138 protein-coding genes and 4 pseudogenes (2 of these 142 running past the window's edge) are annotated in these 115,343 nt (G+C 33.8%); 77 read left to right on the top strand and 65 right to left on the bottom strand.

Annotated elements, in window-relative coordinates; translation table 11 throughout:
• On the bottom strand, positions 1 to 2,205 hold the 5' portion of the coding sequence (locus QH639_RS19390) for an RNA dependent RNA polymerase (RefSeq protein WP_281115047.1). The gene continues 348 nt to the left of window position 1, outside the view; 2,205 of the gene's 2,553 nt are visible here — the first part of the coding sequence; its start codon is at positions 2,203 to 2,205; its stop codon lies beyond the left edge, outside the window.
• Between the two features lie 50 nt (positions 2,206 to 2,255).
• Positions 2,256 to 2,438, bottom strand: a complete 183-nt coding sequence (locus QH639_RS19385; RefSeq protein ID WP_281115046.1) for a hypothetical protein — start codon at positions 2,436 to 2,438, stop codon at positions 2,256 to 2,258.
• Between the two features lie 347 nt (positions 2,439 to 2,785).
• On the opposite strand from QH639_RS19385, the gene QH639_RS19380 reads away from it, so the two are divergent.
• Positions 2,786 to 2,986, top strand: coding sequence for a hypothetical protein (locus QH639_RS19380; RefSeq protein ID WP_281115045.1), 201 nt, complete (start codon positions 2,786 to 2,788; stop codon positions 2,984 to 2,986).
• A 1,029-nt stretch (positions 2,987 to 4,015) separates the two neighbouring features.
• Here QH639_RS19380 and QH639_RS19375 read toward each other — a convergent pair.
• From QH639_RS19375 to QH639_RS19310, 14 genes are all read right to left on the bottom strand, one after another.
• A complete protein-coding gene (locus tag QH639_RS19375) occupies positions 4,016 to 5,875 on the bottom strand; it encodes a hypothetical protein (protein WP_281115044.1) in 1,860 nt (619 codons plus the stop codon).
• A 28-nt stretch (positions 5,876 to 5,903) separates the two neighbouring features.
• The gene (locus tag QH639_RS19370; RefSeq protein ID WP_281115043.1) at positions 5,904 to 6,089 is read right to left on the bottom strand and encodes a hypothetical protein; all 186 of its coding nucleotides are present in this window, start codon (positions 6,087 to 6,089) and stop codon (positions 5,904 to 5,906) included.
• Between the two features lie 66 nt (positions 6,090 to 6,155).
• The gene (locus QH639_RS19365; protein WP_281115042.1) at positions 6,156 to 6,407 is read right to left on the bottom strand and encodes a hypothetical protein; all 252 of its coding nucleotides are present in this window, start codon (positions 6,405 to 6,407) and stop codon (positions 6,156 to 6,158) included.
• A gap of 160 nt (positions 6,408 to 6,567) precedes the next feature.
• A complete protein-coding gene (locus QH639_RS19360) occupies positions 6,568 to 7,044 on the bottom strand; it encodes a hypothetical protein (protein ID WP_281115041.1) in 477 nt (158 codons plus the stop codon).
• Between the two features lie 113 nt (positions 7,045 to 7,157).
• Positions 7,158 to 7,463 carry a hypothetical protein gene (locus QH639_RS19355; protein ID WP_281115040.1) on the bottom strand — a complete coding sequence of 102 codons (306 nt, stop codon included), beginning with the start codon at positions 7,461 to 7,463 and terminating at the stop codon, positions 7,158 to 7,160.
• A 3-nt stretch (positions 7,464 to 7,466) separates the two neighbouring features.
• Positions 7,467 to 8,600 carry a hypothetical protein gene (locus tag QH639_RS19350; RefSeq protein ID WP_281115039.1) on the bottom strand — a complete coding sequence of 378 codons (1,134 nt, stop codon included), beginning with the start codon at positions 8,598 to 8,600 and terminating at the stop codon, positions 7,467 to 7,469.
• Between the two features lie 268 nt (positions 8,601 to 8,868).
• A complete protein-coding gene (locus QH639_RS19345; RefSeq protein ID WP_281115038.1) occupies positions 8,869 to 9,420 on the bottom strand; it encodes a DnaJ-like cysteine-rich domain-containing protein in 552 nt (183 codons plus the stop codon).
• Positions 9,421 to 9,501: 81 nt separating this feature from the next.
• Positions 9,502 to 9,993: a hypothetical protein gene (locus tag QH639_RS19340; RefSeq protein ID WP_281115037.1), complete on the bottom strand. Its 492-nt coding sequence runs from the start codon at positions 9,991 to 9,993 to the stop codon at positions 9,502 to 9,504.
• A 256-nt stretch (positions 9,994 to 10,249) separates the two neighbouring features.
• Positions 10,250 to 10,396: a hypothetical protein gene (locus QH639_RS19335; RefSeq protein WP_281115036.1), complete on the bottom strand. Its 147-nt coding sequence runs from the start codon at positions 10,394 to 10,396 to the stop codon at positions 10,250 to 10,252.
• Positions 10,397 to 10,433: 37 nt separating this feature from the next.
• Positions 10,434 to 10,649, bottom strand: a complete 216-nt coding sequence (locus QH639_RS19330) for a hypothetical protein (RefSeq protein ID WP_281115035.1) — start codon at positions 10,647 to 10,649, stop codon at positions 10,434 to 10,436.
• Between the two features lie 73 nt (positions 10,650 to 10,722).
• Positions 10,723 to 10,908, bottom strand: a complete 186-nt coding sequence (locus QH639_RS19325; protein WP_281115034.1) for a hypothetical protein — start codon at positions 10,906 to 10,908, stop codon at positions 10,723 to 10,725.
• A complete protein-coding gene (locus QH639_RS19320) occupies positions 10,905 to 11,273 on the bottom strand; it encodes a hypothetical protein (RefSeq protein ID WP_281115033.1) in 369 nt (122 codons plus the stop codon). Before QH639_RS19320 ends, QH639_RS19325 begins: the two co-directional genes overlap by 4 nt.
• 79 nt (positions 11,274 to 11,352) lie before the next feature.
• Entirely contained in the window at positions 11,353 to 11,583 is a 231-nt protein-coding gene (locus tag QH639_RS19315; protein WP_281115032.1) for a hypothetical protein, read from the bottom strand.
• Between the two features lie 38 nt (positions 11,584 to 11,621).
• Positions 11,622 to 12,077, bottom strand: a complete 456-nt coding sequence (locus QH639_RS19310; protein WP_281115031.1) for a hypothetical protein — start codon at positions 12,075 to 12,077, stop codon at positions 11,622 to 11,624.
• A gap of 748 nt (positions 12,078 to 12,825) precedes the next feature.
• Between QH639_RS19310 and QH639_RS19305 the strand changes: the two genes are divergently transcribed.
• The 15 genes from QH639_RS19305 to QH639_RS19235 all read left to right on the top strand — a co-directional run bounded on the left by QH639_RS19305 (position 12,826) and on the right by QH639_RS19235 (position 20,280).
• Positions 12,826 to 13,152 carry a hypothetical protein gene (locus QH639_RS19305; protein ID WP_281115030.1) on the top strand — a complete coding sequence of 109 codons (327 nt, stop codon included), beginning with the start codon at positions 12,826 to 12,828 and terminating at the stop codon, positions 13,150 to 13,152.
• A 562-nt stretch (positions 13,153 to 13,714) separates the two neighbouring features.
• The gene (locus tag QH639_RS19300; RefSeq protein WP_281115029.1) at positions 13,715 to 13,924 is read left to right on the top strand and encodes a hypothetical protein; all 210 of its coding nucleotides are present in this window, start codon (positions 13,715 to 13,717) and stop codon (positions 13,922 to 13,924) included.
• Between the two features lie 95 nt (positions 13,925 to 14,019).
• Positions 14,020 to 14,367 (top strand): hypothetical protein, encoded by a 348-nt coding sequence (locus QH639_RS19295; RefSeq protein WP_281115028.1) that lies wholly within the window; start codon positions 14,020 to 14,022, stop codon positions 14,365 to 14,367.
• A 306-nt stretch (positions 14,368 to 14,673) separates the two neighbouring features.
• The gene (locus QH639_RS19290; RefSeq protein WP_281115027.1) at positions 14,674 to 14,850 is read left to right on the top strand and encodes a hypothetical protein; all 177 of its coding nucleotides are present in this window, start codon (positions 14,674 to 14,676) and stop codon (positions 14,848 to 14,850) included.
• A 36-nt stretch (positions 14,851 to 14,886) separates the two neighbouring features.
• Complete coding sequence (locus QH639_RS19285) at positions 14,887 to 15,447, top strand: hypothetical protein (protein WP_281115026.1); 561 nt, start codon at positions 14,887 to 14,889, stop codon at positions 15,445 to 15,447.
• A gap of 48 nt (positions 15,448 to 15,495) precedes the next feature.
• Positions 15,496 to 15,684 (top strand): hypothetical protein, encoded by a 189-nt coding sequence (locus QH639_RS19280; protein WP_281115025.1) that lies wholly within the window; start codon positions 15,496 to 15,498, stop codon positions 15,682 to 15,684.
• A 59-nt stretch (positions 15,685 to 15,743) separates the two neighbouring features.
• Positions 15,744 to 16,097, top strand: coding sequence for a helix-turn-helix domain-containing protein (locus tag QH639_RS19275; protein WP_281115024.1), 354 nt, complete (start codon positions 15,744 to 15,746; stop codon positions 16,095 to 16,097).
• A gap of 35 nt (positions 16,098 to 16,132) precedes the next feature.
• The gene (locus QH639_RS19270) at positions 16,133 to 16,408 is read left to right on the top strand and encodes a hypothetical protein (RefSeq protein ID WP_281115023.1); all 276 of its coding nucleotides are present in this window, start codon (positions 16,133 to 16,135) and stop codon (positions 16,406 to 16,408) included.
• A gap of 226 nt (positions 16,409 to 16,634) precedes the next feature.
• Positions 16,635 to 16,790 (top strand): hypothetical protein, encoded by a 156-nt coding sequence (locus QH639_RS19265; protein ID WP_281115022.1) that lies wholly within the window; start codon positions 16,635 to 16,637, stop codon positions 16,788 to 16,790.
• A gap of 135 nt (positions 16,791 to 16,925) precedes the next feature.
• A complete protein-coding gene (locus QH639_RS19260) occupies positions 16,926 to 17,195 on the top strand; it encodes a stage V sporulation protein S (protein WP_281115021.1) in 270 nt (89 codons plus the stop codon).
• A 108-nt stretch (positions 17,196 to 17,303) separates the two neighbouring features.
• Positions 17,304 to 17,924 (top strand): hypothetical protein, encoded by a 621-nt coding sequence (locus tag QH639_RS19255; protein WP_281115020.1) that lies wholly within the window; start codon positions 17,304 to 17,306, stop codon positions 17,922 to 17,924.
• A gap of 352 nt (positions 17,925 to 18,276) precedes the next feature.
• Entirely contained in the window at positions 18,277 to 18,609 is a 333-nt protein-coding gene (locus QH639_RS19250) for a hypothetical protein (RefSeq protein ID WP_281115019.1), read from the top strand.
• On the top strand, positions 18,606 to 18,833 hold the full coding sequence (locus QH639_RS19245) for a hypothetical protein (RefSeq protein ID WP_281115018.1): 228 nt from the start codon (positions 18,606 to 18,608) through the stop codon (positions 18,831 to 18,833). The genes QH639_RS19250 and QH639_RS19245 overlap by 4 nt, the downstream gene beginning before the upstream one ends.
• 51 nt (positions 18,834 to 18,884) lie before the next feature.
• Positions 18,885 to 19,769, top strand: coding sequence for a DNA-methyltransferase (locus QH639_RS19240; RefSeq protein ID WP_281115017.1), 885 nt, complete (start codon positions 18,885 to 18,887; stop codon positions 19,767 to 19,769).
• A 25-nt stretch (positions 19,770 to 19,794) separates the two neighbouring features.
• The gene (locus QH639_RS19235) at positions 19,795 to 20,280 is read left to right on the top strand and encodes a hypothetical protein (RefSeq protein ID WP_281115016.1); all 486 of its coding nucleotides are present in this window, start codon (positions 19,795 to 19,797) and stop codon (positions 20,278 to 20,280) included.
• A gap of 78 nt (positions 20,281 to 20,358) precedes the next feature.
• Here the strand turns inward: QH639_RS19235 and QH639_RS19230 are convergent, their stop codons facing one another.
• Both QH639_RS19230 and QH639_RS19225 read right to left on the bottom strand, forming a co-directional pair.
• Positions 20,359 to 20,532 carry a hypothetical protein gene (locus QH639_RS19230; protein ID WP_281115015.1) on the bottom strand — a complete coding sequence of 58 codons (174 nt, stop codon included), beginning with the start codon at positions 20,530 to 20,532 and terminating at the stop codon, positions 20,359 to 20,361.
• A 9-nt stretch (positions 20,533 to 20,541) separates the two neighbouring features.
• Positions 20,542 to 21,153, bottom strand: coding sequence for an HNH endonuclease signature motif containing protein (locus QH639_RS19225; RefSeq protein ID WP_281115014.1), 612 nt, complete (start codon positions 21,151 to 21,153; stop codon positions 20,542 to 20,544).
• A gap of 186 nt (positions 21,154 to 21,339) precedes the next feature.
• Between QH639_RS19225 and QH639_RS19220 the strand changes: the two genes are divergently transcribed.
• From QH639_RS19220 to QH639_RS19055, 34 genes and pseudogenes are all read left to right on the top strand, one after another.
• Positions 21,340 to 21,528: a hypothetical protein gene (locus QH639_RS19220; protein WP_281115013.1), complete on the top strand. Its 189-nt coding sequence runs from the start codon at positions 21,340 to 21,342 to the stop codon at positions 21,526 to 21,528.
• A gap of 36 nt (positions 21,529 to 21,564) precedes the next feature.
• A complete protein-coding gene (locus QH639_RS19215; RefSeq protein WP_281115012.1) occupies positions 21,565 to 21,957 on the top strand; it encodes a YopX family protein in 393 nt (130 codons plus the stop codon).
• Between the two features lie 69 nt (positions 21,958 to 22,026).
• Entirely contained in the window at positions 22,027 to 22,314 is a 288-nt protein-coding gene (locus QH639_RS19210; protein ID WP_281115011.1) for a hypothetical protein, read from the top strand.
• Positions 22,315 to 22,364: 50 nt separating this feature from the next.
• Complete coding sequence (locus QH639_RS19205) at positions 22,365 to 22,622, top strand: hypothetical protein (protein WP_281115010.1); 258 nt, start codon at positions 22,365 to 22,367, stop codon at positions 22,620 to 22,622.
• 15 nt (positions 22,623 to 22,637) lie between these two features.
• Positions 22,638 to 22,910, top strand: coding sequence for a hypothetical protein (locus tag QH639_RS19200; protein ID WP_281115009.1), 273 nt, complete (start codon positions 22,638 to 22,640; stop codon positions 22,908 to 22,910).
• A gap of 51 nt (positions 22,911 to 22,961) precedes the next feature.
• A complete protein-coding gene (locus QH639_RS19195; RefSeq protein ID WP_281115008.1) occupies positions 22,962 to 23,222 on the top strand; it encodes a hypothetical protein in 261 nt (86 codons plus the stop codon).
• A gap of 41 nt (positions 23,223 to 23,263) precedes the next feature.
• Positions 23,264 to 23,392 (top strand): hypothetical protein, encoded by a 129-nt coding sequence (locus QH639_RS19190; protein ID WP_281115007.1) that lies wholly within the window; start codon positions 23,264 to 23,266, stop codon positions 23,390 to 23,392.
• 21 nt (positions 23,393 to 23,413) lie between these two features.
• Complete coding sequence (locus QH639_RS19185; protein WP_281115006.1) at positions 23,414 to 23,608, top strand: hypothetical protein; 195 nt, start codon at positions 23,414 to 23,416, stop codon at positions 23,606 to 23,608.
• A gap of 126 nt (positions 23,609 to 23,734) precedes the next feature.
• Positions 23,735 to 23,929, top strand: a complete 195-nt coding sequence (locus tag QH639_RS19180; RefSeq protein ID WP_281115005.1) for a hypothetical protein — start codon at positions 23,735 to 23,737, stop codon at positions 23,927 to 23,929.
• 122 nt (positions 23,930 to 24,051) lie between these two features.
• A complete protein-coding gene (locus QH639_RS19175; RefSeq protein ID WP_281115004.1) occupies positions 24,052 to 24,249 on the top strand; it encodes a hypothetical protein in 198 nt (65 codons plus the stop codon).
• Between the two features lie 37 nt (positions 24,250 to 24,286).
• Positions 24,287 to 24,526, top strand: coding sequence for a hypothetical protein (locus tag QH639_RS19170; protein ID WP_281115003.1), 240 nt, complete (start codon positions 24,287 to 24,289; stop codon positions 24,524 to 24,526).
• A gap of 5 nt (positions 24,527 to 24,531) precedes the next feature.
• Positions 24,532 to 24,969, top strand: coding sequence for a hypothetical protein (locus QH639_RS19165; RefSeq protein ID WP_281115002.1), 438 nt, complete (start codon positions 24,532 to 24,534; stop codon positions 24,967 to 24,969).
• A 46-nt stretch (positions 24,970 to 25,015) separates the two neighbouring features.
• A complete protein-coding gene (locus QH639_RS19160) occupies positions 25,016 to 25,261 on the top strand; it encodes a hypothetical protein (RefSeq protein WP_281115001.1) in 246 nt (81 codons plus the stop codon).
• Positions 25,262 to 25,284: 23 nt separating this feature from the next.
• A complete protein-coding gene (locus tag QH639_RS19155) occupies positions 25,285 to 25,791 on the top strand; it encodes a hypothetical protein (protein WP_281115000.1) in 507 nt (168 codons plus the stop codon).
• Positions 25,792 to 25,857: 66 nt separating this feature from the next.
• On the top strand, positions 25,858 to 26,058 hold the full coding sequence (locus QH639_RS19150) for a hypothetical protein (RefSeq protein ID WP_281114999.1): 201 nt from the start codon (positions 25,858 to 25,860) through the stop codon (positions 26,056 to 26,058).
• A 42-nt stretch (positions 26,059 to 26,100) separates the two neighbouring features.
• Complete coding sequence (locus QH639_RS19145; RefSeq protein ID WP_281114998.1) at positions 26,101 to 26,385, top strand: hypothetical protein; 285 nt, start codon at positions 26,101 to 26,103, stop codon at positions 26,383 to 26,385.
• 42 nt (positions 26,386 to 26,427) lie between these two features.
• Positions 26,428 to 27,249: a metallophosphoesterase family protein gene (locus QH639_RS19140; protein WP_281114997.1), complete on the top strand. Its 822-nt coding sequence runs from the start codon at positions 26,428 to 26,430 to the stop codon at positions 27,247 to 27,249.
• A 297-nt stretch (positions 27,250 to 27,546) separates the two neighbouring features.
• Positions 27,547 to 28,308 carry a DUF6414 family protein gene (locus QH639_RS19135; RefSeq protein WP_281114996.1) on the top strand — a complete coding sequence of 254 codons (762 nt, stop codon included), beginning with the start codon at positions 27,547 to 27,549 and terminating at the stop codon, positions 28,306 to 28,308.
• A complete protein-coding gene (locus tag QH639_RS19130) occupies positions 28,308 to 29,465 on the top strand; it encodes an AAA family ATPase (RefSeq protein WP_281114995.1) in 1,158 nt (385 codons plus the stop codon). The genes QH639_RS19135 and QH639_RS19130 overlap by 1 nt, the downstream gene beginning before the upstream one ends.
• A 202-nt stretch (positions 29,466 to 29,667) precedes the next feature.
• The gene (locus tag QH639_RS19125; protein ID WP_281114994.1) at positions 29,668 to 29,886 is read left to right on the top strand and encodes a hypothetical protein; all 219 of its coding nucleotides are present in this window, start codon (positions 29,668 to 29,670) and stop codon (positions 29,884 to 29,886) included.
• A 504-nt stretch (positions 29,887 to 30,390) separates the two neighbouring features.
• A complete protein-coding gene (locus tag QH639_RS19120) occupies positions 30,391 to 30,762 on the top strand; it encodes a hypothetical protein (protein WP_281114993.1) in 372 nt (123 codons plus the stop codon).
• A 108-nt stretch (positions 30,763 to 30,870) separates the two neighbouring features.
• Positions 30,871 to 31,209 carry a YolD-like family protein gene (locus QH639_RS19115; RefSeq protein ID WP_281114992.1) on the top strand — a complete coding sequence of 113 codons (339 nt, stop codon included), beginning with the start codon at positions 30,871 to 30,873 and terminating at the stop codon, positions 31,207 to 31,209.
• On the top strand, positions 31,202 to 31,543 hold the full coding sequence (locus QH639_RS19110) for a YhjD family protein (protein ID WP_281114991.1): 342 nt from the start codon (positions 31,202 to 31,204) through the stop codon (positions 31,541 to 31,543). The genes QH639_RS19115 and QH639_RS19110 overlap by 8 nt, the downstream gene beginning before the upstream one ends.
• A gap of 91 nt (positions 31,544 to 31,634) precedes the next feature.
• Positions 31,635 to 32,537 (top strand): ATP-dependent DNA ligase, encoded by a 903-nt coding sequence (locus tag QH639_RS19105; RefSeq protein WP_281114990.1) that lies wholly within the window; start codon positions 31,635 to 31,637, stop codon positions 32,535 to 32,537.
• 15 nt (positions 32,538 to 32,552) lie between these two features.
• Positions 32,553 to 33,386 carry a hypothetical protein gene (locus tag QH639_RS19100; protein WP_281114989.1) on the top strand — a complete coding sequence of 278 codons (834 nt, stop codon included), beginning with the start codon at positions 32,553 to 32,555 and terminating at the stop codon, positions 33,384 to 33,386.
• Between the two features lie 30 nt (positions 33,387 to 33,416).
• Positions 33,417 to 33,935 carry a SecY-interacting protein Syd gene (locus QH639_RS19095; protein WP_036074957.1) on the top strand — a complete coding sequence of 173 codons (519 nt, stop codon included), beginning with the start codon at positions 33,417 to 33,419 and terminating at the stop codon, positions 33,933 to 33,935.
• A 47-nt stretch (positions 33,936 to 33,982) separates the two neighbouring features.
• On the top strand, positions 33,983 to 34,195 hold the full coding sequence (locus tag QH639_RS19090; protein ID WP_081977429.1) for a bacteriocin immunity protein: 213 nt from the start codon (positions 33,983 to 33,985) through the stop codon (positions 34,193 to 34,195).
• 679 nt (positions 34,196 to 34,874) lie between these two features.
• Positions 34,875 to 36,359 (top strand): hypothetical protein, encoded by a 1,485-nt coding sequence (locus QH639_RS19085; protein WP_281114988.1) that lies wholly within the window; start codon positions 34,875 to 34,877, stop codon positions 36,357 to 36,359.
• A 10-nt stretch (positions 36,360 to 36,369) separates the two neighbouring features.
• Complete coding sequence (locus QH639_RS19080; protein ID WP_259420522.1) at positions 36,370 to 36,831, top strand: SUKH-3 domain-containing protein; 462 nt, start codon at positions 36,370 to 36,372, stop codon at positions 36,829 to 36,831.
• A gap of 448 nt (positions 36,832 to 37,279) precedes the next feature.
• Positions 37,280 to 37,435, top strand: a pseudogene (locus QH639_RS19075) (pre-toxin TG domain-containing protein); the annotation flags it as partial.
• The gene (locus tag QH639_RS19070; RefSeq protein WP_310794759.1) at positions 37,418 to 38,218 is read left to right on the top strand and encodes a deaminase domain-containing protein; all 801 of its coding nucleotides are present in this window, start codon (positions 37,418 to 37,420) and stop codon (positions 38,216 to 38,218) included. The pseudogene QH639_RS19075 and the gene QH639_RS19070, both read left to right, overlap by 18 nt.
• 19 nt (positions 38,219 to 38,237) lie before the next feature.
• Entirely contained in the window at positions 38,238 to 38,585 is a 348-nt protein-coding gene (locus tag QH639_RS19065; protein ID WP_259420521.1) for a hypothetical protein, read from the top strand.
• A 1,391-nt stretch (positions 38,586 to 39,976) separates the two neighbouring features.
• Positions 39,977 to 40,399: a hypothetical protein gene (locus QH639_RS19060; RefSeq protein ID WP_259420519.1), complete on the top strand. Its 423-nt coding sequence runs from the start codon at positions 39,977 to 39,979 to the stop codon at positions 40,397 to 40,399.
• A gap of 122 nt (positions 40,400 to 40,521) precedes the next feature.
• Entirely contained in the window at positions 40,522 to 40,722 is a 201-nt protein-coding gene (locus QH639_RS19055; RefSeq protein WP_259420517.1) for a hypothetical protein, read from the top strand.
• A gap of 18 nt (positions 40,723 to 40,740) precedes the next feature.
• Here QH639_RS19055 and QH639_RS19050 read toward each other — a convergent pair.
• A pseudogene (locus QH639_RS19050) lies at positions 40,741 to 40,875 on the bottom strand (helix-turn-helix domain-containing protein); the annotation flags it as partial.
• Positions 40,876 to 40,972: 97 nt separating this feature from the next.
• Here QH639_RS19050 and QH639_RS19045 point away from each other — a divergent pair.
• The 6 genes from QH639_RS19045 (at position 40,973) to QH639_RS19020 (ending at position 46,974) form a co-directional block, all read left to right on the top strand.
• Positions 40,973 to 41,176: a hypothetical protein gene (locus QH639_RS19045; RefSeq protein ID WP_237898250.1), complete on the top strand. Its 204-nt coding sequence runs from the start codon at positions 40,973 to 40,975 to the stop codon at positions 41,174 to 41,176.
• Positions 41,176 to 41,688: a hypothetical protein gene (locus tag QH639_RS19040; protein ID WP_259420369.1), complete on the top strand. Its 513-nt coding sequence runs from the start codon at positions 41,176 to 41,178 to the stop codon at positions 41,686 to 41,688. The genes QH639_RS19045 and QH639_RS19040 overlap by 1 nt, the downstream gene beginning before the upstream one ends.
• 163 nt (positions 41,689 to 41,851) lie before the next feature.
• Positions 41,852 to 42,079, top strand: a complete 228-nt coding sequence (locus QH639_RS19035; RefSeq protein ID WP_227744910.1) for a hypothetical protein — start codon at positions 41,852 to 41,854, stop codon at positions 42,077 to 42,079.
• A 56-nt stretch (positions 42,080 to 42,135) separates the two neighbouring features.
• A complete protein-coding gene (locus QH639_RS19030; protein WP_131520630.1) occupies positions 42,136 to 42,831 on the top strand; it encodes an endonuclease V in 696 nt (231 codons plus the stop codon).
• A gap of 588 nt (positions 42,832 to 43,419) precedes the next feature.
• Positions 43,420 to 44,343 carry a serine/threonine-protein kinase gene (locus QH639_RS19025; RefSeq protein WP_281114987.1) on the top strand — a complete coding sequence of 308 codons (924 nt, stop codon included), beginning with the start codon at positions 43,420 to 43,422 and terminating at the stop codon, positions 44,341 to 44,343.
• A gap of 462 nt (positions 44,344 to 44,805) precedes the next feature.
• Positions 44,806 to 46,974, top strand: a complete 2,169-nt coding sequence (locus QH639_RS19020) for a transcriptional regulator (protein WP_036075040.1) — start codon at positions 44,806 to 44,808, stop codon at positions 46,972 to 46,974.
• A gap of 1,136 nt (positions 46,975 to 48,110) precedes the next feature.
• Here QH639_RS19020 and QH639_RS19015 read toward each other — a convergent pair.
• From QH639_RS19015 to QH639_RS18855, 33 genes and pseudogenes are all read right to left on the bottom strand, one after another.
• Positions 48,111 to 48,644 carry an SMI1/KNR4 family protein gene (locus tag QH639_RS19015; protein WP_131520648.1) on the bottom strand — a complete coding sequence of 178 codons (534 nt, stop codon included), beginning with the start codon at positions 48,642 to 48,644 and terminating at the stop codon, positions 48,111 to 48,113.
• Positions 48,645 to 48,791 carry a hypothetical protein gene (locus tag QH639_RS19010; protein WP_193767347.1) on the bottom strand — a complete coding sequence of 49 codons (147 nt, stop codon included), beginning with the start codon at positions 48,789 to 48,791 and terminating at the stop codon, positions 48,645 to 48,647.
• A gap of 180 nt (positions 48,792 to 48,971) precedes the next feature.
• Positions 48,972 to 49,157 carry an RHS repeat-associated core domain-containing protein gene (locus QH639_RS19005; RefSeq protein ID WP_227744913.1) on the bottom strand — a complete coding sequence of 62 codons (186 nt, stop codon included), beginning with the start codon at positions 49,155 to 49,157 and terminating at the stop codon, positions 48,972 to 48,974.
• A 596-nt stretch (positions 49,158 to 49,753) separates the two neighbouring features.
• Positions 49,754 to 50,605: a hypothetical protein gene (locus QH639_RS19000; RefSeq protein ID WP_131520647.1), complete on the bottom strand. Its 852-nt coding sequence runs from the start codon at positions 50,603 to 50,605 to the stop codon at positions 49,754 to 49,756.
• Positions 50,602 to 51,945, bottom strand: coding sequence for an RHS repeat-associated core domain-containing protein (locus QH639_RS18995; protein WP_131520646.1), 1,344 nt, complete (start codon positions 51,943 to 51,945; stop codon positions 50,602 to 50,604). The genes QH639_RS19000 and QH639_RS18995 overlap by 4 nt, the downstream gene beginning before the upstream one ends.
• Before the next feature lie 1,419 nt (positions 51,946 to 53,364).
• A complete protein-coding gene (locus tag QH639_RS18990; RefSeq protein WP_237898242.1) occupies positions 53,365 to 53,901 on the bottom strand; it encodes a hypothetical protein in 537 nt (178 codons plus the stop codon).
• A gap of 22 nt (positions 53,902 to 53,923) precedes the next feature.
• Entirely contained in the window at positions 53,924 to 54,634 is a 711-nt protein-coding gene (locus QH639_RS18985) for an RHS repeat-associated core domain-containing protein (RefSeq protein WP_131520644.1), read from the bottom strand.
• A gap of 116 nt (positions 54,635 to 54,750) precedes the next feature.
• On the bottom strand, positions 54,751 to 55,005 hold the full coding sequence (locus tag QH639_RS18980) for a DUF7660 family protein (protein WP_131520643.1): 255 nt from the start codon (positions 55,003 to 55,005) through the stop codon (positions 54,751 to 54,753).
• Positions 55,006 to 55,634: 629 nt separating this feature from the next.
• Positions 55,635 to 56,180, bottom strand: a complete 546-nt coding sequence (locus QH639_RS18975) for an imm11 family protein (RefSeq protein ID WP_131520642.1) — start codon at positions 56,178 to 56,180, stop codon at positions 55,635 to 55,637.
• Between the two features lie 2 nt (positions 56,181 to 56,182).
• Positions 56,183 to 56,761 carry an AHH domain-containing protein gene (locus tag QH639_RS18970; protein ID WP_281114986.1) on the bottom strand — a complete coding sequence of 193 codons (579 nt, stop codon included), beginning with the start codon at positions 56,759 to 56,761 and terminating at the stop codon, positions 56,183 to 56,185.
• Positions 56,762 to 57,079: 318 nt separating this feature from the next.
• Entirely contained in the window at positions 57,080 to 57,664 is a 585-nt protein-coding gene (locus QH639_RS18965; protein WP_227744912.1) for a hypothetical protein, read from the bottom strand.
• A 19-nt stretch (positions 57,665 to 57,683) separates the two neighbouring features.
• Positions 57,684 to 58,535: an RHS repeat domain-containing protein gene (locus QH639_RS18960; protein ID WP_131520640.1), complete on the bottom strand. Its 852-nt coding sequence runs from the start codon at positions 58,533 to 58,535 to the stop codon at positions 57,684 to 57,686.
• A gap of 231 nt (positions 58,536 to 58,766) precedes the next feature.
• Positions 58,767 to 59,216 carry an SMI1/KNR4 family protein gene (locus QH639_RS18955; protein WP_036074795.1) on the bottom strand — a complete coding sequence of 150 codons (450 nt, stop codon included), beginning with the start codon at positions 59,214 to 59,216 and terminating at the stop codon, positions 58,767 to 58,769.
• A 21-nt stretch (positions 59,217 to 59,237) separates the two neighbouring features.
• The gene (locus QH639_RS18950; protein ID WP_131520639.1) at positions 59,238 to 64,748 is read right to left on the bottom strand and encodes an RHS repeat-associated core domain-containing protein; all 5,511 of its coding nucleotides are present in this window, start codon (positions 64,746 to 64,748) and stop codon (positions 59,238 to 59,240) included.
• 29 nt (positions 64,749 to 64,777) lie between these two features.
• The gene (locus QH639_RS18945) at positions 64,778 to 65,176 is read right to left on the bottom strand and encodes a DUF4280 domain-containing protein (protein WP_036075055.1); all 399 of its coding nucleotides are present in this window, start codon (positions 65,174 to 65,176) and stop codon (positions 64,778 to 64,780) included.
• Between the two features lie 70 nt (positions 65,177 to 65,246).
• The gene (locus QH639_RS18940) at positions 65,247 to 65,744 is read right to left on the bottom strand and encodes a hypothetical protein (protein ID WP_131520638.1); all 498 of its coding nucleotides are present in this window, start codon (positions 65,742 to 65,744) and stop codon (positions 65,247 to 65,249) included.
• A 50-nt stretch (positions 65,745 to 65,794) separates the two neighbouring features.
• Positions 65,795 to 66,892, bottom strand: a complete 1,098-nt coding sequence (locus QH639_RS18935) for a pentapeptide repeat-containing protein (protein ID WP_131520637.1) — start codon at positions 66,890 to 66,892, stop codon at positions 65,795 to 65,797.
• 15 nt (positions 66,893 to 66,907) lie between these two features.
• Entirely contained in the window at positions 66,908 to 68,419 is a 1,512-nt protein-coding gene (locus tag QH639_RS18930; RefSeq protein WP_036075052.1) for a phage baseplate assembly protein V, read from the bottom strand.
• Positions 68,419 to 69,060: a hypothetical protein gene (locus QH639_RS18925; RefSeq protein WP_131520635.1), complete on the bottom strand. Its 642-nt coding sequence runs from the start codon at positions 69,058 to 69,060 to the stop codon at positions 68,419 to 68,421. The genes QH639_RS18930 and QH639_RS18925 overlap by 1 nt, the downstream gene beginning before the upstream one ends.
• A 74-nt stretch (positions 69,061 to 69,134) precedes the next feature.
• Positions 69,135 to 69,908, bottom strand: coding sequence for a hypothetical protein (locus QH639_RS18920; RefSeq protein ID WP_036075048.1), 774 nt, complete (start codon positions 69,906 to 69,908; stop codon positions 69,135 to 69,137).
• A 42-nt stretch (positions 69,909 to 69,950) separates the two neighbouring features.
• The gene (locus tag QH639_RS18915; RefSeq protein ID WP_281114985.1) at positions 69,951 to 72,599 is read right to left on the bottom strand and encodes an acetate and sugar kinases/Hsc70/actin family protein; all 2,649 of its coding nucleotides are present in this window, start codon (positions 72,597 to 72,599) and stop codon (positions 69,951 to 69,953) included.
• Between the two features lie 23 nt (positions 72,600 to 72,622).
• Positions 72,623 to 73,318, bottom strand: coding sequence for an iron-dependent peroxidase (locus QH639_RS18910; RefSeq protein ID WP_081977432.1), 696 nt, complete (start codon positions 73,316 to 73,318; stop codon positions 72,623 to 72,625).
• Positions 73,309 to 74,586: a normocyte-binding protein gene (locus QH639_RS18905; RefSeq protein ID WP_348638162.1), complete on the bottom strand. Its 1,278-nt coding sequence runs from the start codon at positions 74,584 to 74,586 to the stop codon at positions 73,309 to 73,311. Before QH639_RS18905 ends, QH639_RS18910 begins: the two co-directional genes overlap by 10 nt.
• A 1-nt stretch (position 74,587) precedes the next feature.
• Complete coding sequence (locus QH639_RS18900) at positions 74,588 to 76,234, bottom strand: serine/threonine protein phosphatase (protein WP_227744911.1); 1,647 nt, start codon at positions 76,232 to 76,234, stop codon at positions 74,588 to 74,590.
• 28 nt (positions 76,235 to 76,262) lie between these two features.
• Positions 76,263 to 77,102, bottom strand: coding sequence for a PP2C family protein-serine/threonine phosphatase (locus QH639_RS18895; RefSeq protein ID WP_131520633.1), 840 nt, complete (start codon positions 77,100 to 77,102; stop codon positions 76,263 to 76,265).
• A 6-nt stretch (positions 77,103 to 77,108) separates the two neighbouring features.
• Positions 77,109 to 77,636, bottom strand: coding sequence for an FHA domain-containing protein (locus QH639_RS18890; protein WP_036075044.1), 528 nt, complete (start codon positions 77,634 to 77,636; stop codon positions 77,109 to 77,111).
• Between the two features lie 36 nt (positions 77,637 to 77,672).
• A complete protein-coding gene (locus QH639_RS18885; protein ID WP_281114984.1) occupies positions 77,673 to 78,248 on the bottom strand; it encodes an FHA domain-containing protein in 576 nt (191 codons plus the stop codon).
• Positions 78,249 to 78,277: 29 nt separating this feature from the next.
• Positions 78,278 to 78,712: a J domain-containing protein gene (locus QH639_RS18880; protein WP_036075042.1), complete on the bottom strand. Its 435-nt coding sequence runs from the start codon at positions 78,710 to 78,712 to the stop codon at positions 78,278 to 78,280.
• 89 nt (positions 78,713 to 78,801) lie between these two features.
• A complete protein-coding gene (locus QH639_RS18875; RefSeq protein ID WP_281116213.1) occupies positions 78,802 to 79,197 on the bottom strand; it encodes a membrane-associated protease 1 in 396 nt (131 codons plus the stop codon).
• Positions 79,088 to 79,444 (bottom strand): annotated as a pseudogene (locus QH639_RS18870) (ISAs1 family transposase); the annotation flags it as partial. The pseudogene QH639_RS18870 and the gene QH639_RS18875, both read right to left, overlap by 110 nt.
• Positions 79,445 to 79,985: 541 nt before the next feature.
• Positions 79,986 to 80,168 carry a hypothetical protein gene (locus tag QH639_RS18865; protein WP_001303800.1) on the bottom strand — a complete coding sequence of 61 codons (183 nt, stop codon included), beginning with the start codon at positions 80,166 to 80,168 and terminating at the stop codon, positions 79,986 to 79,988.
• A 126-nt stretch (positions 80,169 to 80,294) separates the two neighbouring features.
• Positions 80,295 to 80,765: an SEL1-like repeat protein gene (locus QH639_RS18860; protein ID WP_000862533.1), complete on the bottom strand. Its 471-nt coding sequence runs from the start codon at positions 80,763 to 80,765 to the stop codon at positions 80,295 to 80,297.
• 2 nt (positions 80,766 to 80,767) lie between these two features.
• Positions 80,768 to 81,448: an RHS repeat-associated core domain-containing protein gene (locus QH639_RS18855; RefSeq protein WP_281116212.1), complete on the bottom strand. Its 681-nt coding sequence runs from the start codon at positions 81,446 to 81,448 to the stop codon at positions 80,768 to 80,770.
• On the opposite strand from QH639_RS18855, the pseudogene QH639_RS18850 reads away from it, so the two are divergent.
• From QH639_RS18850 to QH639_RS18790, 14 genes and pseudogenes are all read left to right on the top strand, one after another.
• Positions 81,431 to 81,538 (top strand): annotated as a pseudogene (locus tag QH639_RS18850) (IS3 family transposase); the annotation flags it as partial. The gene QH639_RS18855 and the pseudogene QH639_RS18850 overlap by 18 nt on opposite strands.
• Before the next feature lie 101 nt (positions 81,539 to 81,639).
• Positions 81,640 to 81,876, top strand: coding sequence for a tyrosine-type recombinase/integrase (locus QH639_RS26550; RefSeq protein WP_001354210.1), 237 nt, complete (start codon positions 81,640 to 81,642; stop codon positions 81,874 to 81,876).
• A 62-nt stretch (positions 81,877 to 81,938) separates the two neighbouring features.
• Positions 81,939 to 82,286, top strand: a complete 348-nt coding sequence (locus QH639_RS18845) for a hypothetical protein (protein ID WP_278234014.1) — start codon at positions 81,939 to 81,941, stop codon at positions 82,284 to 82,286.
• A gap of 221 nt (positions 82,287 to 82,507) precedes the next feature.
• Positions 82,508 to 85,189, top strand: a complete 2,682-nt coding sequence (locus QH639_RS18840) for a hypothetical protein (RefSeq protein WP_278234015.1) — start codon at positions 82,508 to 82,510, stop codon at positions 85,187 to 85,189.
• 205 nt (positions 85,190 to 85,394) lie between these two features.
• Positions 85,395 to 85,547: a hypothetical protein gene (locus tag QH639_RS18835; RefSeq protein ID WP_021514559.1), complete on the top strand. Its 153-nt coding sequence runs from the start codon at positions 85,395 to 85,397 to the stop codon at positions 85,545 to 85,547.
• Between the two features lie 286 nt (positions 85,548 to 85,833).
• Positions 85,834 to 87,048: a tyrosine-type recombinase/integrase gene (locus QH639_RS18830; protein ID WP_278234016.1), complete on the top strand. Its 1,215-nt coding sequence runs from the start codon at positions 85,834 to 85,836 to the stop codon at positions 87,046 to 87,048.
• 139 nt (positions 87,049 to 87,187) lie between these two features.
• Positions 87,188 to 88,054 (top strand): DUF6387 family protein, encoded by an 867-nt coding sequence (locus tag QH639_RS18825; protein ID WP_000996591.1) that lies wholly within the window; start codon positions 87,188 to 87,190, stop codon positions 88,052 to 88,054.
• A 90-nt stretch (positions 88,055 to 88,144) separates the two neighbouring features.
• Positions 88,145 to 88,351, top strand: coding sequence for a helix-turn-helix transcriptional regulator (locus QH639_RS18820; RefSeq protein WP_001075424.1), 207 nt, complete (start codon positions 88,145 to 88,147; stop codon positions 88,349 to 88,351).
• Positions 88,352 to 88,731: 380 nt separating this feature from the next.
• Positions 88,732 to 89,937, top strand: coding sequence for a site-specific integrase (locus tag QH639_RS18815; RefSeq protein ID WP_278234017.1), 1,206 nt, complete (start codon positions 88,732 to 88,734; stop codon positions 89,935 to 89,937).
• Position 89,938: 1 nt separating this feature from the next.
• Positions 89,939 to 91,249 carry a tyrosine-type recombinase/integrase gene (locus tag QH639_RS18810; protein WP_049077743.1) on the top strand — a complete coding sequence of 437 codons (1,311 nt, stop codon included), beginning with the start codon at positions 89,939 to 89,941 and terminating at the stop codon, positions 91,247 to 91,249.
• Positions 91,249 to 92,880: a DNA-binding protein gene (locus tag QH639_RS18805; protein WP_278234018.1), complete on the top strand. Its 1,632-nt coding sequence runs from the start codon at positions 91,249 to 91,251 to the stop codon at positions 92,878 to 92,880. Before QH639_RS18810 ends, QH639_RS18805 begins: the two co-directional genes overlap by 1 nt.
• On the top strand, positions 92,881 to 93,279 hold the full coding sequence (locus tag QH639_RS18800; RefSeq protein ID WP_001052045.1) for a hypothetical protein: 399 nt from the start codon (positions 92,881 to 92,883) through the stop codon (positions 93,277 to 93,279).
• Between the two features lie 97 nt (positions 93,280 to 93,376).
• Entirely contained in the window at positions 93,377 to 93,790 is a 414-nt protein-coding gene (locus QH639_RS18795) for a hypothetical protein (protein WP_049077747.1), read from the top strand.
• A gap of 395 nt (positions 93,791 to 94,185) precedes the next feature.
• Positions 94,186 to 95,442: a hypothetical protein gene (locus QH639_RS18790; RefSeq protein WP_281114983.1), complete on the top strand. Its 1,257-nt coding sequence runs from the start codon at positions 94,186 to 94,188 to the stop codon at positions 95,440 to 95,442.
• A gap of 78 nt (positions 95,443 to 95,520) precedes the next feature.
• Here the strand turns inward: QH639_RS18790 and bamE are convergent, their stop codons facing one another.
• The 4 genes from bamE to QH639_RS18770 all read right to left on the bottom strand — a co-directional run bounded on the left by bamE (position 95,521) and on the right by QH639_RS18770 (position 98,581).
• Complete coding sequence (gene bamE / locus QH639_RS18785) at positions 95,521 to 95,895, bottom strand: outer membrane protein assembly factor BamE domain-containing protein (protein ID WP_281114982.1); 375 nt, start codon at positions 95,893 to 95,895, stop codon at positions 95,521 to 95,523.
• 29 nt (positions 95,896 to 95,924) lie between these two features.
• Complete coding sequence (locus QH639_RS18780) at positions 95,925 to 96,593, bottom strand: hypothetical protein (protein WP_278234020.1); 669 nt, start codon at positions 96,591 to 96,593, stop codon at positions 95,925 to 95,927.
• A 310-nt stretch (positions 96,594 to 96,903) separates the two neighbouring features.
• Entirely contained in the window at positions 96,904 to 98,175 is a 1,272-nt protein-coding gene (locus tag QH639_RS18775; RefSeq protein WP_278234021.1) for a relaxase/mobilization nuclease domain-containing protein, read from the bottom strand.
• 4 nt (positions 98,176 to 98,179) lie between these two features.
• Positions 98,180 to 98,581: a hypothetical protein gene (locus QH639_RS18770; protein WP_278234022.1), complete on the bottom strand. Its 402-nt coding sequence runs from the start codon at positions 98,579 to 98,581 to the stop codon at positions 98,180 to 98,182.
• 265 nt (positions 98,582 to 98,846) lie between these two features.
• Here QH639_RS18770 and QH639_RS18765 point away from each other — a divergent pair, with 265 nt between their 5' ends.
• The 7 genes from QH639_RS18765 (at position 98,847) to QH639_RS18740 (ending at position 105,867) form a co-directional block, all read left to right on the top strand.
• Entirely contained in the window at positions 98,847 to 99,050 is a 204-nt protein-coding gene (locus QH639_RS18765) for a hypothetical protein (protein WP_148875168.1), read from the top strand.
• A 26-nt stretch (positions 99,051 to 99,076) separates the two neighbouring features.
• Positions 99,077 to 99,883 (top strand): hypothetical protein, encoded by an 807-nt coding sequence (locus QH639_RS18760; protein WP_278234023.1) that lies wholly within the window; start codon positions 99,077 to 99,079, stop codon positions 99,881 to 99,883.
• Between the two features lie 958 nt (positions 99,884 to 100,841).
• Positions 100,842 to 101,120 carry a His-Xaa-Ser system protein HxsD gene (gene hxsD / locus QH639_RS26545; RefSeq protein WP_481817305.1) on the top strand — a complete coding sequence of 93 codons (279 nt, stop codon included), beginning with the start codon at positions 100,842 to 100,844 and terminating at the stop codon, positions 101,118 to 101,120.
• Positions 101,120 to 102,508 (top strand): His-Xaa-Ser system radical SAM maturase HxsB, encoded by a 1,389-nt coding sequence (gene hxsB, locus QH639_RS18755; RefSeq protein WP_278234024.1) that lies wholly within the window; start codon positions 101,120 to 101,122, stop codon positions 102,506 to 102,508. The genes hxsD and hxsB overlap by 1 nt, the downstream gene beginning before the upstream one ends.
• The gene (hxsC, locus tag QH639_RS18750) at positions 102,501 to 103,613 is read left to right on the top strand and encodes a His-Xaa-Ser system radical SAM maturase HxsC (protein ID WP_148875165.1); all 1,113 of its coding nucleotides are present in this window, start codon (positions 102,501 to 102,503) and stop codon (positions 103,611 to 103,613) included. Before hxsB ends, hxsC begins: the two co-directional genes overlap by 8 nt.
• Positions 103,532 to 104,242, top strand: coding sequence for a His-Xaa-Ser repeat protein HxsA (hxsA, locus tag QH639_RS26540; RefSeq protein ID WP_481817304.1), 711 nt, complete (start codon positions 103,532 to 103,534; stop codon positions 104,240 to 104,242). The genes hxsC and hxsA overlap by 82 nt, the downstream gene beginning before the upstream one ends.
• A 20-nt stretch (positions 104,243 to 104,262) precedes the next feature.
• Positions 104,263 to 105,867: a TIGR04141 family sporadically distributed protein gene (locus QH639_RS18740; protein WP_001737750.1), complete on the top strand. Its 1,605-nt coding sequence runs from the start codon at positions 104,263 to 104,265 to the stop codon at positions 105,865 to 105,867.
• Positions 105,868 to 105,870: 3 nt separating this feature from the next.
• On the opposite strand, the gene QH639_RS18735 is transcribed toward QH639_RS18740, so the two are convergent.
• The 9 genes from QH639_RS18735 to folP all read right to left on the bottom strand — a co-directional run.
• A complete protein-coding gene (locus QH639_RS18735) occupies positions 105,871 to 106,743 on the bottom strand; it encodes a plasmid partitioning protein RepB C-terminal domain-containing protein (protein WP_009652943.1) in 873 nt (290 codons plus the stop codon).
• Between the two features lie 8 nt (positions 106,744 to 106,751).
• A complete protein-coding gene (locus QH639_RS18730; protein ID WP_032673146.1) occupies positions 106,752 to 107,624 on the bottom strand; it encodes a ParB N-terminal domain-containing protein in 873 nt (290 codons plus the stop codon).
• Complete coding sequence (locus tag QH639_RS18725; protein ID WP_278234025.1) at positions 107,625 to 109,160, bottom strand: recombinase family protein; 1,536 nt, start codon at positions 109,158 to 109,160, stop codon at positions 107,625 to 107,627. It lies immediately after the preceding gene.
• 1,372 nt (positions 109,161 to 110,532) lie between these two features.
• Positions 110,533 to 110,814, bottom strand: a complete 282-nt coding sequence (locus tag QH639_RS18720; protein WP_131522625.1) for a hypothetical protein — start codon at positions 110,812 to 110,814, stop codon at positions 110,533 to 110,535.
• Positions 110,815 to 111,020: 206 nt separating this feature from the next.
• On the bottom strand, positions 111,021 to 112,523 hold the full coding sequence (gene lysS, locus QH639_RS18715) for a lysine--tRNA ligase (protein WP_281114980.1): 1,503 nt from the start codon (positions 112,521 to 112,523) through the stop codon (positions 111,021 to 111,023).
• 178 nt (positions 112,524 to 112,701) lie between these two features.
• Positions 112,702 to 113,742, bottom strand: a complete 1,041-nt coding sequence (gene dusB, locus QH639_RS18710; RefSeq protein WP_004229121.1) for a tRNA dihydrouridine synthase DusB — start codon at positions 113,740 to 113,742, stop codon at positions 112,702 to 112,704.
• Between the two features lie 87 nt (positions 113,743 to 113,829).
• Positions 113,830 to 114,342, bottom strand: a complete 513-nt coding sequence (folK, locus tag QH639_RS18705; protein ID WP_131522623.1) for a 2-amino-4-hydroxy-6-hydroxymethyldihydropteridine diphosphokinase — start codon at positions 114,340 to 114,342, stop codon at positions 113,830 to 113,832.
• Positions 114,342 to 114,707, bottom strand: coding sequence for a dihydroneopterin aldolase (gene folB / locus QH639_RS18700; protein WP_004229125.1), 366 nt, complete (start codon positions 114,705 to 114,707; stop codon positions 114,342 to 114,344). Before folB ends, folK begins: the two co-directional genes overlap by 1 nt.
• Positions 114,707 to 115,343: the 3' portion of a dihydropteroate synthase gene (gene folP / locus QH639_RS18695; RefSeq protein ID WP_131522622.1), read on the bottom strand. The gene runs 218 nt beyond the window's last position; the window shows 637 of its 855 coding nt (coding positions 219-855); the start codon falls outside the window, past its right edge; the stop codon is at positions 114,707 to 114,709. Before folP ends, folB begins: the two co-directional genes overlap by 1 nt.

The raw sequence follows: 115,343 nt of genomic DNA, 5'->3' as shown, positions 1-115,343 counted from the left end.
TATAAATTCTTTGTTTCTATTTAATCTACGATATGTTTCAACAACCTTTCTATTTACATACTCAATTTCTTCACTCATTAACATTTTATAATCAAATTCACCTGTAATTGCTTCGAATTTAATATTTCTATTAGGAATTATCTTTCTTAGTCTATTAACAGTGCTTTTTGTAATGTCAGAAACATTGTCTTTGTCTTTATTTTTAGCTTCAATAAAGAAGTAGGGAACTTTACCTTTTATACTCTCTTTAATTTTTTCTTCTACTTCTTCTGGACGTTTAGGCATATACAATGTTTTGGCATAATCAATTATGTAATTGTTTTCAGCAGTAAGCCATTTAACAACATCTAAATCAATCTCTTTTTCAGAATTAAATATCTTAGTGATATTATTACTAACTTCACCTATATTAGCTTTAAATGCTAACAATAGACTGTCATAAATCCTTGTATTATCAATTATTTCTGGTTCAGCAGAACCCATTTCATAATAAAGAGGGTAGATATCCTCCATATTTCTTTCTGCAATTGATACAAATAAATCATCTTGAATAACAAGAGCTTTATCACCATCGTTATCAAACTGTAGAATTTTAGAAATTGGATCATGAATGCTAGTGTAAATACCATTAGTAATAAACCATTTATTCATTTTATCTTCCTTTATGACATTACGTACACAATGTTCTTTATATAAGTGAGGGCTTCGTAAAATATCTACTTTACCTTCAGCATATACATTACAAAATACATCACCATTTGATAATAATCCTGTTGGTTTAACTTTGCCTAAGAATAGTCTTTGACAAAATGCATATAAGTCTGGAATCAGATAAAGATAACGTCCATTTATTCTTAATTTACCTGCTCTTGCATCGTTAACCATTGATTTTTTCTTATCTTTTATAACCTTTTTAGAATGTTCATCATTCAATAATTCTGGATAGAGGGTAAGTGCTGTTTGAAAATGATTTTTCTTTTTATTTGTGTCAGTAGCACCTAAAATTCTTAACATTGTTTCTTTATCATTTCCAACTTTTAAGATGTCTTCACTAGTAGCTTGAGATATCTCTTTTAATTCCTGATTCGATACATCTGTTAATGTCTGCAGCATTTGATAATTTAATGTGGCATTCTCACCAATATCTTCTTCATTTAACTTTACAGCTTGACAATTATTATCTTTAAATCTTCTTTTATAATCGTCCCAATCATCATAATATGCTTTCATTTTAAATTGAGATTTAGTGAATATGACTTGGATATCATCTTTAATGACATCCCATTCCTTACCATATATGTCCTTCACTTTAGTATTCCCATGTAATTTAGCAAACTCGTCAAATGGAAAGGGGACTAATAAACCTTTTACATAGGGTAACCTAGTCATAAAAGCTTTTTTTGATTTTCTAGGTAGTATCATTCCGCAGCCATCAGTGTGTTCAATTGGTACATCCATTTCTTTACGAGTAATCTTATAGGTATCTCGATCGATGTAATCAAAGATAGAATTAACTTTAGTCTCTAAATCAGGAACGACAATGGTTTTATCTATATCAAAGCCATTCCATTTTACACTTGCTGAAGCAGTTAAAGCTTTATAAGCTAATAATTTATTAACATTGCAGCCACCTTTACTATTTATCTCATCTATACTCAATCCACAGGTTAATGATCCTTCATACTTGTCCCATAGTGATTCTTTTATAAACACAACCTTCTTAGTTCTTATTTGACCTGCACTAGATGAAAAATAAATGTATTTCTCACCTTTGTAAGTAAATCCATCTTTCATAATATTGTTAAGTACACTGAAGTAAAAAGCTCTTACAATAAATAAATCGGTGGATAAACTATCTACCTTCATTCCAACTGTTCTAGTTAAAGCTGAATCAAACATTCCAATAATTCTATTGTCTGATAAGGAATCAATTCGTAAATCTCTTATACCTTTAAAATCATTAAGAAGTGAAGTAAGTTCTTTTTTATAATTATGTATGATTTTATTAATATTTTTTTTAGTTTTGATTAGACGTTCTTTACGTGTATTACGATTGTCTTTTTTCTTCTTAATTGCTTTATCTAATTTTCCTCTTAATATGTATAACCTAACTAATTTTTTATGTATTTCATGTTCCTTGTCAGTATAAAAGCTTTCTGTACCAATACTATAGATATAAACCTGTTTTTCTAAAGCACTTACCAATTAATCAACTCTCCTTTAATATTATTATTTTTTAATATGTATTTATTTAATTAAAATTTAGTGTTATACCATTTATACATACACTTTAATACAGATTTTAATTGTTCTCTAGAAATCTTCTTATCTTGTTTGAGTGAATAGTAGACATCTTCCTCAATAGAAGTAGCCATCTCCATTTGCACCATTTCCTCTAAATAAAATAAAACGTCCTCTTTGTTAAATTTTGTAGTCATATAAAATCTCCTTTTAAATTTTATTTTTTATGTATTTATTAATATTATAATGTAAAAGTTGGCGAAGTGACAGTCAAAGTTAAAAATATTTTTTAATATCCACTATATGAGTAGTATTAATTCAATAAAACCGTTAAAATCTATATGTTGGCAAAATTTGTATCGATTTTTTGTCGAATTATGTAGAAATATGTAATAACTGAATAGCTTTGATAGGTATTATGGTGTATTATTTAAACTGTAAGATTAATGTTTGTTTGTATAATAAATGAAATGAAGAGTGTTTTTCTTGTAATTTATAGAAATTATACCAATAATTATAACTGTAGAAAGGTGGAGTAGTATAAATGAAAGAAATAAAAACTGTTGATTTAAGTGAAAATGACTCAGTGAATTCAGCATTATTATTAATTATAAGTAAATTATCTATAACTCAACCTGAAGAGTCACTAAGGCTATTGGCAATGTGCGCCAAAGATGATCTCCCTAAGAAAAGTGTATTAAAGTATGCAATTGATATTGTAGAGAATGGTAGATTACTAAGTTAATATATTTTATCAATTTTATATTTTATAAGTCAAATAAATATCATAAGTTAATTTGTATGAATACTTAACAATTGAATAATAAGTAATTTTTGAACTCGAAAAGACGATAATCAATAATTTCATCTTTAGTCGATTGACTATGAAAATCCTGCTGCTGATATGTAGTGTTTATATGGGATTAGAGATGACTTATCGTTGTTTTTCGAGTTATTTTATTTTCTGCTGATTTAGATAAAAAAGTAGGGGAATAACCAGTGTTTATCGGAGTTTTATCCTTATTATAAAGATCAAGTCAATTTTAGTCGTACCGTTTTAATCGTAAAACTCAATAGTTATGGGCTTTTCAGGAGTAATTTTAGGTGAAATAGAGGGTAAAATAAGGTAAAGTGACTAAAGTCCTATGATGTTATATTCAATATTTACAAGGGTTTTGATGGTAATTGACGAATGTGAAAACGAATAAAGGAAGAGTGGGTGGTGGGTATAAAGTAATATGAAATTTAGCAAGTTGAAAAAATTGTCATGGTGTGTGGATGGAAGAGGTAGCCATGCTATCAGACACTCCAATTACTTCCAAAATGTTAACATACCCCCCCATATCCAGTGTTTATAAGGATATAATGTATATTATTTTACCTTTTATAACCAATTATTTACAGTAATAATCAACACCGATTGCAGCTAAATTTACATGTCAAAAGTAAATAAATACGAACATACGTTTTAATGTATAGGTAATATTACTCAATTATTTGACTGATATATTCGTTGTATAACATGTGTCGTGCGGTCAAAGACTTTTTTTCTATAATAAATTAATTAACATTAGCAGTATAAATGTATCTAATCACTCAATTGTGGATAATGTTAATAATCTGTGCATAACTTTCTTCATTATATATTTATTAATTTAAAATAACCAAAACAAAAAAAATAATAGCAGCAAGATAAAATAAACCATCTCACTACTATTATAAAATTTAACTACACTAAATGTTCTCTAAGAAATAGATAGTCTAGTACAGTCAATTATTTCTTTTTCACATACTTACTATTATCAGAAAATCTATCTTTCATTTCTATAATCTTATATCCAGAATTACTAAAATAATTATCTATAGTTTCTTTTTTATTATTATAATGATTATGTATATATCTTTTGAACGACTGACTAACTTCACTAATAGGTACAGGATCAACTATATTCATACTATTAATCACTTCAATAAAACTATCTAGCTTCTTGTCTCTTCCATAATCATACATGCTATATAATTTATACGCTACAGGTATATTTGCTTTGTTGTTCATATACATCTTATTAATACCTTCTAACAATGGTACATATTCATATGAATTACTTTCTCTTACATCATAATAAGCAAAGTATACATTTATCTTTTCATTACTATCTATATTACGTAAAGCTGTTCTATGTATTATCTGTAATATCTCTGCATATAGTTCTAGCTGATATACTTTCTCTAACCTTTCATCTTGAAACCATTTCCCATTGTCTTTGTTTTCACTTGTTAAAAGACTAACTTCATTATCATACAATGATATCGCTATTTCCTTGTAATGTTCTGCATTTCTTTTAGGTAAACAAGGAAGGTATAATGTAGTAATACTATTCAATGCATTCTTACCAGTGGTATTAAGTAAGTTCAACCCTTTTGTTTGTGATTGTTTATCATCTTTATATAATTGCATCTGTTCTTCTGTAATTGCTTTCTCTTTATGATATATGTTTATGTCGTCTTTCATGGGCAATAAAAATAAATCATTATGTACACGGTTCAATTGATTAATACGAGTAGCGATAGTTTTCTGTACTCCTTTATTGTCTTTGCTGCGAGCATATAAGGAAGTATTCATTTGGTCATTGTATAAATATAGTCTAGTGTAATTGTTTCTGTTCTTTACTTCCTTTAATTCATAATGATTCTGATAGGGAAGGTGAGTGATAGTAGCAGTACCATCAAATATAACCATATTCATTTTAAGTTTACTGTAATCAATATACTTAGAAACAATTATCTTTCGACCTGTCTTATTATATGTATAATCATCTATACGTCCATATCCTTTAGTTTTAAGTAGTTTCTTGAAATGTCTCAATGCATTTAGCGAATTATATTTATCTGTATTATCTGGATGATCTCTCATATCATTCAAGAAAGTTATTAAATCCTTTGTCTTGGTGCTATTCCATTCATCTTTATGAATTAATGTATCTGTTATATCTGTTGCATTGTCTGCTAATTGGCAGGATACAAGATAAATGACGTATGATTTATACTTTTGTATTGTTAGTGGTTTATACTTAAAAGGTTGTGAAAGGCTGTCGAACCATTCCAATACATTGTTATGACTTGTTATATCGTAGGTAACTGCATCATGGAAAGGTGGTCTTTCATCAATAATTAATTTCCTTTTTACTCTCATTCCATTATGTATATAGAATTGATAGTTGTATATGTTACCGAAATTTAAAGTAAGATTCTTTAATCTTTCATGTTGTATTATAACTATCTGATACTTAGATAAATCCATTTCGTATAACTCTTTATTATCTGCATTCAGATTTATTATTGAAGGATTAATTTTACTTACCTTTGTATATATTTCATGTGCAAGTTGCTTTTCTTTCACGCATAATAAAATAGGTTCGGTCTTATTCCATTTTAGATATGATGTTATGACAGTTGTCTTACCATGACCCATTGAAGCATTGCATACCCATTTAGTAGTGTATAATTCATTCTTATGATTATGAAAGTCTAGAAGTATATGCGCAATGTCTGAAAAAGCATCCTTATTAATATTCTTCTGGTGTTGAGGCGTTAAATAATTAATCAATTCACTTTTAATATCTGTATAATTCAATTTAATGTTTCATCTCCGTTTATGCATTTTATTTGTTAAAGAAATCACTGTACTCTGTTAAAGCGTTATTTAATTCCGTATTACGTTCATATAGCCAAAATGTACGGTCATCATTCTTATTCTTGGCTTCACATATGTAAGTAAATCCTTTAGTTTTAAATAGATACTTCTGTAGTGATGTTGAGTAACAAAAGAAGTATGGTTTAGTATTCACAATCAATCATCCTTTACGTTTTATGTTTGTATTATGCTGCTCGAGGCAGCATATCTTCAACTTAAATCACCTTTGACTATTCCTGCTATTATAAACTTTCATAACTTTATCTAATCTGTCACAACCATATGTATTTTCTACAATATAATAATACTTATTCCTTTTCTTAGCATACTTGAATCCTAACTCTTCTAATAATTTACCTTCTGCGTACTTACTATACCTACCGTCAGAACCATTTATCCATATCCAATTATTACTCTTACTTGCTTTAAATCCTTGCTCTGTACACTTGCTAATAATCTCATCAATACTCATGCAATCATCCTTTCTAATTTAAATTAATAATCAATAGAGAGTGGGGAAGAGAGGTTACTATGTATCAGCTCTAATCCAATTCAAATTATATTAAATCCTTTCTTTATGTATTTTTTTTATTTTGATTAGTAACGCAAAAGAAACCACCGATAAGGTGGTATTAAAAATTAACTCCGTATTCAGTTAGTGCTTGAGGTATATCTAATTTGAAATGACTATTGATGTTTGATCCATTAATGAAAATTATAACTTCTTCACCAAAATAACTTTTTAAATGTTTACTTAATAGTGGTAACATATCCATATAAAGCATAGCTATATAACTTTCATTTTCTAATTCATAAATAATACCTAGTGTACCATCAATTACTTGATAAGAAGGATCTTGTAAGTTGCCATCAATCTTGTTTAATAAGCTTCTTTCTACACCTGAATCATCCAGTAAGTCAGAAATAGCATTTAACTTTTGTACGAAACTGCCAGTAGCTGTATAAGAGATGCTTTGAACTATGTCTTCGATATCTGGATCATAACCATCTGATAAACAATCATCGATATACTTTTTTACTAATTCTTGATTAGTAAATTTTGAAATGATTTTATTTTCTACTTCTGATAATTTTTCTAATTTAAACATACCCAAGCTCTCCTTTATGGCTACAGTTGGTAGCACTTGTTTTATTTGTTACTTTAAGTATACCACGAAACAATGATAAGTCAACAACATTTTATGTATTTATTTATATAAAATTAAAAATATCTACTCAACCTATACACTAAACCATTGTCAAATTCAACCTGATACTCTGTCTCTGACACTTTATCCATAACAGCTACTTTACCATGTAATAACTCCATTCCTTGTAAGCCTTCTATCAACTCATCATTACATACAGTTATAAAATGTGTACGCATATCTTTATGCAGCGGATCGCATTTCCACGTCTCAAATTTTAACTTGGTAGGTGGAGTAGGGATAGTAGTCAAGTTAGTCATAAACTGCTTTACACGGTCTTTAAAAGTGTTATGACTGTGATAGTCTCTGCGTGTTACCATAAGTTATACCACCTCTTTATCAGATGATTTCTTAAAGTAGCTATTGTATATTTTCATTATTCCTTCATGATATTTGTCTGCTGATATTCCACTAAACCAAGTATGAACATCTTGACCATTTAAATAGTATTTTACATAGGATTCATTTTCTTTTATTTCTAGTCCATTTTCAACCATATACTTTAAGGTTTTAGAAGCTTCCAATCCTAAATTATGAATACGATCCTTTTCCTCCTGTTGTCGCTGTTGTTGAGCTTCGTAGCGTTCAATCCAAGACTTTAATTTATAATATCTATTTTCTTTATCCAATGAATTTGGAATTGACTCCAGATAATCGAAATAATCTTTTTTATCTTCATGCAGCATATTCACTTTGTCAAATATATAGCTATGCTCAAGTTGCTTTAAACGTTCATTTGTCATAGTAGAGTGCTTACTTGATAAAATCTTAGTAGTTGTTATTTGATTCTGTACAGCATGGTTAAACGCTTCGTTATAAGTGTTAAACGTATTGTTATTTAAATGGAATACTTCTGGTGTATCATTATCGTTCATAGTAATAGTTTCAGTAGCTTCTGCATCCATTTTAATTACAGGATCAACTTCAGTAACTTCATTTTGTAGGTATGCAACTGAACCGTCGTTGTAAGACTTAATAATATTTAATACTTCATTGATAGTTCTTTTAGATGCATGTTTGAACGTATTTACAACTAGATGATATAGTTCTTCATCTGTTTTATTTTCGACAGACTTACAAATATTTGTATACCTCGCTTCATAGTTTTTGATACCGTTAATCATATCAGATGCTTTTTGTTCGTCTTTTTCTTTTAGCTGCTCTTTGTATCGTTTAGCTTCATCTGATTTAATTTGTTTAGCATTTTGTTTTGCCTGTTCAACAAGTCTACTGTCCCAACCTAAATTCAAATTTTGCTTAAATAGAAAGTTCATAATAGTCGAGTGACGTTTAACCTCTTTTTTATTTCCTTTTAAATCCATAACCCAACCTTCCATGAAATAAAAATCGAAGTATGCAATTTGAACTTTGTCATAATATTCATTTTCAGCAAAAAGTTTGATTTTTGTTTCATCCTTAATTTCAGTAATTACGTAGTCAGTATTGTAAAGTTTCATTTTGTTTTCCACCTTTTATTTATGTATTTGTTTAACTAATTACTATTATACAGTATTCGCTGTATATTTCAAGTGAATTTATGTATTTATTAAAATAAAAAATCTGATGGTTATAGGCTTTTTAGATTGACGTATTTTAAGTGGTTGAGAAGTTGGGAAGGGTGTGTTGATCCTATTCAGTCAAAACTCCTTAAAATTGATTCTGAGCACTATTTTATAGTTATTTTATGAGAAGTAGGGGAAGTAATAAAAAAAAAGACTAACTTATTCAGCTAGTCAAGTTGAATTTTTTTAGTTGTTCAATAGCTTCATTTTCAGCGTTTAGAATCTTATTGTTCAGTGCTTCGATTATTTCTTTGTCTAATTCTCTTCCAGTGAACTCGAACGCTTTCCATAGGTTTATTTCGTCTTTGTAATGACAAGTAATTAAAGGAGTAACTAATTCCAATGTATTAGTATAATTAGTAACTTTAAAAGATACACTGTATACTTCATCTTTCTTTGTGAAGCTATTCCATTTAGTTCTATATAGAACATAATTATCACAAATTGTAAGGTGCTTATACATGAAGTTGTCGCCTTTTTCTTTATCTGGTTCAACTAATTCAGATGATGTTAGAACGTCTGTTATTGAACCTTCATAAAATTTAATGTATGTAGCAATTGATTTTTCTTTTTGAATTTGCATATTTTGATATGTTTCGTTTGATACTTTAATTTTACCTGATCCTTCACACTGAAAACATACACCGTCTGCAATGTGCTTATACTTTACTTTCCCTGAACCTTTACAACGATCACAAGTTATAGTATTTGTCATTTCCTGATCACTCCTTGTAATTACTTCCTATTAACAGTATACAAAATAAAAGTGTTATAGTCAATTGTATTTATGTATTTATTAAATAGTAACGCTTATATAATCATCTGGACATAATTCTAAATTATTTTTTAACTCGTTCAGATTATACGCTATAGTATTGACTTTATCTAATACTGTACCTCCATAAAGCATTTTATCTATAGCAAATTTTTTACTTTGAAGATGCTCTTTGTAAAAGTCATCTTCTATACATCCATCATAATTTTCACTGTATAATTTTTCTTTCCATCCTTCAAGTAATTGATTAAATGTAGTATTATAATGCTCGTATGACTGATCGAATTCACCACTTTTTAACACTTCTAATAAATATGCTTTTGATTTACCTTTGTAAGATACTTTAATTTTATTCTCTTTACACAGTTTAACAATTTCAGCATGTAGCTTTATTAATTTCTTTAAGTCGTGTTTAATGTTTTTCTTGTGCTTAATGTAAATCATGTCATAAGAAGAATGTACTGTTAACTGCTCATTCGATAAAACTAATTCTTTGATATTTGTTAAATTCATTTGTTTGACCACCTTAGTATGTATTTTTTATTTTAATGTTCAAAAGGAAATTGACTGTAAAGCCACTTAGTTTTTTATAAAAAGCATATATTATTTAATGTTATATTCGACTTAAAGGTTAATCTAAATAAATAACTATATCTAATTTACTTACTTAGATTAACCTTTAAGCAGTCAACTAAATGACTCATTTACTATTTCCTTGTCTTTATAATACTACAAATACTAATTTGTGTAAAGTGTATTATGTATTTATTTATATAATTTTTGTCATCAAGAATAAAGTAATCGATATTACATTTACAGTAACTCCAAATTTATAATAAGAAACTTTATCTTCTTGCGAGTCATCATCCATCCATAAAAAATCATCTAATACAGACTTAATTTTACCAATCATCATGATTCCTCCTATGTAAATTGAGAGCAAGGAACACCTCTCAATCATCAAATTTTAATTTAATATGCTTATCCACGTTATCAGCAACAACAATTAATTCATTTTGAATAACTTCAACAATAATACTGGTGTCATTATCTGCAGCTATACTTTTGATATCATCATTATATTTTTGGATCTTGCTGTATAATTCATTTGAGTTCTTACTTGCCTTTAAATCATCTATGATGTGTCTTAAATCTGCATATACTTTCAACTGTTCTACCTCCTTTTATGTATATTTATCTTCTAAAGGAGAGTAGGTGGAGTAATTAATATGATTATATTACTTAATCATTTATTTCTTTTATTGAGTCAATGTTTACTGAATCATAATCAATACCTAACTTATGAGCATAAAAATCTTTTAATTCATCAATAGCATGTTCTAATGACTCAGCATTAATATGACCTTCTGTATCGCCAAATAGTTCATGTGTAATAACATATTCAAAAGTCTTCATTAATGTACTCATTCATTAACAGCCTCCAATCCTGTAAGTTCCAATAGAGTATCATCAACAAACGTTCCAATAAACTTTTTACCATGATGAAGGGTAGTAGTGTTAATATAAAATGCTTTATCAATTTTATAATCATTAGTTCCAACATAAATTACGTTTTCATATTCAGCTTTCGGATCAAGGAAATAATGTCCTTCATCATTACTGTACATGTATAATAATTCAGTTTGATTGTCTTTTAATTTATTTGTTTGTATTGCAGTACATTTATTTGAAGTTTCTTTTATTTCTTTAGCTAAAACATCTGTATTTGTAGTTGTTCCAGTGAAAAGTGTAAAAGCTGCAGTGATTGAAAGTAAAATATTTTTGATTTTCATAATTAATTACCGTCCTTTTATATTTTATTATTTTAAATGAATATGGTAGGGAAATAGCTTTGATAATATTTACTTTAAACTAATAAACTTGATATACATAATCACCTAAAATATTGTGAGCTTGTGGTTTTGGTACATCAACGATCAAATAAGTTTTTATTTCATTGTCCATATCTTCATTTTTCTCTTGTTCTAATAGTGTAAAACCGTACTCCGCAAATAATGTCTCAATGATAATATTAGTCCGTTCAATTGCCTGTTGTACTGTTTCATTTTCTTTCATTTCAATATATAAATGTAATTCTGTCATTTTCCATTCCTCCAATTTAGATGAAATAGTATTTTTAATTAAACTGCAGCACTAATTTTTCGTTCCGCTGTTGATACAATACATTTAATATTGTTGAACGTTAAAGCCCAACTACGAGCTAGTAATTTGTTTTTCTTGTCTGTAAGTTTATCTTGTAACTTTAGTAATGCGTCTGACAGTAGATCTTTAACATTACTTAATTGTTGTGCTGCTTTCTTATAGTCTTCTTTAGCTGTATTAACTGCATTGGAAGCTAATTCTTTGAAATGTGTAACTAATTGAACAGTTGTTGAATTTTCAATTTCTAATTCTTTATTTTGATCCTGTATTATTAAGTTTGTATAATAATTAGTTAGCATTGTAATAATCTCATCTTTACGCATTTTGCGCTTTTCCTCACGATTGTACCAAGCTAAACCTTCTTTGTTTGCCTCTACTTGTAACTCCTTAGCTGTCATAGCAGATAGTGCGCTGATTTTGATTTCTAGTTTCATTTTTATTCTCTCCTTTTGTTTTATGTATTTATTTGTTTAACTTGAATTAATCTTATCATCCATTTAACAACAACACAATACTTTTTATGTATTTATTTATATAAAATTTCAAATGATGCTCAAAACATTGATATATCAGCGTTTCCAAGTAATCCAGATATCAAAATTTAAGTTTCTTCCTATTATAAGCGATTTTTCAACTTGTTGAACCGTAAGATCATCTCCGATTCATTATCACATATTCAGCCCACATTCTCTCCACGTTAACGAAAAGCTGCTACTTATTAAACTCTCTGCATTTTAAAAGCTTTAAATAGGGAGTATCTCCTCCAACAGAGATCAACCGTTAACATCAGGATGTATTTTCGCTGCTTATTCTTTCAACGGTAACCCATCTATAAAGAATAAAAACACAATAATGAATAGAATGGAAGTAATGACAAAAATTATAAAAATAAATACAGAAAACACTTGTATCTTACTTATAAGATATGTATAATTTACTTATAGCTTACAAGTAAGGTAAATTTTAAAGAAAACACCATTTACTTACTTAGAGTAAGGTTTTAGCTATTATTAGAGCAGTTATTATCGTGATTAACGATAAATTAAATACAGAATTATGTAATTTTCTATTGATGACCGGAATAATGTTATAAAAATAAGCTGATATTACAATTAAACGAGTTAAGTTGTTGTGATATAATTAAATCAATAAATACTAAAAACAATAAAGGGGATATGAAAAATGATGAAACAATTAAAATTAGTCGTAAATAATGCTGCGGATTATGGTACTGGGGTTAGTTATAATAAATATGAAGTATACAATTCACTACTACAAATGAGTAATGAAGTAAGAGAAGAGTGTATTAACAATATAAATAAAGAGTATGGTTTTGAATTAGTGGATAAGTATGATTTCGCACGATATGAAATTTCAGTAAATAACTCAGATGTAGAAGTTGAAGCTCCTGTATTATTTACACCAAGTTTTACAAAGGAAGAAGTTGATTATTATAAGGATCAAATGAAAGAGCTGCAAAAGGGGTACATGAAGTTATTAGCTAACTAAGTATATATTGTATTTGATAGATTGATGTAATTATGAAGTTAAAGATTGAGGTGGCAGTAAAATCAAAACTGTAGAATTAAAAAATCAAAATCGTAGAATTTTACATTTAGAGAATAAGGATATGTAGAATTTTTAATACGAATATAGAGATAGACAGAATCTTGATTTATTAATTGTATGATTTTGACTCAAACAAGTAACTTTTGTTTTTATGTATTAAATTACACTACATTATAGTAATATCATCATGTTATTATTATCATAACGAAAGAATTTCAAAGGAGGATTGTTTGTGTAATGCCCAGACCAAAGAGTAATTTGACTGGACAAATATATGGTAAATTAACCGTAATTAAAGAAAGTGAATCGAGAAATAACAAATCGTTATTGGGTATGTGAATGTGAATGTGGAAACACAACTGAGGTTCTTTACTTGAACCTTAAATCAGGTAGTACAAAATCCTGTGGATGCTTGAAAATTGGTAGAAAAAATTAAAGACGATAGACGAACACGCTGCGGGAAAGACATTGGATATATAAGAAAACGAGGGAGGAAAAGATAGTGAATAACGAAGAAATTAAGAAATGGATCGAGGATAATTTGGTTTTGAGGGATGAAGCTGAGACAATTACTGGTCAGTCTACTTCTGGGTTTGGTCAATCTGTAAGTGCAGGTAGAATTAAAGCATTTGTAGAATTTGGTACAAACAGAAAAACACGTTTATACCTCCGATCTGATCTAGAGGGATACGCAAGAAATAAAAGAAAATAAAGTTAAAGATTACTCTTTACATATCAATAATGATATGTTATTATTGATATAAGGTAAGGGTGACATGAGAAATAAATACAAAGGGGTCGAATGATATGTTAAAAAAGATCGTTGAAAATTTTTTAAATTCAAATGAAACTTACTTAGCAATACGTGCTGATGATGAAAATAATTACCAAGTTGGTGATATTTGCAAGGATTCTTTTGAATGGGATTATGAAAATGATTGTCCAACAGAAGAATCAATAGGAGGTACTTGCGGTACGCTTGTTGGTGACAAATGGCAAGATGAAGAAGAGTTAATTGAGAAACTTGAAAAAATAATTCAATTTAACAAAAGGTATGGTAAGCAACAGTACGTAATCGCTGGTGACAAACATGATTTTGGGGCTGATGAAGATGAGATTATTATAGAGTGTGCAACAGTACTATATAAGTTATAGATATTGGTGATGATATTAACCCAAGTGCAAAAATACACTTGGGTTTTATTTATTTAAAGCAAATTTACCAAACTTATCAATATTAACATTTTAGGTATTCTGAAATTCAAACTAAAATTAAAATAAAAAATACATAAAGTATTTGACTTCGAATTTTGGTGTATGGTAATATCAGGTTAAGAATAAATGGAGGCAACAACTGATTATAAGTGGAGTTATTTGTAATTGGAAGTTGTATACCATTTGAGCATCAAGTAAAATTGATCTATAAAAGTATAATATTATTTAAAAATTAGGAGTGGTATCTTGAAACTAGAAGAATTCGTTAACAGCGAGGTATTTGTTAATTATGTTAAAAATAATCCTGTAAAGCCTATCTGTATCAGTGCTTTAGGTGAGGTAAAATCTTTAGATACAGAGAATGTAGAGAGTTTAAGTAATATTGCTAGAAAACTTAAAAATGCAGTAAAAAGAATTAAGTAAAATCAGCATTTTATAAAACAATTAAGGGGTGCAGTGATGGACAAAGCAACATTTGATATGATTAAAAAATTTCATATTATAGAAAATGACATCTATGATCAATTATGTGCAAAAGGTATGGAATTCTCTGAAGTAGAAGATTTGCTTAATAACTCTGTTGATTATCGTGAACAGTTACTAAGAATAGGGAAGTATTTAGTTAAAAAAGAATGTTTAAACAAAGATACATTTATCAAAGAGAATTATCAGGACATTGAAAAGTACATTAAGCTTAATGTTATTTATGAATATGATAATGGAATGGCTTTATGTGAAACTACTTCTGGTTTATTTTATTTAGTACCACAAAATCTTTTATCTTGTAATGATGAAGAGGTAGGAGATGTAGAAAATGAAATACAAGATGACGAGAACAATAGTCAGTGGGTAGTCAGTTATCTAGATTTAATTGATGATGATGTGAAAACATTATTCTTTGAATCTAAAGAAGAAGCTGAAGCGAAATATAAAGAAGTTAAAAGTAATAAAAACCACATGTCTGAATTAATCCAAAGTAAAAGTCAATATGATCAATTTGAATTAGGATTAATAGATTAAGGTTAAATAATAGAAGTTTTTGACTTAAATAACAAGGAGGTAGATTGAATGACAGGAAAAAACGTGAAAGTAATTAAGTATAGCGGACTTTCAAGTAGCAAAGTGAAGTATCCTGTAGAAAAAACTATTGTTGGAACAATCATTAAAGCTAATGAGGCTTATTTACGAATTAAACCAGAAATAGGAAGGATTGTCGAGGTCGCAAGAAATAAAGTAATCAGTGTGAAGGATAAATGATATTAGATACTAGGTAAAATGAAGTTATTATTCAAATCTAAACTGAAGGTGGTGAATACATGGATATTTTAGCAGCAAGACTTAAGAAGCTAAGAGAAGAAAATAAAGTATCAAATAAAGATTGGACTCAAGGTTATGTTGCTGACAAATTGAATGTAGCAAGGACTTCCTATACCGCATATGAAAATGGTACAAAACAACCTACATTAGAAACGTTAATCAATATAGCTGATTTGTTTGATGTTTCTATTGATTATCTTTTAGGAAGAAGTGTTCAAAAGAATATTAATGATGATTTTGTTAAAGAATTAATTGAACTAATCCAAATGATTCCAGAAGAAAATATTAATGAATCGAAAATAAAATTATTAGCATACACACATGGTCTAGTAGATGCCTATGATAGTAATTAGTTTTTATTTAGTCGAATCTCAGAGGTGAAAAGTTTATGAAATATGTCACTCAATTGACGCATGATCAAATATTAGAAATCATGGAAATTTACTCACCGAACAATCTTGAATTGAACTATAAGAAATTAGATCATTGTATAGGAGTTACCCTTAGAGATCATGAAGGAATAGAAGAAAATTATACAATTAATGATTATGATGTAAATATTATAGATTGGATGGGTAATGAACATTCATATCTTATAAGATTTAGAGAAAAGATGTTGAACTGGTTCGGTTTCGAGTATGCAAAAGATTATTTATTAAAATAGAACTATTATTTAATGAGGTGGTGAATTAAGTTGCCATTGAAATGTTTAAGCTGTGAATCAGAAAGATTATACCGATATATAGAAAAAGTAAAAGCATATGAACAAAAGATTACCAATAATAATAAGATTTCGAAACAGAAAAAGTTAAAGTTTGCAGATTATTTAAATCCTGACCATATACACTGTAAAAATTGTGGTGAAAGAAAAATTAATTAGGGGTGTTTGTATGAATAAAAAGATTAAAAATAACATCATCATTTTCACAATTTTACAAGAACTAAGATGGGCAAGTTTGCGACACACATCTTTAGAAGTCAGAATTTTCTCTAAAGATTTATTGGAGAAAGTTGAATATGAGTTGACTCATTGGAAAGATGGTTAAATATGATAGCGATTTTAATTATTTCCATTACGTATAAGCTCATTTTCTTTAAAAGATGATAAATATATCAAGCACACTATAAATGGCTTTAAAATCAACGTAAATAACTAATTAGCACATAGAGGAGAAATATAGATGACAACATTAAAAGTATCAAGTAAATCAAATCCAAATTCATTGGCAGGAGCAATTGTAGCAACTTTAAGAGAAAATCCTAGTGTAGAAATAGCTGGTGTTGGTGCTGGTGCAATTAATCAAGCAATAAAAGCTATCGCTGTCGGTGAAGGTTTTGTAAGACCTGAAGGTAATGAATTGGTCTGTATTCCATACTTCGAAAATATCACAATTGAAGGAGAAGGTAGGACTTCTATAAGATTGAGAATAGAAAAGAGAAAGATGTATTAAATTATTCAAAGTTTAAGTTGTGAAGGAGGTGGAGTATCATCTAGTCTATATAAAGGTGAAATAAAAGAAAAATATAAATATGAAAATACATAAAAGGATTTAATTAATATGAGTAAGGAGAAAAGAATATGGTTACAGATACCAAATGAAATAATACGCAACACGGGATTTAATATTGATGAAAAGTCATTTGCTATTTATGCATTTTTACTTTTCAAGAGGTTTCAAGCTTTCAGTAATGGCGAAATAGATGTTTTACTTAAAGATATAAAATTTGTGACAGGGATTACAGATAACAGAACTGTGAAGAAGTGTTTTTCAATTTTAAGTGATCAAGACTTAATTAGGGTTGATTTTGATAGTTTACCAATTAATAATCCAATACATTTTACAATGTTAAAACCATATAAAGAAAACTACTTTACGCAATTACCTTTAAATTTACTAAAATCATTAGATACCATTGGTGTAATTGGATTTAGATTGATGTATTATTATGAGTCGTTTATTAACAGAGAGAATGTAACTAAACAATTTTGTTACCCTAGTTACGAGACTATTCAAGAGGATTTAGGTATAAGTAATTTTTCTGTAACGAAATATAATAAACTATTAGTAAAAGAAAAACTAATTACTATTACAAAACATAAAGTAGAGTATGATCCATTTGGAGATAGTGGATTAGAAAGATTCAATAATCATTACACTGTAAATTTACATATGATATAGATAGTAGAAGAATGAATAATTTTCACGATTGGAATTTTACCTGATAAGGTGAAATTTTAAATCGTATATACTGGTTATTAATGATTATTAAATATTCTTCTTTATACACAAAGAATTTTGCAACCTTTAATGGTAATTAACTTTGAGAGATGTTGCATTTCAATTAGCAATAGTGGTAATTGGCTTTATTAATGAATTTAGGTGCTATCAAGTCTTTAGAGAGCTTTTGTCTGAATAGTATACAAAGTGTGCTTAAAAGTATTAAAACGTCTAAAATCAATTGGAATCAATATTAAAAGTTAAATGAAAGATAGATATTATATAAACAAATAAATAATGAAGGAGAATTATTATGACATTTAAATTTCCTAAAGAATATGAGGAAAAATTAAAAAAGGAAAATGAATTAAAGTATGTATTATTTGAGGATGGATCACAGAAGCATGTATCTGAATTTCATAATAAAAGCATTTCACCAGACGAATATCGAACTTTTAGAATGAATTCTTATGCTAGAAATGATATTTATCCTAAATTAACGAACGAAGCATTACTTGAACAGGCTGAGTATTACATTTCACAATGTCATAAGCCATATAGAATAAGTACATATAACGATGCGATTATTCATTTGATTTTACCTGAATTGTTGAAACGCATTAAAGGGAGTGGAGAAATGGTATGAAAGATAGCAAAATCTATAAAGAATATGTTATTTCAGGTTGCAAATGTACTTTCGAGGAATATTTATTTGAAAATTATAATCTACTGGAGTTCTATTTTGAACAAAGTGAATCATGGGCTGATGATTTAGGTTCTTTAATTTGCGAGATTTATAGAAGTGGACTATTAAAAGATACTAAATTTGAATCGAAATTAGAAAATATTCATACTGCGTTAGATGTTTAATAAAAACTGAATATTATTTAAACATAAATACATAAAAGGGAAGTGGTAAATTTGAAATTAAACGAAATACATAATATAGACAATTTAGAACTACTTCAACACTTAAATTCGGAATCGATTGATTTAATTTACTGTGACATTTTATATAATACAAAACAAACTTTTAAACACAAAGATGGTGCAGTGGCATACGTGGATAAAATAGATAATGTGAATGAATTTTACGATGTTCGTTTTGAAGAAATGTATCGAGTTTTATCTAATACAGGAACAATTATCATCCAATGCGATTATAGAACATCTCCATATATACATATTCTTTTAAACAAATATTTTAAATTTCAAGATAAGATTGTTTGGAAGAAAAATGAGACGGGTAAAGGTGCGAAATCTAAAAAAGCATTATCTAAAGATTACGATGAAATCTTCTACTTTACAAAATCAGATAATTTTACAGTGAATAAAATTAAGTCGCCTCACGATGTAGTATCATTGAAGGAATTTAAGTATTTCGATGAAGAGACAGATAAGTACTTTAAAATTGTTCCATTGGGTATGTACTCTAAAATTTCAGTAGATAAAATGCGAGATAATGGTGAGTTATATATGACTAAATCAGGGAAAGAATATAAAAAATATTATCTGACTGATTATAATGAAAAATGCCTGTCTAACATTTGGGTTGATTGCAAGAATCTTTATAATGGAGAAAATAAGGAGATGGTCGATTATCCAACTCAGAAGCCTAAGTCTTTACTGGAACGAATTATTTATATGTTTTCGGACAAAGGTGATGTTATCGCTGACTTTTTCTGCGGTAGTGGCACTTCAATGGTTGTTGCGAAAGAATTAGGAAGACAATACATAGGGTGCGATATTAATTCTCGTGCAGTAGAAATTACAAATGAGAGATTAAATAAAAGTGATTTATTATAAAAATACATAATTAAGGAGAATTAATATGAAACCTTCAACACATAAAAAGATTAAAAGCTATAAATCAAAATCAATTAATACATATTATAAGTTGATGTATCCTTTAGCATGGGTGGTTGACAAATTTGAAAAACGTAACTATAACAGGTTAAAACGACAAGCGACTCCAGAACGTGTAGCAAAGCTATTAGCAAAAGATATGTACAAGTATATGTGTAAGAGTAATTATGATAATGCTGTATATGTGATAATTGCAGAAAGGGTTAACGAAGAGGAATACATTACTCCAAGTAGTTCAATTGAATATTTCACTAAATTTAATTCTAAATCAAGAAAGTTAGGTAAAATGTTAAATTGGAAAGATCGAAATGAGGACTTCTTTAAGAAAGTAATGTATGAATTTAATAAGTTAAATGAATATACGTTTGTAGAAACAAATGATAAATATAAGAATGACAAATGGGATATTAAAGGATATAAATATACATATTATTTTGGTGTTAAAGTTTAATTAATATGTTCATTTTATGAAATTGAGTAGTAATAGAGTTTTGGTGAGTAACTCACATGTAGATACTCACCAAAAATTTTAACACGATTCTTCAATTAATTTTTGATTAAATTCTTCTTGTTTATTAACTCCAAAACACAAATAAATATCTGTAATTACTAAAGAGTAATATGGCATAGTCCATCCTTCTTTAATGCCAACTGCAAGTGTAATATCTTCATTTGGATCTGTCGTAAAACCATCTAAATCCATTCCATATGTTTACCATCCACCATAAAATGATAAGAAATTATTATTCTTGAGATTGTTTATTTCGATAATGAAGTTCTGGTTTTTTCGTATAATTTTAGGTATGTCTAATTCGCCATTTTTTAAAAAATCTTTCAATAATTTTATAAGAACTTTCTGGTCACCATCATTTAAATATAAATAATTTTCAATAGCCTCTTTAAACTCTAAATATGAAAAATTTGTTCTTGTGAGTTTATGAAGAGCACGTGTCTTTTTATCATCAAACTCAACATCTTCCAAATCATCATAATATGTATCAACCGAAGGCTGTGTAATTACGATAGTATTTTCTCTTCTTTTTTGAACATCAGCATACCAAGCATCTCTATACTTTTTCACTAAGTCCGCATTGAATTTTCTTCCAAAACCTCCTTTTGCCATTGTTTCATCATGACATTGTAGGCATAAAACAGCTATGTTATCGATATCAAGACTATTGGAAGGGTCTTCATCGATATGATGGGTTTGAACAGCTTTCCTAGGTTCTCTACATTTACAACAAGTGCTATCTGACAAATGCATTGCTTCACTAACAATTTCTGGTGGGATTTTTACGCGCTCTTTCTCTTTCTTTTCTGCCATTCTTAAAACCTCCATAATTAAGTAAATAATCTATATAACTAGTATTATACATATTTATGAAAATTATTCATAATAATTAACTTTATTTAAATTAATAAATACATAAATTTAATTGATTTAATTTAATCTTGATGTTAATATAAATATAGGAAAAGTAGTTCTAGAAATTTAGAAGGGGTTATGTGAATGCATAATCAATGGACTTTTACAGAAACAGACAGTATTGAGTTGGTACATGAAACATTTTATAGCAAAATAGATGCTAAAGCAGAAGGAAAGAAAATGTTTAAAGGTAAAGACATTATAATAGGACAGTTAAAGGATTGTGGAAATAGTTATGCTGTAGAAAATCAAGAAGTAATTAAAGTTAATTAAAAGAACCGTTTTATGAAAATGGAGGAGGAATAAATTATGATCGTCAAAGTTAAATGTTGGAATAATGATCTGAAAATGTGGGATGAATGTGCCTATCCTTTATTTAAAGGAATGAATCCTTGTGAAATTATTGGATTTCAAGACAATGAAGGAAGCGATAAATTAATTGAAGATGGTCACTCAGTATTATTGTATAGTGGTTTAAAAGATTCAAAAGCAAAAGAGCTATATGAGGATGATATTTGTAAGAGTTCAATATACGAAGATGAATTATTCATTGTTAAATACAGTGAAACATCTGGGCAATGGTTTTTGTATCTATTACAAAATGGAACAGTTATGAATAACGTTAAATCGCTAAATTGGGAATCAGCAGGACATATCGAGAGAATCGGTAGTAAAAATGAAAATCCAGAATTAATTAAGTAATTTTGTGAAACGCTAAATTGCAAATGAGTAAAAATAGAAAACTATGACAATGATTTGAGTGGAGTTTTAATGCAAGATTATATCTTATCGTTTAATAAAATTAATGTAGAAGAGAACAAAATTGATCGACTCTTATCCCTGTTAGTTGGGGTTATGGAAAAAGAAGCATATGTAGTATTTAATAAAATCAAGACTCATTATAGCGAGATTGATTATCCTGACGTAGTATTGGATTTGATGGATGAGTATATGGAAATTATAGATGATTATCGAATTACTTTTGAGGATGCTGTAGATTTAGCTGATTCTATGGGATGGGATTTAATTAATGTGAAAATGAAGAATAGTATTGATTAAATTAATTAAAAGAGGAGTTTTATTTAAAAGTTAAAATGGAGGATGATTTAATGAAGATAAGTGAAATGATTTCAAAATTAAACGCAATAAATGAAGAGCACGGGGATTTGGATATCTACGAACATAACGATTGGGCTACAATTTCACCATATGAATTCAGTCCAAAAGTGAATAAAATATATAGTCAGAAATGGGAAGATGCACCTCATATGAGGGATGAGCTTTCTAATGGTAATTTAAATGAACAAGATAATGAACTACATGATGTAGATTTATCAAAGCCAATTGTAATTGGAGTAATTATTTAAAGGAGGAAATACATAATGAAACGAAAATTAGTAATAGCAGGGATGTTGGGATTTACAGCTTTATTTGGATGTAGTCAAGACAGTGAAAAAGTAGAAGCAGATTTACCTGAAGGATTTGATTTAATTTCTAAAGATGAAATTGATAAAGGTAATATTTATGTATTAAGAAATAAAATGACTGGATGCTATTATACATATACTACATCAATATATAGCAATACGTTTGCACCTAATGTTGAGACATTATTTATTGAAAAGAACGGTGCAACAGTACCTTATTGCGAGTAAGATTTAATCAAATGATTCTATTATTAAAATGAAAAGGAGATGAAAGTAAATATGGATAGTATGTATTTTCAAAAGAAGCGAAAAGAAGAGAATAAGTATAAGCCAAAAGAGAAATGGTTAGATGAATCTGACATATCCATAGCTGCTGTAATTTTATTTACGATATTGTTTTTGATTGGTTTATTGGTTGTTGCTACTATTTCAAGTAAAGAGTCAGAGATAGACTGTGAGTCAATTGGTGGGAAATATAAAGTTATAGATAAAACATTTGCAGGTAAATCAGTAGTAGAAGTTTATGGATGTGTAAAATAGTTAAATAATAGTCACGTTTTATTAGAAAGGAAGTGATATACGTGTGGAATAAGTTATATAAAGAAATGTATGTTGTAAAATTAAACGGTTTTGCGATTGTCGGATGGATTGCTGCATCTGTATATGGTTGTATCACTTTAATTAAAGAATTAGTAAATGCTATTAATTAATTTAATGAGAGGATGATCTATATGGCTACATATTGTGATAATGAATGTAAAGAAATGGGAGGAATTTGCGATTTCTGTATCCATTACCAAGATGAAAATGAAGGTACTAATAAGGGATTTGCAGGTGAAGGTAAATGTTTAAAGAAGAATGAGGAAGTGTGTGCTCACGATGGATGTGACGATGATTTTCATTGTTTTAAAATAAAAAATAAATAATATATTTAGGGGATGGAAAGTTTGCAACAGAAGAAGAATTAATACTTGCAAAAGCGTTCATTCTTACTATTCGATCAATGAAGAATAAATAGTAAATGATTTAGTAAAAGGAGGTGATATTGTGGAATGTTTAAGTGTCAAGAAAACTTGAATAAATTAGCACAAACTGCTGACTTATTAGGTTGGAAGATTGATATTCTAAGTAGCAATGAAGGGGTCATAATAACATTTGATGATGATTCCGAAGAGTATTACACCTTAGACGAACTAGAAAAGGCTTATTTAGAAGCAGTAAAAGCATTTAAAGAGAGTTTAAATTAGGTATTAAAGGACGTAGGGAGATTATTTCTTACGTCCTTTAATTAAATAAATACATAATTATAGTTGTATTTTAATCATTGTTGTGGTAATATTTAGGTAGATAAAATAAGGAGTGATTCACTATGAACGAACAAGAAAGAATTAAATACATAAAAGCTTTATCAGATAATGATTTGATGCGAGATATCAATGATGACGACATTAAGTTTCTGATTGACATCGCAGGAAGATTAGAGAAAGTTGCTAATGAATTTAATCCTACATATTCAGAAGGGCAGCAAAAGCATTTAGCTGACGCATATAAAGAAGTAATTAAATGAAACCAATATATTATTTAAATTAAGAGGAGGAGTCAATGTGACTGAATTAAAAAGCTTCAGAGACGCTTCAGGAAATATTATTTATGAAGGAGATTATACGACTATTGAAGGATCTAATATAAAATGGATTATTACATGGGTAGATAACATTGTAAAAGGTTGTATTGGCATGTCTATTGGTTGGTATGAGCAACGTGATGACTTTGAATCTTGGAGACAATTAGAATGTGGAGAAAGTTATGAGATAAAAGGAAATGTTCATTTAGAAAAGGAGTGATGTGAGTGAAGCTATATTTAGTTGCGTTCCAAGACGAAGCAGAGTGTACAGGGTATAACTTAATTGAAGAATTGGTAATCGCTGATAATGAAGTAAATGCGACTGAAAAAGCTTGGGAGAAGTACTACAATTCTGAAGGTTTTGAGATTAAGCCAAAAAGAGAAGATTATTATGTAGATCATATAACTGAATTAGATGAAGTAGATGGATATGAAATTAAAGTAGGGAATAAAATAAACAATTGTGTGAGCGTTTATTTGTGTCGTATTGATACTGTTCATAAGGCTTCAAATGGGTTCGTAGGAACACTACATAGAAGTATTTTTAAAAGCACAGAAGAAGTTTTAGAAGAAATGAAACATCGAAAATACAACGGTGAATGGGTTGAAGATGACAAAGGAAATAAATTAGATATTGATTTAAGAGAAGTCTGCTCGAAATGATTTAAGTAATATCATGCTTTTATAAATAAAGGAGAGGAGAAATACAGTGGATATTTCACAGATTATTGATGAGTTAAAAAAGATATTACCAGAAAGTAATTTCTATAAACAGCCTGAAACTTCGAAGCATAAGCTTAGTGAATATGAAAGAAAATATGAGATGTCAACTTTTGAGTTTGTAAATCTGAAGAAAGATATTTCTAACATAAGCGAGATTGAAAGGTTGGACTGGTTAGATTCGATGGAGACATATTGTAATTTCGGAGGAATTATAGAAGGTGTTAATAATTAATTGATAATATACATAAAGGAGAAATGATGATGAAGGCTAATATTAGTTTAGAACTAACAAAAGAGGACTTAGAATATGAAGTACAAAATTTAATATCGGAGATAGCTAAAAACGAAATTAAAAATATTGTTAGAAGTAAAGCTGATCAAATGATTGAAGAAGAATTAAAAGATAAAATCTCACCTATTGTTGAAGCTTACTTAGAGAATGCGAAAATAAAATATGATAGTAGAGATCGTAATATTGATACATATATTAGTGGAATAATAAAAGATTATTTAGATGAAAAGGTTTATGTTTATAGTAAATCTTCAGATAAATTGTCTGAAGTATATAAGAAATCAAGTGATAATAGTGGTAAGAGTACTAGGGCTTCTATGTGGGTAACAAAAAAAGCTATTGAGAGTGTAGATACGTATTTTTATGAAGAAATTCAAAATTTAGTTGAAGAAAAAGTAAAGCAAATCGCACCAACAAAAGAAGAGATTGAAGAAATTATTAAACGTGAAATAAAGGAACGGTTTAGTTAAAAAATGATTTAAATTCAATAATACTAAACTTTTATGAAAATAAAATATACGGGGGGGGGTAGAGTTGTGAAACTTGACATTCAAGATGCTAAATTGAGTTTGTTAATTGAGATTGACGGAAAAGTACATTTAATAGGTATGGATAAAGAAAAGTTAGATGCAGTTAATTTCCTAATCAAAAAATCAATTTCAATTGTTATACCGACAAATCGCACTCAACAAGATTTACGAAACTTTTTAAACTATAAAAATGAGTTTCCGATTTAAACAATAGAGACTTATTATTTAGATACAAAGGGAGTGTATTATGTGGATCATCCTGATACAAGACATATTAAAATAACAAATGATTTAAGGGGTATGATAAAAGAAATTGAAGAATTAAGAAAAGACTACGCTAATCTTAATCAAAAATACCACCAATCAGTAATGCTGTTAAATTTTGTGATGAGACAAATTAAAGAGATCGATTTTGATGTAACTGATTTATTTAAAGATAAAGATTTGTTAATAGATTGTGTAATGTTGACTAATCATCCAGATGGACAAAATAAATTGTATTATGATTTTTCAAAATTAAATACTGAACAATAATAAAGATTTATTATAGAAAATACATGCAAAAGGATTGGTTATATGCAGACTGATTATATTTCAGATTTACATTTAGACTTTTATATTAAACATATTGGTAACTATGATAAGTGGGAAAAGAAAACGCATAAATTTTTAGAAACGTTACTACCAGATAACAAAGGCGAAGTACTAATTATTGCAGGTGATTTATCACACTACAATATTCAATCGAAGTGGTGCTTAGAGTATTTTTCAAAGCAGTATGAGCATGTATTCTTTGTGTTGGGAAATCACGATTACTATTTAGTTTCAAATGGACAACGTGATAAATACAAGAGGAAAAGTAAGGAACGTGAATATGAACTAATGGGTCTCATTTTTCCTTTAATTAATGTAACAATGCTGTCTGATTTTATGACTTTCATCTATAAGGATTTAAAATTTGCAGGATCAACTTCTTGGTATCCATTGACTGAATTTAATGATGTCACTTTCTTCAATACAGTATCAAATGATTCAAGATTAATTAATGGAATGGATATCAGAAACGAAAATTTTCACGAAGGATTGGTATATGAAAATATGGAAGAGGTAGACGTGTTAATTACACATGTACCATCTATTTTAATTAACAGTCATCATAAATATGGCAGCACATCGTGTTATTTAAATGAATTAAAGCAGATAAAGGCAAAGCATAATATATTCGGTCATTGTCACGAACAAAGCGTGTACGATAAAGCAGGAATAAAATTCTATATTAATGCGTTAGGTTATCCAAATGAATGGCTAAATCATATGAGTCCACTTGAGTATAGTAAAGAAGAACGTCAGAAATATGCTTCAATGTGGAATAAGATCAAGTCGTTTGAAATTAAATAATGGGGTGAATTAAATGAAAAAGTGTAAGAAGTGTGGAGATAAAATAGTTGCTACTGGTGACATTATTGTGCTTGCAGATGGATATGAAATTGAAGAATTTAAGTGTAAGAAATGCAAAAATTATTAAATAATATTGGATTTTTATAAAAAAAGTAATAATACTTACTTAGTGATTATCTAAAACTTCTGTATGATTATACTTAGGTGGGTAATCATACAAAAATAACTATTTCTTGTAATTAATTGGGTAACAGGTATATCATTGAATCATATGCATGTTCTTTTAGGAGGTATTCAATGAGAAAAGTAATATATTTTGATGAATCTTCAGCTTTGGACTTGATAGATATAAGGAATAACGGAAGATCACAAGAAATTATGGAAAAGATAGTGAAAAACGCAAACGATTTAAAAATCGAAGGAGGATTTGGTACTGGTATTTTAGATTTACTTACAACAGGTGTTACAGGAGGAATTAAAGGGGCGTTTTCTAGAAATAAAGAAAGTATTATGGCTATAAATATTACAAACACAATTCTAACAAGTTTTTTAGATATTCTGAATACAAAAAAGAAGAAAAATGAACCTGATGAACTTTTAAAAATACAAACAAAAGCAATAGAAATTATACCTGAGTCTGCAACCTACATAAAGGTAATAGCTCCTTTTACTAAGATCTTTAAAGAGATTACTGAAGCGTCTCCTGAAATGTCAACTGAATACGAAAATATAGACTTTCATGCAATGGATGATGTTTTAGCAAATGCAAAAGGTTATTATGAGCTTGTAGCTACAGATAATGATAATAAAAAGTATATTGTTAGATTTAATTTAGAAGGGTTTAGAAATAACTACAGGATTCAAGATTTACAAAGAATGAGACTTACATTATATGGTATAGTTGTTGGAAACTCTGATGTAGATATATTAAATTTTCAAAATGAATTAGATTTTAAGTCAGGAAATAGCGAGGACTTAGGGTTTGATCCATTAGCAGATCCAATTGAATCAGAAAACTATTTGGATATAATAGACATAATATTAGCAGGGGTAGAATAATGGATAAAAATTATATAATCTACGAGGGACCAAGTAATGAATTCGAAGAGTACTATGATAATTTAGAACAAGATGGTTACGAAGAACTTAGATTAAGTACTATTGTAAGAATGGTTGACTCAAAAGGGTTTTTGGAAGTTGCAAAGGAAATTATCACAAATGATACTGACTACGTTTTCGTTGCGAGAGCAGAGGAGTTCTTTTCTGTTAAAGAACATTTTATAGAAAATCTATTAAGTATTCTAAATATCCTTATGGATAATGAAAAAGTATGCTTTTCAGTAATGCATAATCCGCCTAAATTTTTAGTTAACAAACTGATTTCATTGAGTAATGGTGATGATTCCGATGTTTATGTTGAGAGAGAAATATATTGTAGACCTAAAATCACTAAGGAGAAATTAAAAGAAGTTATTAAATCAATTAATAGCAAGATTTATGGTCAAGAAGAGGTGCTATACGATATAACAGCGGCTTTATATACCTCCATTCATCATGAGAAAAAATTACCGATTGTATTAATGTTCTATGGACAACCAGGAGTAGGAAAAACTGAAACAGCTAAAATTATTAATAGCACCTTGTCAGATCAGACTATTTTTAGACAGCAACTTTCTATGTTTAAAACTAATGAATTTTACAATTATTTATTTGGAAGTGAAATTCATGCACCTTCCCTAGCGAAAGACCTTATGAGAAGTGCAGGGAATGTTATATTATTTGATGAATTTAATCAATGCCCTCAAGGATTGTATTCAGCTTTTTTCCAAATGTTTGACGAAGGAGAATTTGAAGATATTAATTATAAAGTAGACTTATCAAATACAGTTATTATTTGTACAGCAAATTTTAACACTCGTTCTGAAATTCAATCGGCATTAGGTGCTGCTTTATTTTCAAGATTTACAGCATTTATTAAATTTAATCCATTAAGTACAGAAGCTAAAGAACAATTAATTAAGGAAATTTATTATGAAGTAGTAGCTAATTATACTCAAGAGGATAAAGAGAACATAGAGCAATTAGACTTGCTTAATGTATTAATACAACAAGCTCCGAATTTTTCTAATAGTCGTAACATAAAAAATGGCGTAGAACTCTACCTTGCAAAGTATTTATCTATTAGACTTCTGGAACAGACGTTATTAGAAGAATAAGTTTTCCCATTACACTTTAAAATATCAGAGAACCATTATAAATGGGAACGTATATATAATAAAAAATAATAGGGTAAGTGGTATTTATAGTTTTAAAAGTACCACTTAAATATTAATTATTAAAATACATAAATATGATTTATTCTGTTGGGTTTATTGTAAAATGATACAGTCATTTTATTAAGAAAAAGGATGATGAATTATGTTTAGATCAATGCGATATATTATGCAAATAGGGAATTATGAAACATACGGATTACATAATAAAGATACACTGTTTAAATTGTTCGTTAATGGAAAAGAAAAAGGATTTTATAAGGAGTACGAAATTACAGATGAATTCCAACCTACTGCAAATAAAAATATAAAGTATTACCGTTTAGATGAAGTATATAGAACTGTATATATTACAACTAAATAAAAACAAAGTATTATAAAATACATAAAAAAAAGGAGAGTTCTTTAATTATGAGTATCAAAGAAGGACAGTGCTTTACTTGTTTTGACCATAGTACATTTCAGTATCACGGATTAGATCACATGTATGATAGCGAGATTAATCGTTACGTTGGGGACATTGAAGAAGGTTTAAAAATTAATTGTATAACATGCTCAAGAATAGTTGCATATAATCGTGAAAATGATAAATGGAAGATGAATGTATTGTAGATATTTTAAATAATACGAGCCTATTATGAAATTAAGGATTGGCAATAGGGTTTGCAATTCTAATAGTTGGTTTTTTATCAGTACAATTAGGATGCGAATTAAATAAATGTGATAATTCTTTAGGAAAGTTATTTTGGTTTGGTGGAATGTTTCTTGGTTTAATTGGAAGCTATACGATTGGGGATGTACTTTTTAAATTTAACTAGTAAATAAAATGAGAATATTATAAAATACATAAAAGAATGGAGCTTGTGTTATGGAATTTGAAGAATACGATATAGTAAAATTATATGATAAATTGGATGAAAAAGTTGTTTATATAGCTATTTTAAGAACTGTTGGTGACATATATTTAGTAGAGTTATTGAAACAACCTTCGTATAATTTAATAAACAAAAGATTCTCTGATTCGATTTTCGAACAATATTGCAATGAAGATGATGAGGTGTCTAATGTAAACCTTAACTTTGACAGCAATAATTTAACTTTTGAAATACACAAAAATATGTGTAAACCGTTAAATAGAGGAGAATTAGTAATTTTACTTAAACATTTGAATTATATTGATTTTGGAAAAAATAAGTCAGAAAAAATGATTATCAGTATGGCACTAGATAAACTTATATAATAGTTATCTTTTATTAAACATTTGTTGATCTTTTTATTGCATAAATAAGAACATAAGTTCTATAATATATATAAACAAACGTTCTTATGATATGTAAGGAGAGATATTATGTTAAAAGATCGTGGGAATATGAAGTGGACTGCAATGATGCTGCCTGAACATCTTATAGAAATTAGGAAGTGGAAAGAAGAACAATTTCATGATAAGAAACGTGAACTGACAGAGTGGGAATTTGAAGAAATTGAACAAACTATACAGAGATCTTTTAAGCAGCAAACAAACATCAAACTAAGTCTTTGGAGCAATAACAAATTACATGAAGTGAATGGTGTTATTACTGGTGTCGATACATTTAAAAAAGAGATGTTATTAGAGACTGACTTTTCAATTAAACGTATTCGTTTCGAAGAAGTACAAAAGGTATATTTGGTGGATGTTGATGATTAAAGGAGATGAACGTAGGCTTTTACACCAGTTTATAATTTTGGATATGGCTATAAAGTCACTTCAAAAGGATTATCAGCAAATTGAACACTTAAAAATGTCCAAAGTATTTATACCAATTGTAGACCAATTGTTAAAAGATATCCGAAATGATTTCTATAATAAAAAGAGACTGTTAGCAAAGAGTGGTATCGAAGTAGTTAAATGGGTTAAGACAAGTGAATACTTCAGCGCATGTACAATAAAGACAACTGGAGAAGATGAAGTACATGAGTATGCTAACCAAGCCTTGAAAACTCAAGTCGAAGAGTTGATTAATACTTACCTAAAGAAATAATCTGTAAATAGTATTCCCATCAATTCCTTGATTTACTTGTATTAATGGGTAGTTCAAAATGAGATAATGTAAATTAAGGAGGGATATATCAATGTTATTTACTCCAGTTAAACCTATGCTTTTGCACATGGGTAACAATAATGAAATAGTAGACAGTGATGAATGGATTTATGATATAAAATGGGATGGTTGGCGTATCCTTTTGCATAAAGATAAAGATCGAATTGAAGCCTTTACTCGGCATGGAAATAACGTTACTGCTAAATTCCCTGAGCTTCAGATTATAGCAAAGTCAATTAAGGCAGATAAAGCGATTATAGATTGCGAAGGCGTTGTTTTGAGAAATGGTGTATCAGTATTTGATGACTTTAATTATAGAGGTAGACTTTCAAATAAACATAAAATTAATCAAGCTGCTATAACGCATCCAGCGACATTTATTGCATTTGATGTATTAACTACAGATAAAAGTTTTATGAATAAACCATTAATAGAACGTAAAGACATATTAAATTCGATAATTGAGCCATCAAATGAATTATTAATTACACCTTCAGTTGTAGGGAATGGTAGTAATGTCTTTAATATAACTAAAGACAAAGGCATGGAGGGTGTCGTAGGAAAACGTACTAATTCAACCTACAAAACTAATCATCGATCACATGATTGGCTTAAGTTCAAACATTTTAAATACATGGATGTTGTTATTTTAGGATATAAAGAAAATCCATTTACCATGATTGTAGGAATTAAATTATCGAATGGTAAGTATAGACCTGTTGCAAGCGTAGAATTTGGATTTAAACATGAGGAAAAAGCAGCTTTTAGGGAAATTGCTAAACAAATCGTTACCAATGTTGAGCGAGATGTAACTTGGTTAGAGCCAATGATACATTGTAAAGTTCAGTATCTTGAAAAGACAGCTTCAGGTTCTTTAAGAATTGTATCATTTAAAGGGTTTAACTTTGATAAAGTTCCAGTAGAAAGTATTTAACGGTCACTCATTAGCATGGGTGACTTTCTTTTTATAATATTTCCCTTTTATAAAATTAATTTAATAAATACGAAGGCAGCGAAGGGTATCAGTGAAAGTGCTCAAAAAGCGAATAAAGGTCTTTTAGGCAATGTAAAAGAAAAAGTCAACAAGCAAGTCTCAAATGTAAAAACGCAGATCCAAGCCAAAGTAGACGAAGTCAAACAACAGCTGCGTCAGCTGCGACCATCAGAGATGGAGTTAGCAGGAGCAGGTGTAAACGTTAGACGCATAGAGGATACAGGAACGGTTGGAAAAAATACGTCCTCCTCGAGTCCGAAGCCATCTAATTCCCAACCACCACAAAATGGCTCGAATAAAAAGCCTGATGAGAATAAGGGTACGGGTAATGCTAATCATCCTATAAGGACTTATAGAAATGCAGATTTGAAAAAATTAGAAAAAAAATATACTGCTGACCCAAGAATTACAGTAGAAATGCCATATGTGGGTAAGGGTAAACCAGGAACCAATGCAGAAGGTTGGTTACGTGATAAAGACTTTTATTGGAAAGAAATAATGAATAAACATCCAGAAAGTTTAAGTAAAGCAAATAAACAAAAAATTGATTTAGGTTTCGCTCCTATAAATGATAAAACATTTAGGGAACATTTCCCTCAATATGATATGAAGGAATTATATAATGATAAATTAATCCATCATCACGTAGGTGGGGGTGGCCAAGCAGTTGCAGTGCCTTCAAAGTTACACCCAGGAACAGGTGGTATTCATAATGCCGAAAAAGCTGCAGGTGTTTGGGGAAATGATAGTGAGTATGCTAAATTACTTGAAAAATTTTTAAATAAGTAAAGGGTGATAATTTTGTCAACAAAAGAAGCAATGCAGATATACTTTCAGATGAGGAAAGAGGTGGCTGCAGAAGGTTTAGATTTTTTATTTAAAACACCAGTTAGTAGTGATGATAATCTAATAATTTATGAAGGTGAAGCTGATGAGGATGAATATATCTCATGGAAACCTGTAGAAATGGCTGTTTCACAAAATTTTACAAGATTAGAAGATGAATTTGATATAAATTTGCATAAATCAATAGTTGATTATTTTAACTCATATTGGTTTGCAGACTTAGATGGATTTTTTAAGGAGCACTATATTACATTAGAACCTGTCCTACCGAGCACTGGCCTAAGTTCCTTCCGAGAGTCTTTGAAAGGATATAAAAAAAATCACGGTGATAGTTTAGAAAAGGTACCTATTGGAATTGAGGGAAATGGTTTGTTAGTGGTTATTGAGAACAATAGTGGAATAATTCAATTAGAAGATTTTGAAAGAGGTACATTTGAGTATATTGCTGAGAATGTTCAAGAATTAATAGGAAATTTAAGATTAAAAAGCTAACATTTTATTTATTGTCAATTTATTTCACCAAGGATGAGTGAATAATTATAGATAAAAAGCTAACTTTTAATGAATTAGTTGAACTAGTAAATAAAATATGTAATCCTAAGCTGTCTGATGAAGAAGTAAGCGAATATATAGAAATTTTAGAAGATAATGTTCCTCATCCAGCCCCTAGTGACTTAATTTTTTGGAATGAAGAGGATTTATCACCAGAAGAAGTAGTGGAGATTGCCTTAGCGTATGAAGAAGAAAAATAATTGTATTTAGAACACGTATTAGGAGAACCTTGATGAACTTGAGCAACTTGGTAAATTGGAATATGAGTTTTTACCAGAAAAAATAAAGGAAGTGAACAAAATTATTTCATCTAAAGGGTATGGCTTATTTTCTTATCCAACTACAGGAGATTATTATGCATTGTTCATTTCGATTCTATCAAATAAAATAGAGCTACTAAAAATTGAATTAGTTAAGAATGTCAATATACCTTTAAATGAAAGGTATATACAGTTGTATGACTAGCTATGAATTTTGTCTTACTTCCATGTCCTAATAGGATACTTTGTCAAAACAAATAGTTAAAGGTAGAAACGTTGTTCTAACAGCTTTTCTACCTTTTTAATTTCATATAATACGTGAATAAAAAAGGGATACATTCAAAAAAGAAATTATATAAGAAGTTAAACAAACAACGCTAGGGGTAAAACCATAAAAATGGATTGGCTAACCATATACGGCAAGGGAATAGTGGCTTTTACAGCCCACCAGAGGAAGGAGATAGCGTCCACCTAACCTTCCCAACACATCGAGAGGAAGCAGCGTTTGTTCGTCATAGTGTACGAAAGGGTGGCGAGTCCAACCCGAAAACAGCTGATCCCAAAACGTGGCAGCCCTAGACGTCATGGGGATGATCCCTGTTGGTGGGGGTGATGCCTAATGGGTCTATTAGGATTAGCAGGAAGCTTACTAGGGATGATTCCGAAAGTAGGCTCCCCAGGTGGAAAGAAAAAAGGAAAGAGCGGCGGATCAAAAGGAAAGAGCACTAAGAAATCCTCCAAAAAGAAGAGCTCTACGAAGAAAAAACAAAGAAAATCCAATAAAAAGAAGAAAAAACGCAAGAAGAAAAAGAAGAAGTGGGGTAAATTCTTTACCAAGGCACGGAAGCTGAAAAATAGTTTATCCAAGAGTAAATTGGTTAAACGGGCGAAAAAGGCAATTAAAAAAGCTGTTCTGACCACGAAAAAGGTTGTGAAAAAAACAAAGGCCACCGTGTCGAAGGCCAAGCAACAGGTAAAGACCGCAGTCAAACAAACGAAGCAGGTAGTGAAGAAACAAGTACTACCAGTCGTGAAAAAGGCTGCGCAAGCAACGACCAAAGCTGTGAAAAATGCTGTAAAACCTAAAAATCTGTTAAATACGCTACAAACGGGCTTAGATATAGTCGGGATGGTCCCCGTTGTAGGAGAAGTAGCAGATGGTGTGAATGGTATTATTTATGCGGCAAGAGGTGACAAGGTCAATGCGGCTCTCTCCTTTGGCGCTATGATCCCAGTAGTGGGCAATGCAGCAACAGCTGGTAAATGGGTCAATAAAGGTGCGAAGGCAGCGAAGGGTATCAGTGAAAGTGCTCAAAAAGCGAATAAAGGCCTTTTAGGCAATGTAAAAGAAAAAGTCAACAAGCAAGTCTCAAATGTAAAAACGCAGATCCAAGCCAAAGTAGACGAAGTCAAACAACAGCTGCGTCAGCTGCGACCACCAGAGATGGAGTTAGCAGGAGCAGGTGTAAACGTCAGACGCATAGAGGATACAGGAACGGTTGGAAGAAACACAACAACTCCAAGTCCGAAGCCCTCTAATTCCCAACCACCACAAAATGGCTCGAATAAAAAGCCTGATGAGAATAAGGGTACTAAAAATAATACAGCTAGAGCATTAAATTCGGAAGAAGCTATAGCTGTAGCAAGGAAAAAACTTGAGCAAGAACGAGCAGAACTTATTAATGGTAAATATATTGATCCAAATACAAATGAAATCTATATTCCACATGTTATTACTGCTGCTGTTGATATGAAAGCTGGAAAAACCTATATTGGTTATAATGGTGTCGGCACAGATTTAAGAACAGGGAATCCTAGATTTAATCCGACAGCAACGGATTTACTCGATGATACTAAAAAATTGGTGGAAAAAACTAAACAGAGAGCGATGGAAAAGGAAGGGAAAAATAGTTTTGAGAGATGGGAAGTAGAAAACTGTGCGGAAATTCAAGCAGTAAATCAAGCTTTTAAGGAGGGTGCAAAGCTTGAAGATATTCTCTTGAGCACCATCTCTTCAAAGGATGGTAAATATAAGGAGATGTGTAGGAATTGTAGTGTGACATTTGAGGAGTTTATTGTTGATATACCATTTGGTAAAAAGTGAGGTATTTATTATGGAAAGACTATCAATAAAAACAGAAAAAGTATTAAAACAATCGGGGTGGAACCCAAACCGAAAAATAGATATTAATTCACAGGTGAAATATTTGGAAAATAAAGGGTATGTGGTTTTCGATTGTGTAAAAGAAGCACTTGAGCAATTTGGTGAATTAAAATGTATATATGAAAATGACGGAAAATCGGAGAGTTTTGTGATAGAACCGAAAGAAGGGCTGGGGGATTTAGACAGAAGGCATTATAAAAGATATGAAGTTATAATAGGTAATGATTTGGTTGTCATTGGTACTGCCTTTAGAGATAATGCAGTGTTGTATATGTCTAAGCAAGGGGAGGTATATGCAGTACTAGATGATTACTATATTTGGAAAGTTGGGTGTGGAATATATGAAGCTCTTAACAATTTATGTGAAGGAAGAGAGTTAAAAGTAATACATGAAGAGCATTTAAAAAATTAAGGTGATAAGTATTACTTAGTGCAGAATGAAATCATTAATTATGTATAGCTCATTTAATATAACTATAAAGACTTCGCCAGTTTATTTGTACGTATATAAATGCGTGAATTTTTCATCTGAATAACAGTATTCCATTACAACAAACAGGTCGATTATGGTTAGATAATTCCATGATAGACCTGTTTTTTACTATTTTTGTTTAGTTTTAAAGACACGAAAGAGGTTGGTGGAGCAGTTATCACAGAATTTGTGAAATTGGAAACGAAAGTAGCAAAATAAAAAAGGGGAATTGGAAGAGATTGTTTTGGCAATGAAGAAGTAATGTTAGACTATGAAAATTTATTTATATTTTTAAAAGAAATAACTGGAGAGTATAGGGCGAAACATTTAGACAACGAGTTAGATAAGGAGGATCTAGAAAAGAGTTGCTTCCACCGTTGTTAGTAATGGCAAGGCCCTATATGAATCTGCCACAGGCAAAGACCCGATCACAGGTCGCAAGCTAAGCAAGGCAGAGCGAGCCATCTCTGCCGCTGCAGTAATTGGAGGACTCGCAGTCAAAGGGCTGAAGCATGGTGGAAAAGCGGTGATAAAAATCGCCACGAAGGGCGAGAAGGGCAGCGCTATCGTAGCAAGTACAACGAAAGCGGTAACGAAGCTAGCGGAGAAAGGCAAGCAGCTCACAACGAAAGTGGCAGCCAAGGCGAAGGAATTCAAAAAACAAGTCAATACAGCCATCGCCCAAGCGAAGCAAAATGGACGCAAGCAGCTCGACCATCTACAAAGTGCCTTACAAGGCAATAGACAAAATGATTTCGCACTGGCAGGCGGTGGGAAGCTAGTTACCCAGACGACGAGGAAAGAGAAGCCTACTGATACCTTGGTACAGGCAAGTTCTGGGAAAGGGTCGAGTTCAACTAAGGGTACGGGTAATCTTTCATATACACAAAAAGTAGATAAATATCAAGAAAGGACCCAGGCTATCCGTGATAATTTACCATCAAAATATAAGAAATATGGTAACGTTGCAGTAGCGGATGTTAATATTTCTGGACTTAAGTCAGAATTTAAAGCGCATAGTAGAATTCATAAAGAATATGAAGGTGGTTTTTCATATGTCATTGGTGAAGGTAAATTTCCAGCTAAGTCAGTTAACCATAAAGGAGAAACAGATGCACCAAATGCGTTCTTAAGAGCTAATGATACTGAACGTAAAATCCTTGAAGATATATCAAGGCAATTAGGCGATGATAAGACTGTTAAGGGAACAATTGATTTATTTACGGAGTTACCTGCTTGTGGAAGTTGTACAGATATAATTTTGCAGTTTAGAAAAGAATATCCGAATATCAAATTAAATGTATACTCGGGAGAATTTAAAGATTAGAAGGGAATGTATAAAATCAATGTTGAGTAGTTATGAAGAGCTTAATCAATATGTCATAGAAGATTTTGATGAATTTTTAAATGAAGGTTTATCTATTTCACAAGTAACTGAAAAACTTCTTGAAGAATACTATAGGGGGATAGTGAATAGTAAGGTTGAGAAATTAGTTATATATTTAAGAATTGCACTTTTGAGTATTGAAAGAAATTATCTTCGTGAAGATATTAAAGCTGAGTTAATGAGTATGATAAATGAACTCGAATCAATACCTACTAAAGAGGAAGTAGGTTCTGAAAATACAAAACAAATTTTATTAGACATCGAAAGATTTAAAAAGAAATCTAAGGATGTTAATAAAATTTTATAGTAAGGAAAAATTAGAATTAGTTGAGGTAATAAACAATGCGGTGTTTAAAATTATGATATCATGAAGGCAGTGTGAGTATTACTAAACAATAAAAAGCGTGAGAAGTAAGCAATATGACATTTTACACAGTGAGGGTAGTAAGACCAGGAAATAGTAACAAACAAATGATACTGCCAATGCTCGTGGCGATAAATACAAGGTATAATATGACAGAGTCATTTATAACTTGTTTACGGTTAAAGATTCCTTGAATTTGAATTAATAACTCATGAAGGCTAGACCATCAAGGAGTCCTATTTTAACAATAAAGCAATAAGAGCGAGAATAGGCTTACAAGGGCCACTTATGGATGGTATTAGTAACAACACACGAGATTAAACATGCTAAAGGGTTTAAACGTTACACTTGCCAAGTAGTATAAAAGATGTCATACTGTCGATATAAAATTACTTATAAAACTTTCAAATATATTAATAAACTTAGAAAATTTATAAACTTAAAGCACTTGATTGTCTATAACAGGCGACAAGTGCTTTTTCGTATTTCTATATTCATAGATAGAGAAGATGATGATTATTTAATTAGTGTACTAAGTGTTAAATTTTATACAAGTACTAGCATACAAGGAGAAGAAAATACGATGGAAATAAAGGTTTCGATAGATAAGTTCGTTATAGATTATAAGGATGTACCACATTCAGCATTTTTACGTGTTTATATGTTGGGGGTGAAGAAATATAAAATGAAAATCAAGATTTATAGCGGAACATATAGCTATGAATTACACATGCGGAAAAGTAACGATGTATATGTTCATATGTATTTTAAAAACTATAGAGAAATAGAAGGTCACATACATACCCTAAGGATTGAAACAAGGCCATAGCATTACTCAAATTTTAAAGAGATACTAGAGATGATAGGGAATCGGGCAAGCAGAGTAGAATTTGTGAGTTTTGATGTTGAGTGTGATATACAAACTGGGTTTGGAAAATATAGTGGTGATACCGACAGATGCACGGGTTCAATTGTTCTTCGAGTGAGTTAATCGTTTATCTCCAATACAAGTAGGTCTTGAATAGAGACTTGTAATGTGTAGCACAAAGCTGAAAGGGTCTTATATGCAGACGTTGTATAGGTTGTGTATATAAATGATTGACGGTATTAGGAAGAAATGAGGTTTGCTTGGCCAGTTGCCGACAGCTCATTTGTTTTTTAGTTAAAATATCATTGAGAAGTAAACGAATGGTAGAAGACATAATAAAAACACCTTTAGATTGTAACGGTTATGTATAATGTACGACTATACTCATAGTTAAAAATCAAACGGAACAGGGACAAAAAAACAATATTTAAATGAGGTTCATATTTCAATAGAAGGGAAATAAAATTTGGATATAAATGAAATTGAGAATCTACCTGATAGAATACCAACTGGAACACTAATATCAATGTTTCAAAATGCATTAGATCAATTTAGAAATAATAAAATAGAAAAAGATGGTTTTTTATTAATCCTTAGTCAACTAACAGACAGGCAAGTTATGACATACGAGTTATTAAGAAGTGATATACGAAATGATATTGATAGAACTCTCTCTAGATTATGGAATACAGATTCCTATGATGAAGTAGATATTATTCTTTCTATTGTAGTAAATCTCGGTCTAGAAATTTGCTTTAATAAAATAAAAGAATCACTGGAACAGTATAAGGATATAGATAAATCAATCCTAGATGAAATACAGCAAACAATAGATGAAGTAGGTGAGAATATCTCTAACCCGTATTATGGTTTAGAAAAATTTAAATAACTTTAAAGAGAAATTAGAATTTGTTGATAAAATGAAGCCATGCCATGTCCAGAATCAAATATCATGAAGGCACTGCCTTCATAAGTATTACTAAACAATAAAAAGCGTGAGAAGTATGCGAGATGACTTTTTACATGGCGATGGTAGTAAGAGTAGGAAATAATAAAAAACAAATGATACTGCCAATGCTCGTGGCGATAAACAATAAGAAGTACAACAAGGTACTCTTGCTCTACGCTAACCATGTAGAGGGAACGGGGTTTGAACAAAAGGTTGTACACAATTTTATTAATAATGACGATAAAAAAAGTCGCTTCTTCTAACAACGGAGGCGACTTTTTTTAATCTTCTGTGTCTATGAGATTAATGATGTCTCGAATATCTTCTATCTCCAATGTTTCTGCAATTTTTTCGATATGATGGAAATGAATGTTTTGCCTTTTTTGGTTGGCTAGCTCACTTAAAGCGGCATGACGTCAGCTCCATCAGGATAGCGGCATCACTGTGCATAGTAAGTCCTCCTTGCTGGTCAAAGCCAACGACACGATCACCTTTGCCGGAAAACGTGTGTCCATGAGTGCAGCGGAGTCGATGCGTTTCACATGCGGCTCAAGCAGTCTTGTATTTGATGGCAATACCGATATTCAGGGACAGGTAGTGACGATGGATGGCTCCATTAAAGCCCCTGTATCTGTCGCAGCGCAAGAAGAGGAAGCAGACCTGGAGGCAGCCCTAGACGTCATGGGGATGATCCCTGTTGGTGGGGGTGATGCCTAATGGGTCTATTAGGATTAGCAGGAAGCTTACTAGGGATGATTCCGAAAGTAGGCTCCCCAGGTGGAAAGAAAAAAGGAAAGAGCGGCGGGTCAAAAGGAAAGAGCACTAAGAAATCCTCCAAAAAGAAGAGCTCTACGAAGAAAAAACAAAGAAAATCCAATAAAAAGAAGAAAAAACGCAAGAAGAAAAAGAAGAAGTGGGGTAAATTCTTTACCAAGGCACGGAAGCTCTATAATAAACTAAGCAAAAGTAAAATAGCAAAGCAATTTAAAAAAGTAGTAAAAAGAGCTGTCCTAGCGGGAAAGAAAACCTATAAACAAGCAGTAAACAAAACGAAAGCCGTTTATAACCAGACAAAGCAAGCAGTAAAGGAAGTAAAACAAACAACGAAGGAACTAGCCATCAAAACGAGTTCAGCTGCAAAAGTGGTGATAAAGGACATCAAAAAACCAGTTGTCAAGTCACTTAATAGCTTCAAAGAAATCGGCAAAGAGTTCAAAAGTGGTGAGTAGATAAAGCACTCGATTCTCCATATGATTTTGCAAATTATCTAACTCTAGGTGCAGTAGATGGCATTTGGTCTGGAGCCAAAGGTAGAGCAGATAAGATGCGCAACATTTGGTTTACGGGAAATATTTTAATAAAGGGATTATCTCTCATTATGCAGTAGAATTGATGGAAATTGGTGACGAAAGTGAATTTGTTCATGAACTTGCTTGGGGAATATCTAGTGAAGATTTAGATAAACTCATGTTAGCTATAAGAACTAATTATTTTCCTCAATTAAATGAAGAAAGCACAATATTGGTTAATTATATGCCCCAAGAACTTCCAACTACGCATGAAGATATAATGAAAAGGTTTGAAAATTTTTTAAAACGAGAGAGAATTAGATATAGTTAGCTATTTTAATGGGCAAAGAAAGAAAAGCATAAAAGACAAGTAAAAAAAGTGAAAGAATGGATGAATGGTGGAAAATGAAAAGGGAAGAATTGTTTAAGATTGAACAAGAAAAATGGATTTCTAAGATTTCATTAGAAAACAATTTTCAGTTAGCAGCTATTCGTCGGGTAGCTGGAATTGACATTGCATATTGGACAGAGGGGAAGCAAGATTATGGGGTTTGTTGTATTGTCGTAATCGATTATATTACCAAACAAATTATCGAAGAAGTAGAATATTGGGGTCAAATAGATGTGCCATATATTCCAGGATATCTTGCTTTTAGGGAACTTCCGATGGTGATAGAAGCAGTGAAAAAGCTGCAATGTGAACCAGATCTTTATATGTTTGATGGAAATGGTTATTTACATTATAGGCATATGGGAATCGCAACACATGCCTCATTTTATTTGAAGAAACCCACAATAGGCGTTGCAAAAAGCTACTTAAAGATAAAAGACACGGATTTTCAAATGCCAAAAAATGAAACAGGAAATTTTACTTATATTAAGGTTGATGGAGAAGTATATGGAGCAGTATTGAGAACGAGAAAGGATGTAAAGCCCATTTTTATTTCATGCGGTAACTGGATCGATTTAGAGACTTCAATAAAAATAACTCTACATTTTGTAGAAAAAAATAGTCGATTACCAATTACGACACGTTATGCAGATTTAGCTACTCATGAGAGTAGAAGGAAATATACTCAATAGATTCATTAACAGGTAAACATATTTGTTAGGGTATAAGAAGGAGTTTTTGGTTACTCATAGATTTAGAGGTTATGTGATATAAAAGGTGTCGTACAATCAATAAAGAAATCACCCTACAACGTTATAAACTTAATAAATAAAAGTTCTTTTTTTTCAAATACATATTGGGAAGTTTATGATAAAACACATCAAGACCTTTTAGGACTGGATTCATGTAAAGAGGAATCTGTTTTTTTATAAATATATAGAATCTACATAAAATAAATATCTCACAAAAATATATGGCTAGATTATCTTTTGAAATCAACTGCTTGAATCACCTATTTAAATGTGATTTAAGCTTTTTTTATGAATAAAGGTTAGTGTTAATTCGACTTTCTAATATAATAAGAAATTCTTAACGAGAGATGGATAAAAAATCAAAATGTCAAATAGATGTATCAAACCTCAAATGGAAAGAAGATCACTATTTAATAAAAAGATATAAATTGGTATACTTACATTAATTTGTATTTTAGTTAAAAGGTAGATAATTTGATCTATATTTGCATACAGGTTTTCAAAGCTTATAAGGGGGAAGGAGCAAAAATGCAAGCAACTCAATGTGAATTGAGCTTACCGATAAATAGTGTTCTGAATAATACATATAAAATAAAAGAAGTTGTTGCTACTAGTAAATTATCCATCGTCTACCTTGCGGAAAATATTAACAATGCAGAGCAACTAATTGTTAAAGAATTCTTTCCAAAAGAAATGGCTATACGGGATTTAGATAATAGAACAATCATCAATCGTTTGCCTTCAACAAAGCAAAAATTCAAGGATCTAAAAGGAATTTTTCTAAATGAAGCATTTATTATGCAGCAAATAAATCATCGTAATATAGTCAAATATACTGATCATTTTGAGGAAAATGGATCGATTTATATCATTATGGATTATTATGAAGGAAAACTATTAGATCAATATCTAAAGGATTTTCCTGTCCAGGATCGAGACCATTTATACAAAAGTATCTTTCTTCCTTTAATAGATGCACTGTGCTATGTACATAAACTGGGGATTCTCCATCGTGACATTAAGCCAAGTAATATTTTGATAGATTCAGAAGGTAGTCCATTTTTACTAGATTTTGGGTCAGCAATTTTTTATAAAACAGCTAAAGATAATCAAATTTTTACAAGCTCAGGTTACTCTCCTCTTGAGCAATATTCTAATAAGCCCGCGCAAGGTGTCTATACTGATGTATATAGTTTTGCTGCAACATTTTACTTTTCAATGACAGATAGTATTCCTCCTGATGTTTCCCAGCGGCTTATTGAGGATAAAATTGAACAAGTAAAAGAACATAATAATAGTGTAAGTCTTCTTTTATCCTACATCATTATGTGGGGGTTGGCAGTACAAGTAAAAAAACGGTGTCCTTCCCTACAAATCATGAAGTGGGTAATAACAGTTGAAGAATTTGTCAATAGAATAAGGAACTATTTAAAGGTAAATAATTCTAAATGACCAATTATCTAGAAAAAGTAATCCATTCTTATCATTTTGTAGTGTAAGATCAGCGCTCTGTACAGCCTAAGAGGATTAAAAAATTCACCCTAGGCTGTCTTTTTTTATTAAAAAAAGTGGAAAAACACATTTTTTTTTAAAAAAATATCATAAAATTAGGTATGTTTAATTTTTCCTATTAAACTATCAATTTACATTTTAATTAACAAAATATCACAATGTAAATATTGACAATAAAATAAGATATTGTATAGTTACGTTGTGATACATAATGTCATTTGTGATGTAGATAAAATGGTTATAAAATTTTAACTTCAGTTTAGCTAAACTGCAGTTTCTTTTTCTTTAAATGGAATTTTATAACTAAAAAGTTAATTTTAAGTTACCGCTCGCAGATGATTGTGCTTACTCGAAATCCGATGTAAAAAGGAGGGATGGCTGTATAATAATACAGCCGAATGAATGGATATTATTAGTCAAACAAACAGAACCATGCTATTTGAAGAAATTAATCCTGAAAAGATGGACTTAATTACGCTTGTTGGAGATGTAAAGGGGATCGACAGTCTAAGTGATGAAAAGATTAAAGAAATTCATCAATATCTTCTTGTCAAAAGCTTTGACGAATTTTTAGATAAGTTTTCTCCAACGGTTTATTCATTCTACAATGCCGCTAATCAAAAGGTAATGTATACCCTGAAGAAACCTGAAGGTATTCAAGATGATTGTATTTCTGAAATAGCAATCGATCAAAATAATGATTTTTTAAAGATGCTCTTCACCCTCATTGATACCAAAAGAAGCCAGGGCATCACAAATGTAGATTTTAAATTCGAAAATCTACTTGATATGATCTCTCCTAAGAAAGTCATGGACGACATTCGCCAAGTTCGTAAGGAAATTCATTACCTTTACGGTGAATATGAGAAGCTAGATGAGGGTGATCCGAAAAAATTAGATACTGGTGACAAGCTGAATCTGATGTTTGAAGTAGCCAGTAAAAATTACAACAATGTCATGGCCATGCTACCTTTAGCAATCGAAGATATTAAAACTAGATTATTGTTAGGCGTTAATCAGGATGAAGGGGAATCCGAAAAATTACAAATTGGGACCCTTTCTATTGGTGATAATGGCGAGTTGAAAATTATTGAGGCACCTCAAAACAATAGCTCGGAACTGATGGTGATTGAAGAAAATAGTAACTATGGTTTAAGTACTGTTTTTGAAGAAGATTATGAGGCCATTACAGAGTCTCCTTCTTCCTATGTAAAAGATTTAGTTGTAAGAACGTTCTCTCCTCTACCAGCTGTGAAGGCGGAATTTGATGTGGAAACAGAGGTTCAAAATTACAATACATACCTTGAGTTCTATAAGAATGCGAAGGATGAATTTGTAAAAACGGTCAAGCCTCTAGTGGAAAAGCTCCTAGGCATTAAAATGTACTTTGATCAGTACACAACGAAAAATAAAGGGATGCAGCCATCATTGCTTGTGACAAACACTAAGCTCGATATGCTCGTGAAAAGTAATAACCTACCGCGATTACGGACGTATTTAAATACTGTAAACTCTAAAAATGACTTTACGGATACGGTGTGGTACGGCATTGTTCCTGCACTGGAACTAGAGGCTACTGGAAAAATGAAGGTCAGCCGATCTAGATTTAAAGGGAATGAAAAGGTTGCCAAGCAAGAAGGCAATACAATGGAATCCCTATCGATTCTTCTAGATACGATAAAAGATTACAAAGTGCAGGTTTTCTTTAACTTCATGGCGGAGGAAGAAACAACATTCAATGGGATTGCAACCGCAGGGATAGATCGTCTGATTGATAAATGCGCCGTGCTTGTTCGAAAAGACTATAGTGAGTTTGCGATACCGTGCTTACCGAACTTCACCATAATTCCAAAGGATAAATCAGGTGTCGTTATTGATGCGAGAATGTACACGACGGAAAATGGCGCCCGTTTATCTAAAGAAAAGGAAGATATTTTAAAGCTATGGATCGAAGGGGTCTATGTCGGGGCTAGCTATGTAGCCGCAGGCATTGTTTCCGCCTACCAATGCCCTGAGTATTTAAAGGAGTCCTTCAGAAATGTAAAACGTAATTATCCTGGCGTACGATTCGATATTGAAGCCGGTGAAAACTCGCTTAGAGCTGTTACAACAATGGCAAAGGAAATCTCAGGCTTTACGAATAATATTAAAGATGCGATTAACAGCAGAAGCTTTGGCTTTGTGTTCTCGTCAGAAAATGCCCAGCTCCAAGATAAAGATATTAAACGTATTACTGTCTATAAAGCTAGAAGCTTAGCGATGGAAGAGGATGGATTCGATTCTATCTACAAAACACAGGTGAGTACGTATATTGAAAGAATACTGCGATTCCAATCAGGTGACTTTAAGCATGAAAATATTGTTAGGTTCTTCAGTAATAATCCAAGCAGTCAAAAAAGTAAATGGCTGAATGATAAAGGCTATGTCAACTCCATTATCCATGATGGAGATGATATCGGCTACATTATCGATGAGAAAACGAGCACGTGTCAAATTGACCTTGTGTTTAATGGCAATGTGAAGAATTTAGAAGTAATGATTACAAAAGGGACAAGTGCTGTTAAAGCCTAACAAGTTTAAACATACAATTATTCAATTTTTCAGTCGTATGTTATCAGCATCAGAATCTAATGTTAAAGCTTCTTCGGCATCTATACTGTCAATTGATACTGTTGTAGTTCCCCCTTGAATATTGCATCCTGTAATCATGAATAAAGCTAATGCGATCAAACCATAGAATAATTTTTTTATTTTATTTACCCACCTCTTTTATATAGACACCAATTATCCACCAAAAGTTACATATTCAACTAAATTTCTTCGTTAGTTGAACAAGAATCCGTTCCACAACTCTTTAAGTTTTGATATCAAGGCTGACCAAGACTTTCGAACTACCTTTTTACTAAAATTAACTAATTTATAAAAATTATTTATATATTTTAATTATTGGTATAAAATGGGGTTGTTTAAAAAATACCTAGGGGTTTTAACTTGAAATCAAAATCGAAACTTGCTGTTATGCTTCTGTCTTTTGTTTTATTATTTTCTATATTTCAAAACACAGCTTCAGCATACTCTTTAACTGGTTGGCGTTTTACTAGTACGAACTTTATTTCGTATAAATGGGGAGATAGCTTCAATAATGGCGTTGATACAAATTGTTAATTCTAATATCTCTAAAAATAGTTTTATCTTCTATTTTTTCTAAATTAAATCTGATGTTTTCACCTCGCAGCATTGCAAGAGATTCTTGCATATCTAAACCATCAAAATTAATTGATGTTAAAACATTTGAAACATTTATATATATTCGAGGTAAATAGCGCAAACAATCCACTAAGGAGAAGTTCCGTTATGAAAATTTTAATAACTTTGAACGTCCAAAGATAGATTAACACCAAATACACGATACATTAATTCTTCTCTAATACACAAAAACATAGGTAAAGAAGTGCTAATAGCGTCTTCTTACCTATGTTTGGAAATATTCATCATAAATATTTACTACTAGTTCAATTATAGTAAAGCTCACAACTTCAGAAAGAATCTTGAAATCTTTAAGAAACAAAACATTAGGATAAAGTGTACATCATCCATACAACAACAATATCGTTTGTACAACTTAAAAATCCAGATAATTATATAATGCTCTAGATGCCCTCGTAGTCTTATTTCCTCATACACATGTTTCTGAAAACTATATTATCTTACTTAAGTTTTGCCTGAATATGCTTGCAAAAATCAAGAAATGAAGGAGCAACAATAATAGCATTCTCAGGGTCGTAACTTACTTCATAATCCATGTATTTAATTTCTCCTGTTTGAATATCAATCCAAAAATCATTATCAGCATGATTATCAGCAAAAGGAATATGAAATAGAACAAAGTCTTCAAATTCCTCAGAATAATCTATCCTTCTATCTTTTGCTCTTTCAATAGATGTTGTATAATCAGAATCTTCCTCATCTTCGATTAAGGGGATATGAAAAAAACTACCAATTTCTATAGAATAATAATCCTTATTTGAAGCTTCATAAAAATTATGCGGATAAATATATGCCCCTTTAGAAAACACTCCACCATTAGTAGTAAGGTAAAACTTTATAAAATCTTTTTTACCTGGAAACTCATCAGGTACAATTTCATTTATTTGGGAAAGCGATATACTCTTCCAAGAATTCTCAAATAAAATATCATTATTAAAAAATTCATTAGAATTACTTTTAAAATTGTTGTTCATTTAGGTTACACACCCTCCTTTTAATTTATTTCTTCTTTTAGTTGCTTCCGCAACTGCTTCTGGCGAACCATATTTAAAACCTGTATCCTTTTTAAAGTCATCAGCACCGCCTACATGTGGGGTATTTATGGTATTCTTCGTGTACAAATTGCATTCTCATTGTATTCGTCTTAGGATCGTAATCTATATGATGAGATCGATAATTTTTGCCTGGATCATTAATTCCAGCTTCTTTTGCAAGTGCGGCTCTATCATCAAAATATGAACCAGTTGCATCTATAGTAAATATACCATGTGGATTATTCGGACTTATAGTTTTAGGATGTATTACTCCTCACCAGTAGAAAGGAAAATGATTGGTTGCCTTACTATTAATCCAAAGGGATCTATCATTGCATTTAGATCACTAACATAACCGTATAATGTAGGATTCCCGCCTACAAGTCCAATCGGGTCAATTTGAGTATAATTCCCTTGCTCTGGGTCATAGTATCGGAATCGGTTATAATACAATCAGATTTCTACATCCTCATACTGCCCCTGATATCTAAATGGAATAAAGTCTCTTCAGAACCAGATGGATCTCGCTCAAGCTTGAAGATTGCATGTATGTTTATTCTCAGTCTCTATTAACAGACTGTTTTCTCAAAACATTTCTTAAATGCAACGGAATGAAAACTGTTCGCTTACGCGATGATATGAAAAAAGAAGGCTAAAGCGCCTTCTTTTTTATATTTCTACTATTATTTATCTAACTATGATATTGCCAATATTATAATCTTTCTCTTATTATATTTTTAAAAATTACCACTTTACCCCCTATATTAAAGTTATACCTTCCATCTTCCCATAGATTATTAAGCCTTCTAATTCATTAATTGCACCAATATCTTCAATAGTCCTTATCTTCCCATTCAACTTCAGATAACTGTTTACAATTTTCATGTTTAAGGTAAAAAGGTAAATACTACTTTAAAACAAAAAAACGATTATGATTAACTTGAAATTTTTCTGAATTTTCCAACCTATCTATTTCGGGCTTTATAAGCCTCTTTTTCATAAATTAAATTCCTCTATATTTTAGTTTCTAATGAATACACTATAATGATTTATTTCTGCTCAATCCTCACTTTTGCACCTAAAGAAATAAAGTATTCAGCTAAAACTAAAATATTTTCTCCATATCCCGCAGCTATTAGAAATCCTTTATTATTTAAACCGTTTCGTATCTCATCAAGTGATAATCCTGTTTCTTTTTTTAATGCTAGTATCACTTTTGATTTATTTTCACCTGGATTATCCAGATACACATAATTCTTTTTTGCTTTTTCTATAATCCGTTGCTCAATTGGAGCAAAATTATCTTTTGATTTTACAATAGGAAGAAATCCGCATAAAACCCTAATTTCCTCCTCACTTAACTTAACTTTCCACTCTTTCTCCATTAAATCATAAAAATCAGATTGATATTCACCTCTTTTATAGTATCTATCATCGTGTTTATCAAGCCAAACAGATAGAAAATAGTCGAATTTTTCTAGTGAATCCACTAGTAGTTTTGGTGAAAAATCTTCTCCAACATAATCGTAATAAATTGGAGTTTCTGCTTTACTTATATCGGCAATCACTGGATTTCCACTCCAACTGGAAATAATAATCCAATTTTCACGCCATTTCATTGTCTTTGAAATATCTATCCAACCTTTATCATCTCTTATAAACCTGTAACCTTCTAACGCAACTGTTAGATTTTCTATACCAAATATATAGAAATCGTTAGTCCAATAAAACATTATATCTTTGGATTTTGGTAAATCACTGTACCATTTCAAAAGCGCTTGGCTTAAAATTGGAAGTTTGAAAACTTTTCCTAACTCCCGTTTAGTTTCTGTAGATGTTCCTAAACATTTTATCTTATTGGCATTTTCTTGCTTAGAAATTGAACGAGCTAGATACTTCATCGTTTTTTACAGCTCCTTTCACTGTTATATCTATCTATCATTGCTTGGCGATCAATTAGTCTACCAGTAGTTGCATTAGTATAACTTCCTCTATGACCTCTCTCACCATATAAATGTTCATTATATCCTCCAACATGTTTAGCATTAGGTAAAAATCTAATATTTCTTGGATCTCCCTTCCAAGCATTCCCTAAAGCCCCGTTCTTATGATTAGTAATATGATGTCCTGTATAACCACTCACTTTTCCCCGGCTTTTTAGTTCTTCTATTTCAGCTTCATCCCAAAGATGAGATCCACTCCCTGTTTTTTCAACCAATTCTTTTTCTAATTCCCAAGCACGTTCTATACCTTGATAATACGATCCATTTATTGGTGTTACTTTTGTTGGTTTATACATAATTAAGTTCAATTCTGATAAATCTACACCAGGAAGCATTGGAGATTTAGGGGCTAGACCAAATATATCCAATGAATTATTTGGGTTCCCGACATAACCATACAAAGTAGGATTCCCACCCGCAAGTCCAATCGGATCTATTTGAGTATAATTCCCTTGCTCTGAGTCGTAGTATCGGAATCGGTTATAATACAATCCAATTTCTACATCATCATACTGACCTTGATATCTAAATGGAATAAAGTCTTTCTCACCTGTAAATTCTTTCACTCTACCGTAAACATCAAGCTCTGCAGACCAAACTCTATTACCCTCATCATCATAGGCTTCAACAGACGTTCCGAGATAATCACTAATAATACTATAATGACCTTCACTCGTAATCTTTGCAGAAGGGACGAAGCCGTCATTGAACACCCATGTAACAAGATCATCTGCTATATCGGTATCAGTCTGTGAAGAATTCAGATTGTCTAAAGTATCTGCAACATTCTGTGTGGAGTACTCATGCAGAATCGTATTGCCATCCCATACAAAATGAGTTGCCTTATCCTCAGAACGCTTCTCTATCCGTCTACCTAGAGCATCATACTTGAAAATAACTTCTGTGAGATCAGGACGAATGACCTTCGACATCATGCCATTGCCATAATACTCGTACTTCCACGTATCACCATTGTTTTCGACTTTCTCTATGAGATTTCCTTCTTCATCATAAGAGAATTGGGCATCTTTCGTTTCAAGTAATCTACTACCAGGGCCGTAAACGCGATCTTTTTTGTCTTTTGTTTCATATAGATTACCGACATCATCGACGCTACGGTATAAGAAATCAAATTTACTGTCTTGATTGGCCCAGACGAGGTTACTGAATTCGTCGTATCCGTACGTTACTTTTACACCAGTTAGCTCATTGACCATGCTGCGTAATTGGTGATTCACATCCCAAATAGTAATTCTATTTCAGATGTGTTATGTGAGGTGACATCAAGTCATTTCAATATCTTTCTTCAATAATTAACAATAAATTCTTTAAAATTAAAATTCTAGCGGTTTTTGCTTTTTTAAAGCTTCAGTGTTGACTATATTTACTGGAAACTGATGAGAGTCCTTGCACTATAATAAAAGAGTAGCAATAATCCAAATTCTATGGATTTATGCTACTCTCTTTTAATTAGGTTCGAAATATATTCAAGATACTTTTTGGTCAAATGCTCAATCTTCTAACCTTCTGAAGGAGAGTACCTTCAAATCATAAAGAATATTGCCTCTCTCGTTTCAAACAATTTCTAATCTTCTTTTGTCTTTATTTAATGCCCTTTTTATCTTTTTACTAATCCTGTTGGAAGTACTCAGGATCTTCCATGATCTTGGATAAAAATTCTTCAAGAGAGCTGGCAATCTTCTTTTGGTTTTCATAAATAGGACTTTATTCACTATCTGTTAATTCTATTGAAAAAGGCACAGACTCCCATCCATTAAAAAGAATAGTTTATTCTCTTCATCATAGGGTGGGTAAGCTTCAAAAAATCCTTGTCTTAATCGAAAGTCTCTTATTAATTCAGGACTTAACACACAAGTCTTCATAGCCATCATGATAAAACTTTTCTAAAAAACTCCCAAGTGCTCCAAGACACCAAAGGGCGTCTTTCATCTAATAGAAATATAGGTTCTAAATAATCAAATGCATTATCTAACGCTTCAATTTCATCCATTATTTCATATGATGGGTCTGGAATAAATATTTATCTTTTTTAATATCAGCTAGTTCTATTAATCGAGCTAATTTATCAATAAATCTTTAATTTTCTTTTCCATATAAAACCTCTCCTCATTAATTGATTTATCTATCCAAGTTTATTACAAGTTTCTTTACCTCTTGGAAGATCCCCTGCTTTTATTTTTCTTTTTGTACTCTTTTAATAGTTGCGTCATCATTTATTCCTGGTTTCCATCTACTTTTTATTTTATTCACTTCTTGCTTCTATCTTTGTGTTTGCTTCCTGTAAGTATCATTAACACAAAAAACATAGGTAAAGAAGTATTAAAAATTCCTTCTTACCTATGTTTCAATATTTTCCCAATAATCATCTATTATTACGATATATGACTAAAAATTCTACTTCTACTTGAAGATATATTTTAATACAAAAAATTCCGGCCTTCGTACATTTCATCCCATTACCAACAGAACATCTTTAATTTATGTCGTGAATTTTTTGCTTTCGGCAGGCGAATCATTCGTCTAAGTGATTAGAGCTATTGAAGCATCTTACAACGGAAAAATATATTTCTATTCAAGAAGTCTTAATGAGAAATAGGTATTGTCATTATTTAACTGTAATATTTATTCCTTTGTACTCATGTTGCTACCCCAACTTTATCAAAAGATAAACCTTTAATTTGATTATTTTCAATAAAGTCAATAAACTTTTGAGTACAATAATAAAAATTAATTTTAACATCTCTAAAGAGAATTTGATCGGATATTTCGTTTAATTTGAACTTAATTTCTTTATTTCTTAGCATACTAAGAGATTGTTGGGTATCTAAACCATCAAAATCAATAGCAGGAATTACTTTAAGTACATTTATATATATGAAATCCTCCGAAATATTTTTTATCCTTACAGGAAACATTTCAATTTCATTTGGCAGTAATTTTTTAAATTGATTTTCAAATTTCTTTTTCACAATTAAAGTAGAACCAAAACAACGTGCATCAAAATCTAAAAGCTCATTTTTTTGTAAATTATCCTTTGATATTGCAAAAATATCTTCTTTCCATTCTAAAGTAATTTTTTGTCCTTTAAAAGTTGAAAAAAGTCTCACGTCTTTTTCATCAAGAAAAGTCAAATCAAAATAGTCAAAATCATTTCCTATTTTAAATATATCCATATTAATCCCTCGCCTTGTTTTATTACCATATTTTTTTATTAAATAGTAAATCATTTCGTATTAATTCTAATTCAGCTTTTACTAACGCTCTTCCTCCTAACATCTCAGCAGATTCTAATCTTTGAGCAACATTTTCAAAATATTCTTTGGTATGAATTATTCTATGATAAGCCCCTGGTTGTTTACTATTTGGATCCATATGTTTTAAATAAATTCCATTATGAGCACTATTGATATCAATATCTACTCTTTTTAGTACATCTCTTGCCCTCTGAGCTGCTTGGTTTGAATGATCCCCCGCTACAATATGATGAGCTGCTGAACCTTTATACTTATGCCAAGCACGTTTCATGTACCCTTCATTCTTTCTTAACTCTCGATTAGCTTTGTTCATATTTTTCTTTAACTCTTTAGTACAAGAAAGACCAAAAATATCTATTGAGTTATTTGTATCTTGTACATAGCCATATAAGACCAAACCTCCATTAAGCCCAATTGGATCCTTTTGCGTATACATACCCTCAATTGGTGAATAATTTCTAAATCTGTTGTAGTAAAGGCCAGTTTCTTCATCCTCGTATTGCCCTTGATATCGGAATGGTATAAAATCCTTGTCACTGTTAAACGCTTTTGACTGGCCATAAATATCTAACTCATTGGACCAAACCTTATTACCATCATTTTCGTAGGCTTCAGAAGGTGTACCTAGATAATCACTAATAAGCTTCTTCAACTAATCAATCGATCTAATAAATTCCTTAAATTGATTTATTATTTACACCACACTCATCAATTTAAAGTCTCTCCATACAAATCTCACATAACTAATTCTTTTTTAGCGTGGGCCTTTTATTCATATACCTTACCTACATATAGCATAATATACAATAGTTTCAAGTCTATATTTTTGGGTGTATCTAAACCAGAATTTTCATAAAATCCTTCCATATCTTCCATCCATCCCTCAATGGCTTGAAGAAATAAATCTATAGATTTATTCTCCCATTCATCTATATTTTTTTGATAATCCGTTGATAATAAATTTACAAATTCTAAGAATTGTTGCTTGTTTGATACGTTTTCAATTTTGTTGTACCAATCCATATTATTCACACCTCTCTATTTCAACTATTGACTCTATTTTTCCTACAAATCACCTGTCTAGATCCACCTCTTTAAAACAATTGATGTCCCACCATTTTTTGTTGATATTTTAAACCATTGATTCTTCACTTGCCCAGTTTACTGGAATTTCATCAATACCTGCTAGTATTCATCAGTATCCTTTCAAACATTAACATAGTAAAACAGTTGTATTTACCTTAACTGAGAAGATATTTTCTTATCCATAGCCTAAGAGTTACAAGGAAGCTCCTAGCATAGAAAAGAGTTTTCGAAATATTAAAAGAGATGACTTCGGCAACATGCAGAAGTCATCTAATTAATACAGCATTCTTTTTTTACTAAACTGCTAAATTATGGGGCACAGTTGACAAAATTTAATTTTTTTACTACAAAAAATTAAAAACGCATCATTTTAAATAGTAAATAAAAGCTATCTAATGAAAACATCCCTTTATATTTAAATTTCATTTTTTCGAATTTGGAAGAAGCTAAAACCAAATCTCTGGAAGCGATAACACATCTTCAATAGTAATTAGTTTAATTTTTTTCGGAACAAAAATAATAATTTGTAATATCCTGTTTTGTATATTTTCGTTATACGTTTTTTACTATTCTGTATGACCAACTTTTTCATAACGTAATCCTTTGATTTGATTATTATTCATTAGATTAATAAAGAAATCTGTAACAAAATAGCTTGATGACATTTTGCTATCTCTAAATATGGACTCGTTTTTTACAGTTTGAAGATCAAAAACGTACCTATTATTTCTTACCATTTCCATTATTTCGTCTGAAGACATTTTATCCACATTTTTAATAGATTTAATTTTATTCGTTACATTTATATAATAATATGGACCTCTATCCGTATTAACTGGCAAAATTTCAACTTTTTCACTATAATTAGCTTCCAAAATCTCTTTCAGATTATTATTCACGATTAAAATACCATCAAAATAGCATGAAGCATCAAAATCTTCAAATCGTTTATCCTTTTTCTTTCCTTTTTCTTTGAAAATTTCAAACTCTAAAGGTATCCAATTGTCTCCTAATTTTTGACCTTCAAAGTTTAAATAGTTAGATGAACTTCCTTGTTTAAATACAAAAAATTTAAAAACATCATAGTCACTTTTAATTTCATATATATCCAAAATTAATACACCTTCTTGTCAAATAATAATTCATTCCTAATTAACTCTAATTCTTTTTCTACAGCTGATTTCCCTCCAACTTTACTTGCATTGATTATTTGTTTGTTTACATCCTCATAATATTTATTTGTATGAATCACCCTATGATACGCTCCTGGTTGTTTACTATTAGGGTATATGTGTTTCAAATAAATACCATTATCAGCTGAATTTACATCGATTTTATAATGAGCTAATATATCCCTCGCAGGCTGAGCCCTTAAATCATCGCCAGCAACAATATGATGGGCAGCCGACCCTTTCTCCTTATGCCAAGCCCTTTTCATATATCCTTCTGTTTTGGCCAGTTCTTTGTTAGCTTTATTCATATTTTTCTTAAGCTCTTTTGTATAAGAAAGCCCAAATATATCAATCCAAATATTCGTATCACTGACATGCCCATAAAGCGTAGGATTTCCTCCTGCAAGACCTATCGGATCAATCTGAGTATAATTCCCTTGCTCTGGGTCGTAGTATCGGAATCGGTTATAATACAATCCTATTTCCACATCTTCATACTGCCCTTGATAACACTCTTTCACTCGTCCATAAATATCAAGCTGAGCATACCAAACCCTATTACCCTCTTCGTCAAAAGCTTCTACCCTTCACTCGTAATCTTTGTAGAAGGGACAAACCTTTCATTAAATACTCATGTAACTAGATTGTTCTGTAATTCATGCTTGTTTTGTGACTCAACTAAGTTTTCTCGTTCAACTGTATCATTCTGCGTGAAACACTCATCGAGAATCTTATTCCATATTTCTTGAAATCACTGTAATTTGAAAAGGGGCAAAAATCCCTTTAGTGTGATTTATTGCCCCTCAGAATTGATACTTAGGTATCTCTCCTATACTATTTTAATCTATCTTTGCCACATTAAAGTTATATCTTTCATCTTCCCGTGGATCATTAAAACCTTCAAATTCGTTTACTTTTTTTAGAGAAAACAAAAAACCAAAGTTTGAATTTGGATAATCTAATTTCTTCTTACGCGCAAATCCTTTTATAGATACCGAATATTTACCAGAAGAAACACTGTATCTAAATCCGGAATATAGTGTTTTACCATCTAAAGTTTCATAAGATACTTCATCATTTCCTAAAAATTCATTTTTATCAAATTCATAAAATGAACCAATATCTGCAATCCACAATGAATCTTTAACTTCAATATTAAAGTCATGATAAACGAATTTTTCTTCCCATTCATCGTCAAATGACTGATTACAATTTTCAAGTTTGATTATATACTCTATGGAATTTATAGGCAAAAAAGGTATCCAAATACCATTTTTAAGTGAAGCTAAATAACGATTATGATTATCCTGAAAATTTTTTAAAATTTTTTTTGTCCTAACTTTTTCTTTCTTTAAAAAGTCTTGCAGGACGTCTATTGAAAATAAACAAATTCCGTAACTCCCAGTATCTAAAATTCTATCCATTATAACATCTCCTTTTTTTCTATTTACAAGGGATTTTTCCATTAGAATGTAATTCTTTTAATTTCTCTAAAGCTTCTGCAGGAGTTAAATCTTTGAATAACTTTTCTTTTGTGTATGGGATTTTTAAAAAACCTTTAACGTCAATGTCTTTGTAAGCTTTAGCAGCTTTTTCAAAAAATTCATCTGTTGTACCAGTAAATTTTGAACCATGATAAGGTATTCCATCTTCTATAAGCTTTCTATGCAATTTTTTGTGAAGTTCTGCCGTTCCCGCTCCTTCATCTGGATACCAAGAAATTGAATGAATTTGACTTAACTCTGAAATGTCTAAAGCCTTTGCTATTGATCTCGGCATCAAATGATGTCCCATACCAGTATCCAATAAATCTGAATATAAACCAAATTTATCAATATTGTTATTTGTATCCCGGACATATCCATATAAGGTAGGATTCCCACCCGCAAGTCCAATCGGGTCAATTTGAGTATAATTCCCTTGTTCTGGGTCGTAGTATCGGAATCGGTTATAATACAATCCTGTTTCTACATCTTCATACTGCCCTTGATAACGGAATGGAATAAAGTCTTTCTCACCAGTGAACTCTTTCACTCGTCCATAAATATCAAGCTGAGCAGACCAAACTCTATTACCCTCATCATCATAGGCTTCAACAGACGTTCCGAGATAATCACTAATAATACTGTAATGACCTTCACTCGTAATCTTTGCAGAAGGGACGAAGCTATCATTGAACACCCATGTAACAAGATTATCTGCAATAGCAGTATCGGTTTGTGAAGTATTTAGATTATCTAAAGTATCTGCAGCATTCTGCGTGGAATACTTATGTAGAATCGTATTGCCATGCATACAAAATGAGTTGCCTTATCCTTTATTAATACAATTATAAAAAAATTGTTTTTTACTTTTTGTATGTTACAAGTATTATTTTGTTATTTTACCAAAAAGCCAGATATAAGTTTTCAAATAACACAAAAACATATGTAAAGTAAAATCTAATTCATTTACTTTACATATGTCTCGTTTAAATCAGTAATAGTATTTTTCTTAATTTAATATTACTCTTATTTATTAAACTTTTTAATATTTCCGTTCTTCCTCTTCCTCATCTAGTAAGTAATTAAAAAAGTCAGAAAAGTCCTCCCATACATCTGGTTTAGAAATAAAATCCTGCATTTCTAATTTAGTTACTTCTACAGAATCAAGCCACATAATTGATGGTTTTTTTTCAGTATCCATAACAATAATACTTTCAGCTTCTTCAGCAATTACAATAAATCTGTTCGGCAAACCAACTGCTTCTCGGATTCTTATAGTTTCGCTTATAAAATTAGTTGGCTCAGAAAATAGAAAAGAATGGATATCTATCCCACCAACAATACCTCCACTGTAAAAGCCAGATATTTCACGGAAATCACTAGGTAGCTTTATTTGAAGTTCATTTTCAATTTTATCTAAATCCTCTTTAGAAACTCCATCAATATCATATAAAGCTTTATATTTATTTCGTAATTCATTCATATCTTTCATATTTTATTTACCTCCAAAATTCTATTTTTTACATCGTGTTTTAAAATATTCTCTAGTATCAACATTAAATTGAGGTCTATTTATTGGATAAATAGGATGTGGCTTGTTTCTTCCAAATTGGCTATGCAATATATCCTGCCCATATTTTCCTACTCCATGATATCGAGTACTTGCCTCTACTAATGCTCCCCTCGAATCTTGACCTAAGTGATGTAAAGTTACAAAGCTACCATCAGCAAGTTGAGGTGCTAATCCATATTTATTCGCCGCATCTCTATTTGTCATTCCTCTCCCCTTTGCACTACCAAGTGTTCTTACTTTATCCCAGTCGATATCATCCCTTTGATATACATCATATGTTTGTTTAGTACCCTTTGGTCGAGTAGCAGTCCAACTAATTTTTTTCCAATTTATCAACCCAAATGGATCAATATCCATAAGCGGATCTCTAACATACCCATACAACGTTGGGTTATTCCCTGCAAGCCCAATCGGGTCTGGCTGAGTATACATCCCCACATCTGAGTCGTAGTATCGGAATCGGTTATAATACAATCCTATTTCCACATCTTCATACTGCCCTTGATAACGGAATGGAATGAAGTCTTTCTCACCTGTAACTTCTTTCACTCGTCCATAAACATCAAGTTCAGCTGTCCAAACCCTATTCCCTTTTTCATCATAGGCTTCAACAGGCGTTCCAAGATAATCACTAATAATGCTATAATGACCTTCACTCGTAATCTTTGCAGAAGGGACGAAGCCGTCATTGAACACCCATGTAACAAGATCATCTGCTATATCGGTATCAGTCTGTAAAGATTTCAGATTGTCTAAAGTATCTGCAACATTCTGTGTGGAGTACTCATGCAGAATCGTATTGCCATCCCATACAAAATGCGTTGCCTTATCCTCAGAACGCTTCTCTATTCGCCTACCTAATGAATCATACTTGAAAGTAACTTCCGTATGATCTGGCTTAATGACCTTCGACAACATGCCATTGCCATAGTACTCATACTTCCACGTATCACCATTCTTTTCGACTTTCTCTACGAGATTTCCTTCTTCATCATAAGAGAATTGGGCATCTTGTGATTCTAGTAATCTACTGCCAGCACCATAAACACGATCTTTTTTGTCTTTTGTTTCATATAGATTGCCGACATCATCGACGCTACGGTATAAGAAATCAAATTTACTGTCTTGATTGGCCCAGACGAGGTTACTGAATTCGTCGTAACCATACGTTACTTTTACACCAGTTAGCTCATTGACCATGCTGCGTAATTGGTGATTCACATCCCAATTATACACACGTCTTCGCGTATTTCGGCTTTGACTACTTACGCGATGGTGTGTTGGTCTACCTGTGATGTCATATTGCCATTTACTGATGACATCCCCTGGCAGGATTCGCTCAATCTCTTGCCCGAGTTCATTGTATTGCATCGAGGCTGTCCACTGGGCTTGCTCGGAGCGAGAGGCAGTCATTTGTAAGATATTGCCCAGCTCATTACGCATGACATCGATTTTGGCACCGAGGCTGCTTGTTATTTGGGAGCGATTGCCTAACTCGTCATAGCTACTGGCAATCCACTGGTCATTTTGCCACTCCTTGATGACTTGGCCGGATGGGTCTCGTTCTAGTTTGACGGTTACATGGTCGTTTTCCGTTTCTTTTAGCGAGCCGTTTTTGTCATAGGCAAACGTTTCCCATGTGCCATCATAGTAGTCTGATCGTATGACATTCCCTAGATCATCATGCTGATACGCTGTCCAACGATTTCCTGGACGTTGGATGCGCTGAACCAATCCTGCTGGACTTCGCTCATACGTTTTTTCCATATCATCAAAGCCGATTTCCTTGATGATATGGCCTTTCGTATCACGTTCAAACGTATATGCTTCGCCTCTTTCATTGATCACAGCGGTTAATTGCTCCTCTGTATCATAAGTGAATTGTACTTTCTTACCACCTTGTTTTCGAGACGTTAGGCTACCAAGAATCGTGTAATCAAAGGCAACTTGCGTATGGTTATCTTTCGCAAAAATAATATCGTCATAGGCATTGTACTGTAATTGCACATCGTTACCATCTGAAAGATTTGCGCGAACAAGGCGATTCAAGTGATCGTAACGGAACTTCTCTGTCGCCCCTAATGGATTGGTTGTACTAATGCAGTTACCTCGGCGGTCATATGTCCAAGTGGAGCTTGTCCCGTCTGGTAATGTCACTTGGCTCAAGTTCAAATCTGCATCATACGCTAAGCTTACCATATGACCTTGCGCATTTGTCACTGTGTCAATTAAACGATACTCATTATAGGAAAATTCAGTCTTTGTACCGTCTTCTAACATAATTGCCTGCAATGTACCGTCTTCATTATAGATCCACTGACGACTTCCGCCCTCTGCGTTAACTGCTTGAATGAGCCTATCCTTAGTATCATACTGTGAGGATAATGTACTGCCATCTGCAAGAGTGATGGTTACCGGATTTGCCCATTCATCATAGCTGAATGTTGTTGTGCGGCCATCTTCATCTACTTCTTGGAGTAATTCAAAGTCCTCATTATATTGATAGCTGACTTCACTGCCATCTGGATAGACAATTTTCGTACACAAGTTATCTTCATTAAAATAGTAATAGCTTGTATGTCCTAAACTATTAGTGATTTCATTATAGCCGTCGAAATAGGCAAGCTCACCTGCTAGAACATTGCCATCTCCCCATGTTCTGATTACTCGTGCCCCTGTTGTTGGGCCATCGTAGCGCCAGAAGAAGCTATTTTTATTGCGGTCGATTTTTTGCATCATTAAGTGATTCACATAGGTTATATGCGTGCTCTGACCTAATGCATCCTGAATTTCGATTAGATCCTGAACATCATTATAAACATAGCGCACCAATACTTCACGATTGTTCTGATTACGTAAGGCAACTTCTGTCATTCTTCCTGCCTCATTGGTCGTAACATCTAGAATTCTGCCAACGCTATCTGTTACTTGAGATAGGAAACCTTTATTGTTATAGGCGAATTGAAGATGGTGCTCTTGCTCATTTTTTACTTCTTTTAATCGGTATGTTGAGGTTGTTACTTGTTCGAATGCATAAATTAATCGTGTATCATGCTCAAACAAATGATACTCTTCCCCTGTATTCATCAGGGTCATTCTTTCTTTTTTATTAAAATATGGCAAATTTATTGGTAAAATTGGAAACCCAACTGCACGACCATCTGTTACTACAATCCCAATCAGGTCTTCTTCCTCAAATATCTCTAAGGCAAGATCGTAGATAAAGTGCATACCATGACCTGACAAGCCAACCCTGCTACTATCACTGTACCAAGCTCGTTCCCATGAAAGAGGGATTGGTCCAGGTAGCTCAAAGTCTACACCTTCATATATCATTCGTCCTGTAATTAAATCAACAGGTTCAAAGCCTTTTTTACAGAATTTATCACTTAACCCTTTTGTACAATTAAATTTCTTTAATACCCCATGGTTAAATTTCGTTAGCTCTGTTTTGGCCATTGCTTTCATACCGTCTACTGCCTTCGAAACAGCTAGCACTTCGTCCATGGAGGCGATGACTTTATCTGCTGCTGTCTTGACGCTCTTTGAGCCCTTGTTGGCTACCGCTGATACGGTATCTAGCGTCTTGGATACTTTTGTGTAAGCTGCTTTCATCCCTTTAACTGCTTTTGAAGCATCAACTGCCTTATCCGCAGCCTTTGCCGTTTTACTCGCTGCCTCTGCCACTTTTGCTGCTTTCTTGGCCTTGTATGCTGTTTTTGCTGCATCACCAACTATTGGAACCGCCCCCACTAAGTTCATGGCTGCGCCCATATAGTCTCCCCGAGCTAAACTAATACCTGCATTCGCAATATCTGCAATTGTCCCTATACCAGGAATGAATCCAGCTACATCCAGTGCCAAACTTACACCATCTAATAAACTACTAAAAAAGCCTTTTTTCTCTTTTTTCACCTCTGCCTTTTGGGGGAAAATGACGTCAACTTTCGACGTAGCTTCGATTGCTTCTTCATTTAACTTCGGAGGTTGGCTTTTCTTCTCTGTACCTTCCTGATCAATAAGTGTACTAATTAACTGTGTGTCAGCAGCAAGGATTACATGACTTTGCTCCTTTGCTGAAATGGCAATCCACTCTTCCGCCTCTACAGATAGCTCTTTCATACCGCTAATGTCAAGTGTTTCGTCCGCTGCAAGCATGATGGTACTGTTACTAAGAAATGTTACACCTTCTCCATCATCCATCTTTAAGTCCAATACCCCATCTACTGCACTAAAGGTAATATCCCCAACACCTAATGTCACATCTTTCCCAGCATTGGTCGCTAATGATTTAACGGTCGTGTCCGCCATTTTCTTCGTCTGCTTTTGACCACCCTCAGGTGTGACTGGGTCAACCCGGACAGAGCTAATAACGATAGCCTCTTCTTCCACTGCACTCGGAAAATGTAATTGGGCACGTGCTCCTATTTGAGGCATTAAATACATAACCCCATTCGCATCGGCAGAATAAGCAAACCAATGGGCCTTTGCTTTATCTTGTTTTTTATCAATATCCAAATGAATTTTCACCGTGTTCTGTGTGACATCGATGATCTTTCCTGTAAAAGCTGCCCCAATAAGATCTAAATTGCGTACTAATCGCTGGCGAATACTTTTCTCTGGTTGGGCAGTATAGTGAAACGTTAAGACACCACCCTCAAGACAGACTTCCCGAGCCGTAATAACATAGGATCTTCCTTTTAATTGGACTGTAGTGCCTAGCTCATAGGCCTCTGTGCTTTCAAACTCACAAAAAGTATAATCGATTTCGCTTACATCAGTGCCATCGTTTTCAGTAATCAGCCGATACGTATCGATATCCATTCGTAATGTGGAAGGTAAATGGTCGATTGATATGCTTTTCCTACTTTGCGGTGTACCCAACCAAAATCGCGGCCCTTTTCCTTTTAAATCTGGGAAAACAACCGCATTTAGATTTGAGGCCATTCTTTTAATAAATGCCCAATCTGTTTCTAAGTATTGAATGGAAATATGACCAATGGCTTGGCTATTAGAAGCATGGTCGATGTAATCACCCTGAGGGTAGGCTCCCACAATATGATTCATTAACTCTACATACGTCATAGTCGCATCTTGGAAAGACCGGGAACGTTTCTCAATATCCATGTTTGCTGTAAACGATACCGCTTCAACTAAGACATAATGCACACCTTGAACAGCCTGTAACTCTGCATTTTCGATTCGTCCTGAAAACAAAATACCTTGCTCTCGTCCAAATTTCACAACCACTTCATCAGTATGACTGACCCTTTGAATATACTTTTGTGCTTGCTCTTCAGCAATCATTCCTGTAAAGTACAATCTCGCATGGTCATTGCCTTTATGTTTAATGGTTAGTTTATCTAAATGAATAAGAGGATAAGGCCATTCAAGCACAAGATCCTCATACGTACTAATCATGTGGACTTCCTTTTTTTCTAGCGTTGTCATTGCTTACCTCCTTTCAAGCAATTTATTTTTTAAAAACCTTGTTTTGGTATTTCCAAATCCTCTTGTCCATCATGAACTATATCGATTTTGCCTCCGCCTGCAGAGCATTGCGTATGACAACGGTTTAATAGCGCTTGCTTCCCCTCGATATTGACATTTTCCATCCCTTCCATCCAGTCGATGGAACATGCTGGCGTACACGGCTTTTTTAATTTCAAGCAAACACCAAAGGTTGGGATATTTTCAGGGTTTCGATCGCCTACATTCATAACGGCTTTGCCTTTTATATAAACGCCATGATCCTGTGGTAAATTTAAATAATTCAGATGGCTACCATGCTCACAGGAAATGATTGCTCCATGTACCACATAACTAAATTGCTCTTGTCCCGAACCCTCTGTCTCCAAATTTTCTACAACTTGAGCCATTTGCTATCCTTCCCTTCAGATTATTTGTGATCATTTTCGCGTTTACACTGTAGCTACAGTGTTTCATAATTTATCGTTTCTCTAGCTTTACTCGCTGTAGCTGAATTCCAAGAAATGATCGCCTTAAGAGACTTTCTGCCACATCCAAATTAACGATGGTAAAAGATTCCCTTTTGCCATCAACCTGAAAAATACAATCCAATTCCACACTTTTGGGGTTAATCACAAGCTCCTTTATGCGTCCGTCTGGATAATACGTCGTTTCATGTGAAATACAATGCTTTTTCACAATGTTCAAAAGCCAATAGATGCGCTGTGTTCCTTTCATAACATCCGTAAAAACAATGGCCGTAAATGCTAAGTTATCCTCGTATTTTACTAATAACTTTTTTAATTGTTCAGACACGATTCTCCGAGGCTTTTCTAAATAATCCAAATAGAGTGCATTCTCTTTTTCTATCACTTCTCCAAAAACAGACGAACAGACAAAATCATCATCGAGGTCTGTCTTCATAGGAATAATTGGATTAGTAATACTTTGATCTTGCTGAAGAATAAAATACTCCATCTTTTCCTCCTGTAACCACCATTGCTTCCCTTCATCACTTTTGTACAAAGTTAATGAATCCAATGAATGTCTTTTATCTGTTCTGGGCTGAATAGATACTTTTCTTGATCGCGTTTAAAGAAGGTTGCACCTTTTAGATTGGCACCTGTAAAATTGGCACCTGCCATCTGCGCAAACTCAAATCTTGCATTTTCTAAATTCGCATTACTGAAATCTGTGCCAAGATAGCTCGCAACTTCATAATTGGAAAGCCTTAGCGTTTTTCCCTGCGCATGAGTAAAATTCGCGCCTGCTAAATTAGCCTGTCGAAAATCAGCATCTTGAATGGCTGCATATGAAAAATCAGCATTGGCTAATCTACACTGTTGAAAACTAGTACCAATGCATACACTGTGTTTCCATGAGGAGCCTTCTAAATTACTCTCTTTGAAATTCGCATAGGAGAAGTCCAGCTGATTGAAATCTTTCTGCTGTAAGGGAAGGTTCGAGAAGTTTTCAAACGTATACGATTGGTCGGTCTCTTTGTTCTCTAACCATAAAAGAAGGTTCTTCTCCTCACGTTCCCGTTCGTCGATGATTGCAACATCTTCACTGAACCCTTTATATTCACCGACACGAAAACGTAAGCACGCTGTTCGTTGAAAATTGATTTTTGGTACGCATTCTTTTTGATAGCGAAAGAGATAGCGTATCAATTGAATGATAAAGTGATGAAATAGGATAACTGTCTGCTGAATAATGACCCGAACGTCCGCTGCTTGAATGCTGAGATAGGGTTTTCTTTCTTTTTCAAGTATTGTTTGTAACTCTGTAATTGCCTCACTCAGCCAATCCGCTTCATACTGTGCCGTGCATTCTGTCCATTCGTAATACCAAGCTTCTCCATAGGCTTCTAGCAAATACGTAAACTTGTTTTCTAGCAAAGACGTTCTTAGCAATGAAAAATGAATAAAAGCAACAGATGCTAATCTTCCCTGCCTTTGCTGCTCTCTAATATTCGCAAACAACTGTTCAAGGGAGTGAATGATTGGCTGTAGCAAAAGTTCCTTGTTTTGGCGAAACCGTCGAACAACTTTCTCTTGCAATCGGCTGACATGAACTGACACGCATTCATCCATAAAATGCTGTAATGCTTCTTCTCGTTTCATGCATCCACTTCCTCACTAATTTGCTCGTACTTCCGTTCCCTTAATTTCCATTTTGTCTTCCATCTTGATGGAATTATCTTTACACGTCATCTCAATTTTCTCATTTGCATTAATCATAATTTGCTTCGCATTGATGACGACTTTATCTGTTGCTTTTAAGTTAATATTTTTATCACTTATGATTGAAATACCATTATCATCCATAAGTGAAATCATTAATCCCCCACCAGAAATGACAATCCGATCAGGAGCTAGTAGAATTTGTTTCCCATGCTTCGTTCTCAGTGTTTTCACATCTGGGTCAGCCATTCGCATCGGGTCTTGGCGACTATCTTCTGGCGCTGTAGCACCTGATTGCCCACCACCATCTTGACTAGTAGGATTCGTTGCTGCTAACATTGCTCCAGATTGGGGAGGTGCTTTTGATACGGAGCTAATGGCAATCCCTTCATCCTCACGATTGCTTGGGAAATAAATTCTAACGTTGTCAGATAGCTCAGGCATAAAATACCATCCTGTATTATCTTCCGATGCATAGATTGTTGAATATGGAAACCAATAGGCCGTGTCCTTTTCTTGCCCCTCATCAAAATTGACATGAATACGAATTTTGTCCCCAGCCACATCAATTACTTTTCCTTGAATAGAGGCACCAATAATAGCTTGATTGTAAGTCGTGTGAACACTAAAGCCATTTTGTGGTGTTAACGTATAGATATGCTTTAATAAACCATTTTTTAGCTTTGAGACAATTTTATAAACATACAATTTCATTGATTGGAAAGTAACTTCATTACCTATTTTGAATGATTGAGTCGACTCCACCTCATAGTACATGTAGTCACTATCCGTAATACTGTCGAGATGATTTTTACTAGAGATTAGGAAGTTGCCGATTGCTTTTTTAACTCGGTAATTAAGGGCATCCATTTTTGGTGTGTTACCCGGTTGAAACGGTACACCGAAGTAGAACTTTGCCGCCCCATGAATGGTATCTGGCACCAAGCCTGTATGAAATCTCGATGCCATTCGCTTAAGAAATTCCCAATCGGTCTCTAAATATTGCATCGTGAAGCTACCAAGACTAGCCCCCTTTGTGACATGGTCCATAAAATCCGCGCCTGGTTGATCGGCAATACATACATTGATTAATTCACTATAGGGCATGCTTGCATTTTGATATGTTTGATTTTTCTTCTTCACATCTAACTTATACGTATGTGAAACGGCTTTAACCTCCAAATAATACGTACCCATAACCATTTTCACTTGGACATCTAACGCAAGCCCATTAAATATAGGTGTGGATTGTCCATTGCTACCAATTTGTAATACTTCAATGGCTGTTTCTGCATCTGTCATATAGACGTAGGAATCTTCAAGTTCATCTGGAATCACGCCTGTTAAACGCAATGTTGCATGCTCGTTCATTTGTTGTGTAATTTCGATTTCACTAACGCGGATATTATAGGGCATCACAACCATATCTTTATACGTTAAAGCTGTTTCCTTATTTACTCGCTCCATCAAACAACACCTTCTCCATCTAATGATTTGTTTTCGATTGAGATTGATTCCATCATGCCGTATGCAATGGGTTGCCAAATAGGTATTTCTGATTTCAAGCAATTGACCGAGCCTGTTGCTACATTATCGCCTACCATAAACAAAAACATTAAATTGTAAATTTTAGAATCTAGAGCCTTCGTAATGAAATCAAAATAGCCGATTTGACGACCATCCACTTCTTTTATGCCAATATCTAACATATCAGCATCTGGCTGTAATTTTCGAAGGATATTCATCATCGTATGTGTGAAATCTTCTAATTCCTCTTCTTGAATCTGTTGCTCCATCATTTTCATCGTGATGTTAATAGATGTACTTTCACTTGTGTAGATATAATCGGGTCTACGGCTTGATGGATATTTAATATCCATTAATTCAGGTTCCATCTCTTCAAAAGCTGTAGGGATAAACATCCGAATTTGGTCCTCATAAAAACTACTCTCTGCAAATTCAATCATTTCATCTTCAATCGTTAGCTGGCCTTCTTTAATGGCTTGAACGATGTCAGTATGTAACAATTGGTTTTCAATGTTCTCCAGTCGTTTCTTCTGCCTTGCATGCTTCGTCATCTCAATGACTTCTTCATCCATGAAATTCATTTTTTCCCCTCCTTTGTTATTCGTATTTCTTATCTTCCTCTAACTAGCCAACCTCTTAATTCACTAGTAGACTATTAATCAACTATCATGCGCTTAGGTCGCCCTTGACCGACCCCTTTCATCCGACTACTGCCCTTAGATTCCAACAAAATGCGATTTAAATATTTATGAATTTGGCTATTAGATAAAGATTGATAGTCCAACTCTAGCCGGTTGCAAATATAGAAATCAATTACATCTCGTTGCACTCTCTCCTGATTTAAGCACTCTAAGGCAAAGGCAATATCATACGGATTAGTGGGTCGATTTTTTAAAAGCTCTCGCGAAAAGTATTGCAAAATGAGTGGATGGTAGGTGCTTTTTTCCAGCCCTGCATACTGACAATGAAGATAATTAACAGTATTATATTCTGTCGCAAAGTCGAAAAAATCGGTATGCTGTGAGCGTAATTTGGCACCTAATTTTAATTTAAAGCGCGCTAATTCTAGTTCATTATGAGCAAGCTCTAACGAATCGTCTAAGACAATCTCTGTTCTGTAATTGCTAAAGTCTAAGTCATTTGCTTCTTCAGCAAATCGCACTTTTAAAATCGTTTCACTTCCTGTAGCTTCATAAGGAAGCTCATAGCTACTATCTAGCATATAGAGCCTTCCTTTATGCTTAATAATGCCTTTTGTAATGATAAGACGTGTATCCGCTACAATAATATGGACACCAGCAATGATGCCGTTTGAATAATCTTGAAAATATAAATCTAAAAAATCTCTTGGGTAATCTCGCAAATTCTCCAGCATTTCTCGCTTTAAAATGCGACCTTTATGAAAATGTGGATATTGATTAGCAAACAAGCTGTCACCCACCTCTTTTCTTTTTTATCACGTGAGCTTGCTCTACTTTAATCCGTCAAAGAAATCTAGATCCGATAAATCAGCTTCAAAGGCGAAGAATTCCTTCTTTCCAATAAACAGCTGTTCGTCTTTTCGTGCTACTGGCACCACATGAAAGCCCCAATGATCTTCGCCTGCAAAAACAAAGAATTTCACTTCGCCATTCATGATAGAATCCGTCTCGTCTTGTGGAATTTTATCGTAATAGTTTGCCGCAATATTTTCATAAAGAACAGGCTTAAAATTCTCAGGACGATTAAAGTAAGTGTATTTATAGGATGACTGATTGTCACTGCCAGTTAGGAAAAACTCCACCTCTGTTACACCCCATGGACGGGAAATAGTACCATGAATTTGGTTTAGCCTTTCTAAGCTACTAATAAGTAATTTTTCCTGGCGATTATGTGTAAAGGCACTTACAGCATAAGGTACAACAGGAGCATGATTTGTCACTTTTGTTTCAATCATGCCTATCTTTTTCGCATTTAAATAACGCAGTGCTCCTCTAAGGCAAGCAAGCTTTAATTCTGGCACTTTACCAATATTTTCAGCTTTTTGCCTAAATTCAATGCTTCGTCCGGGTACAAATTCTTTTAAGGCCTCACGAAATGCATCAATCTTACAGGACTGTCCAGTTAATTTAATAATAGAGTATTCGCCCAAAAGACCACTCTCATAAAATTCCTCTAAAAACTCACGCACAATATCATAAATATCAGCCTTTATAAGATGATTAATTTCTTTTATGTTGAAAAAGACATTTGGATAATCATAAACTTCCTTAAATTGATTGTTTTCAAGCAGAGATAGGCACCATCGATCTACTGCTGTCACATTTAAATCGCTATCGTGCTGCATATCACTGTCCGAATAAAAGCGGCTTCTTAAAATGCCTGTTTTACGGAAAAATTCCTTCTTCATTTCCTCTGCCATTTCCCATAAGAAATAATAATTATTTCTGACACGTAAGTATTCATCACGTGTGCGATTTTCATATTCCTTAAAGCGAGTTGGAATGATATACTCAGCATCTGAAAAGGCTTTTTCAAATTGTTTGTATACCTCGTCAACCCCATGATCGTCTACATATCGATAAATATCCTTGCCTGGAATATCAATGAGTGCATCAATATCATAAGCACTTTTTCCCCGACTATAGTAATTGGCAAAGACAATCTTCATAAATTGGAAAATACGATAGGTAATATTGTTGCCACCAAAATTGGTATCTCCATTTTCATAGGTTGTATGAATATCAATTTTGTATGAAATATGTCCATCCTCTATTCGAAACTTACAGGAGGAAAGGTCGGTTGTTCCACCACCACAATCAATGACCAGTGCCTTATATTCCTTCCCATCCAAGAAGCTATTATTCTCTATTTGATTGGCGATTGTATTATAAAGAACCGCCATCCCTTCATCGAGAGCATGTTCTGTTTCGATGTTGTATTCAGGTAAAATTGTCTGAAACATATCTAAAAATTGATTTTTCAGCTTTACAGGACTGGAAATATGTAAATGCTTGAAGCGACATTTAAATTGATGTTCTGCCATTTGAATAATATAAAGCATAAACTCTCTTAATATCTGACTTCGCGGAACAAGTGCTGTATTTCCGTTCGCATCCATTATCTCTTCCAATTTGGCATAATTACTAACCCAGCGTTTAATGCCTTGGAATTTCGTTGCCAATGAAGTGTAGCTATTTTTTTTCATCATTTTTAACGCTTCATAGCCATAGTAATAGCTCACTTGATCTTGATTTGAGCAATCTGCCACTGTCATGACTGTCGGCACTACTTCGATCCATTCATTTTGGTGAAGCGGATCTGGAAACTGGACAAAATTAATGCTATTTAGCTGAATTCTGTCATTTAATAGGTCATGGCTACAAGGAGAAGAGACATAATCACTTTCTAAGTAAACACCAGCCGTTGTATTGGTAGTTCCAAAATCAATGGCAAGAATCGCATCGGTTGTTTCCAGCTGTTTAATCTCTAAATCTGGTATTGGAACCTTATAGTAGTGAAGGTTTGTAGGCGGAAGTGGGGTCTCCTGATAGTAAGTCTTATAGATATACTCAGAATCTTGCTTTCGTAAAAATATAAAGCTGTAGTTTTTATTGTTAGTCTTTCGAATTTCTAGTGCCTCATCTGCCGCAAAATAGTACTTGTTTGGCTGCTGATCGTCTTTTATAACATGAAGGATGCCGCAAAGATCTAGCTGCTCATTGACTAGCAGTACATTGGATTCAACTAGAAATCCTCCTGTTTCTACGAAATACTGGTCTGGCTTATCAATTTTCATACCGCTATATAAGCTCATTTTGGCAGGAATTTTTATCTCACCATTGTCAGACAGTGGTGTTTTTAAATACTGCTGCACAGCCGCTTCTACTCTTTCGAATCCCCCATCCTTACTTTCTTTAATTAGAGGGTTTTCTTCAGCGCCACGATATCGTAAAATTTTGTCGATTAACTCGTCTCTGGTTAATGTATTAATAAGCCCTGTCACAAGTTTTTCCTTATAACAAATATTCCTCAGCTGGAAGGTTGTCATTTCCATTAATTCTACTCGTGTATAGGTCATAAACTTTTTTTCTGTATAACGCTTATTCGCATACAGTTTATATGAATATTTAGTCGTCATTACGAATCCCTCCTCTGCCCTGTTTAGTAAAGAGCTATTCGATCTAGCTTCATTGTTTCCTCTGCATCGATTATGCCGAAGTGATATTGCCAATAAACCTCTATATGGAAGCTGATAGGCAAAAATATTTCCTGTATGAGCTGTACCTTTTGCTCATTCTGCTCTGTCTTCTTCTGACGTATATATAAAAGCAGCTCATCTTGCTCCTCTGATTTTACATAGATGAAACAACCTTTAAAGAGCCTTTTTAGCGTATCCTTTAATAAGTAAATTTCATCCCCGGTCTGGTACAGTCTCAGCATGTTCAGGACCACGATTTCTTGTTCCTTTTTTGAAAACGAACAAATATTATGACGTACTACATTGCCAAATACATTGGCTTCGATATCTTTTAAAATAAAGCGAATAAAAAACTCTTTTTTATTCATCCCCTGCATACGATCAATGTCAGCTAAGAAATGCAGTACGATGTCAAAAAAATATTCCCTAAACGCTCTATCAGATGTATTATCCGGGTGAAAAAGATTGTTAAAAATATCAAAGTAGCGATAGTACGGATTTACTTCGACGTGCTGCTCAACCAACTGTGTATTTAAAAACTGTGGACTAAGCTCCATATAGGGCGAATATGTCTCGGCAAGGTGAAAATTTATATCCTTTTTAGAAAGTCCTTCATCCTCGGCTTTAATGAGCAAATCCCAAATATAATTCATAGCCACACACCTACACATTTATATTCAAAGAAATGTCGCTGTACCTCGGATACTAAAAAGCTCAAAATATCATTTGCTATAAAATCTTTTTTCTCTTTTGCCTTAAACTTTAGTAGCATCGTTTTTTTATGACTATTTTCTCCTATCATTTCTGTTAAGAAAGGGTTTACTGAATGCGTAAAACCTGCTCTTGAAAAAGAGTCCACTATCTCCACATCTACTAGCTCAACGCTAACAGCTGCCTCGAAGGAGTTAATCATCCTAGTAATCTCCCCCTTCGTTTTAACATTTGCAGTATACTTACTAGCAAATTTGTGCATAAAATGCTCTATTCGTCGATTGGAAACAAGCTCATAATGAAGCTTTCCAATTTTTTCATCTTCCATTTTTGCAATTTTGATTAACTGCCAAACCCCTGATTTGTCTTGTGGTGAAACAATGGTTAATTCATTATCTGAACGTTTAACGTAGCGAACATTCTCCTCATCCGCTTCAACAAGATACCCATGCTCGTTGCCAATTTTGCGGATTGAAAGGACATGCTCATAATTGACCTTATCGATAGCAGGAATGGGGAACCCCACATTCTTGACCTCATGTCGCTCAATATTCCATAGTGGAACCATGTCCACTCTCTTTTTTGGCTCGTATTCCTCTAAATCAACTATTATCTCAATGATTTCAGTATCTTCATTGAAAGGTGGACAATCCACTAAATGTACATCCAAAAATTTATAGGCGTATGGGTGATTAATGGTTTTCCATGGCAATCCATTAATTTGGAATATCGGATATAGCTGATCGATTTCTTGCAAATAGTCTGAATTTCTTGAAAGGCTTACCTTTATCTCTAGTTGTCCTTCTGTTGTGACGAGAGTTCCGTTAAAGCGTCGCTTCTCAACTAATAACTGCTGAATTTGTATCGAGTCACACTCTAGAAATAAAGTACACAGGACAGCTTGTTCTTTGTTTTTTAACGATTGAAGTAATTTGGCTGTATCGATTGCTTTCGTTTCTAAATCAGTTGGTCGCATCGGAAATAAATATTGATGAATCGGGTCAACATCCTCCTTTGCACTAAGCGTGACATAAATGTCAAACCTATTCTCAACATCTTCTATTTCGTTAAATACTCGCTCTTCAAGCTTTCTATTCATTTCATCCTGATAGTCAATTAAATTTACAAAAACGCCACTGACAATATCTTTTAGCAGTTGACGTTGCTCTAAATCCTCTATTTTGCGTAACCGTTCAAACATGAGCTCTTTTATCACTTTACTTTCCCTCTTTCATCACTTCAGCATCAGATGACTCATTAGCAGCTGCTCCTTCTTCAAATGGTATTGCCGCTTCGTAAGATGGGTCTATATCAGTAGCCGGTGCCTGAGGAGGTGGATTTAATTTATCATTGGCGTTCATAACCTTTCGCTCAAGACCTAAAACCTTTGACAGTAGCTCTGTCTCCTGATAAATTTCCTGTGCAAGTGTATAATATTCAATCGCTTTTCCGTACTCTTGACGTGCATAGCTCTGATCTCCACTTTTTTCTAAACCTTCTGCCTTCAATTCCTTCTGGGCCTTTTTCAATTCAGCAATTTTAGCCTCTGTCTCTTCTATTTTTGTCTTTATTTGAGGCTCGCCCGTATAGGAGATGGTGAGGGCCTTTTTCCTTGCCTTTTCATATGTTTCAAGTGCCCCATTGTAATCTTCTGCTTCAAATCGAAAATCTCCATCCTTCACAGCTTCAGCAATTTGAACAATCGTATCCATATTCGCTATTCTTTGCTCAGTAGCTTCCTTTCCAAAGTTCTTAATGAGCTTCCCTTCTTTTTTAGCCTTTTCATATTGCTCAAGAGCATCTGTAAATTTTCCTGCTTCAGCTGATTTATCTCCATTTAAGATGAGATCAGTAATTCTTAACTTTTTAGCCAGTAAATTTCTATGTATTGGATCCTTCAATTTTTTGGCTGCATTTCTGCCCTCACTATATTCCAGAAGCGCTTTTTCATAATTTCCATCTTGAAAATAAAGATTTCCGCTCTTTTCATGGTCCTTCATTTCAACGGTTAATTCTGCCATTTTTTTGGCTTGCTTCGCTTGATAAAAAATAGTACTGCCCCCAACGACTAACGCTACGATTAATGCGGCAGCAATCATTTTAATGTACTTCATTTTTTTCTTATTTGTTTCCTGATAAACCTTATTAGCAAATATAGTGGCAATTGTATAATTATTTACAACCTTCCTTTGCCTACTTAGAAGCACCTCTTCCAATAAATCCGTGTATTGCTCAGGGTCTTTCGTGTCCTCCAGTGCGTCGGCCATTTCAATCTCATTAACATCCTCCCAAAAGCCCGCCGTACAAAGCACTAACACATCTCCATCCAATAACTTCATTTTCTTAGACACAAAGGGCTTAAAATCTTCAGGTTTACCAAGATAATTTAGTAGGTTGCTTCTTTCCTCGTGCTGGCTTATATCCAGTGAACGATTTCTGCTGTTTACGATCTCCTGCGCTAAGCTTTGATCAGTAGTTTTATACGATAAAGTACCATTTCGAAAATGATATAGCCTCGAATTTCCCGCGACTGCAACAATCATTTTTGAGTAATCTGATATGACGATAACAATACTTGCCTTTAATCTTACCCTTAAGCTTTGAGCCTGAAGTATAGCTTGCGCATTTTTTAGATATTTTTTAATACTTCTTCTGGACATAGATGGTTTTTCCATAAACTTTTCCAAAATTGCCTTCACAGCAAGTTCTGCGCTACTTATTTCCTGATCAGAATCTAACCCTTTTACAGCTACCCAGCAGGCTACATCGTCGAGCTCTGTATAGGCAAAGTAATCTTTGTTCTGCAAAAATGAACCAGCTTCAGATAGAAAACTAGTTTTAAAGTCGCTGTTTTCTTTTCTCATGATTACTCCTCCTTAACATGTAAAATGTTTACCATGTTTTTTCTAGAATAACGATGGTTGCATTATCTTGATTTTTTAAGCGTTTTTGTTCAACAGCTTTAATAATGTCTTGAGCAATATCATAGGGAGGAGTTGGCTGTGAGAGAATTTTTTCCATTTCAACCTCTGTTAACGTATCATAGACTCCATCGCTAAATAGACAGACCTTATCGCCCCTATTTAGCTGAATAGGGCTCTTCCCTATATCTAAATTTTTAAAGCCTTCATACCCTAAATAATTGATAAGTCTCTTTTTCAGAGGATTTTCTTGCACCTCAAGCTGAGTTATTTCACCAGAAATATATCGCTCTGTTAATACTGATTCAAAAATATGCTTTTGGTTAACCGCTATAAATTCGCCATTTCTAAAAATTTTGATAACACTATCTCCTACAGCCCCCCAATGGAGTAAACCTTCCTTGTCGATAATGGCCGTGACTAGGGTAGTTCCTCCGTTCGAGCCATTTAAATTTTCTAAAATCATATGATTACTTGCTATGGCTGCTTCCTTAAAATAGTTAGGTAGATTTTTTAAGGTAGTAAGCTTTTTAAATTCTTCTATAAATGTCGTTACAGCGATAGTACTGGCCATACGACCATTGGCTAAACCACTTATACCATCTGCAAGCACTGCAATTGTGCCATGCGTTGTTTCGGTTGTGGAGAAATAATCATCCTGTTCATCACGTCTTCCAATCGTTTGACCATTCCCAATATAAATTTTCCCTTTATCCATTTTTTGAGCTAGAATAAATCTGATAATTAGCAAAACGATGAGTATAATGATGAAAATTAAGGCAATTATGTAAGGCACTAAATTTTGGTCCATATATCATCATTCCTCACTTTGATTGTTTTCCCATTCAAAGTGAACGCCACATAATGGAATAAATAAAAACATACTTCTCCCTAACTGAATAACATCATAAGCTGCTAATTCAGTTGGGGTATAAACGGCTTCATTATTCAGATAAGCTAATCCCGAGGCATCACCTGGTAATAAATAAAAATTACGCTTTTTCGGATCATATACAATGACAGCATGATTACGATTCGAGATGGAATTATCTCCTGCTATCCGGATATGCATGTCTTCTGCTCTACCTATAAAATTCTTTTCAGATAAGATGCGATAATCTCTCCCCATTTGAGGGCCTTCAATACAAACCAACCAACCTGTTACTGGATCAATTCCATCCATTTCTCCTAAATAGGGCAATGTTTTATCTTCTGATTCAACGACAGGAGCTGTTGGGCTATTTTGTCTGTGCTCTTGCTCCACCATCACGTTACAATATGGACAAATATTGCGATGTCTCCTTGAACTAAACATGTGACCATTTGTACATCTTATCAAACTCATTTCGTTATCCCCCATCTATGTTCCGAATTTCTTTCTCTATTTCACCAAAATTCGCGTATTTGCTATGTATATCGTGTCACCATTACCTAATGGGTAAGGGATCTCTTGTTTTAATCTATTTTTAACGCGCTTATTAGCTTTTTTTAAGCCAACACCATTTACTGAATCAATATCCTCTATATACCAAATACCAGCTACACAATTTAATACAGCATGCTCATAATTCACAAGAGATTCATATTCCGTTCCACATAAATCAATATCTGCCTTATGTTCAGCTGTACTTTTCCCGATAAGCAATGAAATTTGATCACCAAGCTCCCATTCATCTACTTTCATCCCGCGTTCATTAAGTAGTACAAGCTTTGAAATGTCGTTGTTTGTTTTCGCTTGAGTGAGTGATTTTGCCTCGTATTTGAGAGAACCATAAATAATGGCAAGTATCACCATTACGGTTCCGATAACAAATTTTAAAAGGACTTCCTGATTCATAACAAAAACATATAGGATAAAAAAGAAGGCAATTGTGATAATAATAATATCGATGAGTCTTATAAACATTTTTTTCCTTGCATTGTTACTATAATCTTTACTTGGATATGGTTCCTGCATATAATCACACTCCCTCTTGCCATTTTGAATTATTTATTAAAGAAACGTTCGAATAAATCTGTAGTATCAAGAGGATTCTTCTTATTTTTCTTATGTAACGTTGAGGACGTTTCCTTTGTTTTAGGATTAAAGCCAAAGAAATGTTCAAAGTTTTTTTCAATATTGTTCATATTAAAATCTGGCCTTTTTGCAGTCGATTGTTGACTTGTCGATTGCTTGTTAGCTGAGTGTTCATGATTCCAGCTTTGCGCAGCGCCATCTAGTCGAGCATCATATGCCTTCCTAGCAGCTTCATCCTTCAAAACTTTATATGCCTCTGTTACTTCTAAGAAAATTTTTTCAGACTCTTTGTTTCCTCCGCTTACATCAGGATGATGCTTTTTTGAAAGCTTTCGATAAGCGAGCTTTATTTGATCTTGTGTCGCGTCTTTACTAATACCTAATGTGTCATAATGTGTTTTCATTTTTTCATCCCCAGTACTAGGATTATTCAAAAATTATCTAAGGAGCTATATTAAGCCCCTTAGATAATTTTTAGTGTGCTATCTCACTCTTAGACAGCGTAGCCGCCTTCGATTTTTGCCAAATCTGTTTTGTCTTTCTTTTGTTTAACAAATAAGAAGAATTCACCAATACCTTCTGTGTCACCATATCTTTCTGTATAATCCACCACAAAAGCATTTGGGAAATGAATTTTTCTTACTACTTGATCTGCTGAAACAACCTCTAATGTCACTTTACGGTAACAGTCAGCCTTTTCAGCTGGTACTAATGACCATAAACCTAATTTCATCGTATCATCAGAATTATCACCATCAGTTGCTGTAAGAATTTTACCTCTTACTTTTAAAGTGCCGGAGCGTTTTTCCATCAATTGCAATGACGTCTTTATCATCTGAAGAATGGCAGTCACGCATCCAGTTAATAAAGCACTCGTGAAATTTTGCAGGACTGATACAGGATACAACTCTGGCAATGGTATCGTGAACAGGAATACCATTTTCAAAATCACCATATTGCTTCAAAAAATCGAGATGTGTTTCCCCAAAATCCTCTATATCTTCCTAACCTTCTGCACCAGAAATAACGGCACTAATAATCAACAGTAGAATATCTGACAATTTATGTTCCACTTTCCAGGCTTGTCTGTAATCGGGAATAACAGAAATATGTTCCATCAATTTTTTAAGTTCCATTTTGTTCTCCTTATTTATGCAAGGAGTATTTGATCATATGTAAGCTGTGAAAAACAGTTTTAGATAATAAGGAATATCTCAATTATTGAACATTTAGTGCGAATTATTTAGTACAAAAAAGCGGCGTTAGGTGATCTTTCCCTGAGGTGAGGAGATATTAACATGGACAAAAACAAGAAACTTATGACAGAAGAAATATAAGGAATTATTATACAAGCTATTAAATCAACAATAAAAGATCTTTTAAAAAATAACAAAAAACAGAACACTATCAAAACATAAAAAGCAAACAAAAAATAATAAGCATGTTGATTGAATATTTTAAATACATGTTCTTTTACAATAAAAAAATGAATGGTTATCGAACAAGCCAGCAATAATAACCTTATTATTTTCATAAGCTCCATCCACTAAAATGCTGGAGATATAAAAAATGAACCAAACGGCTTCTTTGGCCCATACTTAGGTTTGGGGTGTAGAATCTTAGTCATAAGATCTATGCCGAGTCATGTGCTGGCCACATACTTAATGATACAAAAAGCTATATTTTCATCTTTTCTCTTGCGACTTTTGATGCATCTGCCAAGTACATCGTAATGATAACCGGCGACGAAGATGCCAGTTTTGGTTTCAACTTGCGCTTTGATGAGCTTGTTGCAGTCGTCGTAAACGTAATTTTGTGTGTAGGTGTTGTAGCGACTGGTAAAGTTTTTCTACTCTCCATTTTTCTGTTACCTGTTTAAAGCTACTTTTGTTCTTTCGTTAATTCTTCAATTAGTCGATCTGCATCAAGCGGCTGTTTACTCGCTTTGAGTTTATATGCCCATTGCAATGCTTCTTTTTTATTTCCCTAGTTTTTATAACAATTCACCAAGAACCATATTGCTGAACTGTCATTATTACTGGCAGCCAATTTAATTTTTTGTAACCATTCATTAGCTTCCTTGGTTTCACCTTGTTCTTGTAACTCTACATATAACCGATACTGAGCTGTCGCATGACCATTATTAGCCGCTATTTTTAACCACTGACTACTTTTTTCTTCATCATAATTGGACAACTTGTAGTACAAGAACAACCTAAAACCCGCCTCGCCATCGCCTCGTTTTGCCTGGTGTGATAAAGTATTTACTTCTTCTGGCTGCAAATAAAAGACGCTTACTGTTGATTTTGGTTCACCTTCACCTTCACCTTTTCTAGCAGAAAGCTCCGCCAATAATTTTTCCGCCTCATCAGAATGTTTTGAGTTATCCATAGCAGCCCTCACTCCAAAGTTATAAAGACATACCATGATAATCAACAAAAAAGTAAATACTTTCATTACTATTTGCTTCCTGTAGGTGTAAATTTATGAAAGTCCCCTGGTTGTTTCTCGTCTGGCACCAATTCAAACGCCCCGTTGTCCTTACCGCCTATTGTTATCCTAGCTGTTTGCCCCATAATAGCATAGTTTCCATCCGGCCAAATCCATATTATTTCATCAGGAGCAATCACTGTAGCATCAAGTTCGTTAGCTAGTTTCTGTGCAAATGAATTTTTGCCTTTTCCTGTTTCGCAGGAAAACAAGACTACAGGCATACCTTCATGATATTTAGGATTCGCTCTTATGTCGCTAGCTAATTGTTTTATTGTCAGATCACTTCCTTTTTTGATTCTGTCATCACTCATAGATGTAGGCGAACCATGACCTCCAACTGTAAAACCCGTTGGAAATTCCCTTACATTAAGAGAACCTTTATATATAGGATCTGACGGAGAATAATAATTCAAATCAAGTGCTAACCCCAACGGATCTATATGTTCAATAGGATTGAGTGGGTACTGATACAGGTTCCATCCCCCCTCCAGCCCTATCGGGTCCTGGGTGATATATCTCCCCTGCAACGGATCATAGTACCGGTTGCGGTTGTAGTACAGCCCCGACTCCTCATCATACTGCTGTCCCGGCAGACGGAGTGACTGCTGAAGGTGCTGCGCGCTTTCCTCCGGGCAACGGTGTTTAATTATATCGAATGTGATTACAATCGGTGGCGGCGGCACAGTTGGTGTGGCGGCCTCAGTCCGGAACAATTTGAAAACAAGAACCTCGCTTAGGCCTGTGTCCATATTACGTGGGTAGGATCAATGATCGTACTAAGCCGATCTCAAAGGAAAGCATTAATCAGGTAATTGAGCTATTAGGATAAAAAGGAAGGCTGACGGGGCATGGTTTTCGTCACACAATGAGTACCATTCTGCACGAAGAAGGATTCAACTCTGCATGTTTCGAAACACAACTTGCACATGTGGATAAGAACGCTATTCTCGGGGCTTACAATCATGCACAGTATTTGGAAGGGAGACAACAGATGATGCAGTGGTATAGTGAATACATAGATAGCTTGTCTAGAAATAGACTTCCGCAATTTTTTCTTCAAAAAAAGGCAGTATGAACAATAAATCTAGTTGATGCATACAAAGGTTTATTGTCGATAGCAAGAGGAGCGTCAAAATCATGAATGTACAGAAAACCAAATTTTCATCTAAAGAATTTCTAAGGCGCCGTCGCCCTGAAAAATTTTCTGATTCAACAATCAGAGAGACTGGTACTTTAGACAGAGTTGTACTGGAACACTTCCTCTCTACGCTAAATACAAGAAATCAAGAACTACAATTCGAAGATTTTGCAAAAAAAATATGTGAAAAAATAATTTGCCCTAATCTCCTTGAACAAACTGGCCCTGTAGCAGGGGGGATGGTAAAACTGACACACAAACATTCCCTGTTTCAGAACAGAATAAGCTTCTTTGGTTCGAAGGCGTTAATGAAGCATCAAATAGAGAACGCTGGGCCTTTGCGGTAAGTACACGTAAAGACTGGAAGAAAAAATGCCATGAAGATGTACTTAAGATAAAAGAAACAGAACGTGGGTATGCTAAAGTATTTTGCGTAACGAACCAGTCTGCAAAGTCCAATATTCGTTCAGAGGTTGAGGATACACTAAAAACAAAAACTGGAATAGATGTTCGTATATTAGATATTAATTGGCTATTAGATCAAATTTACAAAAATAATTTTGAGCAATTGGCCATTGATTCATTGTCAGTTCCAACGCAATATAAAAGAGAAGTTGTTTTTGGAGAAAATGATTATAAAAAGCATAAAAAATATGAAGAGTTAACCGAGTATATTAGAGAGAAAATAAACCCTGCTGAAATTTCATATGAACAGGTGGATATTTTTTTAGAAATTGCAGAGTTAAGCGCTGAACTTGAGAAACCACTAATTGAAACACAAGGTCTATTTGAAAGAGCTATAAAAATATCAAAGAAATTCGGGACTAATCAACAATTGCTAGATGCGTATTATCAATATGCCTGGAAGTCTCATTTTTGGATGGAAGATTTTAATCTCTTTGAAGAAAATCTTCAATTTGCATATGAAAGTATTGCATCATCAACTAATTCCTCAAAATGGGAGAAAGTTTTAAATTTAGTAACCGTTCATAAAAGTTATATTAAACTTAACAACGCAACATCTACAATCGATATTGAGAATATTGAACGTAACATGCTCGCTAAACTAGATGAGATAGCTGACGATGAATCACGTCCCAGTAATGCACTCACAGCGAGAACTCACAAAGCTATTTATAAATTGACAACGTTTTCAGATGTAGAAGATGCTTCGGTTGTATTTGAAGAGTTACATGAAATTTTTAAAAATAGTGGGAATTTAATAGGCTATTCCTTTGAGAAGAACTTCCAACTTTTGAACGAACTGGATGACATTTTTTTCGAGGTAGATGCATATGAAAATTTATTAGACTATATGACTGAGCAATCTGCTGTTAGAGGTGGTGAAGTTAAAGGGGCATTATTAAATCTACGAAGAGGTATAAAGAGAATTCAAAATGGTCACCCTTATCAGGCAATCAAGTATTTAGGAAAATCATTTATACCACTCTATAAAGAGGAATCACGAGATAAATTTATATTAGCATTAAAAGCTATTGCTTATGCTTACGAATCCATTGGGTTGCTATGGAGTTCACGTTCATGCTTGCTTCTATCCGCTTCTTTGATTACAGATAACTACTGGAAGTATGATGAGATATCATTAAAGCAGGCTGAGATTTATTATAGTTTATGCCTGGCAGAAATAAAACTAGGGAAATTAGCACATGCTCTTTTATGGTATGAACTGTTTTTAATAATTAACCAAAATATCAGTGATAGCTCGTTCGGCGATAAAGAAAATCAGCAAGTTGATTTTTACATAAGTCAACTCATTTTGAACACTGACCTAAATGGAATAAATCGACAGAGTAATATTCCCGATGAACTCGATAGATTAGGTCTTTTTGTATCATCTGGATGTCTTAAATATGCTTTAGGTTATATTGAAAATTTTGAACATGAGTATGAAGTTACTGCCGATAAAGATCATAATGATTTCTTGCAAAAAATACGTGACTTTGATGCTGGATTCAATAGTAAAGGCATAAAAGATAACTATGATAAACGAGGAATATATACATCTTTTATTTTTGGATGCACTATAGAAATTAACTTTCCGAATCGGTCACCATTTATAGAGTTTTCAACTAGTATCTTAGCGCTTTTAGAGAGTGCTTTTGCAACTTGTACGATTGATAACATCCATCTGAAAGAAGCATTTTTAATTATTGAAGTAATAGCAGATGATGAAGATGACTTCTCCTTATCACATGAAATAAATAGCAATAATGGAAAACTAAACCTTACTATAAATTGCAATGGTTTTGAAATAAGTGCATTTAGAGTCGATGCTCAACAAAAAATTACTAATGAATTCAAGAAAATAGTATTTGATCTTCTCCCTGAGTTATTTTTTATAAAAAATACAGAATACATTGAAAGAATGATATTCGAAGATGCTGCATTTGACAGAGCAATTAGTTTCGGTGCCTGTATCAAAGCTATTGAAAATGTTCTTGGAAATGATATTGATCAACAAATTAAGAAAATTTATTCCACCAGTGCTGAAAAGAAAACTTACCCTCTTTTAAGAGATAAACCCTGGGATAGTGAATTTCCGAAAGTGTTGGAGATCGAGGATGTAAATGTTCCAACACCTGGTAAAGGAATAATGCCTGAAGAGGAACTTAATTCCGAAAATATAACGCATAAAGATTATTCAATACAAAGTCTAATCAAACCTCGTCTATGGGATAGAACACGCTGGCAAGGAGTAGGCTTCGCTCAATTAAAATCGTGTTATCCAGGGTTATATCTATTATTTAAACACCCCAATATAGGTGAGGATATTTTTAAAGATCTTATATCATCAGTAGGCTTGGTAGATAGTAAAGCCAGATTACGGGTTTGTATTGTCAAGGGTATTTCAGTTAAAAACCCAAATCATTATAGAGTACTGATATCTGAAAATATGATGACAACGCCATTAACTAAAAGAATGACAATGATCAGTAGAATTAATACGATGACTCCTGATAGTAACGTCAATTTAGAAAGATTTCTTGCTGCGTATCAGGCCTGTGGAAAATTCTATCTTGGATGTGATGCGATGTTAAAAAATATTGTTCCTGAGCATCCACAAAGAGATAGTTTAGGGATCGAAATGAGTACGTTAGATGTTAGGTGGGCTTGGGAAATTGGGTTAAATGATGTTGATTGTATTGGGGTTAATTTAAAAGAAGATGACCCCTATATTCCTAGTGATGTAGCTGAGATCCCATTATTGCAATTGATAAACAGTAAATAAAATGTTTGCCAAGAATACCGCCTCTTAAGGGGGCGGGTTCTAAACAAATCTTTAGCCTCTTCACTAATGCTGTTAGTGTTATCGCTTTTACAATAAATTGCCGACCTGCCCCCATTGCTTAACACACATCGAAGTAAGTATGCATTCCGAACTTCCGCCCCTCGCTCATAACAGACATTCACTACAGTTATGGTAGAAGGTATGTATGCTGATTGGGGAAAGTGTGAAAGAAAAGAAGACTGCTGCGCTGTTTGTCGTCACGTTTATCTTCAGTGGCTATGCAAGTCATAATACAAGGTGGGACAAAACTGAGACACATAAGGCCTCACAATGGCTTGCAAGGCTTTACATGTTTTGATGTGGTGGGGCGTGTGAGCGCAGTGTTGATGGGGTAATGCTTTGAATTAGAATCGGATTCTTATAATTCGTAATGCGAAGGTCGTAGGTTCGACTCCTATTATCGGCACCATCCTACCTATTTTAACGTCTCCCTAAGTCTACTCAAACACCCTTTAAATCCTTATAATACGCCGTTTCACGGCCCTTGTTGTCTCTGCTCGTCTACTCACGTTCACGAAAATCTACGGTGAGTTGGGGGCATCGGTGGGGGCATGTTGTATTCGGTCTAAAGGAGATGCCCCCAAATGAAGCTTAATGCCAGACAGGTCGAGACTGCCAAGCCTAAAGATAAACCCTATAAGTTAGCAGATGGTGGGGGCATGTATCTGGAGGTGTTCCCTAACGGCACCAAAAGCTGGCGCATGAAATACCGTATCGCAGGTAAAGAAAAACGTGTGGTGTTTGGTGTTTACCCGACCATTACCTTAGCGGATGCCAGAAGCAAAAGAGATGATGCTAAAAAGCTGCTGGTTAATGGCGTTGATCCGAGTGCGTTTAAGAAAGAAAGCAAACTAGCCCAAATCGAAGAATTAAAAAACACCTTTCAGCAAATTGCGCTCGAATGGCACAACATGAAAGTGAAGAAATGGTCTGCGGGATATGCCTCTGACATTCTTGAAGCCTTCAACAAAGATGTCTTCCCGTTCATCGGTCAACGTCCTGTTGCAGACATCAAGCCGTTGGAATTGCTTAACGTGCTCAAAAAGATGGAAGAGCGAGGTGCGACTGAGAAAGCTAAGAAAGTACGTCAGCGGTGTGGTGAAGTGTTTCGCTACGCCATAGTTACAGGCAGAGCCGAGTATAACCCCGCACCAGATCTCACCAGTGCTATGCAGGGGCATGAGTCTAAACATTATCCATTCCTGACCATTGAGGAGCTTCCAGCCTTTTTTAAAGCCCTTGCTGGCTACTCTGGTAGTGAGTTGGTAGTGTTAGCCGCCCGACTAATGATCATCACTGGTGTTCGAACGGGTGAATTACGTGGTGCGTTATGGTCTGAAATTTATACTGATAAAGGGTTATGGGAAATTTCTGCCGAACGCATGAAAATGCGGCGTCCTCATATTGTTCCGTTATCCGTGCAGGCATTGGAAATTATTGAAAAAATCAGGGCAATGACTGGTAATTTTCATCTAATGTTCCCCGGTCGTAATGATCCAAGTAAAACAATGAGCGAAGCCAGTATCAATCAGGTGTTTAAGCGAATTGGCTATACCGGCCGCGTTACGGGGCATGGATTCCGTCATACCATGAGCACCGTTCTTCATGAACAAGGCTACAACACCGCATGGATTGAAACCCAGCTTGCGCATCTTGATAAGAATGCTATCCGTGGTACCTATAACCATGCGCAATATCTTGATGGCAGACGTGAGATGCTGCAATGGTATGCTGACTATATGGATAGCCTTGAGAATGGTGGCAATGTGATGCATGGGACGTTTAATCGACGTGCATAGAGGAAGCTGATGCTGAACTAAGGGCTATGTCTCGGTAGAGCGTAGCTCTTTTTTATGACTGCATTTTTTATAATTATTGCTTCTGGTCGCTCAGATGAGTTCAACTATCCATTTCTGAATGGAATAACAAAGGCACCAAATGGCAATCATGAGAAACTGGTCAACGGAACACACCAAAGAAGTTAAAAAATGGTTGGATATCAATACCTATCGAGGATTTGAAGATCTGACTCTCATACAGCTTTACCATGAGCTGCTTGCAAGGACACTGTTCTTTAAGCCTTATCATGAGGAATTCGAAGCGAAAGCCGTGAACCTCTATATTGACCGAATTTTCAGCGGAAAACCGTTTCTTATTACAGAGCAACATCTCGGATACCTCACGAGAGAGGACACCCTTTACCAACCCCCACATTTCTTTTTGACCACGACAGAACGGCTGGCTCAGCTCAGCATCGTTGGATTACGGAATTCATTATTTTTCTGGGATGGAAGTGATGAGTACTCGGTTAACCGTGAATTTCTCGATAGCCCTGTATCCGAAGCTCTCCCTAAGCTGTTCAGAGATACTGTCATGGTCGAAATAGACCTTGCGAATGGAACTGATGAGGAAATAGCTGAATCTTTGAAAGCCGCGCTACCTCAATGGCGTAAAGTACGGGGCATTGAAGCCGATACATCTGATTCGATCAGGTTTGGCTATGGAACCATCAAGAAAATCATCAACTACAGACTCATACCCATGATTGACATCCTTGTATGGTCTACTCTGCACAAGGTTCGCATATCAGAAGATCGACTTTCACGCCTCCTTTACACCGACGATGATGATGAAGAACAGACCCGCCTCAATCACCAAATTCGGGACACAGACAGACCACTGGCGATAAAAGCAGCCAGTATACCTTTCATCCGTCAGTTCCATCTGTTCATCAACAAAAACAGTCATCTCAAAAACATCAGAGTTTCAGACGTGATGAAAATCGCGGATTCTGATAAAGACTGATATCCAGACCCTTGGCGATCTGAAGGTCGCTCTTTTTGCTGGTGATTCAATCGTATATTCATTTCCGTCAACATAGATGAGGGAAATACCATGAATCAGCCATGCACACGTCTTATCCGCCTGTCAGAAGTGATGAATAAAACCGGATTTGGTAAGGCTTGGATTTATCGTCTTATCAGCCAAAATCGGTTTCCACAGCCTGTAAAGATCGGTATTCGTGCTATTGCTTTTATCGAAAGCGAAATCGATGAATGGATTCAATTAACTATAGAGAATTCAAGAAAGCATGTTGCTTAAGAGGAATGTTGCTACATCGATCTTTTAACTTTTAATAATATTAAGAAAGTAAATTTATAGGCCTTATAAGTTCACTGACTGAGTTTCAAAAAAAACGAGGTTTTGTAAAGTTTAAATCTAAAAAATTACTATATTTAACGGAATTCTTTACCTTTTTTCTGGCAGAGCTTTTGCTATAAGGTTTAGAGATGGTTTTCTTAATATCGGGTATGGATACCTTTTACTAGCCGTACCTGTTTATTTGACGTCAAATAAATTTTTCCAAGCCATTAATATATATGCCAAATAAACTAAAGTCATTGTAAAAAATTTGAATTATTTTGAATTGGAATATATTTAATAAGTGAGAGTGATATTAATTTGTAAAGAATGAGGTCAAAATGGGATATAAAGTAAAGAAATTCATCATGAGTAATGGGGAGCGAGGATGCCTGATCCTTGATAAAAATAGTAATCTACCAGCTTACTATCAAAATCTATTTCTTACTACAGACATAAGAAATAGAGGCGCAACCGCCTCAACTATGGAAATAGTTGCAACTAACTTACTAATTTTTAGTAATTTCTTGGATAGTAGGAAAATTAATATAGTTGATAGAATTGAGCTTAAAAAGTATCTCAGCGTTGCAGAAATAGATGATCTGGTAAGATATGCGAAACAAAGATTCGACAGACAAAAAATTATAAATATAAAATCAGCAAGTAATAGGTTTATTGCGAAGAGAACCTTTAGTTATAGAATACACGTTTTTTCACGCTACCTTAAGTGGTTATGTGGATTAGTTCATTCGTCAAAGGGGATTCATGCAAAGTATGAAGTAGACGTATTTATTGAAAGTATCAGAGCACATATTCCAAGAAACAGTTCATTGAATATGAATGAAATATCTGAAAAATCGTTAAATGAAGAAGAGATCAAAGTGCTTTTCCGTCTATTGGAAATTGGCGGGATTGAAAACCCTTTCCATAAGGAAGTACAGGTCAGGAACAGACTAATATTTACCTTGCTCTTAAATTTAGGTTTAAGGGCTGGAGAGTTGCTCAATCTTAAAATAGATGATTTTGATCTCAGAGACAACACTTTAAGTGTAGTCAGAAGACATGATTCAAAAGAAGATGGAAGATCTTATCAACCATTAGTAAAGACTGGAGAAAGGGTTATTCCGTTATCTGATGAGTTAGCCTGTGAAATTTTTGATTACATAAGTGATAGCAGAGAAAAAATGACAAAAAGGAAAAAGCATAATTTCTTATTGGTGGCTCATTGCACCGGAAAAAACGCAGGAGAACCCTTAAGCATTTCAGCTTATGAGAAGGTGATATCAACACTGAAACGAGCAAGTCCAGAGCTATATAATCTTTCAGGCCATAGGTTAAGGCACTCTTGGAATTATATGTATTCTAAAGGAATAGAAGGTGCTGAATTAGAATATAGTAGAAGGAAAGATTTAAGGAATTATCTAATGGGTTGGTCAAAGGAGTCAATAATGTGTGATAGATACAACTATAAATATATATCGCAACAAGAGAAGGATGTCGTCCTAAAGGTCTATAAATCAGTAAGTAAAGTAATTAGTGGAGTTTAGTATGGAAAACAAATGTATTGAAAGTGAGCAAATCTTTTTTGCTAAGATGAACAGGTATAGTTTCAAACTGTCAGATAAGAAATGGCAACTGGATAAAGAAAACTGCGTATACCCTCATAAAGTTGTAGATAGAATGCCTACAAAAATGAAACTTAGCTACTTAAAAACATTGGCTTACTATGCGTCTGAATATAGTTCTTTTTATATTCAAAGCATTAACAATCTATTTTATAAGTGGTTTGGTGCGATGACTATCGATACTATTGATGACAAAGCCATATATCAATTGAATGTTTATTTAGGTTCAGCGAGAAACTACAAGCTAAACATAGTTAAGGCCTTCATAACTAAATGGAAAAAACTCAATTACCCTGGAGTAGAAGCGACTGCCCTTAGAATGTTGGAGAAAATAAAAATCATTCCAAACCAAACAGGAGAGGCAGTTAAAAGACGAGATCCAAATAAAGGACCTTTAACTGAAACGGAACTAAATTATATCCTTAACTCTGTTAGCAAACTTTATCTTCAGAAGAAAATTCAACGCTTCTTATATTGTTATATTCTTCTGTTGGCAATAACAGGAAGAAGGCCATTACAATTAATCTCTCTAAAAGCTAAGGATCTCATTAAAAATGAGAAAGGGTATTTTTTAAATGTACCAAAAGTAAAACAAAGGAAATCATTCAGAAATGAATTTAACATGGTAATGATAGAAAAGTTCTTATATGACAGCTTATCAATGCTAATTAATGAAAATCAGGTGTTTGTCGAAGATAAATTTAGTGTTGGGATTAATAACTATAGAGGCGAATTGCCAATCTTCATGGATTTAGACAAGATTACGGAAATAAAAAGAATTGAGGGTTTTCTATCTGATTTAACGACAGATTTTTTCCATATGAAAAATTCAGTCATGTCAAAGCTATTAAAACGCTTTCCTTCAAAATTCGATGTTAGATCAGAAAGGACTAACAGCTATATAGAGCTTAATGCCAGAAGATTCAGATATACATTAGGGAGTCGACTGGCTAATGAAGGAGCCTCAATTGAGGTGATTGCTAAAGCGTTAGATCATAAATCAGCAAACTCTTCTATGATTTATATAAAAAATAATCCTGACAGTGTTTATGATATCGATAAGAAACTAAGTGCATTTTTTAACCCCTTATCTAAAATACTTATGGGCGTAGAGATTGAAGAAAACAAGAACTTTTTTATCAAGTATGTTTTAGATTCATTTTTATTATTAGAAGATACGGAAGAGGAATTTAAATGTTTATCTTGTAAAAAATTCAACCCCTGGAGAGTATAATGAATAATATATTTATTTTTGAACCGAGTAATAGAAACAACCCACACGATAATGTTATTAAGTTCATCGAGTTTTGTAAGGATACCATTTCTAATAATAATTTAACAACTTCCTGGGAAAGCAATAAATGGAAAGGTTTATATAGGTTTACTAAGTTTAACACAAAAAACAACCTAAACAGCAAGGCATGCTTAGATGTTAGTTTTATTAACTTTGCTAAAGCATATATGTTGCATGTGCATTCATTCAATAAATCTAAGACGAAACACTCAACATTATCAATGTTGAAGATTGTAGAATTCGTTTTACTGAAAATCAATATGCAAGCTAATGTAAGCTATTGCAACAATTCAGTTTTTGATGAATGCATAAGAATAGCTTCTGAAAAGTATTCTAAAGCACATGCATTTGCTATTGGGAAAGAACTTGAGAAATTGAGTTCATTTTTAAGTGATAATATGATGACTAATTCATCTTATTTATTTTGGGTAAATCCAATTAGATATAGGATTACTCAGTCTTGGACTGGTTATGATTCTTCACTTGAAGGCCATCCTAGATTGCCTGATATCAAATCAGTTATTGCGATTGCTGAGATTTTTTCAAAGCGGGATGAACAATTATCTTCAAGAGATATATTTACTACATCTGTGCTTGCTTTACTTATGTGCGCACCAAGTAGGATATCAGAAATTTTAGCTTTGCCAGCGGATTGTGAAATTACAGAATGTGATGGAAAGGGTATTCAAAGATACGGATTGAGATTTTTTTCAGCAAAAGGGTATGAAGGTAATATAAAATGGATTCCAACTTTAATGATACCTGTAGCTAAAAGGGCTATTAGCAGATTAAAAGAATTATCAAGTCAAGCGAGGTTATTGGCTACTGAATTTCAAAAAAATCACTCTAATTCAACGATGGGGACCCTTAAAGAGAATATACCTCAAGATTTCCCTTGGTATGATAGAGAGAAGAAAATTGAATATTCTAATGCGCTTTGCTTGTTAACTGAAGGACAGTTAAATCAAAACAAAAAGAAAATGTTAGATAAGTTATTCAGACCTACAATGAGTTTTTTTAAAACTGACATTGTTGATTCTGATTATATAAAAGGACATTTTAATATCTTTAAAAGATATGGTTATATAAATGAAGATGGTAGCCCATATTTGCTAAGAACACATCAACTAAGGCATCTTCTCAACACATTTGCTCAAATAAATAGCATGGATGAATTCAGTATTGCCCGCTGGTCTGGACGCAAGCTTATTTCTCAAAATGTTTCTTATGACCACAGATCGCATCTTCAAATGTCTAAAGCAATAAGAGAACAAAAGTTATCAGTGTGTGTTAATGAGCACAGAATAAAGGATATTCCAGTGGTGGATCTTAATGAGTTTGATTCACTTAGTAGTGGTGCAGTACTTGTATCAAAACATGGCTACTGCAAACACTCATATGCGTTTAAGCCGTGTGAACATTATCCGATTGAGAATTCTGGTTTAGATAACGAAACGATTTCAAACATTCACGATAAAATTTTAAAAAGAACACTGTATGATAAAAATGATGGGAACATAAATGCTGATAGATGGTATGAATTTCATAAGAGAATAAAAAAAGGAGAATAAATGGCTAAGCATATAAATGGTTATCATGAGAAGAAGATTGTAGATGTTATTAATACATGGTCTATAGATGAAAAACTAACCTGGGATGCTTTGTGCGACAGGTTAGTAAGGATTATTGGCAAAAGGCCATCAAGACAATCCTTAAGTAGTCATGTAAGGATTGCAGAAAGCTTCAGTGTGAAAAAAGCCACTATCAAATCTGGTGCAATATACACTGTAAAACCTGCTAATTTAAAAGTGGCTTCTCAACGAATTAGAAGACTTGAAGCAGAAAATGAAGCTTTGAAGGCATTAAATGAACGCTATTTAGAGCAGTTCAAAGTATGGCTTTATAATGCTCACCTTAAACAAATAACGATTGAAGAACTTAATAATCCGTTACCTGCAAAATACCTTTAATAGAATGGATAGGTTTTAACTATTGACATGATTAATAATTATGGTATTTCTTTAATTGTCAGGATGACAAAATTTCACTATTGCAAGGATGCATATTATGGATAAAACAAATATTAACTTAATGGAAAGGTATCTACTACTGCTTGATCGATTCGTTGATAAACTCGCTGAATCTGGTTTCTCAGAGCAACGAATTGTCGAACAATCATATCTTTTTTGTGCAGGATTTTATATCAAATACCAAAGTGGTATCGAAAAAATGACCTTCTCCAACAGGGAGGTTGTTTTAACCTTTCTGCTACTTTCATATTATAGTCATATAAATAAACTGGATGATGATTTAATCAACAAAGAGCGTATGAAAAATATATGTTCTTCATTGATTAACTTTATAGTCAGTAATGGTAGCCGAACAGAGAAAGTCTATGCTAATGAGAAAAGGAAATATGAGGCTTCAACTCTAAAAAGAGAATTATCGAAAAAGGATAAAAAGAAAAGATATGGGTTGTAGTGTTTGTATGATTTTCATTGAACTTACTTAATCTATAGTCTAAATTTTAATATTAGATTCGTAAATCTATAATTCCATGAATCTAATTAATGCTTAAAAGCATCCTCTAAGATGCTTTTACTGTTACCATGCATACATACCCAGAACCTTTAACAAAGGATAATAGAGGGGAGTTGTGTATAACAACTCCCTGACCTTACTAAGGTTAGCGATATTATTCAGCATCGTTCTGTCGAACATTTAATTTCTTTGAAAAATACTAATTATACCACTTAAGTTAATAACTTCTGCTTGATAGTGTATTTTGGTAAGTTGGAATACAATTTTTTGATTGGATCGTCAATAAGAAAAAGCTAGAATCCTTAGAAGGACATAGATTTTCATAGGGTTAAGATATGACGATTGCGAAGGATAGTTCGACTGATGAAATCATTCATGGAAATGATCTCCGTGGAATGGATGATTTTTACATTAAGACAACGAGTTTTGAATGCCCATACGAGCCTTGTAAAATTAAAGCCACACCTTGTAGTTTTACTATGAAACATGTTAATCAATCATATTTTAGATATGGTGATAAACATAAGGATGGATGTGGTATTCATGACCCAAGATATAAAAACAATCATACTTCAAATGACGAAAGAAAACATAATTCGCCACCAGCTCTGGTTATATCACTTTTAAAAATTGATGTGAAGCCTAGAGGTGGTGTTAAAAATGCCAGAAGTAGTAAAAATGAAAATCACAAGGATGAAAAAAAAGCTAATGAACATCCTGTATCTTCATCAAGTATTAAGCCAGTCGTTGACTATTACATAAATAATAGCAATCATAATGAACAGCTATCAATCCCTCCATATGGCACGCGATCTTATAAAGATACGTTTCAACTTATTTTTTACAAAAACAACATACGTTATTACAAACCTGCAATTTATTATGGTGTAGTCCAGTCTAATATTCGTCTGCATGAAGATTCAGATAAACATTGTATTACTTTCCTCGCAAGGGATAAGAAGACCCAAAAACCATTTACGCTTGAAATTGATGTTTCTGACTGGAATAAAAGTCAGAAGGATGTGTTTTGGAAAGAATATGAAAAGCAAAGGAAGGAAGCTGATAGGTATTATAAGGGACTTAAAGATAAAAGGAATGCTAAAAAATACCTGACGGTTTTCTTTTTTGGGATGCCGGATGAAAATGATAAGTTTCTATTTAAGACAAACCACTTTAAATTAGTATATGTGGCTTTCTTGGGTAAATTTGAAAGCTCATATAATGATAGTAATTATTACATTGAAAATGATCTGTCTGTATCATCATTGAATGAACAACCCATTTCAGTATCTGATATAGACCATAAAAATCATGAATATAATATTGAAACTTCATTAGATTTTAGTACTCCTTTGCCAGAGCCAGAGCCAGAGCCAGAGCCAGAGCCAGAGCCAGAGCCAGAGCCAGAGCCAGAGCCAGAGCCAGAGCCAGAGCCAGAGCCAGAGCCAGAGCCAGAGCCAGAGCCAGAGCCAGAGCCAGAGCCAGAGCCAGAGCCAATAAAATCCTCTTTAAAGGAAAATACTGAGACTGTAGAAATGAAGAGCAAAGTTTGGGGGAGGCTGAAAAAGATAATCACTTTCTTTAAAAAGTGATTTATGTTTTCTGTAAAAAAAGCCCGTAGGTTTCAACTGCGGGCTAAATTTTCCCTTGATGCTGGTTTTGTCTTTTATCTAAAAAATGCCAGTCTTCACGTTGCTTGTTCCAGCATTAAAGATGTATGTGCTGACTTTTTCGCTTTTGAAAGAAACTGTCAGAGATTTAGTTTGTGAGTCTGCTCCACCTGCAAGCAGTCCCACAACGGGGATGAAAGAGGTTGCTTTGGACTGGCTGTTATACATAGTGTATGACCATTGCTCTTCACCATCGATCAAAGAACGGCTGTCAGGTTCACCGAACGATGCTAACACGTCCTGTTTTGTAGTTTTGCCTTTAACAATTTTAGTTTTCACACTTTCCTGCGTCTCATTTTTCAATGACTGGTTGCCTACTGAAGAACAACCTGCCAAGGTCAGAAAAACGAATCCTACGATTATGTTTTTTTTCATACCACACTTTCCTTTTTTATTTTTAAATTTTAGCGTTTTACTGACTCAATAAGATTTCTAAGTTCATTTTCAAATTTCTGGCTTCGTCTTTTCATCAAATTGATACAAATAAAACTTCCAACTCTTGAGAAAAGATATGTAAACCACATGTATTTGTGGTCGCTCCACATGTAGCCGTCTTTAAATCCCCAGGGTAGTGTGAGAAATGAAATAAGTGCAGCAGCACAAAGTAAAATGAAAATAACGGTGAGAAACTTTGGAACAGGCATTGCTCTGTAATACGATGCTGTGGAGGCAGTATGAAATAGCATTGTCAGAAAAGCGGGGATAATAATGGTTTTTCTTTTTAAGTTTACCTCGTGTTCACCCGTTTTCTTATTAACGATAAGCGCATCTTTATATGCATCATACGAACCATCCTCACTATATTGGCGAAGTTCGTATTTATGGATAGTGTGTGAACTTCTGAAAGGGATACCATAGTCAGAAATCTGCTTCTCATCCCCTGTGTTGGTTTTTACCCAGATATGACCATTGCCTGGATCGGAGTTGATGACAGTGGCAGAGAAAGTCTCAATAAATGTGAAAGTTTCACCAAACAGCACAAAATTGGGTGTCGTGATTTCCGTTTGCCGAGGATCATTAGAAAGACCAGCTTCAGCTTCTTTCTTCCTGCTTTTCGTAGCGGAGATGCTCATACAAGTTCCTTAGTGTTCAAAATGAAGTCATATTCGCTGATGTATGAAACCGTCCAGGCTTACAGTTGAGATGGTAGTTGCCATTTTAAACTCTGCGTTTGAGCTAATGAATAAGTAAATAGACTAGTTAAATCATATCGTTAGATGATTTCATATAAATTGACATTTTGACTTAGTTCGTAAGAAACGCAAATCACTTGTACCGATCGATTACTGATTAATGATAGTTTCTGGCTATCATCACTAGATTATCGATCGGTATAAACGATCAATATATTGGGCTGTATCTATCAAAAAAGGCTTGTCAGCCTTACATCGAAAGCGAAGCTCTTCTGGATTGAGGTGCTGATTCGATGAGATTTTTTTGGGGGAGAGGCATAATCTCTACCACTCTCAAGCCAGTGATGGTTTTGTGTTTTCGAGGGCGTTTAAGGGTTGGGATTTTGAGGTTTTTGAAGATGGTAATAATGGTATTGAGATAGGGGATGGTTTCTAACCATCTGAACGTTGAAGCCCTATAGCTTCGCTTGTAGGCTTCTTTTAACGCTTCGGTAGCAAATTCTTCTTGAGCACCAGCACTTGGTTCTAAGTGAAGCTGTTTGGCTAAAGCGTTAGCGTATTCGTCCTGACCAGCACGGTTATCATGGATAAGCGCTGCTATGGGGCCGTTAGCTTCTGTTGTTGTGATTTCAGGAGCATCTGTAGTCATGAACATACAAGGCGCTTCACTAACCGATGCCTTACTGACTGAGGGCATTTTCAATGCAAATAGGAAACCATTATCGCGTTCCGGCTGGTAATCGAGTTTGCCCTGTAAAGCTGGCCAAGAATATGCTTTGCCAAGCTGAGATGCCTTGAAAGAAATTCCGCTGTATTCGAATGAGAAGCCGTTCATTTTCCCTGTTGAAGCAATATTTGGGATGGCTTTGATCCTTTGAGCAAGAAGCTGTTGCACGAAGCCGATAATAGATTGCCTGCTGCCAAGCAGTTCATTTAGGGCGTTTTGGATGATTGCTTTTGGGCATAGCTCACCAGTTCTCTTTTCTATCATCATCTCATTACGGGATTTTTTGAGCTTCGGTTTAGGTGAGGGCGCTGCTGGAGAAGCTTTCGGTCCTTTGGTTCTTGTCAGATTGTAATCTCTTTCAAGTTGCTGAATTATTCTTGTGCTTGCCAGGTTCTCGTTCTTGCCGAGGTAGAGCTTTCCTGCATCAAGAGAAACTCTGCTTGCGATGATATGGATGTGCTGGCCGTCTTCGTCGTCATGTAGGATGTAGCATCTGAGATGCGTTTCAGAGAACCCCATTCTTGCCATGTAGTCATCTGCGATGTAGGACCACTGTTTAGCCGTTAGTGATTCACCTTTAGGTAAGCGAAGCGAGTTGTGCCAAACGGGTTTAGCCACATCAGGGCGAAGTGTTTTTGTAGCACCAAACTCAGCTATTAGCTCTTTAGCAAGGCACCCCATCATATTGCTACCTACGACAACTGGATCAACTTTGTGATGAGAAGCTGGTCTCAATGCATAAAACACTACGCCAGCGAAGTTCTTACCTCGCTTTATCTTCTGCATCCCCTTCATTGATTTATTTCCATAAGTCAGCAGTAATCAGCTTCATGCGAAGCTCAGAGATCTGGCGCTTCACTGCGAATAGTTCTGTTTGCGTCAGAGAGCTTCCCTGGCTTTTGTTATCCAGATGAGCGACAAGCTTGTTCAGCTTCTGCGAAATCTCACCAAGGATTTTCCAGGCTTCAATATTGATAGCTGGAACGACAGCAGGAAGTTTATTAAGTAAAGATAAGCGAAGCCACTCGCCTTTACGATGACGGCCACGTCTCTTATTGAGAAGAGTTAGCTCTTCATCATTTAATCTGACACTGACGCAATGAGAACGAAGCTGGTTGTGTGAGAGCTTCGCTTCGTTAATGCTTCCATTACGGGAATGCTTACCCAAAACGATCTTATTAAAAGTATTATTTTCGACCATATGAACTCCTTTTCATAAAATTAAATAAAAGCATACTCCTTATGCTTAATTTATTTATATGATAGATGCGAGTAATGTCAATGCAGTGTGTTGATTTTGCTTTTAATTTTTTTCAACCGAAGGGCGAAAAAACAAGGGGAACTCGAAGAAGCAGCGTAGCGCTTCGATGAGTTAGCCCTTGCTTTTATTTAAAAATTGACTATTTGCTTGGTTTGTGCAATATTTGTACTAGTAAGTGTTGTACAGAATTTAGAGGAGCCACCACATGAATAAAAGTAATCGTATAGCCAGATTTTTTGGATTCGCTCCAGATGAAAGCGAGATGAAAATGATTGAAGAAATAAGAAACAGTTACAAGAGCTTAGAGGTTGTAGGGCGTGGAACTGTTCGTATTGATCCAAAAGAAGTAAGACAAGATCCTGCTTTTATTGCATTTGTTGAGAAAGCCAAGGGATTGATTGAGAAATAAGAAATACTAGGAAATGGTATATCAAAATGTTTTTATTACTTGTTTTACCTATTTTGGTGAGCGGTTTTATTTTTTGCCAGATTCATCCTGTCCTTAAAAACACACTATACCGATATGAAGGGCAGTTTTTATATTTAAAATCTGCTCAGTATGGTGTTTTTTTCTTATTTATGGGTTTTTTTCTTGCTGAGCTAATAGATAATATAATTTATTATCCTACAAGCATATGCAATTTATCGTTTTCTAGATTTTCCATTATTGGAGCTTTAGATGCATTGTTGGTTAATAGTGGGATGGAAAATTCAGCAGACAGTAAGAAATTGGCAAATTTGATTCTCATTTTTATTTTTACAATATTGAGTCCTTATCTTTGGAACCGGGTAGAAATATTTAGATTGAAAAAGAAATATTCCACTGAAAATTTCACTCCATACATTATGTCTAATATATTACGAGATAGCCCCTTAGATGATTTATTGTTTAAGTCCTCAATCAAAAAGGGTAATATTGAAGATATATCTATTATGTTAACCTTGTCTGATCGAAAGGTATACGTCGGGAAGGTTGTTTCTTTAGGAGAACCTAACGAGACAGAAGGACCAGATCAAGAGATTGAACTAATACCAGTGGTAAGTGGCTATCGCAATAAAGACACATTAACTGTCACATTCACTACTCATTACTCAAAATTAGCAGAAGATATTAAGTTGGTTATAAAACAGTCTGAAATTATATCAGCAACTCCATTCAGCTTCCCAAATTATGATAAATTCAAAGAAGATAGAAAAAAAGAAAATGTGTTGATTTCCTTTTTGAAAAACATTTTTCATTGAATAATGATGGTGTTCATTAATAATTGAGGGGATGATGAACTTACACGCCGTAAAAAAAATTAAAATTAGTCAAGTAAGAATTATTCATATTGAAACTGCTAAAACCTTTTTTATTAGTCTGTTGTTTTCGCTATATACATTAAAAGGTTTGGCTTTAATATATAGCAAATAAAAAATTATTAATTTCATTGAATATAAAAATCATTATCTATTTATAAAAACGACTAGTGTTGAAGAGTCTGGTGTTTATTTTTTCAGGAATGAAAAACACCTCACATTAAGCTTTTGGGGAGTTACCAGAGATAAGAACGGTGCGATGGCGTTATTAGAAGATATGACCATTTGGATGAAAAATAAGTTCCTCAAATCCTGACTTTTAATTAATTCAAACTTATTTTAATTAGAGGCGAGAATGTCGCCTCTAAAATAAAGATAAAGATAGTATAAATATTTGACTGAAATAACTATGTCGTATATTGTTTAATTTATTAGCAATGTAGAGTTGGTTATTTAACTTCATAATAACCGATGATTTGTATTCACATTTTCCTAAAAAACCAAGAAATGACCAGCTATGTCAATTATTACTACAATATCGGTATAGATAGCGTATCTATTTACCAAAGGCGAGTAAATAACCAATGTGTGGTTTTTAGTGCCTTTGCAGTGCTGGTTCTCTACAGACCTATCACATCATATCCTCTTGAAATGTAGCCCAGTAGTAAACTAGATTCCAATATGAAAGATGTTTGTGCTTTTATATCAATGAGTTAATAAATATAGAAAAGTACTGCTGCATCATTTGAGTATGTGATTCGATTTAATCTCTAAGTGAACAGGATCTCATAATTTTGACATACTCAGTAACATTTTTCTAAAAAGTGTTGTATCTTTAATTCAATAAGAAAAATCTTTAAATGGAAGAGGTTTCTTTCCGTTATTATTTCTTTGGAAGGTAATGACAATGTGGGAAAAGGTGTTACGAAAAAATCAGTTTTCTGAATGGGTTATACGCAATAGCCTTTACTGGATGACCTCTCTTACTCAGTGGAAACTTTGTGAAGATATATCCTCCTGGACAATCTCTTTTGAAAACGATAGTCCCGAATGCCTCTATGAATTCGAGAGGCTGCTGAATGATTATGCTTTGCGAGAAAAACTACAGCATAAAACGGGGGCGTTGAGAGATTCTATTGTCCATAAAGTGCTTCGCAGTGTCGATGAAAGGCTTTCGTAATGGAATTGATGCCATTCAATTTTGACAGATTGCCTAATGGACGGGTTTTTATAAGCAACCTCGCTGGCTTTCATCACTTCATTAATGAGCAAGAGCTGCTTGATCTTTCTGATGAGCAAATCAGTGCGGAGCAATCAAACGCACTAGAAAGCAAGCTGTTCATAGCCAACGAAAGCTCATCAGCTATTGCTCCCTATGCTTTAAGTTCTGCTTTTGCAAAACGATTGATGAATGAACTGGCGATCAGGCCAATTTTCATGATTGTGCCCACATTGCGTTGCGACCATACATGCAAGTATTGTCAGGTCAGTAGAGCTTCAGTGAACGCCTCTGGTTATGATCTAGATCCCGATCTCATCCCTGATATCATTTCGACTATCAAAAAACTATCGACACCACCTTACAAGATAGAGATACAGGGTGGAGAGCCACTCTTGCGGTTCGATTTAATTCAATCTATCTATGAGCAATGTGCTGAAACGCTGGGAAGCACCGATTTTGAGATGGTGGTAGCATCAAGCCTGTCTGTCTTGAATGAGGATATGCTTGAATGGTCGAGAGACAGGAACATAACGTTCTCTCTTTCGCTTGATGGTGAGGAAGTTGTTCACAACAGTAATCGAATTCTTGGTCATGGGCTTGCTTACAGTAGAACAGTGTCAGGGGTAGAGGCTATCAAACGGTCTTTAGGCGCTGGTCGCGTTGCAACGGTTACTACAGTTACTAAAGATCTCATTAGGCATCCTGAATCAATTGTCCAGGCTCACTTGTCTCTTGGCCTCAAGGATATGTTTATCCGACCTGTTAGTCCCTATGGGTTTGCACAAAAAGCATCGTTCACATTTTCTATGGAGGAATACTTCAGTTTCTATGCCTCGTTGATAGATGAAATCCTTAAGATGAATAATGAAGGGATAAGGGTTGTGGAACATTCGGCCTCCATTCATCTGAAAAGGATCTTCAATCCCGGCTTTAGTGGTTATGCGGATTTAAAGTCGCCAAGCGGGGTCGTGCTTAACAGTATTCTTTTCAATTATAACGGTCGAGTATATGGTAGCGATGAGAGCCGTATGTTGCAGAAGGTGAACCCTGAAACGGAGTTCAGTGCGGGTGAGGTTAAAACGCTATCATTTTCTAAGAGTCCTTACTATAACGCAGTGTTGAGTTCATCGTTCAATTTTGCTCTGCCAGGTTGTGATACATGTGCATATCAACCATTTTGCGGTGCAGATCCATGCCAGAACATAAGTGTACAGGGTGAGCCTGTTGGTGATAGGAGTCGTTCAACGTTTTGTCAGTATCACAAGGGGATGTTCAGGTATCTGATGAACTGCATCTCAGAAGGTGGTCCGAAGGCTGAGATGCTAAAAGGATGGGCATATGTCTGAGGTTATTAGGAACGATATCTTTCATTTTGCTTCAAAAAAGAATGTGCCCACGGGGTTCTATCGGTTATGCAAACAAAAACCAATGAACCCTTTATTCTTTTTGCCCAATTTACTGGTAGTTGCTGAAGGCAATAATGATGCCATTCAACCATACTTTGATTTCTCTGTTATTAGCACTGAATTATATGAGTCAATTGAAGATGGAGATATTGGGATAATCAACAATGGCAATATGATACGCGTAATTCTGTCCCGCAGAGCCAATCATAATACTGTCTTAGTAACGGAACGCTGCAATAACTTGTGTCTGTTTTGTTCGCAGCCACCAAAGAAATCAAATGATGACTGGCTACTTACCCAATCAGCTCTTGCTATAGCTTCATTTGGTTTGGATGGAGTTGTTGGGGTCAGCGGTGGAGAACCTTTGCTGTATGGAGATGATTTCCTTCACTTCATTGATTTTATCATCGAGAATTCACCAGATACTGCTTTGCATGTTTTAACAAACGGACGCAAATTTGCTGATATCAACTTTACTCAGGAAATGGCAAAGCGAAGCAAAAAGATCAAAATCACCTTTGGTATCCCGCTCTACTCATCAAGACCACTTGTGCATGATCATCTGGTAGGGAGTGATGGCGCATTTAATGAAACGGTTAAGGGGTTAATCAATGCAGGAAACTCAGGGATTAATATCGAACTTAGAGTTATTCCGACACTGGCTAACTATACAGAATTGGATGATATTGTAGAGTTCGTTGGCCGTGTGTTCTCCAACATCAATCAGATTTCCCTTATGGGGCTGGAATCTATCGGTTGGGCGCGAAAGAACTGGTCAACAATCTTCATTGAGCACAGCAGTTATAGTGAGAAAATAACCTCTGCCATAGACGCTGCACGCAGGTCAGGCATACCTTTAACAATTTTTAATTATCCTTTGTGTCATCTTCCTGAAAGAGCTTGGGAGCTTGCCACTCAGTCGATCTCTGATTGGAAAAATTACTATCCTAAAGAATGTGATGAATGCACTCAGAAGTCTTCCTGTGCTGGTTATTTCAGTTCCTCAACAGGCCGTTTTCATCAACCACCGAGACCAATTTTATGAAAAAATTTAATTTTGCTACTCTACTTCCGGGATTTTTGGCACTCAATAATTCTGTATGGGCAAGTGATTCATCTACCGGAGCAAGTGATTTGCCTGGTATGACTCTTAATGAACATGATTTAGTGATAGCCCCACTTAACACCGAAGTTCCATTCTACATTGCAGGGCATCGCAGTCATAGCTCCCATCGGAGCCATAGTTCTCACCGATCATCATCAGGCGGCGGGTACTATGGTGGCAGCACTCCTTATTATCCAAAAACATACAGCTCACCAAGCTCATCTGGTTCTTCAAGTTCAGGAACAAGTTCCTCATCGTCCTCTTCTGTGCGTTCGCTTCGTTCTAACGACAATATTAACTCTACTACTACGAATTCAGTTGGAACTACAGAAGCTAACCGTGCAAGTAATGGGCTGACTTCTGGTACAGAGAAGCGTAAGCGCTTAATCATGCGGGTTCAATTCGCTTTGCTGGACAACGGTTATTACAACGGGAATATTGACGGCATAATGGGGCCCTCCACAAGGCAGTCTATAAAAAATTACCGAATTGCGAAGGGACTACCAACGCCTGCAACAGAAACACTGGATACTCAATTATTGAACTCGTTAAATATTCTGGCCCGTTAAAGATTTCAGGATGGAATGAAATGAAGATTAAACTCTCAATATATAAAGCAAAAAGATTCAATGATGATATTGAAAAAGTTTTGAATTTGGAGAGAGTGAGAAATCCGATTGAGTTCAACATAGATGAGGCTAGGGTGTATTTGTATGCAAAACAATTCTTAGATCCCAAGCCTCCTGAGTGGACAACTTTATTTACAAGCCAAAAGCCAGAATTGGATCATAATTTCTTCGGGAAAAATAGTAGCACTGGTGCAGTCTTGGTTGTTGAAATGAATAACTCAAGATATCTAATTCCTTTCGGGACAGGGCATCACTTAATTAATGACAATAGTATTGTCAAAGGTTTTGGTCTTAAAACTACACTTAATTGTATTGAACATAACAAAATTCGTAGTTTGGATAAAGGCAGCCATAATGAAACAAATCTATTAACTCGTAGTCAAAGTAGTAAAGAGGTTGATATTTTTAACCTTAAAATTGATTCCGAGATGGATATACTTACAACTCTGACAGGGACTTCCACTGAAGATGTTTTAGGTAATAAAATAACGGGTAAAGATGCATTTGTAATTATGCCTGATATTGACCTGAAATCCATCCCGGAGTTGTTAAATAAAATAGACTCCATTTATTCTCAGCCTCTCCCTGAAGAGTTTGAATGGGTTAATAATATAAAAGAGGCAGATGAAGCAGAAGTTGAGATACTTGATTCAATTCTGGTCGATTTAATAAAAGCAAAAGATTTTAATGACATATGGCTGGGTGAACCTGAAATTGTAGATTGGGAGAATCAGATAGGCTATTGTTTTGAGAAGCGACAAAGAAGCATGATTTATGAAAGTTTGTCGGTTAGTCATATTTGTGAGTATTTTGAAAGCAAAAAGATTGAAATTACTTTAAATGATCTCAAAGGAAGCAGTTTGCATGTTTTAGATGCAGATTATCAGTCTTTAAAAAAATGGTCTCTTTATAGATGTCTGTATGCTGAGATAAAGGAAGGTGATCAAAACTATATCCTGAGAGATTCAATTTGGTACGTGGCTGATAGAAAGTTTGTTTCCACCATTGATAATGAAATTAAACGAATTAAGCTGTATGAGGAAGCCGACAAATTCCCGATTTATTCTTATAAAAGAGAAGAGCAATACAATAAAGAAACTTGTCTTGCTGATCAAAGCTTTACTCATATGGATCAAAAGTTCATATATCATGGTGGTGGGCGAAGTAAAATTGAATTTTGCGATATTATTAGAGGTGCAACTGATTTCATTCATGTGAAATATTATAGCGGTGCGCAAAGCATGAGCCATCTATTTTCACAAGGATTTATAAGCTCTGAACTTTTCATAAGCGATTCTGAATTTCGATGGAAGCTTAATGAAAAATTGCCAGCGCATATAAAATTAGCTGACCATACATTAAGGCCAGAGGCTCAGAAATACAAAATAGTTTTCGCGATTGCCACAAGTAAAAACCTCCCGGATGACTTGCCTTTGTTTTCTAAGATAAATTTGAAGAATTTTAATAAAACTATTTCTAATTTCGGATACGAAGTTAGGATCTGCAAGATAGATGTAGACCCCACAATTTATAAAAAGAAAATTTGTAAACCCCAAAAAAAATAAGATTCAATTTAATTTATCAATGTCAGAGATTTTAGTCAGTTCATTAAGGTATTCATTTTTGTTCCTAAGAAGCCAGTGAAATATTTTAGGGTTCTCAAGAAGTTTTTTAATGTGAGAAATGAGAATTGTCAGTTTCAAGCTATTTGAGCCATAACTCTCTTGTATTGATTGCGTGTCAAAATGAACCTGAGCCATTTCTTTCTCAAGTCGTTCAATAGCTTTTCTATTACCAGTTTTTGTATCTATATTATTTTTAGTTTTGTCAATTAACAACTCAGGGGAGGAACTATGATATAGAGACTCAGCAAAAAGTTTTGAGTAATTATCAAACCTTATCATTAAATTAGCACATTCTATTTGTCTGAAAGGAACCATTCTTTTTAAAACTCTAAAAGTATTTATGGGAATATCTTTATCATTAAATAAATCAACTACTTGAGGGCATATCCCTTTCAATACGGACATGTTGGTTCTTAGAGAATCTATACTTATATTTAATGATGTACATAACATTTCTTCAGGCACTCCCACTCTTACAGCTTCTTTCAGCATTCTCTGTATTTGTATAATTGTTATACGGTTAACTTTTTTGTTCGGTGTATAAGTATCATATGTAGTTGAAATTAGGCAGTTTGCTTTATCTTCCCCAATATCTTTTAGTGCTTCGACTCTAAGGTGTCCATCGATTATTTTTGCAGTTTTATCACTTTGATCGATGTAAATTAATATCGGTTCAACAAGTCCCAACGCTGATATGGTGCTTTTGATCTGGGAATATTTTTTACTATTTTTGAAGTTAGTAGGCAGCTTTTTAGTATGAACAAGATCAGATAATTTGAAAGTGATTGTTTTTTCACTAAAGCAATATTTAATCATTTTGCACCTCAATTGGTCGTGTTTTTAACTATAATATTTACTACTTCATTTAGGCTTTCTTCATCTAATATCCGTAAAAACTCTTCATCATTGACAAGTTCTTTAAAGATTTGATTTGCTATCAACAAATTCATCTCAACGTATTCTGCTTTGTTTTTAATCTTTCTGTGCTGAGAAATGTTATCTTGATAGATTTTTTTTAATTCATCTGTAGTCATTTTTTTCTTTTTCTTTGTTATCCCAAAGTTATTATTTAGGTATCCTTTCAAGCCTTCATCTCGTGAGTCAAGTATCTCACGTATTTTTCCTACATCTTTGTGTTTTATTAGACCTTTATCAAATGCTTTAATTAACAATTCCTGACCACCTTCAAAATCGACTCTTGCAATCTCAACAGCAAGCGAGATAGGTATGCTGCCTGATTCTACAGCGGATAATAATTTATTTTCACCTTTACTGATAAGCATTGTCAGACTTGTTATCCAGTGTAATGATAATCCAGTCGAGTTAGATATTTCCTTATTGGTTAATCCTTGCTCTGTCATTTCCTTTATACGTTGGAACTGTTCACCAGCACGAGGAACTACTCTTGCCATATTTTCAACCAGACTCATTATGTAGGCTTTGTTTTCATCTATATCAAGTACGATTGCTGGTGTTAATTCTTCTCCTAAAGCTGTCAATGATTCGAGCCTTCCTTGACCACAAATTAAAGCGAATTGATACTTTTTGTCCACGATTCGACGTACGGTTATTGGCTTTCTCAGTCCACTTGTGTCGATACTTTCAGTAATTTCCGAATGTCGAAGTTTATTTCGTGAACGTGGGATGACTACTTTTATGTCGGATATCTTAATCATGTGGATTTGATCATCTTTCATTTAAGCTACTTCCTTTTTATTGGTCGAAAGCATTTTAAAAAATATGTTGATATCGTCGAATCGATACATCTCAAAGAGAAGGCTGTTATTTTCTTTTAGGTTTAATTCATTTTCAAATGAATCAATAGAAGGGAGGATATAGTAATCAAGGGGGACGCTATTAAGGCTATTCATCCTTACAATTATGTTGATGTCAGAATTAATGCTTCTGTCTAATCTCACAATCCATCTGCATTTATCTGTAGAGGTTTTTCTACAGCGTGCAAGTATTATGGTAAAGGTTAAGCTTTTATTGATCGTAATGAGTTTATTTTCAGATATTGTTACGTCACTATTTGTAATTTCCTTGCATATTGTCTTAATAGTGTCGGCATGTCTAACCCTTAAGGCTGAGTTTATTTCTATAAATCGATAATCTCTTTCTGGTGTGTAATTGATGAGTTTATAGGCATTCAAAAGCCCACCAAAACGACTTGCTACGACACTACTCGACGGACCATTATCATCTTCGTCGATAATAAAACCTGAAATTTTACCATGTTTAATGAGAACTTTTTTCAAAAAATTAAGTATTTCTTCATTGGTCATTCTTTTTGAACGATTATCAATGATTTCTTTAGCTAATCTAAATTTCTCTGGTGAAATTATAGGCTTGAAAAATGAATCATATTCGATCCACTCTTCTTGTGGATTCTGAATTCTTTGGGCGTTCAATTTCTGTGAAGTACGATTATAAGTATATTTCCCTGTGTAGCGAATATTGATTAGAATTGAATGTATTCTGCTCCTGTTCCATTCTGTTTTATCACTATATGTATACCCCTCTCTGTTTAGTTTTGTTGCGATAAGATATTCATTTAATCCATCAAAAATAAACATATTAAATATCTTTTTTACCAGCGTTATTTCTTTTTTTGTACCAGGAATAAGAACTACTCTGTCAGTTTGCAAGCTCTTTCTTTCACCAGGACAAAGTATCATTTTTGGTCTATTTTTATTATCAATTAACTTTCTTCTTAATCCATATCCTGGTATTCCTCCCTGATAGTATCCCCTTTTAACAAGGTTTACATGTCCCGCAAAAACTTTTACTGAAAGATTCCTACTGAAAGCTCCAGCAGCATATCTAAGAGCAGGAAGTGTAAGCATTTGGATTTCAGGCGATTCATCTGGTAAGTTCTCAGCACAATAAATAATCCTAACCCCATGATATTTTAGTAGATAACTATAATGCCCTGCCTCATCATTATCTTGCCATCGACCAAACCGACTGACATCATAAACAAGAACAGCTTCTATTTTTACTCTTCCTGTAACGACATCTTCTATTAGTCTGTTGAAGTTTTTTCTACCTGAAGCGGAGACTCCGCTTTTACCTTCATCATCATAAGTTTCTACAATCACCATATTGTGATCTTCTGCATATTTTTTTAGATAAAGAGCCTGATTGTCGATTGAGAATTGTTGATGGTCTGTGGACATCCTCAGATACTGAGCGACTCTAATTTTATGATTTTTCTGACTTTCATCACCCATTACACTTTCTCCGACCAGTCAAAAGCGAACAACCCCCCAACAAAATTGATCATTTTTTAAGCGATTTCAACCTCTTTATCCCTTTTGAAGCTATAAGGTTCTTACCTCCATTAAATCATCAAGGTAATGGCAAAAAGCTTTTGCAGGGGATTTTGAGTGCTCGCTTTTGAGTTGCCAAAAACTATTGAAGTATCTTGCCTCGGCAATCAGAGGTCATACTTACATAGAGTGATATCGCAAGAAGAATCTATAGGACTTGAAGAGCGCTGGCGTATTTCATCTTCTTTGAAGTGTAGAGGTATAGCTTGAAGTGCTTCAATTCTAAACGGACCAGATGCTTCTACTAAATGGCATACCATTAGCTACAAGCTCGCCCAAAACCAGATTCGGGATGATAGGGACATTGGTGCATATTTTATGCGTGTTTTTGAGCTTCGGTGATAGTGGGGGCATTATTGGGGGCATGTGGTTATTCTAAACATGAAATACTGATTTTTATCAATAATTTGTGATGCGGGTTCTATTCCTATTATCGCACCATTAAAATCAAAGAGTTACCCCATATTTAAATACACCACGTTTCCTCCTGTGCCGCATTTGTGCCATTGTAACCTTGGCAATTCATCAAAATACTGTTCTGACATCAGGCAGTGCAGGTGCAGCTATTTAACCATAAAAGAAATTTGATTAGCTCAAATTGTTTTGCTGGCATCATGTTTGATGTCCAAAATTGTGTTTCGTTCACTAGCAAAACTAGCTACTTAAAACTTTATTGATTACGTTTTGCTTGTTCAGTTTTCAAGGTTCATTTAGCTACCATCTCTCGACAGCAACTTTTAAATTATAACATTTCTCTACTTTGTTGTCAACACTTTTTTAAAATGTTTTTTCAAAATCATCGGAGACAACTTTTAAAGTATATTATAATCAATTATTCATGTCAACATCTTTTTTCAAATTGTTTTTGAAGTTCAATGTTGTAAATTGCATCGTCTTAACGACAAGTAATAATTTATCACGTTAGAAAAAACTTCGCAAGCATTTTTTACACAAAATCTAATTTTATTTAATAAACCTGCTTTAATAAGCTATTTTGTGTATTTACGAGAATCGTAAATCATAATATCTTTCCTTATTTATTATTTGTTTTACTATACATCTCTTTCTATTAAATCTCAATATCTTAAATTAAAATACTACTTACTTTTCAAGCTAAATATAACTCATAAAATTTAGTGTAAAATTACTTCCTAATAACTACAAAATCTAATTATGTTGTTTAGGTCTTAGTTGGTTTTTTAAAATGCATTAAATGAAAATAAGCATGCGCTAAAGCAGAAGTACTTTAGCGCATGCTTATTTCTAATAGTCCCTATCTTATTTCATTACCTTGAGGGTCAACTATATTTAAGCACCACAAGAAGTTATCCCATGCAGAATACCAGCCACTAAAGATTTCAGAAGAATCGTCCCAACGAACATCAAATTTCTTATGGCCATCTATTTCTACTAAATATAAAGTAAGTGTCTCGTCTTTTTTAGCAACGACTAATTTCATACCATGCTCAAGCTCTTCCTCCGTAAATGGAACATCAGAAACAGAACGTAATTGTGCCTGTTCAAATACTTGTTTGTTAATAATTTTGTAATTCATTATAAGCCCCCAATAAAATACTTCTTTTTTATACTTATTGTATTTAAAAACATAGAACTATAAAAGTATAACCTAAATATAATCTACGTTTAAACAACTTAATTTTTTTCATTGAACAAAAAGAAGAGAACTCACCTATCCCGTGAATTCTCCTCTTAATCCATTGACTGCTCTATAATAGCTCTATAAAGAGCCTACGCCGTAATTTATTTTGTAATATGACGCATTGTTGGGAACAATAATACATCACGAATTGAAGGTGAATTTGTTAGTAGCATAATTAAACGGTCAATACCAATACCTAAACCACCTGTTGGAGGCATACCATATTCTAATGCTTCAATGAAATCATTGTCCATTTCATGTGCCTCATCATTACCTGCTTCTTTTTCTGCTAATTGTGCTTCAAAGCGTTGGCGTTGGTCGATAGGGTCATTTAACTCTGTGAAGGCATTGGCGTGCTCACGACGAACGATAAATAACTCAAAGCGATCTGTAAAACGCTCGTCCTCTGGATTTTTCTTCGCAAGAGGTGAGATTTCTACTGGGTGACCATACACAAATGTAGGCTGTACAAGCGTCTCCTCTACTTTCTGTTCGAAGAATTCATTGATAATATGACCTACTTCGTGTACATCCTTCACTTCAACTCCATGCTCTTTAGCAAGTGCTTGTGCTTGTTCTTTTGTCATCGGCTGCCAGAAGTCTACACCTGTTGCCTCTTTTACAGCGTCAACCATATGAACTCGTTTCCAGCCTACAGCAAGGTTGATTTCATCTTCACCATATTGAACTGAAGTTGTACCAAGAACTTCTTGGGCAACATGCGCAATAAGGTTTTCAGTTAGAGACATGATATCTTGATAATCAGCATACGCTTCATATAGTTCAATCATTGTAAATTCAGGGTTGTGGCGTGTAGAAATTCCTTCATTACGGAACACACGTCCGATCTCGTAAACTTTTTCTAAACCACCAACTATTAAACGTTTTAAATGCAATTCGATGGCAATTCGCATATATAATTCCATATCAAGGGCATTGTGATGCGTAATAAATGGACGAGCTGCTGCGCCACCAGCAATTGTGTGAAGCATTGGTGTTTCTACTTCTAAGTATCCAGCATTATCTAAATAATTTCGGATTGCACAAATAATTTTTGAACGCGTGATAAATGTCTTTTTGCTATCTTCATTTGTCATTAAATCTAGATAACGTTGGCGATAACGTTGCTCAACATCCTGTAAGCCGTGGAATTTCTCTGGCATAGGACGTAGCGCTTTTGTAAGGAATGTGAATTCCTCAGCCTTTACAGAAAGTTCTCCCACTTGTGTACGGAACACGTTACCACGCACACCTACGATATCTCCTAAATCAGCTTGTTTAAATAATTCATACGCTTCTTCGCCTACATGATCTTGACGAACATAAATTTGAATTTGACCATTTAAATCTTGAATATGTGCAAAGCCAGCTTTTCCTTTACCACGTTTCGTCATAATACGGCCCGCAATAATTACCTCTTGAAGGTTTTCCTCAAGCTGTTCTTTTGTTTGATCTGCAAATTGCTCACGTACTTCTGTTGATAAATGTGTACGTTCAAAACGGCTTCCAAATGGATCTTGCCCATTTTCTAGTATCGTTGTCATCTTTTGGCGTCTCACCAATAGTTGATCATTTAATTCTTCTATATTTGACACTTGTTTCACTCCTTAAGTAAATTGTCCGCGTTTACGTCCATAATATTTCTATTGTACACAATTTTAGTGCTGTAATCATCTGTTTCAATTTATTTTCAATCCAATATAAAATAATTAATAATTCTAAAAATTAAAGATGCTGCCGAAAAGGCGCCTCTATCAAATTATAGAGACGCCCATATTAAAACTATATAATTAATTCTTTGACTTCTGGAACAATCAATTTAGATTCGCTTTCTTCATACTCCTGTACAAGACTATTTAATAGTACCCGAAGTTCTGCCGCAGTTTCTGTTTGGTTAATAGCATTGCGGGCCTTACCATTACCTCGGATTCCTTTTAAATACCATGATGCATGCTTACGCATTTCTCGTACTGCAATTCCTTCTCCTTTTAATTGAAGAAGTCGTTCAAAGTGTAGTAAACATACGTCCATTTTTTCGCGTACACTTGGCTCTTCTTTTAATTCACCAGTTGCTAGGTATTGAACCGTACGATAGATCATCCATGGATTACCTAAAGCAGCACGTCCAATCATTACTGCATCTACACCTGTAGTTTCCAGCATACGTTTAGCATCTTGAGGTGTTTCCACGTCACCATTACCTAGCACAGGAATGCTGACATTTTCCTTCACTTGACGAATGTAATCCCAGTTCGCTTTACCTTCATACATTTGTACACGTGTACGACCATGAACTGCTACTGCAGCTGCACCTGCACGCTCAACCGCTTGAGCGTTTTCAATTGCAAAGATATGTTCTTCATCCCAACCAATACGCATTTTTACGCTAACCGGCTTTTTAACAGCATCCACAACAGCCGCTACCATCTCATATACTTTATTAGGATCAAGTAGTAAACGTGCTCCCGCTTCACATTTTATAATTTTATTAACAGGACACCCCATGTTGATATCAATAATATCAGCAGTCGTATTTTCATCCACATATTTCGCTGCTTCTACTAAGGTTTCTTTATCTCCACCAAAGATTTGCAGTGAAAGAGGATTTTCACGTTCATCGATATAAAGCATACCTAATGTTTTTTCATTTTTTTGGACAATGCCCTTATCACTAATCATTTCAGCGTATACGAGACCTGCCCCAAACTCCTTAACCGTTAATCGGAAAGCAGAGTTACAAATCCCAGCCATTGGCGCTAATACTACGCGGTTGTCCATGACAATATCGCCAATTTGAAATGGCTTCTCTGTTGACTGACCCAACGTTTTTCTTCCTCCTCTATAGGCTTTACCTATTTTCTCTATCTATCATTAATGCTATACGCTGATAATTCATTCCTATACAATTACTTAATTCACCGCTGACAGCTCATTAAAGGGTTTCCAGAAGATTACGCCTTCCTTTTCACAATCCATTTGCTGTAACAGATCATGCGCTTGTTGTAGCTGTTCATCGAATGGTGATGGTGTAATCTCTACAAGTGGTACTAGGACGAATGCTCGCTCGTACATTCTTGGATGAGGAACAATTAAGTTCTCCGTTTCAATATTCTCTTGATTGTAAAGTAAAATGTCAAGATCAATAACTCTTGGGCCCCAGCGGAATTCTCTTACACGCCCTAATTCCCGTTCGATTTCTTGGCAAATATTCAGCATCTCAACAGACGATATAGCTGTTTTTAGATGAACAGCTATATTTAAAAAATCGGCCTGATCCGTAAAACCTACAGCAGCTGTTTCAAAAACAGATGAAACACGAATCAACTCTAGTTCCTTCTTATCCTTTAAAAGGTCTACTGCGTGCCGAAGATTCTCATATCTCTCCCCCATATTTGTTCCGATAGATAAATAGACATCCTTCATTAGAAATCCCCCCTCGTAACCTCAACAGAGACTTCTTTATAATAACCATGAATAGGTGGGTCTGGTTTAATAAGCTCTACACGAACTCCTTTTACTTTATCAGGATAGGTTGCTAAAATCACATTTGCTATTTTCACAACAAGAGCCTCAATAAGCTTAAACGGTTCACCCTCTACAATATCCCGACATAACGCATATACCTCTGCATAATTTACGGTATAAGAAAGATCATCCGTTTCACCGGCTTTTGTCATGTCTACTGCAAGCGAAACATTTGCTCGAAAGCGTTGGCCTAGAGTAGTTTCAGCTGCTAATACACCATGATAACCATAAAACTGCATGTCCTTTAAATGAATATAATCCATCAGGCTTCCTCCTTAAACAAACGTTTACCCACTAATACATCCGTCATATACGTTGCCCGCACCATTTCCTTTACATCATGAACTCTTATCATATGACAACCCTTTTCAACTCCATAAACCACTGTGGCGCTTGTCCCTTCAAGACGTTCCTCAACAGGTAAGTTCAAGACATTACCAATCATTGATTTACGTGATGTTGCTAATAATACGGGATAGCCCATAGCCACTAAATCCGATAAGTGTTGCATCATAGCTATATTTTGTGCAGTATTTTTAGCAAAGCCGATACCTGGATCTAAGATGATATGATGATCGGGAACTCCCGCTTGCCGTGCAATGGCAATACTTTTTTCTAAATCTACCTTTGCAGTCGTCCAAAAATCAACACCATAATCCATATTTTCACGATTATGCATTAGAATGATCGGAACATGTAAGTCTGCAGCAACCTGAGCAATTTCTGGTTCTGCCTTTGCTCCCCAAATATCATTGATGATATGTGCGCCCGCTTCAATTGCGGCACGCGCCACACTTGCTTTATACGTATCAACTGAAATAATGACCTTTACTTCTTGTGCTATCGCTTGAATAACAGGCACGATGCGTGCAATTTCATCTTCATCTGAAATACGCTCG

The organism is Lysinibacillus sp. 1 U-2021, from assembly GCF_029916965.1.
Taxonomy (GTDB): domain Bacteria; phylum Bacillota; class Bacilli; order Bacillales_A; family Planococcaceae; genus Lysinibacillus; species Lysinibacillus capsici.
This window is presented reverse-complemented; position numbering and strand designations above follow the sequence as displayed.

Excerpts from the sequence above, each read along its gene's own strand:
- QH639_RS19000 (WP_131520647.1), bottom strand. The coding sequence starts at position 50,605 with ATGAAGTATCTAGCTCGTTCAATTTCTAAGCAAGAAAATGCCAATAAG.
- QH639_RS18815 (WP_278234017.1), top strand. The coding sequence starts at position 88,732 with ATGGGATATAAAGTAAAGAAATTCATCATGAGTAATGGGGAGCGAGGA.
- QH639_RS19245 (WP_281115018.1), top strand. The coding sequence starts at position 18,606 with ATGAAAGATAGCAAAATCTATAAAGAATATGTTATTTCAGGTTGCAAA.
- QH639_RS18965 (WP_227744912.1), bottom strand. The coding sequence starts at position 57,664 with ATGGATAGAATTTTAGATACTGGGAGTTACGGAATTTGTTTATTTTCA.
- QH639_RS19140 (WP_281114997.1), top strand. The coding sequence starts at position 26,428 with ATGCAGACTGATTATATTTCAGATTTACATTTAGACTTTTATATTAAA.
- QH639_RS19335 (WP_281115036.1), bottom strand. The coding sequence starts at position 10,396 with ATGATGATTGGTAAAATTAAGTCTGTATTAGATGATTTTTTATGGATG.
- QH639_RS19185 (WP_281115006.1), top strand. The coding sequence starts at position 23,414 with ATGGCTACATATTGTGATAATGAATGTAAAGAAATGGGAGGAATTTGC.
- QH639_RS18895 (WP_131520633.1), bottom strand. The coding sequence starts at position 77,102 with ATGGACCAAAATTTAGTGCCTTACATAATTGCCTTAATTTTCATCATT.
- QH639_RS18885 (WP_281114984.1), bottom strand. The coding sequence starts at position 78,248 with ATGCAGGAACCATATCCAAGTAAAGATTATAGTAACAATGCAAGGAAA.
- QH639_RS19065 (WP_259420521.1), top strand. The coding sequence starts at position 38,238 with ATGTTGAGTAGTTATGAAGAGCTTAATCAATATGTCATAGAAGATTTT.
- QH639_RS19080 (WP_259420522.1), top strand. The coding sequence starts at position 36,370 with ATGGAAAGACTATCAATAAAAACAGAAAAAGTATTAAAACAATCGGGG.
- QH639_RS19135 (WP_281114996.1), top strand. The coding sequence starts at position 27,547 with ATGAGAAAAGTAATATATTTTGATGAATCTTCAGCTTTGGACTTGATA.
- QH639_RS18730 (WP_032673146.1), bottom strand. The coding sequence starts at position 107,624 with ATGAAAGATGATCAAATCCACATGATTAAGATATCCGACATAAAAGTA.
- QH639_RS19265 (WP_281115022.1), top strand. The coding sequence starts at position 16,635 with ATGAATAAAAAGATTAAAAATAACATCATCATTTTCACAATTTTACAA.
- QH639_RS19270 (WP_281115023.1), top strand. The coding sequence starts at position 16,133 with ATGAAATATGTCACTCAATTGACGCATGATCAAATATTAGAAATCATG.
- QH639_RS18915 (WP_281114985.1), bottom strand. The coding sequence starts at position 72,599 with ATGACGACTAAATATTCATATAAACTGTATGCGAATAAGCGTTATACA.
- QH639_RS18780 (WP_278234020.1), bottom strand. The coding sequence starts at position 96,593 with ATGAGCATCTCCGCTACGAAAAGCAGGAAGAAAGAAGCTGAAGCTGGT.
- QH639_RS19275 (WP_281115024.1), top strand. The coding sequence starts at position 15,744 with ATGGATATTTTAGCAGCAAGACTTAAGAAGCTAAGAGAAGAAAATAAA.
- QH639_RS19020 (WP_036075040.1), top strand. The coding sequence starts at position 44,806 with ATGGATATTATTAGTCAAACAAACAGAACCATGCTATTTGAAGAAATT.
- QH639_RS18940 (WP_131520638.1), bottom strand. The coding sequence starts at position 65,744 with ATGGAGTATTTTATTCTTCAGCAAGATCAAAGTATTACTAATCCAATT.
- QH639_RS19195 (WP_281115008.1), top strand. The coding sequence starts at position 22,962 with ATGGATAGTATGTATTTTCAAAAGAAGCGAAAAGAAGAGAATAAGTAT.
- QH639_RS19085 (WP_281114988.1), top strand. The coding sequence starts at position 34,875 with ATGGGTCTATTAGGATTAGCAGGAAGCTTACTAGGGATGATTCCGAAA.
- QH639_RS19205 (WP_281115010.1), top strand. The coding sequence starts at position 22,365 with ATGAAGATAAGTGAAATGATTTCAAAATTAAACGCAATAAATGAAGAG.
- QH639_RS19380 (WP_281115045.1), top strand. The coding sequence starts at position 2,786 with ATGAAAGAAATAAAAACTGTTGATTTAAGTGAAAATGACTCAGTGAAT.
- QH639_RS19220 (WP_281115013.1), top strand. The coding sequence starts at position 21,340 with ATGCATAATCAATGGACTTTTACAGAAACAGACAGTATTGAGTTGGTA.
- hxsA (WP_481817304.1), top strand. The coding sequence starts at position 103,532 with ATGCACTCAGAAGTCTTCCTGTGCTGGTTATTTCAGTTCCTCAACAGG.
- bamE (WP_281114982.1), bottom strand. The coding sequence starts at position 95,895 with ATGAAAAAAAACATAATCGTAGGATTCGTTTTTCTGACCTTGGCAGGT.
- QH639_RS18760 (WP_278234023.1), top strand. The coding sequence starts at position 99,077 with ATGTTTTTATTACTTGTTTTACCTATTTTGGTGAGCGGTTTTATTTTT.
- QH639_RS18830 (WP_278234016.1), top strand. The coding sequence starts at position 85,834 with ATGAAGCTTAATGCCAGACAGGTCGAGACTGCCAAGCCTAAAGATAAA.
- QH639_RS19280 (WP_281115025.1), top strand. The coding sequence starts at position 15,496 with ATGACAGGAAAAAACGTGAAAGTAATTAAGTATAGCGGACTTTCAAGT.
- QH639_RS18800 (WP_001052045.1), top strand. The coding sequence starts at position 92,881 with ATGGCTAAGCATATAAATGGTTATCATGAGAAGAAGATTGTAGATGTT.
- QH639_RS19120 (WP_281114993.1), top strand. The coding sequence starts at position 30,391 with ATGGAATTTGAAGAATACGATATAGTAAAATTATATGATAAATTGGAT.
- QH639_RS19025 (WP_281114987.1), top strand. The coding sequence starts at position 43,420 with ATGCAAGCAACTCAATGTGAATTGAGCTTACCGATAAATAGTGTTCTG.
- QH639_RS18805 (WP_278234018.1), top strand. The coding sequence starts at position 91,249 with ATGAATAATATATTTATTTTTGAACCGAGTAATAGAAACAACCCACAC.
- QH639_RS18845 (WP_278234014.1), top strand. The coding sequence starts at position 81,939 with ATGAATGTACAGAAAACCAAATTTTCATCTAAAGAATTTCTAAGGCGC.
- QH639_RS18775 (WP_278234021.1), bottom strand. The coding sequence starts at position 98,175 with ATGAAGGGGATGCAGAAGATAAAGCGAGGTAAGAACTTCGCTGGCGTA.
- QH639_RS19125 (WP_281114994.1), top strand. The coding sequence starts at position 29,668 with ATGTTTAGATCAATGCGATATATTATGCAAATAGGGAATTATGAAACA.
- QH639_RS18955 (WP_036074795.1), bottom strand. The coding sequence starts at position 59,216 with ATGAAAGATATGAATGAATTACGAAATAAATATAAAGCTTTATATGAT.
- QH639_RS19385 (WP_281115046.1), bottom strand. The coding sequence starts at position 2,438 with ATGACTACAAAATTTAACAAAGAGGACGTTTTATTTTATTTAGAGGAA.
- QH639_RS18720 (WP_131522625.1), bottom strand. The coding sequence starts at position 110,814 with ATGAATTACAAAATTATTAACAAACAAGTATTTGAACAGGCACAATTA.
- QH639_RS19110 (WP_281114991.1), top strand. The coding sequence starts at position 31,202 with ATGATTAAAGGAGATGAACGTAGGCTTTTACACCAGTTTATAATTTTG.
- QH639_RS19225 (WP_281115014.1), bottom strand. The coding sequence starts at position 21,153 with ATGGCAGAAAAGAAAGAGAAAGAGCGCGTAAAAATCCCACCAGAAATT.
- QH639_RS19260 (WP_281115021.1), top strand. The coding sequence starts at position 16,926 with ATGACAACATTAAAAGTATCAAGTAAATCAAATCCAAATTCATTGGCA.
- QH639_RS18925 (WP_131520635.1), bottom strand. The coding sequence starts at position 69,060 with ATGAATTTCATGGATGAAGAAGTCATTGAGATGACGAAGCATGCAAGG.
- QH639_RS19285 (WP_281115026.1), top strand. The coding sequence starts at position 14,887 with ATGGACAAAGCAACATTTGATATGATTAAAAAATTTCATATTATAGAA.
- QH639_RS19130 (WP_281114995.1), top strand. The coding sequence starts at position 28,308 with ATGGATAAAAATTATATAATCTACGAGGGACCAAGTAATGAATTCGAA.
- QH639_RS18960 (WP_131520640.1), bottom strand. The coding sequence starts at position 58,535 with ATGCATGGCAATACGATTCTACATAAGTATTCCACGCAGAATGCTGCA.
- QH639_RS19055 (WP_259420517.1), top strand. The coding sequence starts at position 40,522 with ATGACTTTTTACATGGCGATGGTAGTAAGAGTAGGAAATAATAAAAAA.
- hxsD (WP_481817305.1), top strand. The coding sequence starts at position 100,842 with ATGACAATGTGGGAAAAGGTGTTACGAAAAAATCAGTTTTCTGAATGG.
- hxsB (WP_278234024.1), top strand. The coding sequence starts at position 101,120 with ATGGAATTGATGCCATTCAATTTTGACAGATTGCCTAATGGACGGGTT.
- QH639_RS18820 (WP_001075424.1), top strand. The coding sequence starts at position 88,145 with ATGAATCAGCCATGCACACGTCTTATCCGCCTGTCAGAAGTGATGAAT.
- QH639_RS19365 (WP_281115042.1), bottom strand. The coding sequence starts at position 6,407 with ATGAGTATTGATGAGATTATTAGCAAGTGTACAGAGCAAGGATTTAAA.
- QH639_RS19250 (WP_281115019.1), top strand. The coding sequence starts at position 18,277 with ATGACATTTAAATTTCCTAAAGAATATGAGGAAAAATTAAAAAAGGAA.
- QH639_RS18865 (WP_001303800.1), bottom strand. The coding sequence starts at position 80,168 with ATGGAGAGTAGAAAAACTTTACCAGTCGCTACAACACCTACACACAAA.
- QH639_RS19200 (WP_281115009.1), top strand. The coding sequence starts at position 22,638 with ATGAAACGAAAATTAGTAATAGCAGGGATGTTGGGATTTACAGCTTTA.
- folK (WP_131522623.1), bottom strand. The coding sequence starts at position 114,342 with ATGAAGGATGTCTATTTATCTATCGGAACAAATATGGGGGAGAGATAT.
- QH639_RS18880 (WP_036075042.1), bottom strand. The coding sequence starts at position 78,712 with ATGAAAACACATTATGACACATTAGGTATTAGTAAAGACGCGACACAA.
- QH639_RS19215 (WP_281115012.1), top strand. The coding sequence starts at position 21,565 with ATGATCGTCAAAGTTAAATGTTGGAATAATGATCTGAAAATGTGGGAT.
- QH639_RS18860 (WP_000862533.1), bottom strand. The coding sequence starts at position 80,765 with ATGAAAGTATTTACTTTTTTGTTGATTATCATGGTATGTCTTTATAAC.
- QH639_RS18935 (WP_131520637.1), bottom strand. The coding sequence starts at position 66,892 with ATGAAACGAGAAGAAGCATTACAGCATTTTATGGATGAATGCGTGTCA.
- QH639_RS19310 (WP_281115031.1), bottom strand. The coding sequence starts at position 12,077 with ATGAAACTAGAAATCAAAATCAGCGCACTATCTGCTATGACAGCTAAG.
- QH639_RS19035 (WP_227744910.1), top strand. The coding sequence starts at position 41,852 with ATGGAAATTGGTGACGAAAGTGAATTTGTTCATGAACTTGCTTGGGGA.
- QH639_RS18765 (WP_148875168.1), top strand. The coding sequence starts at position 98,847 with ATGAATAAAAGTAATCGTATAGCCAGATTTTTTGGATTCGCTCCAGAT.
- QH639_RS19015 (WP_131520648.1), bottom strand. The coding sequence starts at position 48,644 with ATGAACAACAATTTTAAAAGTAATTCTAATGAATTTTTTAATAATGAT.
- folB (WP_004229125.1), bottom strand. The coding sequence starts at position 114,707 with ATGGATTATATTCATTTAAAGGACATGCAGTTTTATGGTTATCATGGT.
- QH639_RS19180 (WP_281115005.1), top strand. The coding sequence starts at position 23,735 with ATGTTTAAGTGTCAAGAAAACTTGAATAAATTAGCACAAACTGCTGAC.
- QH639_RS19350 (WP_281115039.1), bottom strand. The coding sequence starts at position 8,600 with ATGAAACTTTACAATACTGACTACGTAATTACTGAAATTAAGGATGAA.
- QH639_RS18735 (WP_009652943.1), bottom strand. The coding sequence starts at position 106,743 with ATGATTAAATATTGCTTTAGTGAAAAAACAATCACTTTCAAATTATCT.
- QH639_RS18835 (WP_021514559.1), top strand. The coding sequence starts at position 85,395 with ATGCTGATTGGGGAAAGTGTGAAAGAAAAGAAGACTGCTGCGCTGTTT.
- QH639_RS18900 (WP_227744911.1), bottom strand. The coding sequence starts at position 76,234 with ATGAGAAAAGAAAACAGCGACTTTAAAACTAGTTTTCTATCTGAAGCT.
- QH639_RS19255 (WP_281115020.1), top strand. The coding sequence starts at position 17,304 with ATGAGTAAGGAGAAAAGAATATGGTTACAGATACCAAATGAAATAATA.
- QH639_RS19340 (WP_281115037.1), bottom strand. The coding sequence starts at position 9,993 with ATGAATTTAACAAATATCAAAGAATTAGTTTTATCGAATGAGCAGTTA.
- QH639_RS18945 (WP_036075055.1), bottom strand. The coding sequence starts at position 65,176 with ATGGCTCAAGTTGTAGAAAATTTGGAGACAGAGGGTTCGGGACAAGAG.
- QH639_RS18825 (WP_000996591.1), top strand. The coding sequence starts at position 87,188 with ATGGCAATCATGAGAAACTGGTCAACGGAACACACCAAAGAAGTTAAA.
- QH639_RS18790 (WP_281114983.1), top strand. The coding sequence starts at position 94,186 with ATGACGATTGCGAAGGATAGTTCGACTGATGAAATCATTCATGGAAAT.
- QH639_RS19105 (WP_281114990.1), top strand. The coding sequence starts at position 31,635 with ATGTTATTTACTCCAGTTAAACCTATGCTTTTGCACATGGGTAACAAT.
- QH639_RS18795 (WP_049077747.1), top strand. The coding sequence starts at position 93,377 with ATGGATAAAACAAATATTAACTTAATGGAAAGGTATCTACTACTGCTT.
- QH639_RS19175 (WP_281115004.1), top strand. The coding sequence starts at position 24,052 with ATGAACGAACAAGAAAGAATTAAATACATAAAAGCTTTATCAGATAAT.
- QH639_RS19040 (WP_259420369.1), top strand. The coding sequence starts at position 41,176 with ATGGGTCTATTAGGATTAGCAGGAAGCTTACTAGGGATGATTCCGAAA.
- QH639_RS19305 (WP_281115030.1), top strand. The coding sequence starts at position 12,826 with ATGATGAAACAATTAAAATTAGTCGTAAATAATGCTGCGGATTATGGT.
- QH639_RS19100 (WP_281114989.1), top strand. The coding sequence starts at position 32,553 with ATGGGTGACTTTCTTTTTATAATATTTCCCTTTTATAAAATTAATTTA.
- hxsC (WP_148875165.1), top strand. The coding sequence starts at position 102,501 with ATGTCTGAGGTTATTAGGAACGATATCTTTCATTTTGCTTCAAAAAAG.
- QH639_RS19155 (WP_281115000.1), top strand. The coding sequence starts at position 25,285 with ATGATGATGAAGGCTAATATTAGTTTAGAACTAACAAAAGAGGACTTA.
- QH639_RS18890 (WP_036075044.1), bottom strand. The coding sequence starts at position 77,636 with ATGAGTTTGATAAGATGTACAAATGGTCACATGTTTAGTTCAAGGAGA.
- QH639_RS18980 (WP_131520643.1), bottom strand. The coding sequence starts at position 55,005 with ATGGATTGGTACAACAAAATTGAAAACGTATCAAACAAGCAACAATTC.
- QH639_RS18950 (WP_131520639.1), bottom strand. The coding sequence starts at position 64,748 with ATGACAACGCTAGAAAAAAAGGAAGTCCACATGATTAGTACGTATGAG.
- QH639_RS19295 (WP_281115028.1), top strand. The coding sequence starts at position 14,020 with ATGTTAAAAAAGATCGTTGAAAATTTTTTAAATTCAAATGAAACTTAC.
- QH639_RS18725 (WP_278234025.1), bottom strand. The coding sequence starts at position 109,160 with ATGGGTGATGAAAGTCAGAAAAATCATAAAATTAGAGTCGCTCAGTAT.
- QH639_RS19030 (WP_131520630.1), top strand. The coding sequence starts at position 42,136 with ATGGATGAATGGTGGAAAATGAAAAGGGAAGAATTGTTTAAGATTGAA.
- QH639_RS18810 (WP_049077743.1), top strand. The coding sequence starts at position 89,939 with ATGGAAAACAAATGTATTGAAAGTGAGCAAATCTTTTTTGCTAAGATG.
- QH639_RS19360 (WP_281115041.1), bottom strand. The coding sequence starts at position 7,044 with ATGTTTAAATTAGAAAAATTATCAGAAGTAGAAAATAAAATCATTTCA.
- QH639_RS18930 (WP_036075052.1), bottom strand. The coding sequence starts at position 68,419 with ATGGAGCGAGTAAATAAGGAAACAGCTTTAACGTATAAAGATATGGTT.
- QH639_RS19210 (WP_281115011.1), top strand. The coding sequence starts at position 22,027 with ATGCAAGATTATATCTTATCGTTTAATAAAATTAATGTAGAAGAGAAC.
- QH639_RS18770 (WP_278234022.1), bottom strand. The coding sequence starts at position 98,581 with ATGGTCGAAAATAATACTTTTAATAAGATCGTTTTGGGTAAGCATTCC.
- QH639_RS19320 (WP_281115033.1), bottom strand. The coding sequence starts at position 11,273 with ATGAAAATCAAAAATATTTTACTTTCAATCACTGCAGCTTTTACACTT.
- QH639_RS19115 (WP_281114992.1), top strand. The coding sequence starts at position 30,871 with ATGTTAAAAGATCGTGGGAATATGAAGTGGACTGCAATGATGCTGCCT.
- QH639_RS19355 (WP_281115040.1), bottom strand. The coding sequence starts at position 7,463 with ATGGTAACACGCAGAGACTATCACAGTCATAACACTTTTAAAGACCGT.
- QH639_RS19095 (WP_036074957.1), top strand. The coding sequence starts at position 33,417 with ATGCAGATATACTTTCAGATGAGGAAAGAGGTGGCTGCAGAAGGTTTA.
- QH639_RS19325 (WP_281115034.1), bottom strand. The coding sequence starts at position 10,908 with ATGAGTACATTAATGAAGACTTTTGAATATGTTATTACACATGAACTA.
- QH639_RS19045 (WP_237898250.1), top strand. The coding sequence starts at position 40,973 with ATGAGTGCAGCGGAGTCGATGCGTTTCACATGCGGCTCAAGCAGTCTT.
- QH639_RS18990 (WP_237898242.1), bottom strand. The coding sequence starts at position 53,901 with ATGGATATATTTAAAATAGGAAATGATTTTGACTATTTTGATTTGACT.
- QH639_RS19230 (WP_281115015.1), bottom strand. The coding sequence starts at position 20,532 with ATGGATTTAGATGGTTTTACGACAGATCCAAATGAAGATATTACACTT.
- QH639_RS19345 (WP_281115038.1), bottom strand. The coding sequence starts at position 9,420 with ATGACAAATACTATAACTTGTGATCGTTGTAAAGGTTCAGGGAAAGTA.
- QH639_RS19235 (WP_281115016.1), top strand. The coding sequence starts at position 19,795 with ATGAAACCTTCAACACATAAAAAGATTAAAAGCTATAAATCAAAATCA.
- QH639_RS18740 (WP_001737750.1), top strand. The coding sequence starts at position 104,263 with ATGAAGATTAAACTCTCAATATATAAAGCAAAAAGATTCAATGATGAT.
- QH639_RS19315 (WP_281115032.1), bottom strand. The coding sequence starts at position 11,583 with ATGACAGAATTACATTTATATATTGAAATGAAAGAAAATGAAACAGTA.